At 71.0% G+C, this 115,343-nt stretch carries 89 protein-coding genes and 1 pseudogene (2 of these 90 running past the window's edge); 32 read left to right on the forward strand and 58 right to left on the reverse strand.

Annotation, left to right across the window (positions count from 1 at the left end; translation table 11 throughout):
• The 6 genes in view from WME97_RS17805 to WME97_RS17830 are tightly spaced (at most 20 nt apart) and all read right to left on the reverse strand, a layout consistent with a single transcriptional unit that may run on beyond the window.
• A protein-coding gene (locus tag WME97_RS17805) for a DUF6531 domain-containing protein (RefSeq protein ID WP_437553198.1) crosses the window boundary here: on the reverse strand, window positions 1–3,215 show its 5' portion. The gene continues 781 nt to the left of window position 1, outside the view; only the first 3,215 of its 3,996 coding nucleotides appear in the window; its start codon is at window positions 3,213–3,215; its stop codon lies off the left edge, out of view.
• Between the two features lie 20 nt (window positions 3,216–3,235).
• On the reverse strand, window positions 3,236–3,745 hold the full coding sequence (locus WME97_RS17810) for a hypothetical protein (protein ID WP_437553200.1): 510 nt from the start codon (window positions 3,743–3,745) through the stop codon (window positions 3,236–3,238).
• Window positions 3,742–5,925 carry a type VI secretion system Vgr family protein gene (locus tag WME97_RS17815; RefSeq protein WP_437553202.1) on the reverse strand — a complete coding sequence of 728 codons (2,184 nt, stop codon included), beginning with the start codon at window positions 5,923–5,925 and terminating at the stop codon, window positions 3,742–3,744. The genes WME97_RS17810 and WME97_RS17815 overlap by 4 nt, the downstream gene beginning before the upstream one ends.
• Window positions 5,922–8,123, reverse strand: a complete 2,202-nt coding sequence (locus tag WME97_RS17820; RefSeq protein ID WP_437553203.1) for a type VI secretion system Vgr family protein — start codon at window positions 8,121–8,123, stop codon at window positions 5,922–5,924. The genes WME97_RS17815 and WME97_RS17820 overlap by 4 nt, the downstream gene beginning before the upstream one ends.
• The gene (locus tag WME97_RS17825; RefSeq protein ID WP_437553205.1) at window positions 8,120–8,686 is read right to left on the reverse strand and encodes a hypothetical protein; all 567 of its coding nucleotides are present in this window, start codon (window positions 8,684–8,686) and stop codon (window positions 8,120–8,122) included. Before WME97_RS17825 ends, WME97_RS17820 begins: the two co-directional genes overlap by 4 nt.
• Window positions 8,673–9,632, reverse strand: coding sequence for a DUF2169 family type VI secretion system accessory protein (locus WME97_RS17830; protein ID WP_437553207.1), 960 nt, complete (start codon window positions 9,630–9,632; stop codon window positions 8,673–8,675). Before WME97_RS17830 ends, WME97_RS17825 begins: the two co-directional genes overlap by 14 nt.
• Before the next feature lie 184 nt (window positions 9,633–9,816).
• On the opposite strand from WME97_RS17830, the gene WME97_RS17835 reads away from it, so the two are divergent.
• Window positions 9,817–10,752, forward strand: coding sequence for a LysR family transcriptional regulator (locus WME97_RS17835; RefSeq protein ID WP_437553209.1), 936 nt, complete (start codon window positions 9,817–9,819; stop codon window positions 10,750–10,752).
• A gap of 29 nt (window positions 10,753–10,781) precedes the next feature.
• Here WME97_RS17835 and WME97_RS17840 read toward each other — a convergent pair whose 3' ends face one another.
• The 11 genes from WME97_RS17840 to WME97_RS17890 form a co-directional block, all read right to left on the reverse strand.
• Window positions 10,782–12,119 carry a hypothetical protein gene (locus WME97_RS17840; protein WP_437553211.1) on the reverse strand — a complete coding sequence of 446 codons (1,338 nt, stop codon included), beginning with the start codon at window positions 12,117–12,119 and terminating at the stop codon, window positions 10,782–10,784.
• Between the two features lie 356 nt (window positions 12,120–12,475).
• On the reverse strand, window positions 12,476–12,904 hold the full coding sequence (locus WME97_RS17845) for a hypothetical protein (RefSeq protein ID WP_437553213.1): 429 nt from the start codon (window positions 12,902–12,904) through the stop codon (window positions 12,476–12,478).
• A 269-nt stretch (window positions 12,905–13,173) separates the two neighbouring features.
• Window positions 13,174–14,034 (reverse strand): SDR family NAD(P)-dependent oxidoreductase, encoded by an 861-nt coding sequence (locus WME97_RS17850; protein ID WP_437553215.1) that lies wholly within the window; start codon window positions 14,032–14,034, stop codon window positions 13,174–13,176.
• Between the two features lie 190 nt (window positions 14,035–14,224).
• Window positions 14,225–14,947 carry a hypothetical protein gene (locus tag WME97_RS17855; protein WP_437553217.1) on the reverse strand — a complete coding sequence of 241 codons (723 nt, stop codon included), beginning with the start codon at window positions 14,945–14,947 and terminating at the stop codon, window positions 14,225–14,227.
• A gap of 7 nt (window positions 14,948–14,954) precedes the next feature.
• Entirely contained in the window at window positions 14,955–16,043 is a 1,089-nt protein-coding gene (locus WME97_RS17860) for a TRAFAC clade GTPase domain-containing protein (protein ID WP_437553219.1), read from the reverse strand.
• 2 nt (window positions 16,044–16,045) lie between these two features.
• A complete protein-coding gene (locus WME97_RS17865) occupies window positions 16,046–17,551 on the reverse strand; it encodes a hypothetical protein (RefSeq protein WP_437553220.1) in 1,506 nt (501 codons plus the stop codon).
• Window positions 17,551–20,292 (reverse strand): TonB-dependent receptor domain-containing protein, encoded by a 2,742-nt coding sequence (locus WME97_RS17870; protein ID WP_437553222.1) that lies wholly within the window; start codon window positions 20,290–20,292, stop codon window positions 17,551–17,553. Before WME97_RS17870 ends, WME97_RS17865 begins: the two co-directional genes overlap by 1 nt.
• A gap of 138 nt (window positions 20,293–20,430) precedes the next feature.
• Window positions 20,431–21,114, reverse strand: a complete 684-nt coding sequence (locus WME97_RS17875; protein WP_437553224.1) for a potassium channel family protein — start codon at window positions 21,112–21,114, stop codon at window positions 20,431–20,433.
• A gap of 126 nt (window positions 21,115–21,240) precedes the next feature.
• A complete protein-coding gene (locus WME97_RS17880) occupies window positions 21,241–23,199 on the reverse strand; it encodes a TrkH family potassium uptake protein (protein ID WP_437553226.1) in 1,959 nt (652 codons plus the stop codon).
• An 85-nt stretch (window positions 23,200–23,284) separates the two neighbouring features.
• Window positions 23,285–24,307 carry a calcium/sodium antiporter gene (locus tag WME97_RS17885; RefSeq protein ID WP_437553228.1) on the reverse strand — a complete coding sequence of 341 codons (1,023 nt, stop codon included), beginning with the start codon at window positions 24,305–24,307 and terminating at the stop codon, window positions 23,285–23,287.
• A 54-nt stretch (window positions 24,308–24,361) separates the two neighbouring features.
• Window positions 24,362–25,924: a CotH kinase family protein gene (locus WME97_RS17890; protein WP_437553230.1), complete on the reverse strand. Its 1,563-nt coding sequence runs from the start codon at window positions 25,922–25,924 to the stop codon at window positions 24,362–24,364.
• Between the two features lie 251 nt (window positions 25,925–26,175).
• Between WME97_RS17890 and WME97_RS17895 the strand changes: the two genes are divergently transcribed.
• A complete protein-coding gene (locus tag WME97_RS17895; RefSeq protein WP_437553232.1) occupies window positions 26,176–27,459 on the forward strand; it encodes a hypothetical protein in 1,284 nt (427 codons plus the stop codon).
• Between the two features lie 19 nt (window positions 27,460–27,478).
• Here WME97_RS17895 and WME97_RS17900 read toward each other — a convergent pair whose 3' ends face one another.
• The 3 genes from WME97_RS17900 to WME97_RS17910 all read right to left on the reverse strand — a co-directional run bounded on the left by WME97_RS17900 (window position 27,479) and on the right by WME97_RS17910 (window position 30,641).
• Window positions 27,479–27,631: a hypothetical protein gene (locus WME97_RS17900; RefSeq protein ID WP_437553234.1), complete on the reverse strand. Its 153-nt coding sequence runs from the start codon at window positions 27,629–27,631 to the stop codon at window positions 27,479–27,481.
• A 131-nt stretch (window positions 27,632–27,762) separates the two neighbouring features.
• Window positions 27,763–29,136: a sigma-54-dependent transcriptional regulator gene (locus WME97_RS17905; protein WP_437553236.1), complete on the reverse strand. Its 1,374-nt coding sequence runs from the start codon at window positions 29,134–29,136 to the stop codon at window positions 27,763–27,765.
• Window positions 29,133–30,641: an ATP-binding protein gene (locus tag WME97_RS17910; protein ID WP_437553238.1), complete on the reverse strand. Its 1,509-nt coding sequence runs from the start codon at window positions 30,639–30,641 to the stop codon at window positions 29,133–29,135. Before WME97_RS17910 ends, WME97_RS17905 begins: the two co-directional genes overlap by 4 nt.
• Before the next feature lie 542 nt (window positions 30,642–31,183).
• On the opposite strand from WME97_RS17910, the gene gspC reads away from it, so the two are divergent.
• The 3 genes from gspC to WME97_RS17925 are packed head-to-tail and all read left to right on the forward strand — an operon-like array spanning window position 31,184 to window position 32,756.
• Window positions 31,184–32,134, forward strand: coding sequence for a type II secretion system protein GspC (gene gspC, locus WME97_RS17915; protein WP_437553240.1), 951 nt, complete (start codon window positions 31,184–31,186; stop codon window positions 32,132–32,134).
• A 50-nt stretch (window positions 32,135–32,184) separates the two neighbouring features.
• Window positions 32,185–32,346 carry a hypothetical protein gene (locus WME97_RS17920; protein ID WP_437553241.1) on the forward strand — a complete coding sequence of 54 codons (162 nt, stop codon included), beginning with the start codon at window positions 32,185–32,187 and terminating at the stop codon, window positions 32,344–32,346.
• Window positions 32,343–32,756: a hypothetical protein gene (locus WME97_RS17925; protein WP_437553243.1), complete on the forward strand. Its 414-nt coding sequence runs from the start codon at window positions 32,343–32,345 to the stop codon at window positions 32,754–32,756. Before WME97_RS17920 ends, WME97_RS17925 begins: the two co-directional genes overlap by 4 nt.
• A 221-nt stretch (window positions 32,757–32,977) precedes the next feature.
• On the opposite strand, the gene mnhG is transcribed toward WME97_RS17925, so the two are convergent.
• The 11 genes from mnhG to WME97_RS17980 form a co-directional block, all read right to left on the reverse strand.
• Window positions 32,978–33,358: a monovalent cation/H(+) antiporter subunit G gene (gene mnhG, locus WME97_RS17930; protein WP_437553245.1), complete on the reverse strand. Its 381-nt coding sequence runs from the start codon at window positions 33,356–33,358 to the stop codon at window positions 32,978–32,980.
• A complete protein-coding gene (locus tag WME97_RS17935) occupies window positions 33,348–33,629 on the reverse strand; it encodes a monovalent cation/H+ antiporter complex subunit F (RefSeq protein WP_437553247.1) in 282 nt (93 codons plus the stop codon). Before WME97_RS17935 ends, mnhG begins: the two co-directional genes overlap by 11 nt.
• 1 nt (window position 33,630) lies before the next feature.
• Entirely contained in the window at window positions 33,631–34,128 is a 498-nt protein-coding gene (locus tag WME97_RS17940) for a Na+/H+ antiporter subunit E (protein ID WP_437553249.1), read from the reverse strand.
• Between the two features lie 4 nt (window positions 34,129–34,132).
• A complete protein-coding gene (locus WME97_RS17945) occupies window positions 34,133–35,623 on the reverse strand; it encodes a proton-conducting transporter transmembrane domain-containing protein (protein ID WP_437553250.1) in 1,491 nt (496 codons plus the stop codon).
• On the reverse strand, window positions 35,620–35,970 hold the full coding sequence (locus WME97_RS17950) for a sodium:proton antiporter (RefSeq protein ID WP_437553251.1): 351 nt from the start codon (window positions 35,968–35,970) through the stop codon (window positions 35,620–35,622). Before WME97_RS17950 ends, WME97_RS17945 begins: the two co-directional genes overlap by 4 nt.
• On the reverse strand, window positions 35,967–36,389 hold the full coding sequence (locus WME97_RS17955) for an MnhB domain-containing protein (RefSeq protein ID WP_437553253.1): 423 nt from the start codon (window positions 36,387–36,389) through the stop codon (window positions 35,967–35,969). The genes WME97_RS17950 and WME97_RS17955 overlap by 4 nt, the downstream gene beginning before the upstream one ends.
• Window positions 36,371–38,689 (reverse strand): hydrogen gas-evolving membrane-bound hydrogenase subunit E, encoded by a 2,319-nt coding sequence (mbhE, locus tag WME97_RS17960; protein WP_437553255.1) that lies wholly within the window; start codon window positions 38,687–38,689, stop codon window positions 36,371–36,373. Before mbhE ends, WME97_RS17955 begins: the two co-directional genes overlap by 19 nt.
• 48 nt (window positions 38,690–38,737) lie before the next feature.
• Window positions 38,738–39,751, reverse strand: a complete 1,014-nt coding sequence (locus WME97_RS17965) for a universal stress protein (RefSeq protein WP_437553257.1) — start codon at window positions 39,749–39,751, stop codon at window positions 38,738–38,740.
• A gap of 225 nt (window positions 39,752–39,976) precedes the next feature.
• Entirely contained in the window at window positions 39,977–40,342 is a 366-nt protein-coding gene (locus WME97_RS17970; protein WP_437553259.1) for a hypothetical protein, read from the reverse strand.
• On the reverse strand, window positions 40,339–41,331 hold the full coding sequence (floA, locus tag WME97_RS17975; protein WP_437555415.1) for a flotillin-like protein FloA: 993 nt from the start codon (window positions 41,329–41,331) through the stop codon (window positions 40,339–40,341). Before floA ends, WME97_RS17970 begins: the two co-directional genes overlap by 4 nt.
• Before the next feature lie 7 nt (window positions 41,332–41,338).
• Window positions 41,339–42,724 (reverse strand): NfeD family protein, encoded by a 1,386-nt coding sequence (locus WME97_RS17980; protein ID WP_437553260.1) that lies wholly within the window; start codon window positions 42,722–42,724, stop codon window positions 41,339–41,341.
• A 476-nt stretch (window positions 42,725–43,200) separates the two neighbouring features.
• Here WME97_RS17980 and WME97_RS17985 point away from each other — a divergent pair, with 476 nt between their 5' ends.
• Window positions 43,201–45,453 (forward strand): bifunctional alpha,alpha-trehalose-phosphate synthase (UDP-forming)/trehalose-phosphatase, encoded by a 2,253-nt coding sequence (locus tag WME97_RS17985; RefSeq protein WP_437553262.1) that lies wholly within the window; start codon window positions 43,201–43,203, stop codon window positions 45,451–45,453.
• Between the two features lie 162 nt (window positions 45,454–45,615).
• Here the strand turns inward: WME97_RS17985 and WME97_RS17990 are convergent, their stop codons facing one another.
• Complete coding sequence (locus WME97_RS17990; RefSeq protein WP_437553264.1) at window positions 45,616–46,422, reverse strand: alpha/beta fold hydrolase; 807 nt, start codon at window positions 46,420–46,422, stop codon at window positions 45,616–45,618.
• A 501-nt stretch (window positions 46,423–46,923) separates the two neighbouring features.
• On the opposite strand from WME97_RS17990, the gene WME97_RS17995 reads away from it, so the two are divergent.
• Window positions 46,924–47,739, forward strand: a complete 816-nt coding sequence (locus tag WME97_RS17995; protein WP_437553266.1) for a DJ-1/PfpI family protein — start codon at window positions 46,924–46,926, stop codon at window positions 47,737–47,739.
• A gap of 123 nt (window positions 47,740–47,862) precedes the next feature.
• On the opposite strand, the gene nhaA is transcribed toward WME97_RS17995, so the two are convergent.
• Window positions 47,863–49,272, reverse strand: a complete 1,410-nt coding sequence (gene nhaA / locus WME97_RS18000; protein ID WP_437553268.1) for a Na+/H+ antiporter NhaA — start codon at window positions 49,270–49,272, stop codon at window positions 47,863–47,865.
• Window positions 49,273–49,548: 276 nt separating this feature from the next.
• On the opposite strand from nhaA, the gene WME97_RS18005 reads away from it, so the two are divergent.
• Window positions 49,549–50,622, forward strand: coding sequence for a phosphotransferase family protein (locus WME97_RS18005; RefSeq protein WP_437553270.1), 1,074 nt, complete (start codon window positions 49,549–49,551; stop codon window positions 50,620–50,622).
• Here WME97_RS18005 and WME97_RS18010 read toward each other — a convergent pair.
• On the reverse strand, window positions 50,528–51,175 hold the full coding sequence (locus WME97_RS18010) for a histidine phosphatase family protein (protein WP_437553272.1): 648 nt from the start codon (window positions 51,173–51,175) through the stop codon (window positions 50,528–50,530). The two genes, WME97_RS18005 and WME97_RS18010, sit on opposite strands and share 95 nt — an antisense overlap.
• 242 nt (window positions 51,176–51,417) lie before the next feature.
• On the opposite strand from WME97_RS18010, the gene WME97_RS18015 reads away from it, so the two are divergent.
• The 3 genes from WME97_RS18015 to WME97_RS18025 are packed head-to-tail and all read left to right on the forward strand — an operon-like array spanning window position 51,418 to window position 57,145.
• Window positions 51,418–53,115, forward strand: a complete 1,698-nt coding sequence (locus WME97_RS18015) for a serine/threonine-protein kinase (protein WP_437553274.1) — start codon at window positions 51,418–51,420, stop codon at window positions 53,113–53,115.
• 2 nt (window positions 53,116–53,117) lie between these two features.
• The gene (locus WME97_RS18020) at window positions 53,118–55,865 is read left to right on the forward strand and encodes an FG-GAP repeat domain-containing protein (RefSeq protein WP_437553276.1); all 2,748 of its coding nucleotides are present in this window, start codon (window positions 53,118–53,120) and stop codon (window positions 55,863–55,865) included.
• A gap of 8 nt (window positions 55,866–55,873) precedes the next feature.
• On the forward strand, window positions 55,874–57,145 hold the full coding sequence (locus WME97_RS18025) for a PEGA domain-containing protein (RefSeq protein ID WP_437553278.1): 1,272 nt from the start codon (window positions 55,874–55,876) through the stop codon (window positions 57,143–57,145).
• A 211-nt stretch (window positions 57,146–57,356) separates the two neighbouring features.
• Here WME97_RS18025 and WME97_RS18030 read toward each other — a convergent pair whose 3' ends face one another.
• Entirely contained in the window at window positions 57,357–58,709 is a 1,353-nt protein-coding gene (locus WME97_RS18030) for a hypothetical protein (protein ID WP_437553280.1), read from the reverse strand.
• A 783-nt stretch (window positions 58,710–59,492) separates the two neighbouring features.
• On the opposite strand from WME97_RS18030, the gene WME97_RS18035 reads away from it, so the two are divergent.
• A complete protein-coding gene (locus WME97_RS18035; RefSeq protein WP_437553282.1) occupies window positions 59,493–60,836 on the forward strand; it encodes a DUF2403 domain-containing lipoprotein in 1,344 nt (447 codons plus the stop codon).
• Window positions 60,837–60,894: 58 nt separating this feature from the next.
• On the opposite strand, the gene WME97_RS18040 is transcribed toward WME97_RS18035, so the two are convergent.
• Entirely contained in the window at window positions 60,895–61,158 is a 264-nt protein-coding gene (locus WME97_RS18040) for a hypothetical protein (protein WP_437555714.1), read from the reverse strand.
• Window positions 61,159–61,174: 16 nt separating this feature from the next.
• Here WME97_RS18040 and WME97_RS18045 point away from each other — a divergent pair.
• The 3 genes and pseudogenes from WME97_RS18045 to WME97_RS18055 all read left to right on the forward strand — a co-directional run.
• Window positions 61,175–61,942, forward strand: a pseudogene (locus WME97_RS18045) (glycoside hydrolase family protein); the annotation flags it as partial.
• A 573-nt stretch (window positions 61,943–62,515) separates the two neighbouring features.
• Complete coding sequence (locus tag WME97_RS18050; RefSeq protein ID WP_437553284.1) at window positions 62,516–63,580, forward strand: alpha/beta hydrolase family esterase; 1,065 nt, start codon at window positions 62,516–62,518, stop codon at window positions 63,578–63,580.
• A 230-nt stretch (window positions 63,581–63,810) separates the two neighbouring features.
• The gene (locus WME97_RS18055) at window positions 63,811–65,202 is read left to right on the forward strand and encodes an extracellular catalytic domain type 1 short-chain-length polyhydroxyalkanoate depolymerase (RefSeq protein WP_437553286.1); all 1,392 of its coding nucleotides are present in this window, start codon (window positions 63,811–63,813) and stop codon (window positions 65,200–65,202) included.
• 21 nt (window positions 65,203–65,223) lie between these two features.
• Here WME97_RS18055 and WME97_RS18060 read toward each other — a convergent pair whose 3' ends face one another.
• From WME97_RS18060 to norR, 3 genes are all read right to left on the reverse strand, one after another.
• Window positions 65,224–66,585: a PQQ-dependent sugar dehydrogenase gene (locus WME97_RS18060; RefSeq protein ID WP_437553288.1), complete on the reverse strand. Its 1,362-nt coding sequence runs from the start codon at window positions 66,583–66,585 to the stop codon at window positions 65,224–65,226.
• A 150-nt stretch (window positions 66,586–66,735) separates the two neighbouring features.
• Complete coding sequence (locus WME97_RS18065) at window positions 66,736–67,146, reverse strand: VOC family protein (RefSeq protein WP_437553290.1); 411 nt, start codon at window positions 67,144–67,146, stop codon at window positions 66,736–66,738.
• Between the two features lie 109 nt (window positions 67,147–67,255).
• Window positions 67,256–68,812 carry a nitric oxide reductase transcriptional regulator NorR gene (norR, locus tag WME97_RS18070; RefSeq protein WP_437553292.1) on the reverse strand — a complete coding sequence of 519 codons (1,557 nt, stop codon included), beginning with the start codon at window positions 68,810–68,812 and terminating at the stop codon, window positions 67,256–67,258.
• Between the two features lie 207 nt (window positions 68,813–69,019).
• Between norR and WME97_RS18075 the strand changes: the two genes are divergently transcribed.
• The 9 genes from WME97_RS18075 to WME97_RS18115 all read left to right on the forward strand — a co-directional run bounded on the left by WME97_RS18075 (window position 69,020) and on the right by WME97_RS18115 (window position 83,622).
• Complete coding sequence (locus tag WME97_RS18075; protein ID WP_437553294.1) at window positions 69,020–71,332, forward strand: nitric-oxide reductase large subunit; 2,313 nt, start codon at window positions 69,020–69,022, stop codon at window positions 71,330–71,332.
• Window positions 71,333–71,490: 158 nt separating this feature from the next.
• Complete coding sequence (locus WME97_RS18080) at window positions 71,491–73,005, forward strand: flavin-containing monooxygenase (RefSeq protein WP_437553295.1); 1,515 nt, start codon at window positions 71,491–71,493, stop codon at window positions 73,003–73,005.
• Window positions 73,006–73,184: 179 nt separating this feature from the next.
• Window positions 73,185–75,128, forward strand: coding sequence for a DUF2169 family type VI secretion system accessory protein (locus WME97_RS18085; protein ID WP_437553297.1), 1,944 nt, complete (start codon window positions 73,185–73,187; stop codon window positions 75,126–75,128).
• 152 nt (window positions 75,129–75,280) lie between these two features.
• Window positions 75,281–77,680 carry a type VI secretion system Vgr family protein gene (locus tag WME97_RS18090; RefSeq protein ID WP_437553299.1) on the forward strand — a complete coding sequence of 800 codons (2,400 nt, stop codon included), beginning with the start codon at window positions 75,281–75,283 and terminating at the stop codon, window positions 77,678–77,680.
• A 43-nt stretch (window positions 77,681–77,723) separates the two neighbouring features.
• A complete protein-coding gene (locus WME97_RS18095) occupies window positions 77,724–80,387 on the forward strand; it encodes a DUF2169 family type VI secretion system accessory protein (protein ID WP_437553301.1) in 2,664 nt (887 codons plus the stop codon).
• Window positions 80,374–81,483, forward strand: a complete 1,110-nt coding sequence (locus WME97_RS18100; RefSeq protein ID WP_437553303.1) for a pentapeptide repeat-containing protein — start codon at window positions 80,374–80,376, stop codon at window positions 81,481–81,483. The genes WME97_RS18095 and WME97_RS18100 overlap by 14 nt, the downstream gene beginning before the upstream one ends.
• A 10-nt stretch (window positions 81,484–81,493) precedes the next feature.
• Complete coding sequence (locus WME97_RS18105) at window positions 81,494–82,147, forward strand: DUF3540 domain-containing protein (RefSeq protein WP_437553305.1); 654 nt, start codon at window positions 81,494–81,496, stop codon at window positions 82,145–82,147.
• 9 nt (window positions 82,148–82,156) lie between these two features.
• Entirely contained in the window at window positions 82,157–82,546 is a 390-nt protein-coding gene (locus WME97_RS18110) for a DUF4150 domain-containing protein (protein ID WP_272095087.1), read from the forward strand.
• A 212-nt stretch (window positions 82,547–82,758) separates the two neighbouring features.
• On the forward strand, window positions 82,759–83,622 hold the full coding sequence (locus WME97_RS18115) for a hypothetical protein (protein ID WP_437553307.1): 864 nt from the start codon (window positions 82,759–82,761) through the stop codon (window positions 83,620–83,622).
• A gap of 84 nt (window positions 83,623–83,706) precedes the next feature.
• Here the strand turns inward: WME97_RS18115 and WME97_RS18120 are convergent, their stop codons facing one another.
• From WME97_RS18120 to WME97_RS18130, 3 genes are read right to left on the reverse strand one after another with little or no spacing between them, the layout of a single operon-like run.
• A complete protein-coding gene (locus WME97_RS18120; RefSeq protein WP_437553309.1) occupies window positions 83,707–85,227 on the reverse strand; it encodes a hypothetical protein in 1,521 nt (506 codons plus the stop codon).
• A gap of 44 nt (window positions 85,228–85,271) precedes the next feature.
• Window positions 85,272–86,039, reverse strand: a complete 768-nt coding sequence (locus tag WME97_RS18125; protein ID WP_437553311.1) for a fibro-slime domain-containing protein — start codon at window positions 86,037–86,039, stop codon at window positions 85,272–85,274.
• A gap of 19 nt (window positions 86,040–86,058) precedes the next feature.
• On the reverse strand, window positions 86,059–86,625 hold the full coding sequence (locus tag WME97_RS18130) for a hypothetical protein (protein ID WP_437553313.1): 567 nt from the start codon (window positions 86,623–86,625) through the stop codon (window positions 86,059–86,061).
• 126 nt (window positions 86,626–86,751) lie between these two features.
• Here WME97_RS18130 and WME97_RS18135 point away from each other — a divergent pair, with 126 nt between their 5' ends.
• Together WME97_RS18135 and WME97_RS18140 are read left to right on the forward strand one after the other, a co-directional pair.
• Window positions 86,752–86,943 (forward strand): sensor histidine kinase, encoded by a 192-nt coding sequence (locus WME97_RS18135; RefSeq protein ID WP_437555416.1) that lies wholly within the window; start codon window positions 86,752–86,754, stop codon window positions 86,941–86,943.
• A 169-nt stretch (window positions 86,944–87,112) separates the two neighbouring features.
• Window positions 87,113–87,601, forward strand: coding sequence for a hemerythrin domain-containing protein (locus WME97_RS18140; RefSeq protein ID WP_437553315.1), 489 nt, complete (start codon window positions 87,113–87,115; stop codon window positions 87,599–87,601).
• A gap of 42 nt (window positions 87,602–87,643) precedes the next feature.
• Here the strand turns inward: WME97_RS18140 and WME97_RS18145 are convergent, their stop codons facing one another.
• From WME97_RS18145 to WME97_RS18165, 5 genes are all read right to left on the reverse strand, one after another.
• Window positions 87,644–90,562 carry a biotin/lipoyl-containing protein gene (locus WME97_RS18145; protein WP_437553317.1) on the reverse strand — a complete coding sequence of 973 codons (2,919 nt, stop codon included), beginning with the start codon at window positions 90,560–90,562 and terminating at the stop codon, window positions 87,644–87,646.
• A 2-nt stretch (window positions 90,563–90,564) separates the two neighbouring features.
• Window positions 90,565–92,298, reverse strand: a complete 1,734-nt coding sequence (locus WME97_RS18150; RefSeq protein WP_437553319.1) for an acyl-CoA carboxylase subunit beta — start codon at window positions 92,296–92,298, stop codon at window positions 90,565–90,567.
• Window positions 92,299–92,484: 186 nt separating this feature from the next.
• Window positions 92,485–93,831: an acetyl-CoA hydrolase/transferase family protein gene (locus WME97_RS18155; protein WP_437553321.1), complete on the reverse strand. Its 1,347-nt coding sequence runs from the start codon at window positions 93,829–93,831 to the stop codon at window positions 92,485–92,487.
• A 103-nt stretch (window positions 93,832–93,934) separates the two neighbouring features.
• Complete coding sequence (locus WME97_RS18160; protein WP_437553323.1) at window positions 93,935–94,345, reverse strand: CBS domain-containing protein; 411 nt, start codon at window positions 94,343–94,345, stop codon at window positions 93,935–93,937.
• A 93-nt stretch (window positions 94,346–94,438) separates the two neighbouring features.
• The gene (locus WME97_RS18165; protein WP_437553325.1) at window positions 94,439–95,230 is read right to left on the reverse strand and encodes a CBS domain-containing protein; all 792 of its coding nucleotides are present in this window, start codon (window positions 95,228–95,230) and stop codon (window positions 94,439–94,441) included.
• Window positions 95,231–95,634: 404 nt separating this feature from the next.
• On the opposite strand from WME97_RS18165, the gene WME97_RS18170 reads away from it, so the two are divergent.
• Together WME97_RS18170 and WME97_RS18175 are read left to right on the forward strand one after the other, a co-directional pair.
• Window positions 95,635–96,309 carry a universal stress protein gene (locus WME97_RS18170; protein ID WP_437553327.1) on the forward strand — a complete coding sequence of 225 codons (675 nt, stop codon included), beginning with the start codon at window positions 95,635–95,637 and terminating at the stop codon, window positions 96,307–96,309.
• A gap of 140 nt (window positions 96,310–96,449) precedes the next feature.
• Window positions 96,450–97,739: a sialate O-acetylesterase gene (locus tag WME97_RS18175; RefSeq protein ID WP_437553329.1), complete on the forward strand. Its 1,290-nt coding sequence runs from the start codon at window positions 96,450–96,452 to the stop codon at window positions 97,737–97,739.
• Between the two features lie 211 nt (window positions 97,740–97,950).
• Here WME97_RS18175 and WME97_RS18180 read toward each other — a convergent pair whose 3' ends face one another.
• A complete protein-coding gene (locus WME97_RS18180) occupies window positions 97,951–99,753 on the reverse strand; it encodes a hypothetical protein (protein WP_437553331.1) in 1,803 nt (600 codons plus the stop codon).
• 819 nt (window positions 99,754–100,572) lie between these two features.
• Between WME97_RS18180 and WME97_RS18185 the strand changes: the two genes are divergently transcribed.
• From WME97_RS18185 to WME97_RS18195, 3 genes are read left to right on the forward strand one after another with little or no spacing between them, the layout of a single operon-like run.
• The gene (locus tag WME97_RS18185; protein WP_437553333.1) at window positions 100,573–101,565 is read left to right on the forward strand and encodes a latent transforming growth factor beta-binding protein; all 993 of its coding nucleotides are present in this window, start codon (window positions 100,573–100,575) and stop codon (window positions 101,563–101,565) included.
• A 40-nt stretch (window positions 101,566–101,605) separates the two neighbouring features.
• On the forward strand, window positions 101,606–101,764 hold the full coding sequence (locus WME97_RS18190) for a hypothetical protein (RefSeq protein WP_437553335.1): 159 nt from the start codon (window positions 101,606–101,608) through the stop codon (window positions 101,762–101,764).
• Window positions 101,765–101,816: 52 nt separating this feature from the next.
• Complete coding sequence (locus WME97_RS18195) at window positions 101,817–102,959, forward strand: aromatic ring-hydroxylating oxygenase subunit alpha (protein ID WP_437553337.1); 1,143 nt, start codon at window positions 101,817–101,819, stop codon at window positions 102,957–102,959.
• 44 nt (window positions 102,960–103,003) lie between these two features.
• Here the strand turns inward: WME97_RS18195 and WME97_RS18200 are convergent, their stop codons facing one another.
• On the reverse strand, window positions 103,004–103,912 hold the full coding sequence (locus WME97_RS18200) for an SGNH/GDSL hydrolase family protein (protein ID WP_437553338.1): 909 nt from the start codon (window positions 103,910–103,912) through the stop codon (window positions 103,004–103,006).
• 526 nt (window positions 103,913–104,438) lie between these two features.
• On the opposite strand from WME97_RS18200, the gene WME97_RS18205 reads away from it, so the two are divergent.
• Window positions 104,439–105,257, forward strand: a complete 819-nt coding sequence (locus WME97_RS18205) for a hypothetical protein (protein WP_437553340.1) — start codon at window positions 104,439–104,441, stop codon at window positions 105,255–105,257.
• A 36-nt stretch (window positions 105,258–105,293) separates the two neighbouring features.
• On the opposite strand, the gene WME97_RS18210 is transcribed toward WME97_RS18205, so the two are convergent.
• From WME97_RS18210 to araA, 9 genes are all read right to left on the reverse strand, one after another.
• Window positions 105,294–106,457: a zinc-binding metallopeptidase family protein gene (locus WME97_RS18210; RefSeq protein ID WP_437553342.1), complete on the reverse strand. Its 1,164-nt coding sequence runs from the start codon at window positions 106,455–106,457 to the stop codon at window positions 105,294–105,296.
• 250 nt (window positions 106,458–106,707) lie between these two features.
• Complete coding sequence (locus tag WME97_RS18215) at window positions 106,708–106,857, reverse strand: hypothetical protein (RefSeq protein ID WP_437553344.1); 150 nt, start codon at window positions 106,855–106,857, stop codon at window positions 106,708–106,710.
• Between the two features lie 120 nt (window positions 106,858–106,977).
• Window positions 106,978–109,353 (reverse strand): family 43 glycosylhydrolase, encoded by a 2,376-nt coding sequence (locus WME97_RS18220; protein WP_437553346.1) that lies wholly within the window; start codon window positions 109,351–109,353, stop codon window positions 106,978–106,980.
• Between the two features lie 177 nt (window positions 109,354–109,530).
• Window positions 109,531–110,580, reverse strand: a complete 1,050-nt coding sequence (gene yjfF / locus WME97_RS18225; protein WP_437553348.1) for a galactofuranose ABC transporter, permease protein YjfF — start codon at window positions 110,578–110,580, stop codon at window positions 109,531–109,533.
• A complete protein-coding gene (locus WME97_RS18230; RefSeq protein WP_437553350.1) occupies window positions 110,577–111,635 on the reverse strand; it encodes an ABC transporter permease in 1,059 nt (352 codons plus the stop codon). The genes yjfF and WME97_RS18230 overlap by 4 nt, the downstream gene beginning before the upstream one ends.
• On the reverse strand, window positions 111,632–113,152 hold the full coding sequence (locus WME97_RS18235) for a sugar ABC transporter ATP-binding protein (RefSeq protein ID WP_437553352.1): 1,521 nt from the start codon (window positions 113,150–113,152) through the stop codon (window positions 111,632–111,634). The genes WME97_RS18230 and WME97_RS18235 overlap by 4 nt, the downstream gene beginning before the upstream one ends.
• 48 nt (window positions 113,153–113,200) lie before the next feature.
• The gene (locus WME97_RS18240; RefSeq protein ID WP_437553354.1) at window positions 113,201–114,172 is read right to left on the reverse strand and encodes an ABC transporter substrate-binding protein; all 972 of its coding nucleotides are present in this window, start codon (window positions 114,170–114,172) and stop codon (window positions 113,201–113,203) included.
• A gap of 83 nt (window positions 114,173–114,255) precedes the next feature.
• Complete coding sequence (locus WME97_RS18245; RefSeq protein ID WP_437553356.1) at window positions 114,256–114,954, reverse strand: L-ribulose-5-phosphate 4-epimerase; 699 nt, start codon at window positions 114,952–114,954, stop codon at window positions 114,256–114,258.
• A 10-nt stretch (window positions 114,955–114,964) separates the two neighbouring features.
• Window positions 114,965–115,343, reverse strand: the 3' end of a protein-coding gene (gene araA / locus WME97_RS18250) for an L-arabinose isomerase (protein ID WP_437555418.1). The gene runs 1,127 nt beyond the window's last position; only the last 379 of its 1,506 coding nucleotides appear in the window; the start codon falls outside the window, past its right edge; its stop codon occupies window positions 114,965–114,967.

A 115,343-nucleotide genomic window follows, 5' to 3' on the forward strand; every position in this document is an offset into this window, starting at 1 on the left:
CACACGACGTCGCCGTCCCACAGGAAGTCGACCGACGCCTCCACCATCGCCCCTCCGCTCGCCCCGCCCTCGAGGGACGCGCGATCCCAGGGTGAAAGGACCGTCTTCCGGACCCGCCGGCCGAACGCGTCGTAGGTGAAGCGCACCCGCTTGCCGTCGGGGAGGACGACCTCCCTGAGGCGATCCCTGGTGTCCCAGCCGTAGATCGTCACCTCCTCGCCGCCGCCCGCGCCTCTCTCGATGCGCTGGATACGCCTGCCGCGACCGTCTACCCGATAGCGCGCGCCGCCCGCCGCTCTCAGCACGTTCCCCGGGCCGAGCGACCAGCGTTGCGCGACATCCGCTGATCCACCGCCGCGCACCGCGCCCACGAGGGAGCCCGTGGGGTCGTACTCGAACGCCTCGCGCAACCTGCTGCTCGCCGCCTCCAGCAGCTGATCCGCGCGATCGTAGCGGTACGTCGTGGTGGTGCCGCCCGGCCCGTCGGGCCCGTCGCTCACCGACGTCAGGCGGCCCGCCGTGTCATAGCCATACCGCCGCCTCACGACCAGGCTCGCGGCGCCCGCCGCTTCCGTGGAGATCACCTGCTGCTGCACGAGCCGCCCCAGGGCGTCGTGGTCTTGCTCCAGTCGAAAGGCGCCGAAGTCGCGGCGCCGCTCCCGGCCCTCCCCGTCGCGCTGGATGGATACAGCTCGTCCTTCGTGCGTGATCCCCACGAGCAGATCGTCGTCGTCATAGCGGTACTCCGTCCGCTCGCCTCCCGGCGCGACGCGCGCCGTGCGCCGGCCGCATGCGTCGACTTCGTAGCGGATGGTGCGCCCGTCCTGGCGCTCGGCGACGACCTGCCCCAGGCTGTCACGCTCGATCTCCGTCACCACCTTCGCCGTGGCGTCGGCGCAGACCGCACGGACGATCCGCCCGAGCGCGTCGCGCTCGAACGTGATCTGGACGTCGGCCCCGCGGTCCTCCACGACGTTCCCGAGCTTGTCGTAGGCGAGCTCGCGCCATTCGCCGTCGGGATAGTCGATCCGCGCGACCCGCCCCCCACGATCGTGGCGGTACGTGATCAGCCGTCCATCGAAGGTCCGCTCCGACACCACGCGATCGGCGCGGTCGTACTCCAGGCGATAGCGCTCGAGCAGCGCGTTGATGATCTCGATCGGCCGCTCGTCCGCGTCGTGCAGGAGGGCGACCACCTGCCCGTCCGGCGGGACGATCCTCGCCAGGTGCCCTGTTCCGCTGTACTCGAAGCGGGTCGTCCTGCCCGCTGCGTCGGTCGTGCTTGTGACGTTTCCCACCGGATCGTAGCTCGCCGTCAGGCGCGTGCCGTCGGCCCGCACAAGGGCGAGCACCTGGCCGAGCCGATCGTGCTCGGTGCGCGTGACATGGCCCGACGCCTCGACCCGCGCCACGGGCCTGCCGAGCGCGTCGTGGTGGTGCCAGGTCGTCTCGCCGCGCCCCGAGGTCTCCGACGCGAGGTTCCCGTGCTCATCGTAGGTGAACGTCGCGAGCGTGCCGTTCGGACCGAAGGCGCCGACGACGCGCCCGTCCGTGTCGCGCGTCAGGCTGAAGGACGCGCCCGTCGGGAGCGTGACGCTCATCAGCGCGCCATGCGCGTCGTACCGGTAGCGCATCTCGCGGCCCGCGGCGTCGATCCGCCGCACAGGCGCGTCGGCCTCGATCTCCCACGCCGTGGCGTTGCCCGCCGGGTCGGTCTCCTTCACGAGGTTCCCGCGCGCGTCGTGCTCGTACGTCATCGCCTCGCCGGCGGCGTTGCCCCGGCGGATGAGGAGCCCATCGCCATCGAGCTCGCGCTCCGACGCCCAGCCGCCGTCGAACGTCTCCTCGCGCACCACGATGCCGTCTTTCACGTGATATCGCCGCGCGCGGCTCGTGCCGTGGGTCCGCGCCTCGCCCGCGTCGTCGTCGGTCACCAGGCGGACGTCGTGGAGGCCCCCGTCGCCCCAGGTCCGCACGCACCGGCCGGTCTCCTCGTCGTACTCGTAGCGGAACGAGATCCCGTTCCGCGCCGTCGTCTTCACCATGCGGTGCAGACCGTCGTAGTCCCATCGCTTGACGTGCGAGAGCGCATTGGTGTGGGAGGCGAGCGTCCCCTCGACATGATAGTCGTAATCGAACCAGGTCTGGAGCGCAGGCGCCCCGTCGCTCCCCGGGGCGCGCGCCCAGACCTCGACGCGGACCACGCGGCCTTTCTCGTTGCTCATCACGCGGACGTCGCGGCCGCAGCTGCCGGCGATGCGCACGAGCGAGCTCCCGCGGTACTCGAGCTCGATCCGGTGCTGGTACGGATCGGTGATCGCGGCGAGCGCGAAGCGGCCGTTCGGCAGCGCGCTGAACTCCCGGACGAGCCGGTCTTTCAGGCTCCGGACCTGGTAGCGCTTGCCCACGGCGCGGAGCTCCAGGCGCCGGCCCCGGTGGAAGCTGACCCCGTCCGGCGGCGGGACGGCGAAGTCGACAGGCAGCCCCTCCTCGTCGTGGAGCCAGATCACCCGCTCGCTCGGCTGTATCCACTGCTCGAAGGAGTGCACCCAACCGCCCTTGCCGAGCGCCGTCGTCCTCCTGTGGTAGCCCGACGAGTACGTCCTCCGCCACACCAGCTCGATCGGTCCGGGCAGCCTCAGGTCCGTGCCCTCGTCGACGACGAAGCCGGTGCCGACGTCGATCGGATCACCGACGTTCGTCTGGTTGGCGCGCTCGGGGTGGAACGCGCGATAGTACTCCTCGTTGACCCTGTGCGCGTGGGCTGTCGACTTCGACGCTCGGGCCAGATCGACCTTGTTGAGCAGGGGAACGACCATCTGAGCGATGCTCTGCTCGGCGGTCAGCACGTTCATGTTCACGAGATCGCCTGTCCCGCACACGTTCTTGCCGGCCGCCTTCACGACCATCGAGCCGGTCTTCATGACGGCGATCTTCGTGTCGGCGTGCGTCACGAGGTCGCCGCCGGCGGTCTTCGACGGCGCGTTCGCGGGCGGGTCGACGCTCATCTGGCTGCCCTCGACCAGCGCCTGCGTGTCCCAGATCCAGTAGCTGGAGTTGTGCTCTGTCCCGGTCTTGTTGGCGCTGCGCGCCGTGTACAGGAACGGCGTCGGCACGGGGGGCGCCGGCGGGCTGACCGGGCTGATGGCGCCGGGCGCGACAGCGCCGTGGCCGCTCTTCTTGGTGGCGATCTCCTTCTTGCCGACGCTGCTCATCGTCGCTCCGGCGGCCCCGCCTACGGGATCTCCACGTGCGCGCTCGCCAGCCGCACCTCGCGGGGGGCGTCCACGGTCACGGCGTCGGCCGACAGCCTCACCCGGCCCTCGGCCAGGAGCTCCAGCTTCGACTTGCCCGCCTTGAGCACGAGCCTCCGCGGCGCTTCCAGGACGATCTCCTCCGCCCTGCGCTCCCTCGTCTGGAGCGCGCCGAAGATCACCGCGTCGTCGCCGACCATCCCCACGAGGACGATGCCCTGCTCGGCGAGGCACCTGTCGGCGAGCTCGAGATCCACCTCGGGCAGCACCCCGACCTCGCGCGGCTCTCCGCCGAAGAGCGAGGCCTCGTACCGCCCCTCCGCGAGCTTCCTGAGCAGCTTCGCGAAATGGGCTCCTCCGCCGAGCGGCGCCGTCGCCTCCGCGCGGCGGCCGAGCTTCACCACCTTGCCCGGCCCGGCCTTGCGCGCGGCGCCCTTGTTCGGCGCAGGCCGCGCGCTCGCGCCCTGGTTCATGGTCCTTGTCGCCCTCATTTGACCTCCTCCCTCGTCGTCACGACGCTCGTCGAATCGCCCTTGAGCTTTCCCTTCACCGTGATCGACGCCGGCGTGATCGTGACCGTGACGCCGCCCGCCTTGAGCACGATCCTCGACTTCGCCTTGAAGGACACGTCGGCTCCCTTGGCCCGGATGGCCCCGCCCGCCTTGAGCTTCACGATGGGAGCCCCCACCGTGAAATCCGCGCCGGCGTGCGCCTTGTACAGCCCCGCGTAGGTCTCCGAGAGCACCGACGCGTTGATCGACACGCTCCTCGCGCTCACCGAGAGGGGCCCGCCGGCGGTCAGCGTGCTGGCGCCGAGCACGCCGGTGGACGCCGTGATGCCGCCGATCTCCGTCCACGTGCCGCCCACGGCGATGGTCGAGGCGCCGGTCACGTGGCGGTTCGTCCCCTGGATCGCGACGACGTTCTCCGCGGCCCCGACGATGCGGCTGACGGTGGCCGCCTTCATCTCGTAATCGCCCCCCACCGTGAGCTTCCGCGTCGCGCCCACGCTGACGCTCTCGCTCGCGGCGAAGATCCCGAGCGCGCCCGTCGTCGTCACGTCGCGATTGCCACCCACCGAGTACGTCTGGGCAGATTTCACCGCTGTCACTTGCTGCAAGGTCACCGTGCTCGTGTGATTGCCCCCGACGACGTTCTCCTCGTCGGCCGTCACGCTGACGACCTTGTCGTTCTCGGTCCTCTCGTTCGCGTCCTTCGACGCCGCGAAGTGCATCCCCTCGTTGCCCGCGGCGTCGTCGAACCGGATCTGGTTCTGCTTCCCGCTCCCCCCGGTGCTCTGGGTCCCCCAGTTCGACCGCACCTTCTGCTTCGGCAGGCTCTCGGCGGGGGGCGCCTGCCCGTTGTCGAGGCGCCCGAGCGACAGCGGGGCATCCCCCGTCGGCGCAGGATCGTTCATGAACCCGACAAGCACCTCCCAGCCGACCCGCGGCAGGAAGAACCCACCGCTCAAGGGCGGCTGCATCGGCCGGACCCACGCGCTCGCCGTGTCGTCGTCCGGTGAGAGGCGATCCCAGCGGAAGCGCGCCTTGACCCGCCCCTGCGGGTCGGTGTGGATCTCCGCGCCGGGAGGCCCCATGATCGTCATCGTCTGGAGCCCGCCCAGCCCCTTCGCCGGCTGCCGCCTGGGCCGCACGGGTCGCGCCGCGGGGACCGCGGTGAACTCGGCCTCATAACGCAGATCGCCCGGGCCGTTCGCGGCGAAGTCGCGCCCCTTGTGTCGCACCTCCAGGACGCGAAAGCGCCCGTTCTCATCGTCCCGCGGGGCGCCCTCGAGCTCCACGATGTACCCCACAGCGACATGCCGGCAGGTCGTGCGCGCCCGGAGGATCACGCCTTCGGTCTGCTCCTCCTCCAGGAGGAGCCGCGCCCGCGAGGCGCCTCCCTCCGGCGAGCGATGGTGTCCAGGGTACGCGAAGCGCTGAAAGCGCTGCCCACCCACCGACGCGGCCTGATCGACAGCGGGATGATCGGGATCGTAGTCTGAGATCGCCACGCCGTCGTGTGTCACGCGGTGCAGCAGCCGCAGATCCGTGACCACCTCGCCCGTCGTCAGCCCGCCGTCGTGCGCCACCGTGACGCGCGCGCCGCCCGGGAGATCGTGGCAGGCCGAGTCGTCCTGGCCGAACACCACCACGTCTTCCGACTCCTGGTGCTCGACCCACAGCGATATCCCGTCCTCGGCAAGGATCCGCCGCACGAACGCGAGCACGGACTCGAAGGCCTGGACGCACTGGACCCGCGGCTCGGGTCGGGTCGCCACGCGGATGTCGAGGGCGAGGCCTGCCTCGCGCAGCAGCTCCTCGGCGATGGCGACAGAGTCCTTCTCCAGGAAGATACGGTGATCCGATCCGTCCTCGAGCGGCATGAGGCGCGGAACGATCGTCAGCAGCGCGCCTTGCCCCGAGCTCTCGATGACGTCGACGACCCCGTGAAACCTCCGCGGGACGTCGCGCAGCGCGTCCTTCGGCGTGATCTCCAGCGTCGCCTTCTTGCCGAGCAGCTCGTCGGGGACGAGCGCCTCGTCCCGCCCTGGAGCGACGCGCGCGAGGACACGCACGCTGCCGCCGACATGCGTCCGCTCGTGGGCATCGAACGACTGGACCGAGAGCGGCGGGGCCCCCTCGATGGTCAGATCGAACGCGGCCCTCACGGCCCCACCTTGACCTTGTCGTTCTTCTTGACCGTCGGCGCGTCGAGCTTGACGGTGGACGTCGACTTCATCGCCCCTGCGAGCTTCATCGTGCTCCCCCCCTTCGCGGTGAGCGTCGCAGCCTTGACGGAGATCGTGCTCGCCTCGAACACGACCTTGCCGCCGCCCTCGATCGACAGGACACCGCCCGCCTGGAGGGTCGCCCGGGCGCCCGCGTTGAAGGCCACCTTGGCGTCCGCGCTCTCGTTCGCCGCCCCGGCGGTGACGCTCTTTCGACCCATGGTCCCGTCGGCGTACGCGAGACCGGCCGTGAAGCTGCGGGCGCCGCTCACGACCTCGGTCCGCGCGCCCGCCACCGACTGGTTGCTCCCGAGCCCCGCCGTGGTCGAGAGCGCCGCGCCGATGACCTGCGTGAACGCCCCCTGGATCTTCGCGTTGTACTCGTTGCAGCGCAGGCTGTAGAGGGCGCCTATCAGCTCGACGTAAGCGCCATCGACGGTCGTCTTGTAGGTGCCCGTCACGCCGATGTTCTCGCTGCCGCCGATGCTCTCCGAGCGCGCCCCCTTGACGACGATGTTCCCGTCGGCGCCCACGACGATGGACTGGTTGCCCCCGATCGTCGTCGTCTGGGTGCCGTCGACGAGGAGCTGTTGCCCTTTTTGCACGGTGTCCAGCCGGTTCGCCCCGACCTCGATCGCGTGAGCGCCGCCGACAGATACCGTCTGATCCCTCGTCGCGTGGACGAAGGTCTGCTCGCTCCCCCCGTCGTCGCCCATCCGGATCTCCTGCGTCGTCCCGTCGCTCGGCGAGGTGGCCGATTGCAGCGTGCTCGTCGCGCGCCGGTCGGGCAGCCCGTAGGGCGGCGCGGCCCCGCCGTTGTAGACGCGCCCGAGGACGAAGGGCCGGTCCGGATCGCCGTTCTCGTAGATGACCGGGACCTCCCATCCGACGCGGGGCAGCATCTGCGGCGTCGTGAGGTTCATCTGAAGCGCTCGGACCCAGCGTGAGCTCTTGTCGTCGCCCAGGCCCGAGCGATCCCAGAAGAAGCGCACCTTGATGCGACCGAGATCGTCGACGTGGATCTCGTCCCCCGCAGGGCCGGTGACGATCGCGCTCTCGATTCCTGCCACGATCGGCCGTGAGCGCGGTATCCCGGGCCGGTGCGGCGCGTCCGGGGCGAAGGGGACGAGGGTGGCGCGATTGCGGTACGGCGTGCCCCGGGGCTGCTCCCGTGAGGCTTGCTCGAGCTCGTGCTCCACCGCGGTGATCAGGAACCTGCCCGAGAAGCAGGCGTCCGCGGCGCCGGTGATCTGCACGACCCGTCCGGCGCGGAGGCGCGCATTGCCGCTCTCGCCCACGAGCGTCGAGCGATGGCGGCGGAGCTGCTCGAGGCGGACCTTGGCCCGCGCGGTCGCCGCCGTCGGCATCATGAGGTTCGAGGGATACTCGAAGACCTCGAGCGCGCCTTCGCCTGCCTCGCCGTCCACGGGCACGCCGGGGTTCTGCACGTTGATGTCGCGCAGGCTCGCCCTGGTCGAGGCGATGGACCAGCTTCGCCGCAGGGCATGGAAGGCGAACGCCATCGAGCTCATGCCGCTCGCGTCCTCGAACGGCACGATGGGGCTCGGCCCTTCGATCCCTTCATGGGAGCTCGGGTGATCGCCGAAGACGAGGAGCGGAGCGTCGTCCTCTCGATCGAGCCAGTGGTTGATGCCTTCGTCGGCGAGCAGGCGCGCGATGAACGCCCACTCGCTCTCTCCGTACTGCACCGTGTAGTCTCGCTTCGCGTACTGTCCAGCGAGGCGCCACTTCACCTGGGCGGCGGGGATGCCCGCGCGGAGCAGGAGCTCGGCCACGATCTCCTGGGTGGTCTTGTCCTGGAAGATCGCGTGGCTCACGCGCAGGGCGAGGCGCTCGGCCGCGGGCCCGAGCGTGATGTGATAGCGGTCGCTGCCGCGGAAGTGGCCGCCGTGGGAGGCCTCGAGCGCGATCAGGTGGAACGTCGTCGTGTGTCCGCTCGCGTCGGCCAGCCCGAGGGTCGCGTCCTTGTCGACGAGCGCCGCCGGGTCGAGGTGCGGGTCGGGGTGCAGGATATCGACGACGAAGGCGCCGAGCTCGTTCATGGCTTCACGCCCGCGGACCCGCACGATCTCCGCGCCCTCGAGCCCATCGAGCCGGAGCTCTGCCTGGTTGATCACGGGCGCTCCTCCGGCGGTGGGAAGACGAACGGAGACACGGTGAGCGCGGGCAGGGGCGCGAGCGGGCCCGACATCGCCGCTTCGGCCAGGGCGACGATCTCGGGCTCGGCCTCGACCAGCCGCCCGCGCCAGAGGCGCGCGAGGCGCAGCTCGTCACCCCGGGTGAGCCCCGCGCGGCGGGCGAGCTCGCCCGGATCGTCGGCCTCGAGCGCGTGGCGTTGAAACGTCATCCAGGCGCCGAACTCCCGGTCGAGCGGGTCGACGGCCCGCGCCCAGAGCGAGAGCGCTCGGCCGATGACGTCCTCGTACAGCGCGTCGAAGCCGCCGTCCTCGCCCCCGAGCGCGTCGGCCACACGTTCGCTCCAGAGCTCCTCGGCCCGCGCGAACGCTCGTCGCGGCACGCCGAGCCATTCCAGCACCGCGGGGACGGGGAGCCCGTCGAGCTGCGCCGCTTCCACGACGAGGTAGTGCGCGATGGAGACCCCCTCGATGGGAGCGCGGAGCGCTCCGGGGATCCGCCCGTCGGCGGGCAGGGAGAGCAGGAGGGCGTCACGCGTCGACATCGAGCCGCGCCTCCCGGAGCATCGTGTCGCCCCTGCCGAGCGGGACGACGCGCCGGAACGTGAGCTCGACGCGCGCCGTGTCGGGCTCGAGGACGGCCGTGTCGAGCGCGAGGGGCAGGGACACCGCCCGCCCCGTCGCCCGGCGGAGGTGCGCGACGATCGCGAGCTCGGGAATGGTCACGTCGAACAGCCCCTCGGGACACAGCCCGTGGGTGGCGATGACGTCGCCCGCCGTGAGCGGCCGATCCAGCTGCAAAGCGGGATGAGCGACCTGATAGAAGCGTCGATCGAAGTCGAGCGGCGGCAGCGGCATGCGCTCGCGCTGCCAGGCCGCGTCCATCGTCCCCGACAGCGCGCGCCGCGGCAGCCACCACATCGCGATGGCGCCGAATCCGGCCGGAGGCGTCGCGTCCGTTCCCGTGACGGGGTGAGCGGGATCCTCGACGCACGGGGCCGGGGATCCATCGAGCTCCGAGGTCGATCTGTGGGCGCCGCGCCCCACGGGGTTGTGCCACTCCACGACGGTGCCGTCCTTCGATGTCCCTCCGTACGCACGCTCGTAGGTGATCGCGGCGCGCTCGAACGGCGCTGCCGGGGAGATCTTGATGCCGAGGCCGCTCTTGTAGAAGACCCGCTCGCCGTGCACGGTGAGCGACATCGCGCGGCCCGGCGCGCGAACGGCGACGTCGAGGCTGCTGACGGCCTTCGAGGAGACCGCGCTGCCGACGATCACGACGTCTGCCCCCGGCTTCTCGCAGCAGACGTCGCTGGGATAGCGAATGCTCGACTCACGGCCGTCCCGGACGGCCGCCTCGTCCGTCGGCACGTCGTTCAGGCGAAGGGGAGCCTGCTCGTCCAGGAGCACGAGCGTGGGACCGCGCCTGGCGAAGGTGGCCTTGGCCAGAAGGATGACGACGTCGACACCCCGCTCATCGTGCAGGGGCACGGCCAGAGCAGCATAGGGTGTGGCGTTCGCAAACATTCCGCGCCTCCTCGGAACGTATCGGAACGCAGGGCATGGCATCAAGAATCGAGAGAATGAATCCAGCTCGGCCAATGGCTGGATCGAGCCATCCGGGGCGCATCAGTCCGCGCGAGGGAACGTCACTTGTGCTATTTCAGCACAGATCATGATCTCGCTCGCCGCGATAGAGCTGCTCGTCGCCACTGTCGAGACCGGTAGCTTCTCGCGCGCCGCGCGCCGGCTCGGCGTCACGCCGTCCGCGGTGAGCCGGCGCGTGATGCGCCTCGAGCAGGAGCTCGGCGTGGCGCTCCTGGCGCGCACGACGCGATCGCTCCGCCTGACGGACGACGGGCAGGCCTTCTACGCGCGCTGCGTCCGCATCGTCGAGGAGCTAGGGGAGGCGACCGAGGCGATCGCGCGCGCGAGCAAGAAGCCGGTGGGGCTCCTGCGCGTCGACGCGCCGGTGGCGCTCGGACGGGGCGTGATCGCGCCGGGCCTGCCGCGCTTCGCGGCGCGCTACCCCGACGTGCGGGTCAACCTGACGCTGCGCGATCAGCACGTCGACCCCGTGGCCGAGGGGCTCGACCTGCTCGTGCGCATCGGCCCGCTCGGCGACTCGAGCCTCGTCGCGCGCCGGCTCGGCGCGAGCCGCATCGTCCACTGCGCGGCGCCGTCCTACATTGCGCGGCGCGGCGCGCCCGCGACGCCGGCCGATCTCTCGGGCCACGACTGCGTCGGGTACCTGCGCGACGGGCGGCCCACAGCGTTCCGCTTCCTGACCGGAGACGGCGACGCCGTGCTCGAGGTGCCCATCTCCGGGCCGTTCCACGCGAACGACGTGGATGTCCTGAGGCACCTCGCGATCGCCGGGAGCGGGATCATCGCGATGTTCGACTTCCTGGCGAAGGACGCGCTGGCCGAGGGGACGCTCGTGACCGTGCTCGACGAGTTCCCGACGACGACCTGGCCGATTCACGCGCTGTACCCGAAGAACCGGCACCTCTTGCCGAAGGTGCGCGTGTTTGTCGATTTTCTCGCGGAGATCTTCGCTCCACCCTCGCCCCAGCGCCGGGGAGAGCGCCGGCGGAGCGGGCGACGTTGAGCGCCCCCTCGCGGGGGCCGTCAGCGCTGTCAGAACTGGTAGAGCCCGCCCGCCTCGACGCCAAAGCCCGTGCGGTCGGCGTCATGCTGCGCTGCGGCCGCCGGATCGAGCTTGTGGCGCGTGAGCAACAGGGAAGGCTCGAGCACGATCGAGAGCCCCTTCATGGGCGCGAAGGCATACCCCGCGCGCAGGGTCACGTTGCGCTCGATGCCGGGACCATTGGCGCCCACGCGCGCGGGAGCGGTGGCCGGCGTGCCGCCCGCCGCGGGGGTTCCGGGCGTGTAGCCGAGCTGCATCTCGTCGGTGCTGAGCACCATCGCGGTCCCGGCGACGAGGTGCAAAGAGTGCTTGTCGAACGTGACCTTCCCCGACACCCAGCCGCCCACCTCGGCGACGTCGTCCGTGCGATAGCCCTGCCCGAGCGTCAGGAGGCCCAGGTTGGCGAGGTTCTTCCCGCCGTACGCTTCGGCCCGCACGTTCAGAGAACCGCTCGTGATCTCGCCGAACAGGTTGCCGCCGAGCGCCAGCCGCCCCTCTTCGGTCGGCAGGTTCGCGTCGAAGGCGAGCCGCGTGCCGATCACCGAGGCGCCCACCCACGCGGTCTTCTCGGCGCGATAGCTCGCGCGCAGCGAGACGGTCGGCGTGCGCGAGTACTCGACGTTGTTGAGGATGGCCGTGACGTTCTGGCTGACCAGACCGAGCGCGGCGCCCACCTCGACGCTGCCGACGTTCGCCAGGTAGATGAACTGGTGGCGCATGAAGCCCGAGTTTCCGGACTGAAACATCCCACCCACGAGGTTGTACGTGTGCGTGTTCAGCGGCGAGAACAGATCCCAGGTCTGGCCGAGCGTGAGCTTGTGCCCCTCGGCGGGAGTCCAATCCAGGAACGCCTGACGCACGCGAAGGCTCATCCCCTGGGCGGGAGAGGACTTGCCGAAATCGATGAAATCGAGCTCGACCTGCCCCTTCACGGGCGAGCCCTCCCCGACGGCCACGCCAACACGCGTCTGCTGCGCCTGAAAGGTGAGGCCCACGGCGTCCGGATCGGCGAGGAACAGCGGGTTCACCGCGGCCGTCGGGGCGGAGTAGTTCGGGTTGCCGAAGGACTCAAGGCCGTTCCCCACGACGACCGTGGGCTTGAGGATCCCGTAGACACGCACGAGAGGCTTGTCATCGGCCTTCTTCTGCTCGACCGGCGGAGGAGGAGGAGCAGGAGGGGGCGCCTCCACGGGCGTCGGCGCGGCCGCGCCGGGCGCAGCCTGCTGAGCCGGCTCCGCCGGCTGCGCGTTGCTCGTGGCCGGCGCAGCGATCCCGGCCAGCGAGAGAGAGACGACAAGGGTTGCGCTGGGCGTCTTCCAAGTGCTCATGATCAATCTCCTACGGCGGTGAATCGGACACGCGGGTTCACGTTCCGACATCCACGAGGGCCGCATCGGCGCCGCCGTCGACCACGCCACTTGTCATGTTGGTGTTCACGTGGGTCTCCCGAGAGCATGGTCCGCGCAAAGCGATTTCAATACGCCGACAATCTTATCGTGGGCTGTGAATGGCGGGACACCCTACTACCGAATCCGTCGGGCTGCCAAAAAATATGCCCCAAATTAACGGGGATCCCCGCGGCGAGCGCTCGACGCGGTGGCGCGCGCTGGAGCGCGTGGACGCCGACAGATAAAGATCAATCCGGATCGTAACTTCCCGCCAGCCGTGGGGGCCAACCCGAGGACTAGACCGTGCCCTCCGGCGCGCGCTGGCGGAGCGCGTCCTCCAGCGCGCGCTCGAACACCGCGCGCGACGGATGGACGGTCAGCTTCCGGATGGCGGTATTCGCGATCTGAACCCCGAAGATGACCACCCTGGATTGGAGCAGGAAGTGAGCTCCCTCGACCGCATGGAGGACGGAAATCGTCGCCGCGGTCAGCCGCGTGCGCGTCACGTGCTCGTAATCGGTCATCGCCTCCCAGTCATTGAAGACCAGCACTCGGCCCTCCGCGGCGACCCGCCGCAACATCACCTCCTCGATCGCCGCGGCGCCCGCCTCCACCAGCACGCCGGTGACACACGTGACGATCAGCGCCGGCGCGGGACACCAGATCTTTACCGTGCCCTCGCTGCACCAGTGGGTCTGAAGCGAGCGGGCAGGGAGCGGGACCATACAGCTGGCGGGTAGACTGGGCCGCGGGCGACCCTTCGTCGAGGACCTCGTCGCACGATCTGCATCCAGAGGAGGAGCAGCGCAACGGGCCAGGATCTCTGCGCTGTTGTGTTGTGAGGGGCCCGACCATCACGCGAAGTGAAACATTCAATTCGGGCGGCCGAAAAGAACCTGTGCAGTTCTCCTGTTACAGCGACGGATCTTTATGCTGCCCGGGGCCGAGCCCCGCCCCGCCTGCGGGCGGCGCGCGCTCCGGGCAGCCTGCCCCTTCAGGGCTTCGCGGCGCCCGCCATGAACGCGGCGAACGCCTCGGCGTACTCTGGATGCCAGCGCGACAGCGCAGGTCGGTTCCGGATCAGGTCGTCGGCCGCCCACTGCACGCGGCGCTCGTCCATCTCGCGCGTCACCGCGTTGTCGGGACAGAGCAGATAGAAGTCGCCGCGGGCCATGCCGCCGATCATCAGATCCACCACCTGATCGGCGGTCCATGCCTCCGCGGGCTTCTCCGGGCCTCGCGCGGTCATCCCGGTGAACGTGTAGCCCGGGATCAGCAGGTGGGCGGTGATCTTGCAGCCCGCCACGTTGCGCAGCTCGTGGGCGAGCTGCTCTGTCAGCACCTTCACGCCGGCCTTCGAGACGTTGTAGGCAGCGTCGCCGGGCGGGGTGGTGATGCCCTGCTTCGAGCCCGTGTTGACGATGGCGCAGGGGGTGCCCTGCGCGATCATCGCCTCGGTGAACGCCTGCACGCCGTGGATCACGCCCCACAGATTGACCTCGATGAGCCGCCGCCAGCGGTCGATGTCCTTCCACGGCTTGCCGCCGCCGCCGACTCCGGCGTTGTTCATCAGGACCGCCACCTCGCCGAACGCGTCGTAGGCGGCCTGCTTCAACCGATGCACGTCCTCGAGCCTGGCGACGTCGGTCGGCACCGCGCGCACGTCGGCCTGGCCGCCGGGCGCGGCGGCGGCGACGCGGGCGGCGGCCTCGTGAAGCGCCGGTCCGTCGAGGTCGGCGAGACAGACCTTCAGGCCCATGCGCGCGAAGCGCTCGGCGGCCGCGAGGCCGATGCCGCTGGCGGCGCCGGTCACAACGGCGGCGCGGCCAGGTGTCAATGCGGGATGGTCATTCACAGCAGATCTCCGTCATGCGTTGATGGCGCGCCGCATCTGGCGCGGCGATCGGGGCGAGCATAGTGGGCGCCGGCGCGTCGAGCCACGATCCTCCGGCGTGAAGTGGCCACCTCCACGGATGGCTTGCATGTCACCGCAGCCGCTCCTACCATGCGCGCTGGCTGACAGGCGCGCGCGCCGCGAGGCCGCCTCAGCCCGCCACCCATCCGATCATCAGTCGACTGACGGCGAGGATCACCAGCAGGCTGACCGCGAAGCAGCCGAGTCCCGGGCGCTTGCCGCTATCGCCTGCTCCCGCCACCTTCACGCCCACCGCGCCCGGAGGATCCGGGCACTTTTTTTTTACGGTGGGCACCCGCTTCCACCGCGCGGGCGCGGCCTCGCCTTCGAGCAGCGCCACCGGGGGCGTGCGCTTCACGATCGCCATCGCGCGCGCCGCCCGGCTCTCCGGAGCACCCCGCCTGGACGCGCGGATCGCCGCCTCGGGCAGCCCGAACACCTCGCCGGAGCCGTACGTCCCCGCGAGGCCCTCGAGCACGCGAAGGTGCCAGTCGGCGGGGATCGCCCCGGGCAGCGCCTCGATCGCCGCCTCCGGGATCGGCGGGAACCACACGGCGAAGTGCTGGACCTGCCTTCCGGTCCAGTCCTTCCGCGCCGGATCGAGGAACCGCGTCGCCACGTAGGGAAACACGAGAGGGCCTCTCAGCCCGGGCTCGTCGATCTCGAGCAGGCCATAACGGAGCTCTCCGGCGCTCGCGTCGGCGTCGCCGATCATGGCGTCGAGCGCCGTGAGCCAGGCGGGGAGCGCCGGGTGCTCGGGCACGCAGATGAACTCGTAATCCCAGTGCTCGCCGCGCGTCCTCCAGAGGAGGCGCGAGGTCTCGACGACGGGCGCTGGCGCGGGCGCGAGCATGGCTGTCCTACTGGTTCTGGTGGTAGGCCCGCGCCCCCTCGTCGTTGCGCAGGGCCGCGGCCATCGCGCTCAGGACCGCCGTGAACGCGTCGCCCCTCCGGATCGCGCCCTCGCGGGTCTTCTGGAGCCTGTCGAGCCGCGTTGTCGCGAAGTCCTTGATCGAGACGAACCGCAGGATCTTGCTCACGATCTGGTATCGCTTCGGGAGGAAGTCGTCGAGCGAGTCGACGAACGTGACCAGATCGCGCAGGCCCTGGAAGAACGTCTCTCCGGCCGACCTCTCCTTCCGCGTGGCCTGCGCCTCGCGGACCGCGCCCTCGACGGTGCTGACGAGGACCGCGGGCGCGAGCGTGCGCACGCCGAGCGAGGTGCCCGGGTCGACCGGCGCGTCGGCGTCGGCCGGCGCGGCGACCGACGAGAGCAGCATGAAGCGGTGGCCGAACGCGCGCTCGGCGCGGAGCACGGCGCAGAGCTTCGCGAGCTGATCGTCGGCGTCGCGGCAGACCTCGCGCTCGAAGTCGCTCGCGCTGTACTCCGGGGGGAACAGGTCGGCCTTGCTGAGGGCGAGGATCCACTCGCGCGGGAAGCTCACCTCGTCCCCCGTGGCGGCGCTCGTCCGGCGCAGCCGGTCGCACTCGTCGGCGAAGTGCTCGAAGAGCCACCGGATGTAGCCGGTCCCCTCGCTCCGGTACTTCGCGCCGTCCGCAAGGAGGATGCCGACGTGGCTCATGCCGAGCTTGAGCAGGCCCTGGCGCATCGCCTCCCGCTCTTCCGCGTCGATCGGCTCGTCTTCCCACCAGCGCCCGGGGTAGTCGTACCAGTGGATGCGGACCGCCGCGTCCGGCAGGTCCCTCGGAAAGAAGTCGAACTCGTACGCGTCGAAGCGCGTGCTGCCGTCCGGGAACCTGCCCTCTTCGAGGCGGTAGAAGCGCCCGAGGAGCTGGTTGCCCTGCGCCTTGTTGACCGCCTGGATCTTGTACGCGTGCTCGAGCTGAAACGAGGGCTGCGTCTGCGCCCGGTAGAAGGCCGCCAGGAGGACCGTCTTGCCTGCGCCGGAGGCGCCGAACAGGGCGACGTGCAGATCGAGCGGCGGCATGACTACTCCTTCTCCCGCACCTCGACCTCCATCTGCTTCACGCTCGATCCGCCCCGCGTGTCGTGGACGACCGCCCACAGCGACACGCGCCCCGGCTTCGAGGGCGGCGTCCAGGTGGTCCCGTGGCGCTCGCCGGGGCCCGTCACCGCGTCGCTCACGAGGCGCCTCGCCCCGTCGAATCCGCCCCCGTCCGTGTAGTAGTCGACCCAGATCGCCTCGTGCGCGGGCGGCCCTCCGAGCGCCGTGGCCTCCACGTCCACGTCGGCGGCGTCGGACGGCACGATCACGTCGATGTCGTAGGTCGTGCAGTCGTCGGCGTCCGGCTCTGCCGGGCCGCATCCCTGGGCCTTCGTTTCCGGCTGGATGCACGGTTCCACGACGGGCAGGCCGCTCTCGCCGAGCGCGACCTCCTTGTCGTCCAGCTTCAGCGTGAAGCCGTCGATGGGCGGGTTCGTGTTGGCTCGTTGATCCGAATCCTGGAAGACAAACACCTGCGTGTAGCCCACGACGAAGCTGTCCGGACCGAGCACCTTCCCGTCCTCGTCGACGCACTCCAGTGGAATCCCCGTGACGTCTGCCAGCGCCGCGGACGGGTCAGCGCCTGTCAGAACCGCCGTCAGCGCCGCGGACAGCGCCGGAGTCGGCCGCATCTTGCCGGCGCACACGGCGAACAACACGTAGGCCGACGAGTACTTCGTTCCGGCCGCCGTGGTTCCTGCGTCCTCCCGCCTGAGGATGTCGCCGGACAGCGTCCACGTAAACGACGCTGCGTTGGGCTTGCCGCTCAGCTCCGATTCGAGCTCCTGGCGCTTGAAGAGAGCGGTCTGCTCCTCCTGTCCGCCATTGCCGCCGCCGCCGTCGGCGCTGCCGCCGTTGCCGCCGCCGCCGTCGGCGCTGCCGCCGCCATTGGCGCTGCCGCCGTTGCCGCCGCCGCCGTCGTTGGCACCGCCGCCGCCATCGTTGGCGCTGCCGCCGTTGCCGTCGGCGCTGCCGCCGTTGCCACCGCCGCCGTCGGCGCCGCCGCCATCATTGGCGCTGCCGCCGTTACCGCCGCCGCCATCGTTGGCGCTGCCGCCGTTACCGCCGCCGCCGTCGGCGCTGCCGCCGTTGCCGCCGCCGCCGTTACCGCTGCTGCCGCTGCCGCTGCCGGCACCTTCTCCTCCCCGCGGCGGGGCCATTGCCGCCATGTAGGTGCCTATCCACTGCCCGAGGCACCCGATCTGCGCGTCTATCCCGACAGGCGGGTTCACGCAGCCCCCGATCCACGTGACCTCGACGTTCCGCGGGTTGCCGTCGGCGTCGCCCAGCGCGTCGGCGTACGTCATCTGGAACGTCACGGGCGTGCCCCGCGCCGGGTACGGCTTGTCCGCCGTCACGGCCAGGACGCGGAGCCCCTCCACCTCGGACGACGGAGCCAGGTCGCTCCCCGAGCAGCAGGGGATGCCGAGGGCCAGGGTCGAGAGCGCGGCGAGCAGCGCGCGGCGCGCGGGCAGTCGGGTCCGTTTCATCAGAAGTCTCCTCGCAGCCCGAGCGTGGGCAGGAAGGGGAGCCCCGTCACGTACTCCCGCTTCGTGAAGTTGAAGTTGTAGCTGATGCCCTCCGCGGCCTGGTGGTTGTAGACGTTCTGCACATCCAGGTAGAGCCCGAGCTGCCACCTCTTGAATCGCCACGTCTTGTCGACGCGGACGTCGAGCTGATGGAACAGCGGCATCCGCTCGCTGTAGTCGCCCCCGAGCGGGAAGGGCGAGTACTTGCCCGAGGAAGCATGGTAGATCGCGTTCACCCGGTTCGGATCACACCCCTTCTGCTCCGGATCGCAGACATAGGGTGTCTCCAGGTTGCCCGACACGAGGCGGAAGCGCGCGCCGACCTCCCAGCCCCGGCCGAGCTGCAGGTTCCCGAGCACGGTCAGCACGTGCGTCTGGTCCCATGGCGTGGGGTGCTCCTCCTCCCCGGGGCCGTCCGTGCGCACCGACCGCGAGAGGGTGTAGGCCGCCCAGCCGAAGAAGCGATCGTCTGGCTTGTACTTCAGGAGCACCTCGCCGCCCACCGCGTACCCGGTGCCGTCGTTGGCATATCCGTCCTTCTCGGCCGAGAAGATGACCTGCCGATCGAGCTGCTTGTAGAACCCGTCCACCGTCACGTCGATCTGCGGCGTGATCTCCTGCTCCACCCCGAGGCCGTAGTGGATGGATCGGTTCGACTTGATATCCGGGTTTCCGAACGGCTCGACGCTCTCCTGGAACTGGGGCGCCTGGTAGTAGAGGCCCACGCCGCCCTTGGCCGTCGTCCTCGGGAAGCCGCTCCGGATGTCGTAGCGCGCGTTGATCCGCGGGCTCACGTCGAGGGTGTGCGTGTCGAGCGCGTAGTCGACGCGCACCCCGGGGACGATCCGCGCGCGCGGCGAGGGGACCACCTCGAACTCGGCGTAGGCGGCGGGCCGGGAGTACGGGCCGTCGAACGACTGGTCCTGCGCGGGGAGCGTCGAGAACGGCTGGTTCGACGGGTGGCCTGCGGGCTGCCTCGTCGGCGCGTGGAGGTTGACCGTCGCGATGCCGCTCGTCAGGTCGGTTCCGACGTTCATCGTGAGGAACCTGGCGAACCGGTGCGAGTACTCCAGCCGCAGGTCGAGCGAGGCCGTGGTGACGTTGAAGGCGAAGGGCGCGATCCCGAAGTCGAAGACGTCCCTGCCGAGCGCCAGCGACCAGAGGATCCTGTCCCGGTTCCCCAGGCGGTTCTCGTAGCTGACCTGGAAGCGCTGGAAGGCGGTGTGCAGCCCGAAGTCGCCCGTCAGCGCCGGCTCGTCCTCCGGCGGCTTGTCCAGGGTGATCTTGAAGGCGTCGTCCGAGCCGTAGAAGCTCGCGCGCACGCGCTCGCTGGCGGAGGGGCGGCCCTCGAGGACGAACTGGTAGTCGTAGTAGACGGGCGCCTGCGTCACGCTGGAGCCCGCCTCCTTGAGCACGGGCCCGAGCCACGCGTCGACCCAGCTCCGCCGGCCCGCCGCGATGAACTTCCAGTCCTTGAGGTACGGGACGGGCCCCTCGAGGAGCACGCGCCCGTCGATGAGATCGAGCTGGACGACGCCGTGGTACTTGCCGTCCTGCTTCGGCGAGCGGAGCCCGACGTCGACGATGCCGCCCATGGCGCGGCCGTACACGGCGCTGAAATTGCCCGGGTAGAAGTCGATCTTCTCGAGCATCTCGGTCGGCACGACCGAGGAGAGGCCGCCGAAGTGGTAGATGATCGGCACCGGGGTGCGATCGATGAACGTGAGCGTGTCCTGCGGCGCGGACCCGCGCACGATGAGCAGCCCGAACCCGCTGCGCGCGACGCCGGGCAGGCTCTGCAGCGAGCGCAGCGCGTCGCCGCCGGTCCCCGGGATGCGGTCGATCTCGCGGCGCTCGAGCGTCCTCCGGGTCACCTCGCGCGGCGGGCGCTCGCCCTGCACGGTCACCTCGATGCCCTGCGCCGCGCCGTCCTTGGGCTTCGCGAGCGAGATGCGGTAGCGCACCTCGATCGCCTCGCCCTCCGCGATGTCCTCCTCGGCCGTGAACGGCTCGAACCCCGCGGCGGCGACCTCGACGCGGTACTTGCCGGGAGGGAGGTTCTTGAAGCGGAACTTGCCGCGCTGGTCGGTCTTCACGTCCTCGCGGCCGCCGTCGGGCCGGAGGAGGCTGACCGCGATGTCCGGGAGCCCCTCGCCGGTGCTCGCGGACAGGACGGTCCCGACGACCGTCTCGACGTCGGCGGGCGGCGCCTGCGCCGCCGTGCCTTCGGGCTTGGGGGTGAGCGTGAACCCGTACCGGTAGAGGATGCGCGCCGGCGCCGGCGTGCCGTCCGGGCGCCGCGCCGGCTCGAACACGAGGCCGGGCGCGGCCGCGAGCGCGGCCTCGTCGAAGCCGTGTCCGCCCGGCGTCTGGACCTCGGCCTTGGTGACGCGCCCGGTCTTGTCGATGTCGAGCTTGAGGATGACGCTCCCCTCGACGCCGGCCCGCTGGGCCTCGACCGGATACACCGGCGGGGCGTACGTGATCAGCTTCGGCGGGCTGACGGCGGCGGGCTGCGCCGGCTGGGCCGTGCCCGGCAGGGGGACGACGACCGCGCCGGCTCCGCCGCGAGGAACGGAGGCCCCGCCCACGTCTCCCTCGATCGGAGGCTCGGGCGGAGGCTCGTCGGCGGGCTGCGCGCGCGCTGCGCTGGTGGTCACCGCGACCGCGAGCAGCAGCGCTTCCGAGACAGCGAGGCGCATCGCAGAGGGCGCTTTGAAAGAACGCATGTGCCTGGCGCTCTCGCACATCGAGGACGAGGGGAAAAGCGGGAATGGGTGGCCAGGATTGTGCTCGGGTGGCCTCGTTCGGGGCGCCTCGGCGCGGGACACGGAGGCCGATCAGCCCCCGACCTCGGCCACGAACCGGCTCACGTCGTCGGCGTCGCCCACGAGCAGCAGCGTGTCTCCATCCCGGATCACGTAGTCCGGCGTGGGCGCCTCGAGCCGCGGCTTGTCGCCGGGCAGCTTGCTCGTGTGCGGCCGCACGCCGAGCACGTTGATCCGGTACCGCTGGCGGATCTTCGAGCCGGCGAGCGTCTGCCCGACGAGCGGCCCGTGCGCGTTCCAGGGCACAACGCGGTAGTGGCTGGCCAGATCGAGCAGATCCTGGGCGAGCGGCATCGTGATGTCGGCGCCGATGCGGCGGCCCATCTCGGTCTCGAGCTGGATCACCCGGGCCGCGCCCACGGCGCGCAGGATGTCGGCCTGGCGATCGGTGGCGGCGCGGGCGATCACCTCGCGTACCCGCATCCGGACCAGGGAGGCCACGCAGAGCACCGACGGCTCGAAGTGCTCGCCGAACGTCACGATCGCGGTGTCCACGTACTGTGCGCCGATGCCCTCGAGCACCTTGTGCACCGTCGCGTCGCCGACGAAGGCGGCGGATGTCTTGTCCTTCACCGCGTCGACCGCCTCGGGGTTGTTGTCGATCGCGATCACCTCCGCGCCGTTCTTCCAGAGGGTCTCGACGATCGACGTGCCGAACCGGCCGAGCCCGATGACAAGGACGCTCTTCGATCTCATGGTCCCGCGGCGCGCGCCGCCGCCTGGCGGCGCGGCGCCGCGAACGTCTCACGGATCCGCGGCAAGCGCCACTGATCCGCGGACCGGGCGGCGGCGCCGGGGCCGGGCCGCCGGCCGGCCGCGCGCTCAGCCGATGCCGACGCGCTCCTCGGGCAGCCGGTAGCTCCGCGCCCTCGCCTGGTTGGCGAGCGCCAGGGCCATGGTCAGCGGCCCGATGCGGCCGATGAACATCGCGAGCGTGACGACCACCTTGCCCGGCGCGCTCAGCGACGGCGTGACGTTCGCCGACAGCCCGGCCGTGGCGAACGCGCTGACCGCCTCCATCGCGAGGCCCATCGGGTCGTGCGGCTCCAGGGCGAGCAGGATCAGCACGAACGCCGAGACGAGCACCATGCTGAGGAACGCGACCCCGAGGGCGCGGCGCACGGTGGCCGCGGGGAGCGTCCGCCCGAGCAGGTGCGGCGCCTCGTCGCCGCGCAGCTCGGCGCGCAGCGCCGCGAACAGCGCCGCGACGGTCGTGACCTTGACCCCGCCCGAGGTCGAGCCCGGCGCGCCGCCGATGAACATCATCATGGAGGTGAGCATCAGCGCCGCCGGGCCCATGAGGCCGAAGTCGACCGTGCTCAGGCCCGCCGAGCGCGTCATCGCCGACTGGAAGAAGCTCGCCATCACCTTGACGGGCCACGACAGGCCGGCCATCGACCGGCGCCACTCGAGCAGCAGGAAGCCCGCCGCGCCGGCCACGAACAGCACCGCGGTCGTGAGCAGCACGACCCGGCTGTGCAGCGACATCCGCGGCGGCCGCTCGCCGCGGAGCCGCAGCCGGAGCCGGCGCACGAGCTCGTCGTGGACCGGGAAGCCCAGGCTGCCGAAGATCACGAGCCCCCCCAGCACGGCGGAGACCGCGGGCGAGCCGACCAGCGGGACCAGCCCGCCGCCGAACAGCGAGAAGCCCGCGTTGCAGTACGCGCTGATCGCGTGGAAGACGGCCGCCCAGAGGTGATCGCCGGCGCCGGACAGGGGCTCGCCGGGCACGGGCCCGGAGGCGATCTGGGGGTACGGCAGGAAGCTGAACAGGAGCGCGATCGCCCCCACGAGCTCGACGCCGAGCGTGAACAGGACGATCGCAGCCACGTTGCGGCGGAGGCGGGCGAACGACTCGGCGTCGATGAGCTCGGCCATCACGGCGGCGTCGCGCAGCCTGAGCCGCCTGCCGGCGAGGATGGCGAAGAACGTCGACAGCACCATGATCCCGAGCCCGCCGATCTGGACCAGCAGGATCAGGACCGCCTGGCCGAACGGCGTGTACGTCTCGGCGATGCCGTGGACGGCGAGCCCGGTCACGCACACAGCGCTCGCGGACATGAACAGGCCGTCGACGAACGAGGCGTCCTCGATGTTCCGGAGCGACTGCGGCAGCGTGAGCAGGAAGCTGCCGATCAGCGTGGCGATCCCGAACGACACGGCCATGAGCCGCGCCGGCTGCTCCGCGGCGGTGGCCAGGAGCCGCTCGAGCGGCCGGCGCCCGAGCAGGCCGCCGAGGGCCAGGGAGAACGCGAGCACGGTGTACGAGCGGTAGAGCACGACGCCGCGATGCCCCGTGTCGCCGGCCGGCTGCCAGACGAGGAGCCACTTCTCGCCGATGCACGCGAGCAGCAGGCCGAGCGCCAGCAGGAACAGCGCGAGCCGAGGCCGGCTGGCCTCGGCCTGCGCGCCGGTGAGCGTCCGGTGCGCGCGCTCCAGCGAGACGACGGCCGCGACCCAGGCGGGCACGAGCAGCGTCTCCAGAGCGGTCAGCGCCATCGAGACGCGCGGGCCGATCGCGAACGCAAGGTCGAGCCCCAGGAGGACAGCGCTGCCGGCCAGGAGCGAGGCCGGTCGCATCCACGCGGCGCGCGGCCGGGGCGCGACGGCGGCCGCGGCGGCGGCCGCGCCGGCGGCCGCGGAGGGCGGCGGCACGGACGGCGCGCCCGGCGAGGCGACCGTCAGCGCGGGCTCCGCGCGATGGCCGCGGCCGCCGGGCTGGGCCGCGCGCGGCGCTCCCGACCAGGACGAGGGGGGAGGTGATGGATCCACGCGCAGCATTCACGCCGCCATGTCGGGCGGTGTCAACGTCCGCTCCGGCCGCGCGACGAGCGGCCAGCGGCCCCGCGCCGGGCGGGCGCGCCGATCAGGCGGCGAGGATCAGCGCCGCGAGGAAGGCCGCGTACATCGCCAGCAGCGCGGCGCCCTCCGCGCGGCGGAGGACCCGCTCGGTCCGCATCGCGATCGCCGCGAACACCGTCACCCCGCCGAGGGCGGCGAGATCGACGGCCATGCCGGCTGGAGAGCCCGCGAGCGGCCGCGCCAGGGCGGCGGCGCCGAGGATGATCAGCACGTTGAAGATGTTCGAGCCGACCACGTTGCCGACAGCGATGTCCGAGTGCCCGCGCGCGGCCGCGATCATGCTGGTCGCCAGCTCCGGGAGCGAGGTGCCCACCGCGACGATGGTCAGCCCGACCAGCCGCTCGCTCATGCCCACGCCGAGCGCCACGCCCACGGCGCCGCTCACGAACACCTTGCCGCCGAAGATCAGGAGGCCGAGGCCCACCGCCGTGATCAGCGCGAGGCGCCGCTTGCCGCGGCCCCCGGGGGCGCCGGCCCGCTCGGCGTCGATCTCCATCTCGCGGGCGGCCGCGAACGCGCCGCGCTCGTCCGGGGACGGCGGCGACGGGCGCGCCACGGCCGCGGCGCCTCCCTGCGCGCCCCTGCGGGCGCTCTGGATGACCCACGCCGTGTACCCGACCGACGCCGCGCACAGGAGCGCTCCCTCGAGGCGGCTTATCACGCCGTCGAGGAGCAGGAGCGGCACCACGGCCGCCGTGCCCACGAGCACCGGGATCTCGCGCCATATCAGGCCGCCCTCCACGCGGGGCGGGCAGATGAGCGCGGTCAACCCCAGGATGAGGCCGAGGTTGGCGACGTTCGAGCCGACCGCGTTGCCGAGCGCGATGGCGCCCCGATCCTCGAGCACGGCCGCGAGGCTCACGGTCAGCTCCGGGGCCGAGGTGCCATAAGCGACCACGGTGAGCCCGACGACGAGCGGCCGCAGCCCGAACGCCAGCGCCAGGCCAGACGAGCCTTTGACCAGCCACTCGGCGCCGAGATAGAGGAAGAGCCCGCCCAGGAGGAGCTGCGTGGCGTGGAGGAGCACGGGGACGCATTATCATCCGGCGCCGCCGCGGCCCAGCGGCTCGTCTCGGGCTGATCAGTAGAGCGCGTCCTGGTGCTGCCACCGCTCCGAGATCCACGCCTTCACGTACGCGATCTCCTCCTCGTACGTCGTGAAGTCGCCGCGCCCGCTCCATTCCTCGTAGCTCCGGTAGGCCTCGCCCCACCTCGCCTCGTCCCGGCGCGCGCTCGCGTCGATGCGCGCCACGTAGCCGTCCACGATCGCCTGGATCTCGGCCTCGTCGAACGCGCCGCGCAGGACCTCGCCATAGCGGGCGCGCAGCGGATCGCCGATCGAGGGCTCCTCCAGGAGGCGCTGGAAGAGGAGGTTCACGCCGAGGTACTCGACGCGATCGGAGGCCGGCTGGCGCTCCGTCTGCCACGCCTGGCCGAAGCTCGCGTTGAAGTCCCACGGCGCGAAGCGGAACACGGTGCCTGCGACCGGATCGCGGTAGTGGTAGCTGTTCTTTCCGGCCGAGTCGTCGGCCATGATGAACGTGACGAAGATCCACCAGTCCTCGTAATCGCGCAGGTCGATCCGTGACCCGATCTCGGCGGCGAACGCGGCGTTGTCGGATGTGGCGACGAAGCTCACGAGGTCCTCCAGGTCCGCGAACGCCTCCGGCTCGCCCTCCGGCGGCGTCCCCTCTTTCTTCTCGAAGCCGTCGTGCAGCGTCTCCTTCGGCTCGTCGTCGTGCGCGGTCAGCGCGAAGTTCGCGTCGTGGCTGACCGCCTTGTAGAGGTTGCCATCCTGCGAGTACCCGTGGTCCTCCATGAGGTAGCCGTTGACGTGATCGGCCACGGTGTAGAGCCCCGCGTACTGCCCGTCGAGGTACACGACGGCGCTGTACGTCTTGATCTGGATGTGCTCCGGATCGAGTCGGTTCCAGAGGTCGTACGCAAGGCGCTGCCGGACATAGGAGTTGTCGTCGAACGTCGTGATGAGCACGACCTTGCGGCGATCGGTGAACCCGCCGGCCTCGTCGGGCTCGTTGAACTTGTCTTCCTTGGGGAACTTGAGGGTGAAGCTGTTCTTTGGATACCCGAGCGAGCTCTCGCCGCGGAGCTCCGCCTCGGCGGTGTACGTGTGGCCGCGGTAGACCACCGTGGCCGGCGCGTACTCCTTCGCCTCGGGGGTCGGCGAGAGGAAGAGCACCGGCAGGCCGTACTCCTCGGGATAGCGGGCCGGATCGACGACAGGCACGTTCGCCGGATCGGCAAAGGCGTCGGCGACGCCGATCTTCACGCGCCCGACCTCGGACGTCTGCGCGACGCGGATCTCGATCTCGTAGACGGCGGCCTGATCGAGCCCGGGTGAGAACGTCACCTCGCGCGCGACCGGGTCGTAGGTGGCGCCGTCGGGGAGGGGGCCGACCTCGATCGCGCCGTCGGGGAGCGCGAGTCCGGTCGCGCACGTCACGGGGAACGTCACGGTCTCGCCCTCGAGGAGCCAGTGCGGCCCGCCGCCCGACGGCTCGCAGCGTGACCCATCGGGGCCCGACGACCCTTCAGCGGGCGTCTCGCCGGAGCAGCCGGCACCTTGCAAGGATCCCAGGACCAGGGCCGTCGCCAGCGGCAGGAGAAGGCGGGGGGTGCGCATGCTGGCGATCCTAGCCGAGCGCGCGCGGCTCGGCCCCCCCGTGGCGGATGTGCGCTGGCATCCTCACGCGCGCCGACACGCGCCCATCCGTTCTCACGGCGACGCCGCTCGAGGACCGCCGCCGTCCTCGTCGAGCTCGGCCCTTGACACACCGCTGACTGACTATTAAACAATCGTTTGAAACGGTCGATTGACGGGAGATCTCGCGGAGATGCGGCTCCTGAGCCGGCCGTGACGACAGGAGGCCTGGGATGACGAGGGTCGAAGCTGTGCGCAGGGCGCGGAGCGCGGTGGTGTTCGTGCTCGGGGCGGTGGGGATGACGGGGTGTGGGGGCGACGGGGAGGGGCCCGCGGCGCCGGGGCCGGAGGTGACGTGGTACCGGGACATCCAGCCGCTCGTGGAGCGCTCGTGCGCCTCCTGCCATGACGGCGCGGGCGTCGGCGGTGTGGCGCTGACGGACGCGGCGACGGCGCAGCGGCTGGCCGCGCTCATGTCACTGCGGGTGAGCGCGGGGGACATGCCGCCGCCGGTGCTGGACCCGAGCTGCCGCAGCTACGAAGGCGCGGAGAGGATGAGCCTCAGCCAAGAGGAGCGCCTCCTCTTCGAGGCATGGGCGCGCGACGGCGCCCCGCTCGGCGATCCTGTCGATTCGCCGCCGCCGCGGGGCCGGGCGGACAGCATCGAGGTGCCCGACGCCACGCTCGAGATGCCCGAGGAGCACGAGGTCTCCCTCGACGACGACGGCAACGAGTACTTCTGCACGATCATCGACAACCCCTTCTCCGAGCCGGCCTGGATCACGGCGTTCGAGGCGGAGGTCGGCAATCCGGCCGTTGTGCACCACATGGCCGTGTACCGGGATCTCGGGGGCGACGCGGGCATCGGTTATGGCGTCGCGCCGGGGACGCGCGCATTCCCGTGCCGCGATCCGGTCATCGAGCTCGACTGGCAGCTGCTCCACAGCTGGGCGCCCGGCGTCGGGGTGACGCGGCTGCCGGAGGGCGCCGGGGTCCGCGTCGAGCCCGGCGAGCAGCTCGTGATGCAGATGCACTATTTCGGGCGCAGGAACTCGGAGGCGCGCGATCGGTCCGGCTACCGCCTGGAGCTCTCGCGCGAGGCGCCTCGCGCCGAGGTCTACATGGATGTGTTCGGCCCGGTCCCCTTCACGATCCCCGCGGGCGCCGAGGCGCACACCGAGCAGAGCTCCGCGCCGAACGAGGGCCCGCCGCTGCTCGTGTACGGCGTCATGCCGCACATGCACGTGCTCGGCCGGTCTTACCGGGCCTGGATCGAGCGCGACGGCGGAGAGAGCGAGTGCGCCGCGCGCGGCGAGTTCGAGTTCCACCACCAGGCGCTCTACATGTTCGATGAGCCGATGCGCTGGGGGACAGGGGATCGCTTCGTCACCGAGTGCACATGGGACAACACGGTGGACAGCGAGGGGCAGTTCTCGCTCCCGCCAGTGGACGTGCCCTGGGGGGAAGGGACGAATCAGGAGATGTGCTTCGTGATCGCTTATCTGTCGAAGGAGTGAGCTCCGGCGGGACGCGCGCTTACAGGTCCATGATCTCGACGTGATCCGACTCGGATGCCCCCTCCGTGATGCGCAAGAGGCCATCGAGCAGGTGGCCGAAGACGTCGTCGAGGCTGTCGCCGCATGGCGCGCCGAGCAGCGGCACCGAGTCCCCCCAGTCCGTGACGAGCATCGTCTCGAGCTCCTCCGGCGGCGGCCAGCGCAGGCTGAGGACCGCGCGCGTCCGGCCGCTGATCGCCAGGTCGTCGATCTGGCCCGCTCGAGCGCCGCCAGTGGAGTGGACGCAGCGCTCCAGGGCGGCCCTCAGGGCTCCTGCTCGCCGTCGCTTCCCCCGCCGAACCAGCGCTGGAGCGTCCGCCGATCGACGCCGAGCAGGGCCGCCGCCCGCTGCTTCTTGCCGCCCACGCGCCGCAGGACGACCTGCGCGTACTCGCGCTGGAGCTCGTCGAGCGTCATCAGCCGATCCGCGGCGGCATCGAGGAAATCCGGCGCGCCTCGCCGCGCGCGCACGCCCTCGGGGAGGTCGTCCGGGGAGATCCGCGCGCCGTCGCAGAGCGCCGCCGCCCGCTCGATCGCGTTCTCCAGCTCGCGGACGTTGCCGGGCCAGTCGTACGCGAGCAGGCGCTTCACCGCCGCGCCCGAGAACCCGGCGATCGGCTTGCCCGCGTGCGCGGCCGCGCGGGCCAGGAAGTGCTCGGCGAGCGGCAGGATGTCGTCCGTGCGGTGCCTGAGCGACGGGATCGCGATCTCGATCACCGCGAGCCGGTAGAAGAGGTCCTCGCGGAAGCTGCGTTCGGCGACCGCCGCGCGCAGATCGCGGTTCGTCGCCGCGATGACGCGCACGTCGACCGGCTCCGACGACACCGCGCCGACCGGGCGGACCTCCCGCTCCTGGAGCGCCCGCAGCAGCTTCGCCTGGAGCGGGAGCGCGAGCTCGCCCACCTCGTCGAGGAACAACGTCCCGCCGTCGGCCTCCTGGAACATCCCGGGCCGGTCGCTGCGCGCGTCCGTGTACGCGCCCTTGCGCACCCCGAAGAGCTCCGCCTCGATGAGCGACTCCGGGATCGCCGCGCAGTTGACCGCCACGAACTTCCTCCCGCGACGCCGGCTCTCGCCGTGGAGCGCGCGCGCCACGAGCTCCTTGCCGCTCCCGCTCGGGCCGCTCACGAGGACCGTCGCGCGGCTGTCGGCCACGCGCCGCACGAGCGCGATCACCTCCTCGATCGCCCGGCTGCGCCCGACCATCCCGGCGATCGAGAACCGCTGCGCGACCTCCGAGCGGAGCTCGGTCAGCTCCACCGTCATCGCCCGCTGCCCGAGCGCCCGCTCCATCCGGAGCGCCATGTCCGCGGGCTGGAACGGCTTCGGCAGGTAGTCGAACGCGCCGGCGCGCATGGCGCGGACCGCGGTGTCGATCGAGCCGAACGCGGTCATGGCGATGATCGCCGTCCGGGGGTCGAAGCGCGCGATCCGCTCGATGAGCTCGATCCCGTCCATCCCGGGCATGCGCACGTCGGTCACGACGAGGTCGAACTCCCGCTCTTCGAGCAGCGGGAGCGCGAGCAGCGGCGCGGTCAGCGTCACCGGCTCGTGGCCCACGTCGCGGGCGATGTCGGCCACGAGCTTCACCATCTCGAGCTCGTCATCGACGATGAGCACCTTCGCGCGGGCGCTCACGGTCGAGCCTCCGCGCGCGCGGGCAGCGGCGCGGACACGCCGCGCGGCAGGGTGACGCGGAAGCAGGCGCCGCCGTGGTCCGTCGGGACGAGCTCGACCGAGCCGCCCGCCTCGCGCACGATCCCCTCGACGATCGCCAGGCCGAGGCCGGTGCCGCCGCGATCGCCCTTCGACGTGAAGAACGCCTCGAAGATATGCTCGGCGACCTCGGGAGGGATCCCGGGCCCGCGGTCCTCGACCTCGAGGGCCGCCTTGCGGGCGTCGACGGTCTGGAGCCGGACCGTGATCTCGCCCCCGCGAGGTTGCGCCTGCGCCGCGTTCAGGCACAGGTTGAACGCCACCTGGAACAGGTGGTCCGCGTCGAGCACCGCGTGCAGCGGCGCCCCGTCGTGCTCGAGTCGGGTCGCGATCGCGCGCTGCCGGCACTCCGGCCCGAGGAACGCGAGCACCTCGCGCGCGACCTGGGCCACGTCGCTCCCCCGGCCGAGGAGCCTCGGCGGCCGGGCGACCGAGAGCAGCCGCGCCACCACGCGGGAGATGCGCTCGGATTGCGTCGCGATCGTCTCCAGCTCGCCGCGGGCCGGCTCGGGCCACCCGGGCTGGTCGGCGAGGCGGCGGGCGCGCGCCAGGATGACGCTGAGCGGGGAGCCGATCTCGTGGCCGATGGAGGCGACCACCTGCCCGACGGCCGACAGGGCGTGCGCCTGCTGCAGCTTCCGCTCGACCGCGGCGCGGGCGGCCTGCTCCTGCTCCAGGCGGGCGCGCGCCTCGGTGAGCGAGGCCGTCATCGCGTTGAACGCCCGCGCGAGCCGCCGGAGCTCCTCGGCGCCCGCCTCGGGCACCGTCACCTCGAGCTCCCCGCGCGCCACCCGCTCGACGCCCGCCACGATCGCGCCGGCCGGGCGCCCGACCGTCGCCCGGCTCGCGAACGCGGCGATCACCGCCACGGCGGCGAGCAGCCCGGCCCCGGCGAGCGCCAGGCCCCGGTTCGAGCTCCGCGCGAAGGCGTCGAGGTAGCGGAGCTCCCGGACGACGACGGCGACGACCGACAGACCCCGCTGCGAGAACGTGACCGTGCGGACGAGCGCCGGCCCTCCGCCGAGCGTCTGCTCCTCCTCGATCTCCGCGCCCGTCGCGAGCGCCCTGCGCGCGAGCGCCGCGAGCTCGGCCGACTCGCCGGCGATGGGATCCGTCACGAGGATCGGGCCCCCGCGCTCGTCGAACGCCGCGATCCCGAGGATGCGCTCGGCCTGCGCGAGCCGCTCGATGCGCTGCTTGAGCAGCTCGACCTGGCCGCGCTCGACGGCCCCGCCGATCGCCGCCTCGACCAGGCTCGCGTGGTGGCGCAGCTCGGCCGACGCCTGCCTGCGGAGGAACTGATGCCGCGTCGTGTGGATCGCCGCCCCGTAGAGCGCAACGGCCAGGACGATCGGCACGAGGAGCACTAGCCAGAGCTGGAGCGTCAGCCCCATCGCGCTCCGTCCCTCGTGGCTTTGCGCGTTCATGCGATCCATTGTCCCAGATGCGACACGATGTCGCATCTCAGCGGGCCTCGCAGGTTCCCTCGCGGCAGAGCTGGTCGGACCGGCAGTCGCGCGTATCCCGGCACCGGGGCGCGCATCGACCCCCGATGCACCGGTCCTCCGCGCTGCATAGCGAGCTCGAGACGCACTCGACGCCGCGGGAGTTGATGCAGTACGCGAGTCCCCCGTCGGGGCGCTGACACTCGCTGTCGTCGGCGCAGGCCACGCCGCGCGGCTCCGGAGCGCAGCCCGCCGCCGCAGAACCGGCCATGGCGGCAAGCGCGGCGAGCAGGGGGAGCGGAGCGGCGTCCGTCCTTTTCTTCATGCATCGGCGGGCAGCAACTCCCGAGCCACCTGGGCACGGATGCTGCTCCAGCGTGGGCACGCTGCTCTCGGGCGCGAGGGCCCCGGCGCGCGACGGCCGCCCGAAGCGGCTTCCGCGCTCCGTCAAGGTGCGCTGGCGACGATTGCTGGCGGGCTGCGAGGCGCACCGACGCTCGCGTGCACGCTCGCTCTGGAAGGCGATGGTGATTCCGGAACTCCTCATCAAGCGAACTTTCCCGGTGATCCTCGGCGGGATGATCATGACGGCTGCGTACCAGCAGGCCTCCGGGATCTCGTACCTGGTGGAAGAAGCGTGGCTGTCCGGGCTGCCGCCGGCGCGGCCGCAGCCGCGGTCGCAGCCGCGGCCTCTCCTGGACGACGGCGATCACACGACCAGCGCGGCAGCCATCCTGGCGCGGAACCCATTCGACTCGGTGACAGGGCCCCTCACGCCGAAGCCTGCCAGCCAGGAGGAGGACGACGACGAGGCGTCCGCCGTGGGCGGCGATCCTCTGCTGGATCCGATCTGCGAGGGCGCGCGCGTCCTCTTGATCGCCGCGTCGGAGGATCCCTCTTGGTCCTTCGCCACGATCGCGGCCGGGCGAGGGGAGCCGCTCCTGCGCCGGGAGGGTGACGCGGTCGAGGGCCGCTCCGTCGTCGCGATCGGCTGGGATCGCGTCTGGCTCGCCGAGCCGGGGGCGCGGTGTCAGGTCCGCATCGGCGACAACCGGGGCGCGCCGCGCGCGGCGCCCGCGCCGCCGCCCGCGGCGCAGCGGCCGAAGCGCGGCGCGCTCCCGCCGGAGATCGCGTCGAAGATCCGGAAGGTGAGCGACCGCGAGTTCGTGGTCGACCGGACGGCGATCGAGCTGGTCCTGGAGAAGCAGGGGGAGCTCATGCGCTCCGCGCGGATCGTGCCTGCGCGGGAGGGGGAGCGCGTGGTCGGCGTCCGCCTCGCCCGCGTCGCGCCCGACTCGCTGCTGACCGCGGTCGGCCTGCGCAGGGGGGACACGATCCGCTCGATCAACGGCTTCGACATGACCGACCCGCAGAGCGCGCTTCAAGCCTACGCCCGCCTGCGCTCGGCGAACAACCTCGCGATTTCCCTCCAGCGGGGGGGAAAGGACATGACGATCGATCTCCGGATCCAGTGAGGCGCGGCTCACGCACTGCGCGGCGTGCCATCGATGAACAGGAGATCTCCGTGAAGACAGAGGACGCGGCAAAACGGTGGCTGGAGGCGCTCGGCCCGGCGGGCGAGCGCGCGTCCTTCAGGCTGCTCGCGCCGATTATCGAGCGCCCGCGCCCGGCCGAGCGGCGCGAGCCACTCCTCGACGGCCGAGCGGGCGTTAAGCTTCCTCCATGAAGCTCGGCGCACGGCTCACCACGCACGCATTCTCGGCCGGCGCCGCCGGGATCAGCTTCATCGTCCAGCCGCTCCCGGGTTCGGACCAGCTGTTCGTCATTCCAATCCAGTACCTGCTCACGGCGTCGCTCGCGAAGGAGCGAGGCGCGTCCCTCTCGAAGGCCGCGTGGTCCCAGGCCCACCAGATCATCTGGGGCGGCGGGGCCCTTCGGCTCGTGCTCACCATGACCCTGGGGCTGATCCCCCTGGCCGGCGCGGTGACGAACGCGATCACGGCGTTCGTTACAACCGAGTACCTCGGGCACTACGTGGATAGGGCCCTCGACAACCCGGACAAGCCGCCTCCTGCCCTGTCGATCCAGGATATCCTGAACTCCATCACGTCCCTCTTCACCACGCGAGCGCGGTAGGCAAGCGTCCTGGGTGGCCTTCTCACCCTGAAGAACGACATCGGCCTCCTGTCCGAGGAGTACCATCCGCGTGAAAAGAGGGCGCGCTCCCCCTGGCCGCCGACCTGATCGCCTCGCTGCCGACCAGACCGAGGAGACCGACGGCGATCGCTCCCGCCAGCGCGAGGGGCGCGATACCGACGGGGGCGCGCCTTGACCAGCGTCTTCCGGTCGGCGTTGGCTCACCCGTCCTCCTTTCCTTTCACCTCCTCCTCACGCTCGGGTTCGCTGCGCAGGCGCTGCACGGAAGGCCCGTACTCGTCGACCCGCGTGCCGGGGGCCCGCACGCCCCTCCGGTACGCCGCTCGCGCGAGGATGTGCGCGCCCACGGGCGCGGTCACGCCCACGAAGAGCAGCGCCAGCGCCGCCTTGGTCACGCTCGAGAGCTCCCTGAAGTGCAGCGCGAGCGCGGCGAGCAGGAACGCGAGCCCCAGCGTCGCGGCCTTGGTCGGTGCGTGAATGCGCGCATAGAAGTCCGGTAGGCGCAGGACGCCGAGCGACGCCACGAACATGAAGAACGTCCCCGCCACGGCGGCGGCGATCTCGAGCGCGCTAGCGAGCAAGGGAGCCCTCCAGGTAGGCGGCCAGCGAGATGGTGCCGATGAACCCGAACAGCGCTGTCACCAGCACCATGTCGATGAACGCGTCCGTGGCGAGCAGCATCGACGCCACGAGCGCCACGCCGACGACATTCATCAACAGGCAATCGAACGCGAGCAATCGATCGAAGTTCGTCGGCCCGCGCGCGACGCGGATCGTGCAGAGCCCGATGCCGACGCCGAGCACGAAGAGCGAGGCGAAGAGGACGGCGGACCGCGGATCGACGCTCCCCATGTCATTCCTCCAGCGATGGCGGCAGCCCGCGGCCTGCGGCGCGCTGGATCAGACGGACGAACCGGCGCAGCCGGTCGCGCAGCTCCGCGGGATCGCGCGCGTAGAGCGAGTGGACGTAGAGCGCCTGCTCCTCCAGGCCCACGTCGACCGTCAGCGTGCCCGGGGTCAGGGAGATGAGGCTGGCGAGGAGGATCGTCTGCACGGGGCTCAGGGCGCGTACATCGAGGCGGACGAACGCCGGATGGAACACGGGCCGCGGGCGGAGGATGTCGCGCGCGAGCGTGAGGTTCGAGAGGACGAGCTCCTGGATGAAGCTCCAGGCCAGGGCGAGCACGCCCGCCGCAGCGCGCGCGTAGAAGCTCCTACCGAGCGCTCGCTCGGTGAGCGCAATCGCGCCGAAGCCGACGAGGAAGCCCACGACCAGGCGCCCCATTGAGAACTCCACCTGGAGCAGGACCCAGACGATCGCGAGGAGCAGGTTCAACGCGAGGCGGTTCATCGGCTCATCGTCGCTGCACGAGGACCGCGTCCACGTACGGCGTCACCTCCAGGAGCGTGGTTGCCGTCCGCTCGAGGTGCGCGAAGAGCGGCGCCGCCGCGAGGCCCAGGATCACGGTCAGCGCGCCGAGGCCGAGCGTCGCGCCCAGCATGCCCCGGTCGCCGCCGGCGCCACGCGTGCGCAGGCCGGTGGGCTCCCCCCAGAAGACAGCCGTCCATATCTTGAGCATCGACGCGAGCGTGAGGAGGCCGACGACGAGCGATACCGTGGTGGCGACGACGGCTCCGGCCCGGAAGCCAGCGACGACGAGGAGCAGCTTCCCCCAGAACCCGCTGAGCGGGGGCAGTCCGGCCAGCGACATGGCAGGGACGAAGAAGCTCGCGGCCACCCACGGGTGCGTGCGCGCGAGCCCGCGGGCGTGGCCGAGCGCCCCCGGCCCTGCGATGCCCTCCACGACCCCTCCTGCGAAGACGAGCGCTGTCTTCGCGACCATGTTGTGGAGCGTGTGGAACAGCCCCGCCGCCACCGCGATCGGGGTGAACAGCGCTAGCCCGAAGATCATGTAGCCGACCTGGCTGACGATGTGGAACGACAGGATGCCGCGCATCGTGCTTCGTCCGAGCGCCCCCACGACCCCGACGACCATCGTGACAGCGGCGATCACGAGGAGCGCCGAGCGGAGCCCGCCGGGCGCGGCGGCGCCCAGGAGCGGTACGGAGCGGAACAGCGTGTAGACGCCCACCTTGGTGAGGAGCCCGGCGAAGAGGCCGTTCACCACGGCCGATGCCTCCGGGTACGCGTCGGGCAGCCAGAAAAACACCGGCGCCAGGGCCGCCTTGACCATGAAGACGACGATCACCAGCGCCCCCGCGCCCCAGAAGGCGGACGGCAGGCCCCCCTCGCGGGTGCGCACCGCGAGCTCGGCCATGTTCACGGTGCCGGCCGTGCCGTAGACCGCGCCCACGCCGCCGAGGAGCACCGCGCTGGCGACGAGGTTGATCACCACGTACGCGAGCGCGTGCCGTTGCGCTGCCGCCCGGGTGCCGAGCGCGAGCAGCGCGAAGGACGAGAGGAGCATGAGCTCGAAGAAGACGAACAGATTGAAGAGATCGCCGGTCACGAGGGAGCCGTTGACCCCTGCCATCATGAGCTGCTGGAGCGGATAGAAGCACCGCCGCTCGCGCGCGCCGCGCAGCGATCCGGGCGCGTAGGCGAGCGCGGCCAGGGCGATGATCGACGCGAACAGCAGCATCAGGGCGGAGAGCGAGTCCGCCACCCACACGATGCCGACGTGCGGGCTCCAGCCCCCGATGGCGAGCACGAAGATCGCGCCGCGGGCCGTCCGGGCGGTGAGCAAGAGAGCGGTCGTGAAGAGGAGGGCGCCGCTGGCGAGCGACAGCCACCGTTCCAGCCGCGGCCTCCCGGAGAACAGCGCCAGGAGCACCGCGGTGAACAGGGGCAGCAGCACCGGCACCACCACGATCGCGGCGTTCATGCGTCGTCCCCCCCGGACGGCTCATCGCTCCCCTGCCTCCGGTGGATGTCGACGGCCATCGCGAGCAGGAAGGCGGCCATCCCGAAGCCGATCACGATCGCCGTGAGGATGAACGCCTGCGCGAGCGGATCGGCCGTGGGGCGGGCGAGGGCGGCGGCCGGATCTTCCTCCGGGATCAGCGGCGGCGCCGCGCCCGCGGGCATCCCCGAGGCGGTCAGCACGAAGAGGTTCACGCCGTTGGACAGCAGGAAAAAGCCGATCGCCACGAGCTGTACGTCGCGGGACAGCATGAGATACAGACCCGCAGCGAGGAGCGCCCCGGCGGCGATCGCGGCGGCTCCGATCACGGCGGCGCCTCCGCGGAGAAGGCGTCGAGCACCTTGATCGCCGCGCCGACCACCGTGAGATAGACCCCGACGTCGAAGAGCAGCGTCGTCGAGAGGCGGAGCGCGGGAGCCTCGTCGGCGCCGATCGGCACGTGGTAATGGGTCAAGAAGCCCTGGCTACGCGCGACGGCAGGCAGCCCCGACGCCGCGGCGACGAGCAGGCCGATCCACGGCATCCGGCGAGCGAGCGGGTTGAGCGCGGCCCGCACGGTGCCCGCCCCGAAGGCCAGGGCCGCCAGGACGAACGCGATGGTCGTGACGAGCCCGGCGATGAAGCCGCCGCCCGGCGCGTCGTGCCCGCGGAGCAGCAGGAAGAGCGCGAAGACGACGATCAACGGGAGCACCCCGGTGGCGACGTAGCTCAGGAAGGGCGATCGCATGACCCGGCCCCCCCATGCCTGGACGCCGGAGCCGGCTCGCGCCGCGGGCGCAGCGCCGCCACGCCCAAGGCGGCGACGGCGAGCACGGTGATCTCGCCGAGCGTATCGGCGCCCCGGAAATCCACGAGGATGACGTTGACGACGTTTCTCCCGTGCGCCTCGGGCAGCGACAGCGCGAGCTGATCCGCTCCGGCAGGGGCGCTCGGAGGATGGACACCGGTGCTCCAGGCGAGGGTCGCCGCGAGGACCGCCACGGTGCCGGCCACGGCGGCGTGCGCGACGCGCACCCCTCGAGGCCGCGCGTCGGGAGCGAGCCTGGGGAGCCTGCGAAAGACGAGCAGGAGCAGGATGAGAGAGACCGTCTCGACCAGGACCTGCGTGAGCACGAGGTCGGGCGCGCGGAAGAGAATGTAGAAGACCGCGACGCCGTACCCCGCGACCGCCATGGTCACGATCCTGGCGACACGGCTCGTCCCGAAGGGCGTCATCGCAGCGCCGGCGACGATCATGAGCGCCGGAAGGCAGGCGACCCCGAGATCGGGGCCCCAGGTCCCCGTGGCGCCGAGCCCGTCCCCCAGGGCGACGGCGGCGCACGACGCCGCAGCGGCGAAGAGGAGCATCACCGCCAGGTAACGTGGCAGTCCCCCGGCCTGTACGGCTCGACCGGCCCAGCCCGAGAGGCGGAGGACGACCCCGGAGATGCGGTCGGAGAGGATCTGTGTCTCCGGCTCGCTGGGGGGCTTCGCGTGCCGCCTCCAGAGGAGATAACCGCCCGCCCCCAGCGCGATCGTGATCAAGCTGAGGGCGAAGAGGGCGTCCACGTGGTGCCACACGGCCAGCCACCCCAGCCGCTCGGCTCCGGGCTCGAGCAGAGAACCCAGCCGCCCCGGAGCCACGCCGCCGATCACCTGCGGGGCGAGCAGGAGGAGGGGGACGACCAGCAGCCATGGCGAGAGCTGGTGCCTCGGATGGCCGCGATCCTCGGGCGGAATGTCGGGGCCCCAGAACGAGCCGACGAAGAGCTTGAGCGCATAGGCGACCGCGAGGACCCCGCCCACGACGGCCGCCACGACCGCGACCACGCCGGCCGGGGAGCGATCGGTGAGCAGCGCCTCGTAGAGGACCTCCTTGCTGATGAAGCCGAACACGAAGGGAAAGCCCGCCATGGCGGCGGCGCCGAACCCGATCAAGACCCCGGCGACCGGCTCGCGCCGGAACCAGTGCTCCCTCTTCAGCACCGAAAGATCGCGTGTCCCCGTCACCTTCTCCATCCAGCCGACGAGCAAGAACAGAGAGGACTTGTACAGCGCGTGGTTCGCGATATTGAGCAGCTCACCGCGCGTCCCTGTCCTCGCATAGAGGCCGTAGAGCGCGGTCAGCACGCCGAGGTACGCCACCGTGCTGTACGCGAGGAGCTTCTTCAGGTCCCAGGCCCGGACGGCGTCCCATCCGGCAACGACGAAGGTGGTGAGCCCCACCGTGACGAGAACAGGCTGCCAGACGGGGGACGCATGGAACACCGGGAACAGGCGGCCCATCAAGAAGACACCTCCCTTCACCATGGTGGCGGAGTGAAGATAGGCGCTGACGGGCGCGGGCGCGGCCATGGCGCCCGGGAGCCAGAAATGGAACGGGAACTGCGCCGATTTGCTGAACGCCCCCACGAGCAGGAGGAGGAGCGCGGTGACATGGGCCGGGTTCGCCACGATCTCGCCCGCGCGCGGGGCGAGCTCGGACAGGTTGTAGGTGCCGGCCAGCTGCCCGAGCAGCACCACGCCGGCGAGCATCGCGAGGCCCCCTGCGCCCGTGACCAGGAAGGCGCGGACCGCGCCGCTCCGTGCCTCCGGATCGGTGAAGTCCATCCCGATGAGGAGAGCGGACGTGATGGTGGTCAGCTCCCAGAAGACGTAGAGGAGCACGAGCGAGTCCGAGAGGACGACCCCGATCATGGCCCCCATGAACGCGAGGAGCGTCGCCCAGTAGGCGGGTTTGCCCTTCGGTCCCAGGTATGCGCGGCTGTACTGGACGACGCCGAGGCCCACGCCAGCGACGAGCAGCACGAAGAAGGCGCCGAGGCGGTCCAGGCGCAAATTCGCCGTGATCCCGACGGCGGGGAGCCACTCGACCGGGATCGTCGTCGATGCACCCCCGGACACCTCGGACCAGCGCGGAAGCATGATGAACAGCACGAGCACAGGGGGGAGGAGCGCGACGCGTCCAGCCCACCGCGGCGAGAGAAGCAGCACGAGCGCCGCGCCCAGGAAGGGAATAGCGATGGTCCATGCGAGGGTCGGTAACATGCGAGAACCCTTGTTGCCGAACGGGGTAAGCCCCCCCCTGGCATGTGGCTACGCTCTGCCCTGCATACCGCCATGGGCTCTCCCATCTCCGCGCGCGCTCCGCGCGGACCCTCGCGCCCGTGGGCGTCGGCGCCGCATGCGTTGAGCCGCGGGCTCGCTGCGCGAGCTCGAGGCTTCTGCCGGCGCGTAGGTCGCGGGCACGCACACGGCGCTGCACGGCAGGCTCGGCTGAAGGATGGTACGCCAAACGGGCGCGCGCCACAGGCGACCTCGCGACGGATCGCGAGCGAGGATCAGGAGATCGACCTGCTCTCGCCAGGCCAGGCGGAGCAGCTCGGCGGCCGGATGGCGGGTGATAACCTCGATCTGTGAGGTTGGCCCGTCGAGCGAGCGCGGCTCAACCGCGCTGCGAGCCCCGGCCAGGGGCCTGTCGCGGTAGGGATGCACGACGCCTCGGGTCGCCGCGGCAGAAACGAACCGCGTCCAGAAGCTCACGGGGCCGAGCTCTCGGCGAAAGGTCGCGACGAGCGCTTCGAGCGGCCCCGCGCCGTCGAGCTCCGTGAGCCAGCCCAGAGCGGCTCGAGGAGAGTCAGAGGGATCGAGCCCTACCAGGACGCGCAAGCAGCGCTCGCCTTGCAGCCAATCGACCAGGCGATCGGAGCCCTCGGTGACAAGCACCGGGACGGGCGAGCTGCGGAGTATCTTCTCGACGCTGTCCCCGAACAGCCTCTCGATCCGGTTCCCGGGGCGGCGCGAGATCACCATCAGGCGGGCTCGGCACGCGCTCGCGATCTCGGCGAGCCAGACGTGCCGGAACCCGGCGACGAGCCGCGCCTCGACCCGCGCTCCAAGCTGCCGCAGCGCTGCGGTCTGCCGATCGAGCATCTCGCGCTCCGGATCGAGCAGCGCGTTCTCTTCGTGGCCGATCAGGAATTCGGAGCCGAGCTCGTCGACGACGTGGACGAGATGGAGCTCCTCGCCGAGCCGCTGGGCGAGGGACGCGGCGGCCCGCCCGGCTTGCTGTGCCGCGGGAGAAAAGTCGGTGTCGCAGACGATGGGCATGGGTTGCCACGAAGCAGCGAAAGGTGTGCCTGCCCGTGCGGCGTGCCACGAATGCGCGCTCGCCCGCTGGTCAATCGACCGAGCAGCCGCCCCGTGCGCCGGCGTGATTGCGTCTCGTCAGCCATGTCCCTGGGCATTCGGGCTGGCGACGTCCAGCGGTAACCGACGATGGCGAACGGATCGTCGTCATCGTCGCTGCGGATCTCTCGCGGTCCTCCCCTCCGCTCAGCCGTCGCGGTCCAGCCTGCGATCCAGGATCTCCGCCAGCGCAAAGGCCTGTCGCAAGCTGACCCGATGGCGCAGCGCGCTTCGCAGTTTCGCGCGCCGCGACGCGCGCGCCCCGGCGCCCGCGTCGGAGACGCCCGTCGGCGACGGCGCCCCGTTCTGCGCCGCTGGCGGCGGCTCCGCGCGCGCGGGCCGGCCGGTCGCTATCTCGTCGTACGGCGCACGCTGCATCCCGCCATACGGCGCGCCCGGGAGCACCTCGCCTTCCTGCCGCCGCTCGCGCGTCCCGCCGAGCGCCGCGCCGAGCCAGGAGATCAGCGCGAAGAGCAGGAAGAGCGCGAGCAGCAGCAGGTCTGCCAGCGTCACGGGTGCCCTCTCCGCTCGCGGAGCGCCTCCGTGGTCCCGTCGGCGCCGGTCATGTCCGAGGCGATGGCGCCGCGCATGTCGGTGTCCGCCTGGACGTTCTTCAGCCGATGATAATCCATGATGCCAAGGTTCCCCCGGCGGAACGCGTCGGCCATGGCGCGCGGCACCTCGGCCTCGGCCTCGACGACCCGCGCCCGCATCTCCTGCTCCAGCGCGACCGCCATCGCGCGCCGCTCCTCCGCCTTGGCCTGGGCGATCTGCTTGTCCGCGTTGGCCTGGTCGATCTGCAGCTTGGCGCCGATGTTCGCCCCCACGTCGACGTCCGCGATGTCGATGGAGAGGATCTCGTACGCCGTCCCCGCGTCGAGCCCCCGCGAGAGGATGTTCTTCGAGATATGATCGGGGTTCTCGAGCACTTCCTTGTGCGTGGCCGCCGAGCCGATGGTGCTCACCATGCCCTCCCCGACGCGGGCGATGATCGTCTGTTCGCCCGCCCCGCCCACGAGCCGATCGATGTTGGTCCGGACAGTCACGCGGGAGATCGCGATGAGCTGGATCCCGTCCTTCGCGACCGCCGCGATGCGGGCGGTCTCGATGACCTTCGGGATCACGGACATCTTCACCGCCTCGAGAACGTCGCGGCCGGCCAGGTCGATGGCCGCGGCGCGCTTGAACGGCATCGGGATGTTCGCCTTGTCCGCCGAGATGAGGGCATTGACCACGCGCACCACGTTGCCGCCGGCGAGGAAGTGCGCCTCGAGGTCGTTGACGGAGATGTCGAGCCCTGCCTTGACGGCGCTGATGCGCGCGGTGACCACCGTGCCCGGCGGGACGCGCCGGAACCGCATCCCGACGAGCGTGAACAGCCCGACATACGCGCCCGAGGCCCAGGCCGCGATCCAGAGAGGGATCGGGATCATGTAGAGCCCGATGAACAGCGCCGCGAGCAGCAGCAGGACCAGCCCGAACAGGCCCAGATCGATACCCATCATCCCCTCATCCCCCCATCTCCTGCGCCTCTGTCCGGCGCACGACGACGCGGTTGCCCTCGACGCGGATCACCTCGACCGACTCTCCGGCCGCGATGTACTCGGCCTCCGACACCACATCGATCCGCGCTCCCCCGATGCGGGCGATCCCGGCCGGCCGCAGCGGCGACGCGGCGACGCCGCGCTCGCCCACCAGCGGTCCGCTGGCCTGGGCTGGCGGGCCGCCGTCGACGCCCGCGCCGAGGCTCGTCGCCAGGACCAGGCGCCGCCCGAAGGGGAGCCGCGGCAGGAAGCGCAGCGCGATGAGCATGCCGGCCAGCGCCAGCGTGATGGACAGCGTGACCTGGGCGACGGCCTCGAGGGCGCGCCCGGGCGTCACGCCCGCGCCGACCAGGCTCATGCTCAGGCCGGCGAGCAGCGCGACCGTGCCGAGGACGCCGGCGACGCCGAAGCCGGGGATCACGAACACCTCCAGGGCGAGGAGCAGCACGCCGGCCACGGCGAGCGCGATCTCCTCCCAGCCGACGAGGGCCAGCAGCCAATGCGCCCAGAAGAACAGCACCAGACAGGCGCCGCCCACCAGGCCCGGGACGCCGAACCCCGGCGTGCGCAGCTCGATCAGCAGGCCCATCATCCCGAGGCTCAGGAGGAGCGAGCTCACGACAGGCGTCGTCAGGAACCTGAGCACGCGCTCTGCCCAGCTCGGCGACAGGTGGCGGATTTCGGCCCCCTCGAGGCCGAGCCGGGCGAGCACGGCATCCATGCCGTCCGCCTGGGCGTCCGCGACGCCGAGCGCCAGCGCCTCGGCGGTCGTGAGCGTGAGCAGCTTCCCCGGCCCCACGACCCCCTCGACGGCGACGTCCTCGTCCACCATCGCCTCGGCGAGCTCCGGCGGCCGGCCGCGGCGCTCGGCGGTCGAGCGGAACTCCTTCCTGACGTACGAGGTCGCCTTCTCCCCGGCGGGCTCCGCCCCCTCCGGCCCCGCGTGCACCGGCGCCGCGGCGCCCAGGGTCGCGCCCTCCGCCATCACGATCTGCTCTGCCGCGAGGGCGACGAGCGCGCCCGCCGAGATCGCCCGTTGATCGACGAAGACGACGGTGCGGAGCGGGGTCGCGAGCAGCGCGTCGCGGATGGCGATGGCCGCGTCGACGCGGCCGCCGAGCGTGTTCGTGGGCAGGATCAGCGCGCTCGCTCCTGCCCTCTCGGCCGTGTCGATGGCCCGCTGGACGAAGGCGGACAGCCCGGCGTCGATCTCGCCCTGGATCGGCGCGACATGGACGATCGGTGCGGCCCCGGCACGCGCCATCGAGGCGACGAGCGCGGAGACGAGCGCGAGCACGTACGGAATCCAGCGCGGCAGCCGCGCGCGCAGGCGCCTTCCTGTCAGCGACACGCGTCACCCCCGGGTGGACACCTAGAGCGGTGATCGCCGTGGTCAAAGGCGTCGGTGTGCGCGGCGAGATCCCCATCCTTGCGGGCATCTCCGCCGTGCGCCGATTTTTCAGCCCCGCAGCGTTCGCGCCCATCCGTCGCGTGTGGAGGCGATCGGGTGGGCAATCTCTCGCCTGGCCGATCATGACGCCTGCGCGCGCTGGGTAGGCTGCGACGGGCGCCGCGACGTCGGAGGCCGATCGACGCGCGACGCCCGCCGGCGTGCCGGATCAGCTTGCGCGACGCCGCGCGATATGTTTTGAGTTCAAAGGATTCGTTCCGCCGCTCGTCCGCGGCGATCCCGGGGGGCGTCGCGCCCCGTTCGTTTCCGACGGCTCGCGGCGCCGCGCCTCGCGGCGCGCGCCCGGCGGGATGAGGGAGGTGCCGCGCCTCGCGCCCGGCGGGCGGGGCCTCGTCGCCGCCAAGGAGGGGAGTTCCATGGCCCGACTGCTCATCGTCTCCAACCGTCTCCCGATCAGCGTGCGCGTCGACCGCGGCGCGCTCAGCCTCACGCGCTCCTCGGGCGGCCTCGCCGCCGCCATGCGCGGCCCCCACGAGCGGCACTGCGCGATCTGGATAGGCTGGCCGGGCAGCGTCGCGAGCCTCTCCCCGGAGCAGCGGAGGGACGCCGACGCGGCGCTCGCCGGGATGCGCGCCGTGCCCGTGCACCTCGGCGCCGCGGAGCAGCACCGCTTCTACGACGGCTTCTCGAACGGCGTCCTGTGGCCCCTGCTCCACTACCTGCTCGACAAGGTGAACCTCGACGCCGAGCTCGACTGGGAGGCCTACCAGCGCGTCAACGAGCGCTTCGCCGACGTCGTCGCCGCGCAGTACACGCCGGGCGACGCGATCTGGGTGCACGACTACCAGCTCCTGCTCCTCCCGGCGCTCCTCCGGCGGCGCCTACCCGGGGCCCGGATCGGCTTCTTCCTCCACGTCCCGTTCCCGTCCGCCGAGGTCTTCCGCATCCTTCCGTGGCGGGAGCAGATCGCCCGCGGCCTGCTCGGCGCGGACCTGATCGGCTTCCACACGGCCGCCTACCGCAGGAACTTCGCCGCGTCGGCGGCGCACGTGCTCGGCGTCGATCCGGGCGAGGCGGTGATCGAGCACGACGGGCGCACGGTCGCGCTGGGGGTCCACCCCATCAGCATCGACGCCGCCGAGATCGAGCGGCTCGCGGGCCACCCCGGCGTGCGGGACGAGGCGGCGCGAATCCGCGCCGAGGCGCGCGGCCGCAAGATCGTGCTCGGGATCGACCGGCTCGATTACACGAAGGGGATCCCGCGCCGCCTGCTCGCGATCGAGCGGTTCCTCGAGCGCGAGCCGGAGCTGCGCGATCAGGTCCGCTTCCTCCAGCTCGCCGTGCCCACGCGGGAGATGGCCGGCGCGTACGCCGACTTCCGGCGGCTCGTGCACGAGATGGTCGGCCGCATCAACGGGCAGCACGGTACGACGTACGCGACGCCGATCCACTACATGCACCGCTCGCTGCCGCTCGAGCAGGTGGTCGCGCTCTACCTCGCCGCGGACGTGATGCTCGTGACCCCGCTGCGCGACGGCATGAACCTCGTCGCGAAAGAGTACGTCGCCGCGCGGGTCGACGACGACGGCGCCCTGATCCTGAGCGAGTTCGCGGGCGCGTCGTCCGAGCTCGCGGAGGCGATCTCCGTCAACCCGTACGACATCGGCTCGGTCGCCGCTGCCGTGAAGCAGGCGATCGCCATGCCGCCCGCCGAGCAGCGGCGCCGGATGGCGGCGCTGCGCCGCCGCGTGGCGACGCACGACGTCCACGCCTGGGCGCAGGCGTTCCTCGACGAGCTCGACCGCGCCGCGGCGCCGGGGGCCGCCGCGCCGTCGCGCCGAGGGGTGCCCGAGGGCGTCGTCGAGCGCATGCGCCTCGCGCCGCAGCGCGTGTGGATCCTCGACTACGACGGCACGCTGGTCCCGTTCGCGCCGGTGCCTGACCTCGCGGCGCCGGACGAGGAGCTGCTCTCGCTGCTCAGGGTGCTGTCCGAGCGCGACCGCGTGCACGTCGTGAGCGGCCGCCGGCGCGCCGACATCGAGCGCTGGCTCGGCGCGCTGCCGCTCCACCTGCACGCCGAGCACGGCTTCTGGTCGCGGCTCAAGGCGAGCGGCGACTGGGTCGCGCTCGAGCCGGACGCCGCCGCCTGGAAGGGCGAGGCGCGGGCGATCCTCGAGGGCTTCACGCGGCGCACCCCGGGCAGCTTCATCGAGGAGAAGACGGTGACCCTGGCGTGGCACTACCGCACGGCCGAGCCCGAGCTGGCGAGCCAGCACGTGCGCGAGCTGCGGGCGCGCCTCGAGGAGCGCCTCCCCATGGATACCCTGGAGCTCCTCGCCGGCGCGAAGGTGCTCGAGGTCCGGCCGCGCGGCGTCCACAAGGGCAGGGTGGTGCCGCTCATCCTGGACGAAGTCCCGGCGAGGGCAGCGGTGATCGCCATCGGCGACGACCGCACGGACGAAGACGTCTTCGCGGCGCTGCCGTCGTCCGCGTACACCATCCACGTCGGCAACGAGAGCAGCCGCGCCGCCTACCGGCTGCCCGACGCCGGCGCGGTGCGGCGCCTCCTGCGCTCGATCCACGCTGGCCACGCTGGCCACGCTGGCCACGCCGGCCCCGCGGGCCTCGACGCCGGCCCCGCGGGGCTCGACGCCGGGCTCCACGCCTGACCCGCGCCGGGGTCCACGCGCTTTCCACGCCCGTTCTACGCCTGATTCACGCCTTTCTTCCCGGCCCGAAGCCGCCGCCGCTCGCGGCGCGGCGCTGTCCACGACCGGCCTCCAGCTCTTCCTCGCCATGGGCATCGCCTCGCTCGGGCTCGTGGGCTCGTCCTACGTGTCTTCGGCGTCGCGACCGAAGAACGCACCGAGATCGCGTGCAAATCGCTTGTCGCGCAGGATGCCTGCGTGCCCGCGTCGCTCGTAGACGGCCAGTCGTGAGCCTGCGACGCCGCGGATCGTGGCCTCGCGGATCGCGGGTGAGACGAAGCCATCGCGCTCGCCAACGATGAGCAGCATCGGAGCGCGGATGTCGGGCATTCGATCGGAGCAGTCGAAGCGCATCAACGCCTGGCACGTGGCGATGCCGTCGGAGAGGTCCTTGCCGCGATCGGGGAGGTCGTTGAGCAGGAACAGGGCGGCGCGCGCGAGCGGCCGCCACCATGGAGACGTGGTGAGCACGATCGTCATCGCCTGCATCGGGAAACGCCTTTGTCTGGCGCGGTCGAGCCACTCCTGCATCGCTGCACGGCTCTCGGGTGTGAATGTGTGGGCCGCCCCTGCCACGACGAAGCGCTCGACGAGATCCGGATGATCAGCGGCGAGGCGCAGCGCCGCAGCCCCGCCCGTCGACACGCCGACGACCTTCACGGGACCGCCAAACGTCGCCCGGATCGCCGTGGCATAGTCGTTGGCAAAGTCCTCCACGGTGGCGCCCTCGGCGACCCCGGGCCGTCGCGCGAGCTGATAGATCGTGTACCGAGACCGCAGCTCACCGAACGCCCCGAACGAGAGCGCGCGCTCGAGCCCCTGGGGGTTCTCGTTCCTGGGAGCAAACCCTGGAAACACCACGAGCGGCGGCCCCTCGCCGGCGGCCACATAGGGGATCCCGCCCGGGAGCACGCCATCCCGTGTCTTCATGGCGCCTCTGCGCGCGCGGATCGTCCCTGCGCCGAATTGAAAAGAATAGTCATTTCATGAATCTACGTGACGCCACGGATCGCGTCAATCTTCGGATCGCCGCGCCACGCCTCCTCGCGCGTAGCCGTCTGCTCCCAGTCGGCACGTGCGGCGTTGCTCGCCCGGGTGAAGGAGGCAGAGGCAGCACGGCTCGTGAGCTTCCCGGTCACCCACGCGTCTCCTTCGTTCTTCTGGAATCGAGCGGGTGGCGCGGCATGTACCTCAGACAGGGCCGCGGCGGATGCGATCGCTGGTAAGCCAAGTGCGAAAAAAACATTCATGTTTCTTGGCGCCCTGGCGCTCCTCCGAGCTTTCGCACGTTCGTCCAAAGTACCGCGCCACCATCGAGCGCGCCTGCTCCCCCGGGGCGTTCCCGCCCATGCGACATCGCGCCGCAGGACAACGCGCCGCAGGACAACGTGTCGCATGGTCGCGCCGCACGGAAGCGCCTACGCAGGCCGCATGAGACGACGACAGATCCTGGATCTCGCCGCCGCGAGCGCCGCGCTCGCCACCCTGCAAACGCTCGGCGGGTGCGCGCAAGACGACGCCGGTCCCCGGCAATCGCCCACGACACCTGGAGGAGAGAGCTCCCCGATGAAGCATATCGCCATGCTGATTTACCCGGCCTTCACCGCGCTTGACCTCATCGGTCCTCAGGCCGTGTTCAGTACGTTTCAAGATGCGCAGATACACCTCGTGTGGAAGACGCTCGACCCCGTGACGACGGATACGGGGATCACCCTCCTTCCCACGGCGACCTTCGACACCTGTCCCGACGAGCTCGAGATCCTCTTCGTGCCGGGCGGCGTGGAGGGCACGATCGCCGTGATGAAGGACGGCGAGGTGCTCGATTTCCTCGCGGCGCGCGCGGAGCAGGCGAGCTACGTGACGAGCGTTTGCACGGGGTCGCTCGTGCTCGGCTCTGCAGGGCTGCTCCGCGGCTACCGTGCGACCACGCACTGGGCCATGCGCGAGGTGCTGCCCCTCCTGGCGGCCGAGCCGGTCGACGCGCGGTATGTCGAGGACCGCAACCGCATCACGGGAGGCGGCGTGACGTCAGGCATCGATTTCGGCCTCCGGATCGCCGCCAAGCTGCAGGGCGAGGAGGCCGCGCAGCTGGCGCAGCTCGCGATCGAGTACGCCCCCGACCCGCCGTTCCAGGCGGGTACGCCCGAGTCCGCGCCCGCGGCGGTGGTCGAGCGGTTTCGCGGCATCGCCGCGCCGGCGGTCGCGCAGGCCAGACAGGCGGCGGAGCAGGCCGCGGCGCGCTGGTGAGGCGCGGCGCGCCCGTTCCCCAGGGGCCGCCGAACCGCGGCTCGTGGGACAGGGCCGGTCAGCTGACAGGAACGCGCGGTAGAATCCGCTGAGGCCCGCCGCGCGGGCGGCCGCGGGCGGCGGCTACTGCTCCGTCGACCCCTCGGCCTCCTCGAGCGTCAGCGCCGCGCCGGGCACCGGCGTTCCGGACAGCACGAGCCTGCCGACGAGGAGCCCCACCACGGCCGCCACGCCCGAGGCGAGCAGGACGCCCAGCTTCGCCGCGGCCAGCATCGCGGCGTCGCCGAACGCGAGGCCCGCGATGAAGATCGCCATCGTGAAGCCGATGCCCGCGACGCAGCCCACGACCGCGATCCCGCGCCAGCCGACGCCGCGCGGCAAGGCGCAGACGCCGAGCCGGACCATCGCGAAGCTCGCGAGGAAGACGCCGAGCGGCTTGCCGACGACCAGGCCGAGCGTGACCCCGAGCAGGATCGTCCCCGAGGCCGGGTGGCCGAGCGAGGAAGCATCGATGCGGACGCCGGCGTTGGCGAAGGCGAACAGCGGCATGATGCCGTACGCGACCCACGGGTGGAGCGCCGCCTGGAGCCGGACCACGGGCGGCAGCGCTTCACGCTGGGCCTGCCGGATCCGCCCGAGGGGCTTGAGCAGCTCGTCCGCGCGGTGGCCGTCGCGCTCGTTCAGCGCGGCGACCCTGTCCACCGCGTCGCGCGCCGCGGCGACGAACCCCTCGGTGCCGAACCAGGAGCGCACCGGCGTCAGGAGCCCGATGGCGACGCCGGCGATCGTGGGGTGGACGCCGGCGCGGAGCATGCCCCACCAGACGATCGCGCCTGGGGCCACGTAGGCGGCGGGAGAGCGGACGCCGAAGCGCTGGAGCAGCAGCACCGCAAGCCCCCCGCCGGCCGCGACGAGCAGGCCGCTCCACGCGACGCCCGACGAGTAGAACAGCGCGATGACGATGATGGCGCCGATGTCGTCGATGATGGCGAGCGCGAGGAGGAGCACGCGCAGGGCAGGGGGCACGCGCTTGCCGAGCAACGCCAGGACGCCCACCGCGAACGCGATGTCGGTCGCCATGGGGACGCCCCAGCCGTGCCGCGAGACCGGCGAGGCGTTGAGCGACAGGTAGAGGAGCGCGGGCGCGATCATGCCGCCCACCGCCGCGGCGACCGGCAGCGCCGCGCGCTTGAGATCCGAGAGCTCCCCCTCGTGGATCTCCCGCCGGATCTCCAGGCCGACGACGAAGAAGAAGATCGTCATCAGCCCCTCGTTGATCCAGAAGTGGAGGGGCTGCGTGAACGCCAGCGAGCCCGCGCTGAGCGTGATCGGGACGTGCCAGAGGTGCTCGTAGGCGTCGCCCCACGGCGAGTTCGCCCACGCAAGGGCGACGGCGGACGCGATCAGCAGGACGATCCCGCTGGCGGCCTCGACGTGCATGAAGCGCTCGATCGGGCCGAGAACGCGCTCGGCGATGCGGCGCGCGGGGGCCCAGGTTCCGGGGGCAAGCTCCTGAGAGGGGGATCGACGCAATGAACCACCGAGGCGCGAGCGACGTCGCGCGAGGGGGGAAGGCGGCCCGACCATCCCAAGAAGACCTGTCGCGGCGCTCCACGGCCGCGACACCCGCGCGGGAGAATACTCGTTCAGGCGACCGGATCCAGCGCGAACGGGCGCGCCGGGCCGGGCGCCTCGCTCCGGGGCGATCGGGCGCCGCCGCTCCGGCGCGGCCAGGCGCATGGAGCGGATTCGAGGCGCAGGGTGGATCGTGAGCTGGCCTCGGCGCATCGTGGGGCCGGGAGGCGGCGGATGACGCGAGATGCCCTGGATCGCGCCGCGGTGACGGCCTTTCTGGTCGCGCGCCACGGCGATGCGGTCTGCGACTCGGCCATCGAGATTCGCCCGCTCCCCGGCGGGCTCTGCTCGGAGGTCGCGCTCGTCACCGCGCGGCTGCGCGGCGGCGCGCGGGCTCGCCGGGTCACGCTCGTGGCCAAGCTCGTGCACGGCACCGCCGCGCGCGAGGCGGCCGTCTACCGGCGGCTCTCGAGGTCCGTCGGGCGGCGCTTCTCGCCCGAGCTGCTCGGCGCGGAGCGGCTCGGGCGCGGGCGCTGGCTGCTCTACCTCGAGCGGATCGAGCCGGCGCACGCCTGGCCCTGGGCCGACAGCGCGCACACGGCCCGGGTGCTCGATCGGCTGGCGCGCCTCCACGAGGAGACGGCGCAGGGCGCCGCGCTGCCGGCCTGGGACTACGAGGCCGAGAACCTGGCCAGGGCGCGCGATACGCTCTCGCTGGCCGAGCGCCTGCCCCGCGGCGAGATCCCGGCGCTCGCCCGGACGCTGCCCGCCCTGCGGCGGGTCGTCTCGGCGCTGCCCGCGATGCGCCGCGAGCTCCTCGCGTTCCAGCCGCTCGGCCGCGCGGTGATCCACGGCGACGTGCACCCGGGCAACGTCATGGTCCGCCGGCGCGACGGCGTCGTGGAGCCGGTGCTGCTCGACTGGGCGCGCGCGCGGATCGGCTCGCCGCTGGAGGACGTGAGCTCGTGGCTCCAGGCCCTCGGGTACTGGGAGCCGGAGGCGCGGCGCCGCCACGACACGTTGCTCGCCGGCTACCTCGCGGCGCGCGGGCTCGCCCCCGCGCTGACCCGGCCGCTGCGCGACGTCTACTGGTTCGCGGCGGCGTCCAACGCGCTCGCGGGCGCGCTCGGGCACCACCTCGCGGTGGCCTGCGGCGCGAGCGCGCCCGGCGCGCTCGAGGCCGCGGCACGGAACGCGGCGGACTGGCTGCGCGTCATCCGCCGGGCCGACGCGTGCTGGAGCTGCGGTGCTCGCGGTCGTCGAAGCGCAAGAGGACGCCGCGCTCGCCCTGCCACGAGAGCGACGTGAGGCTGGCGTTGCCCGGTCGGAACGGCTCCCAGCGCGCGGGCGGGACGCCGTGCAGCGCCCCGAGGATCTGGCCGATGACGCCCGCGTGCGTGACCACGAGCACGCGCTGCCCCGGGTGCGCCGCGGCGATCGCCGCGATCGTCGCGAGGCAGCGCGCGCGGAGCTCGCGGTAGCTCTCCCCGCCTGGCCAGCGGAAATCGTCGTCGGCCTGGCGCAGGTGCGCCTCCCAGAGCGGGGCGTGGCGCGCCTTGACCTCCTCGATCGGGAGGCCGTCCACGTCGCCGCAGCCGATCTCGCGCAGCCCGTCGCGGGGGCGGACCGGGCCCCACGCGCCGGCCGCGATCCGCGCCGTCTCGAGCGCGCGGCTCAGCGGGCTGGAATACACGGCGTCGAACGCCGGGCCTCCGGCGAGGCGGCGGCGCAGCGCCTCGGCCTCCTCACGCCCTCGCGCGTCGAGCGGCGTGTCGGTCCACCCGCTCATCGGCGTCGCGGGGCCGGCGCCGTTACCGGCGGTGTGGCCGTGGCGCGCGAGGACCAGGAGAGAGGGGCGCATGGGTCGGACCGGAGCAGGGGGGCTCGGCCCGGAAGCTAGCGTGAGCCGCCGCCAGATCGAGCGCCGCGCGCGACGGGCTCACCCTAGCGCCGTGGTCGCCCGGCGGTGCGAGCGAGCCGGGCCCGCGCGGGCGCGCGCTTCGCCGCGCGTCGCCGCGCTGTTCATGATTGCCGATGGCTCCTAGACTGGCGTGACGGTCGATGGCCACCTGCCCCGCGTGTCGCTCGGTCTATCCGCAGGATGTGGCGACCTGTCCGGAGCACGGGGACGCGCTGCTGCCGGACGAGGCCTTCCTCGAGGAGGACGCGCAGCTGGCGCCGGGCACGATGCTCGGCGAGTACCGCGTCGAGCGGCTGCTCGGGGCGGGGACGTTCGGCGACGTCTACGCGGGAGAGCAACCCCTCATCGGCAAGCGGGTCGCGATCAAGGTGCTGAACCGGCGGTTCGCGTCCGATCCGACCGTCGTCTCGCGCTTCGTCGGCGAGGCGCGCGCGGTGAACCGCATCCGGCACCGCAACATCATCGACATCTTCTCCTTCGGCGTCGTCGACGGGCGGCACTACTTCGTCATGGAGCTGCTCGACGGGCTCACGCTCGGCGCGCTGATCCGGCGCGAGGGGCGCCTCTCGCCGGGCCGCGCCGTCCCCATCCTCGAGGGCATCGCCGACGCGCTCGACGCCGCGCACGCGGCGGGGATCACGCACCGCGATCTGAAGCCCGAGAACATCTTCGTGGCGATCGAGAAGGGCGGCCGCTACTTCCCCAAGCTGCTCGATTTCGGCGTGGCGAAGCTCGCCGACGAGGCGCTCGCCCACAAGACGGCCACGGGGGTCGCCGTCGGGACGCCCGCGTACATGTCGCCCGAGCAGGTCCGCGGCAAGGGCGTCGACCCTCGCTCGGACATCTACGCCCTCGGCGTGATCGCCCACGAGGTGCTCACGGGGACGCTCGTCTTCCAGGGCGAGTCGATGATGGACGTGATGATGATGCACCTCCTCCACCCGCCGCCGCGCGCGTCGGAGGTCTGCGCGGACCTCCCGCCCGAGCTCGACGCCCCGGTGACGGCGATGCTGGCGAAGCGCGCCGAGGATCGCCCGCCGTCCGCTGGGGCGGCGGTCCAGGCGTTCATCGAGCAGGTGCGCAAGCTCGGCCTCGAGGGGCTCGACAGCACGGGCGCCGCGCGGCCCAGGAGCAGCGCGCGCGTGGTGTCCGTCGGCTCGCAGGACGTCAGCTCCGAGGCGGCGACCGACGTGGTGGACGCGCTCGATCCGGAGGAGGGCGGCGGCGCTGACGGGGGCGGCGCGTCCCGGAGCGGCGCCTCCGGGAACGGCGGCTCCTCCGGCACGCTGCGCAGCCCTGGCGAGAGCGGGGCCGTCGCGGCAGGGCGCACGCAGCCCATGCCGCCGGGCTCGGTGGCGCCCGCCGAGATCGGCCGGACGGTGGCGTTCGCCCCGCTCGCCGAGCCTGTTCGGGCGTCGAGGACCAGCGCCCGCCGCGCAGGGATGCTCGCGGTGCTGCTCCTCGGCGGCGCGGTGGCCGGGGCGATCGCGTGGCTCCGCCCTGGCGGCGACGCTGCCTCGACCCGCGATGCCGCCCCGACAGCGGCCACGGGCGCGCCGCTTGGCGCTGCAGACGCCACCGGCGGGCCGTCCGGCACCCAGGGCCCCCTCGGCGCGCCGCTGGCCGGCGCGGGCGCCGCCGGCGCGCCCTCCGGCGCCGTGGATGCTTCGGGCGCGCCGCCCGTCGCGAGCGCCGCGGCCCCCGGTGCCCAGGCGGCTCCGGGAGCCGCCGTGGGGGGACCGGCGCCGACCGCGCCGGTCGCCGGGGCGGCCAGCGCGGCGTCCACCGCGGCGCCCTCGGGCGTCCGGGGGACCCGACCGCGCAAGCACCACACCGATCTGGAGAAGCCGGCGTTCGACAGCCTCCGCGGAGCACCCTGACCATGAAGGCATCTCACGGAGCGTCGATCGTCCTGGCGATCGCGGCGGCGGGCTGCGCGAACCTCTCGCTGCTCGAGGAGGACGTCTGCGGCAACCGCGTCGTCGAGGCGCCGGACGAGGCCTGCGACGGGCAGGAAGGCTGCGGCGCGCCCGGGAGCGCGCACCAGTGCCGCTACCTCTGCGGGGGCGCCGAAGGGTTCGTGTGCCCCGGCGGCTACGGGTGCGGCGCGGACGGCGTCTGCCGGCACCCCACGGGCGTGTTCGAGGAGCTCTCGGCGCGCACCATGGTCACGGCGATGGAGCTCTCGGCCGGCGACATCAACGCCGACGGCTGTGACGAGCTCGTGCACACGACGCTCGAGAGCACGACGATCACGGCGCTCCCCAGCCAGGCGCCTGGGCTGTGCGCGCAGGCGGAGCAGGCGCTCCCGATCGCCCGGGCGCCGTCGAGCGAGGAGACGTCGCCCGCTCCGATCCTGCGCGACCTCACGAGCGACGGCCAGCTGGAGCTCATCGTCGCCGGCCGCGGGGACGTGGTCTCCGCGCCGGGGGGCGCCGCGAACGGCCTCTTCGTGTTCTCCGCCTCGGAGAGCGGGGCCATGGCGCCCACGCTCTACGCGACGACGCGCCTCGACAGCGAGGCCGCGCGCCTCCTGTCGGCGCGGCTGCGCGGCCGCGACGCCGCGCTGATCTTCCTCGGAGCAGCCGCCGCGATGGGGGGATCGAGCGGCGGCGGTACGGGCGGCGAGCCGCCGGCGAGCGGCGGCCCCGGCCGTATCGCGGTGATGTCGGACCCGGCCGCGACGCCGCAGACGCTCGACGGCGACGTCGTGGCCCCCGGCGACATCGCGGCCGCTGTCGCCGCCGATCTGGACGGAGACGCCGCGGCGGACCCGGAGGCCTGCGACGAGGCGATCGTGGCGAAGCGGGGCGACGATCGGATCCGCATCTACGCCGTCTGCGGCCCCGCGGGCTCGAGCGCGCTCGCGGCGCTGCCCGAGGTGCAGCTCGGCGGCGGCGCGAGGATCCGCGACGTCAACGCGTCGCTCGCCGTGCACGATCAGAACCGCGACGGCTTCCTCGACATCGTCGTGAACGCCGTCCGCGCCGACCGCGGCGAGCTTCACGTCGCGTACGGCCTCGGCGACGGGCGCTTCCACTCGACGCCGGGCCTTCCGCCCGGCGGCTCGCCCGACCAGCGCACGGGCGCGCTCTCGCTCGACGACGCGGAGCTCGAGGCCGCGCTCGCCGATCCGGACCGGATCTTCGTCGCCGGCGAGTTCGACGAAGACCGTCCCGGGCCAGAGCTCGTGCCGCTCGACTGCCGCCCCAGCGCGCCGTTCCAGTCTCCGGTCTGCGGCTCGATCGGCGGAGGGTGCGAGGCGATCGCCGCCGACGTGAACGCCGACGGCCACCTCGATATCGTCGCCACCGAGACGCAGCGGCCCGACATCACGGTGTACACCGGCGCCTCGGACGGCGCGTTCTACACGCAGCGCGTCGCGACGCAGTGCCCGCCCCACTACCTCGCCGTCGGCGACTTCGACGGCGATCGGGTGAACGACATCGCCTACTTCGACCAGCAGGCGCGGCCGTCGTCGCCGCAGCCCTCGACCCGGCTCGACATCGCCTACGGCAACGCCTTCGCCGCGCCCTCCGCGCCGGCCGGGCACGGCCGCCTCGATCTCGCCAGCGGCCTCGTCGCGGGCCGCGTGCTCCAGGAGGCCACGGGCGCGCAGCTCTTCGCCCTGCGCGGTCTCCCGCGGCCGCCCGACGCGCCGGTGGGCTCCGGCTCCGGGCTGGCGCTCATCGAGGGGGGCCGTGATCGCCTCATCCGCGCGCCGTTCTACTTCGCCGCGCCTCCCGGAGCGCCGGGTGGCATGCCGCCTGGTCCTGGCGCGCCGAGCTCCATCCTGCCCGTGCGGCTCCTCGGCGTCGCGGGCGGCATGTTCGCCGTCGGGGCCGACGGCGAACCCCAGCAGCGCCTCGCCGCGATCACGGAGCTCGCCGTCGAGGGCGCGCCCGGTCCCGTGCCCGAAGGCACGCAGATCTGGCTGATCTCGGTCTCACCGGAGGGGGACAACCTGCGCGCCGAGGCGTCCGGCCGGCCCGGCGAGGGGGCGCCGCCGTGCCAGGCGTGCGTGCTCGCGCCGATCGACACCGACGGCGACCGCCGGGACGAGCTCGTGTGGCTCAACGACGGCGAGCTCGCGCTGTACGCGGCCGACGGCGAGAAGCTGGTCGAGACGGCCCGGCAGGAGACGGCGCACGTGTTCAAGGCCATCGTGGAGGACGTGAACCCGCCGAAGTACGCGCCGCGCCCGCTCGTCGCGGATCTGGACGGCGACGGGCAACAGGATCTCCTCGCCCGCGCGGCGAGCGGCGAGATCGTCGCGCTCTGGGGCCGCGCCGGCGGGGGCTTCGACGAGACGGCGCTCGTCGCGCCGGAGCCTTGCGAGGGCGACCGGGCCTGCGCGGGCCTCGCCGTGGCGCTGCTCAACGCCGACGCCGACGTCGCGCTCGAGGTCGCCGTGGCCGGGCCCGGGCGGCTCGAGCTCTACGATCTCGACGCCGGCGCGCGGGCGCTGCGCCGCATCGACACCGCGTTCCCCGGGCCTCCGCCGGAGGCCGGCAGCGATTTCGTCGCGCTGGTCGCGGGCGACGTCGACGGGGATGGCGTCGACGATCTCGCGGTGGGGATGAGCTCCGCGTTCCTGAAGGTGTTCCGCGGCAAGCCGGTGCTGCAATGAGGGCGGCGGTGCGTTGCTTCGGCCCGTTGCTCGCCTGGGCCTCGCTGAGCCTCGCCGCGGCGCCCGCCGCGGCCCAGGCGGACGCGCGTCCGACGCCCGAGCAGGTGGCGCAGGCGGAGAGCTACTTCAACGCTGGCGCGCAGGCCTACGAGGCGGGCCAGTACCAGGTCGCCGCGGAGGCGTTCCTGGAGGCGCACGAGCGCGTGCCGAGCCCGTCGCTCCTGTTCTCGGCGGCGCAGGCGTTCCGGCGGCAGTACCTCACGGAGCCGTCGCCGGACGCGCTGCGCCGCGCGATCGCCCTCTACCGCGAGTACCTGCGCCAGGATCCGAAGGCGGCGCGCCGCGAGGAGGCGGTGACGGCCCTCGGGTCGCTCGTGCCGCTGGAGGCGCGGCTCCCCGGCGAGGGTGCGGAGGCGGCGGGCGGCGAGGGCGCGACGGCGGCGGGCGGCGGCGCCGCGGCGGCCGCGAGGCCGGCTGCGGGCGGGACGCGGCTCTTGCTGTCGTCGCCAGCCGAGGGGGCCCGGGTGTCGGTCGATGGCCAGCCGTTCGTCGCGGCGCCGCTCGTGGCGCCGGTCGCGCCTGGCCCGCACCGCGTGCGGGTGCAGGCGGCGGGGCACGACGACGAAGAGCTCACGGTCGTCGCGGTCGCCGGCGAGCTGATGCCGCGGCACGTCGTGCTGCGCGTGAAGCCGGCGCAGCTGCGGGTGATCGGCACGGGCGGCGCGCGCATCGCGGTGGACGGGCAGGTGAGGGGAACGGTGCCGACGGCGGGCGCGATCGCGATCGAGCCCGGGGTTCATGTGGTCGAGGTCTCGCTGCCTGGATACGAGCTCTTCCGGCGAGAGCTCCGCGTGACGCGCGAGCAGGCCGTGGGGCTCGACGCCGATCTCCGCATGACGTCTCGCCGCGTCGCCGCGTGGACGGTGCTCGGCGTCGGCGCCGCGGGCGCCGTCGCGACCGGCGTGCTCGGGGGCCTCGCCCTCGCGAGCCAGAGCGAGGCGGTCGAGCTGCGGGACAGGAAGGACGCGGACTCTCTCACGCCGTCGGAGCGGGATCGCTACAACGCCGCGGTCGACGCGCGCGGCAGTCTCGGCGCGGCGGCGGCCGTCGCCGGCGGGGTGTCGCTCCTGGCCGCCGCCGTGGGGTTCGGGCTCTTCGCGTTCGACGAGCCGAAGGGCCTTGGCGCCGCCACTCCCGCTGCGCCGCCGCCGAGGGATCCCGGGGTCGACGCGGAGTTCACGGTGGGAGTTCTGTCGGCTGGTGTCCGAGGGCGTTTCTAAAGCACCGATCACGTTGAAACCCGGAGAATTTTCACAGGGAGACGGGGAGGCGGGGAGGAAAAAGAAAATGAATCTCTCCCTCTTGCCGTCTCTCGCTCCCCGCCTCCCTGCCTCCCTGTGAAAATTCCTGCTCTTTCTTGTGGTTTCAACCCGTTTGGCGGCTCATCTCCGTCTCGCCGCAGGTCGTCCCCGCGGCGGGCTCGGGCCGCGATCAACCAGGCACGACGACGATCTCGCCGGTCGTGTACAGCGCCGAGGTGTCCCAGACGAGCCCGGGGGCGAGCGGCACATCGATGTTCACCTCGGAGAACGTCCCCAGGAGGGCGCCGCTCCAGCCGAGCACGGCGACTGTCTCGCCGGCCTGGAAGGGCATGGCCTCGTCCTCCACGTGGATCTCCAGGGCCCCGTCGAGGGTCACGTCTCCGTCCACGAACAGGAGCGGCGCGGCGCTCGGCCCGGCGACGGTCACGCTCAGCCTCGCGAGCCAGCCCTGGCTGTAGCTCCCCGCGACGCTCGTCGAGGGGTACACTTCGCCCACGACCAGCGTGCCGAGCGCGGGGTTCGCGAGATCGCCCGTGAAGCTGCTGGTCTCGAGGCGCCCTCGGTAGAAATCGATGACGTCGCCGGCCTGGACCTCGATCTCTCCCGCAATGAGCTCGCCGTCCGCGAGCCGCACCGCCCACCTCGGGCCGCCTGGAGCGCCGGGCAACGGCGCGAGCCGGAGGAGGCCGCCGATGCGGACGGATCCTCCCCCGTCGATGTGCAGCGCCGGATAGACCGGCGAGTCCGTGGACGCGAGGATCGTGACGTCACCGCTGTTGATCCACGACGCATAGACGTCGGTCACGTAGACGTACGCCGCGCCGCCTCGCGAGCGGATCTCGGCCTCCTCCGTGGCCAGGGTCCCCAGCGCTCCAAGGGCGATCCCGCCGATTCCATCGTCTCCCCCCACCGACAGCAGCCCCGCGTTCGTCCAGGTGCCGCCCCAGCCGCTCACGCGGACAACGCTGTTCTCGAGCTCGTTGCCGAGGACCTGCGCGTTCACGGTGGAGAGCTCGCCCCGGTAGATGGACAGCTGCGCGGCCCTGCCCGCGCCGACGACGAACTCCCCCGTGCTCACCCACCTCGTCGCGGAGCCTGTGATGAACGCCTCGATCGGGCGGAAAGGGTCCGGCAGGGCGTTGGCGCCGAAATAGACGTTGTGCGAGAAGAAGCTCGCTCCTTTTCGGAGCTCGATCTTGCCGCCCCACAGGTCACCGATGTAGGCGTTGGTTCGGCTCGTCAGGGTCGCGTCGTACCCCTCGACGAGCACGTCGCCGTAGGCGTGGAAGTATGGCCCGCTGACCAGGAGGTCGTCGGTGATCAGCCTGGCGCCGGTCCGTACGATGAGCGAGCCCCAGGCGAAGTGGCCTGCGCCGATCGCGAGAGAGCCATTGTTGGTCCACTGCGATCCGTACCCGACCACCTCGACCGCGCCGGAGCCCTCGTAAGGCCCGCCGATGATGGCGCCGGGGCTGAGCATCCTCCCCTTGTTGAAGACGCGCACGCTCCCCGAGCGGGGCATGCTCCGTATCGTGCCGCCGACCAGCAGAGGGTTCTCCCCGAGGTCCCACGGGTCCGACGGGCTCGAGGGCAATACATCGCCCGAGATGGTCACATCCGCCCGGACCGGCACTGCCACGCTCACTGACACCGCCGCAAGCAACGCCGAAAGGGCGCGTCGGACATGCTGGTTCATAGGCCTCCTGCTCAGCAAGAAAATTCACAGCACAAGAATTCCGTCCTCACTTCCCCCTACTGCCCGAGCCGGGTGGATCGCGAGACCGATATTCCCGCGCGCACTCTAGCAGACGACGCGTCTGACGATCGCACGTCCTCGAATCAGCGCCACGGATGAGTCCGGTGTGATGGGCCTCGCCGTCGGGCCGCGTTGGCCGGGCAGGGTGGAGCGGATGGCCGGTGGCGGGGTACTTACCCCACCCTGCCCGAAGGATGGGACCGAGAGGACGCCATAAGACGCCAAGAGACGCCATAAGACGCCAAGATTCATTTTTTTGTTTTTTATTTTTGGCGTCTCTTGGCGTCCCTTGGCGTCTTATGGCGTCCTCTCGGTTCAAAAGACCCCACCTTCGGCCAAAGTACCCCACCGCCGGATGGCCCCTCTCGCGGGAGATATCGGGAGTCGACTTTGCCGTCTCCGCCGCCCGTCGGTCCGATTTGCGAGACCGCGCTCGATCTGCTCGGGTCGGGCCCGAGCGGCGCCCATGTGGGCCTCTCGATGACCAATCGTTTCCGACCCCTCCGTTTTCCATCACGGAACGCGCGCGCTCCGGAGACAGTCACGGGCATGAAGCGCTCCTCGTTGATCGTGCAGGCTGCCCTCGTCCTCCTCGCGTGCGCCTGCGGTGACGGAGGTGATGTCGGCGGCCAGGGCGGCCAGGGGGGCCAGGCGAGCGGAGGTCCGTCCACCGGTACGACAGGCGCCGGCGCAGGCTCGTCCGCCAGCACGACGGGCGCCGGCGTGGGCCCGTCCGCCAGCACGACGGGCGCCAGCACGACGGGCGCCGGCGGCGGTCTCGGCCCCCACGTCCCCGAGCCGAGCACGCCCACGCGCGGCGGGACGATGACGTTCACGAACATCGGCGCGCCCGGCTGGTGGCCCCGCCGCATCGATCGCGAGCCGGGCGACCCGGCGTGCGACTACAAGGACGGCGACGACACCTGGGGCGGGCACTGCTGCATGACCGAGCATCAGACGACGAGCGACAGGCTCGCCCCGTTCGATGAAGAGATGACCCTCATCATGAAGGCCATCCGCGTGAAGCAGCTCGCCGTCTACCAGCCCGGCAGCGACCCTGCCGCATGGCAGATGGTCTCGTCGTGGGACGCGAAGAACGGCGCAGGCTCCAATCTGCTCGTCACGGAAGGGCAGACCACCTCCGCCGACTTCACGGGCGACCTCACGAAGAAGGACTGCGTCACGTACTTCACGCAGGACAAGCCCTTCGCGTGCGGTGACGGCAAGGATTATTACTGTCCCGACGATCCGGGCATCATGCACCTCGGCTGGGCGGGCTCGAAGCTCGTGGTCTTCCTGGCGTCGATGACGTTCGACGACGCGGGCGTCGAGAAATGCGACGGCGATGGGCAGGGCCACCCCGGCCCGTGGGTCGCGTTCGTCGCGTCCGAGCTCATTCGCGACGGCGGCCGCAAGTGGAACGGGCTCTGCAACTGCTACTCGAAGACGGGCACCGTCGGCGACGGCTGCGGCGAGATCAACGTGTTCGAGGTCGTGATGGACAACAACGAGTACAGCAACCGCGAGTTCATGAGCACCGGTGTCCGCTCGTACCAGGAGGGGCACATCGGCGGCAGCGTCTGCGGGACAGGCTGTGATCGCGACGAGTTCGCCGAGGACGTCGAGGTGGTCGATGCGTGCGCGCAAAAGGCCTACGACAAGGGGCCCGTCATCGAGGCCGGCGGGCCCTCGGACGGCTGCCCGACATGGCGCCGGCCCAGCGGCGATCGCTACTTCATGATCCTGCTCGATGAGGCGCAGCGCACGATCCAGGTCGCGGTCATCCACCCCGAGAGGATCCCCTCCGCCGCGGCCGAGATGCTCCCCGATCTGCCGGGCGGGCTCTCGCGCGGCTCGATCGACGCCATGATCTCGATGCGCCTGCCGGAGTGAGCCCCATGAAACCGAGGAACACCATGCACAATCTCCGTCAGCTTCCGGTGCGGTGGGTCTACATCGCCGCTATCGCGTCCTTCGCCGCGGTGCCGGCGTGCGCGAGCAGCGACGACGAGGCACAGGCGTCCTCGGGGTCGAGCGGCGCCGGCGCGGGCAGCTCGAGCAGCAGCGGCGCAGCAAGCTCGAGCGGCGCCGGCGCGGGCAGCTCGAGCAGCAGCGGCGCAGCAAGCTCGAGCGGCGCCGGCGCGGGCAGCTCGAGCAGCAGCAGCGGCGCCGCAAGCTCGAGCGGCAGCGGCGGCCCTGCGCCGGCGGGCTGCAAGCGCGGCCTCGCGTATGGCTATCACTCGAAGGCCGACATGGATGTCCTCTCCCCGGCAGTGTCCTGGTGGTACAACTGGACTCATGTTCCGGACGAGGGTGTCCGGCCCGATTATTACAGGACGCTCGGCGTCGAGTACGTACCGATGGTGTGGGGCGGGGGCAACCTCGACAGCGCCGCCGCCGGCCGCATCGCCTCCGAGATCCCCGAGGGGGCGAGGTTCCTGCTGGGGTTCAACGAGCCGAACTTCGGGGCGCAGGCCGACCTCTCCGCGGCCGAAGCCGCGGCGCTCTGGCCGCACGTCGAGGCGGTGGCCGACGCGCGCGGCCTCGCGCTCGTGTCGCCGGCCGTGAACTTCTGCGGCGGCGATTGCCAGGAGACCGATCCCTTCAAGTACCTGGACGACTTCTTCGCCGCGTGCAGCGGATGCCGGGTCGATTACATCGGCATCCACATCTACACCGGCTGCAAGGGAGAAGGCGACAACCAGGCTCAGTGGCTCATCAACCACGTCGAGACGTACAAGTCGAGGTTCGACAAGCCCCTCTGGCTCACCGAGTTCGCGTGCGACAGCGCGGGCTCCCTCGCCGAGCAGAAGGAGTTCCTCGTCGACGCGCTGGCGTACCTCGAGAACGAGCCCCGGATCGCGAAGTACGCGTGGTTCTCGGGCCGCGCCGACAACGTCCGGCACGCGAGCTTGCTCGGCGACGACGGCGAGCTCAACGAGCTCGGTCAGGCCTACGTCAGCGCGCCGCAACACGCGTGCGGAGCCTCGATGGAGTGAGCATGACGCGGCGGGCAGGCCGGTCGCCTGCGCGCTCTCCCGCCGTGACCACCACGCCGCAGCGCCCTGGACCCGCCGCCGCTCGCCCCTCGAGCGGCGTCGGCGCGGCAGGCCCGCGCCGCAACGCGTCGGTGCGGGTGCCGTCAGCGACGCGAGCATGAGGCTCGAAGGCGCGGTCACGCCGCGCCACCAGCTCCGGTCCCCGCCAGGCGCGGGCCTCGCGCTCGCGCTCGCCGACGAATCGTCGACGCTCGCCACACCAGTTTGTGATTGACGCCGACTATGTGAGCGTTCACATTCGGCACTCCGAATATTCCTTTGCCTTCCCCTGGATGGGCCGCCAGGCGCACCGGGTCCTGCGTCGTGCGCGTTCACCTCGACGGTCGCGTCATGGCTCCGGACGAGGCGCATGCCGGGGGAAAGGAGGAGCAGTGGTCGGGCTCGGCTGGGATGACATCAGGGCGCACTCCAAGCGCGGAACATCTGGCAACCGCTGTCTGCCAATCTCGCTGTTCGCCGTCGTCGGTCTCAAGTGAGCGCTTCGCGCAGGCGCAACGCAACCAGAGGGGCATCGTGCACCACGAAAAGAAAGCCGTCAGGCGCTTCCATGTCTTCTGTTTGCTCTCGAGCGTCGCGATGCTGGCGTGCGGCGATGAGGGCGGCGACGCGGCACAAGCTGCGGGCGCGGGCAGCTCGAGCGTGTCAGCCGCCAGCGGGGCGTCGACCGGCGTGACCGCTGGGTCGAGCAGCGCTTCCGGTGGCACGAGCAGCGGCGAAGCAGCCGGTAGCGGCGGAGCGACCGCCGGCGCCGGTGGAGCGGGCTCGGGTGGAATGGGCGGCGCGGGCGGCGCGGGCGGCGCCGGGACAGGCGGGGCCGGCGGGGATGGAGGTGGAGGTGACGCGGTGAAGTCCGCAGGCTGCGGCAAGATGCGCACGCTCCAGAACGGCGCTGGCACCGTGCAGAGCGGCGGAAAGAGCCGCAAATACGCCCTGCGCGCCCCCGACGATTACGATAGCGACCACCCGTACCGGCTCATTCTCTCCTTCCACGGGGCCACGGGCAACAGCGGCCAGGTTGCGCCCTCCTATTTCGGGCTCTGGTCGCTCTCCGAAGGGAGCACCATCTTCATCGCGCCCGACGCTGTCGGCGGGATCTGGTCAGCCGACGATGTGACCTTCGTCGACGACATCCTCAAGCAGGTCACGGGCGATCTCTGCATCGACACCTCGCGCATCGAGCTCGAAGGCTTCAGCCAGGGGGGGGCGATGGCGTGGACGCTGGCCTGCGCGCGTCCGGACGTTTACCGCGCCGCGGTCGTGCACTCCGGCGGCGGTCTCCCCCGGCCGGCGAGCTGTCAGCCGGTCGCCTTCATGTCTTCGCTCGGTCAGCAGGAGAGCGGCGGAGCCGGACAGACCTCCAACAGCGATTTCTTCGCCAAGCAAAATGGATGCATGGTGGAGTCCCTGGCCAAGGCGCCCAGAGGTGGCCACGCCTGCTCGGACTACAAGGGCTGCTCCGCGGGGCACCCCACCCGCTGGTGTGACTACGACGGCGGTCATACCCCGTCGCCGAACGACGGCGGGCAGCAGATGTCATGGATGCCTCAGGAAGTGTGGACGTTCCTGAGTCAGTTCTAGAACACCAATCGTGTTGAAACCCGGAGAATTTTCACAGGGAGGCGAGGAGGCGGGGAGGAAGAAGAGAAGCAGCTCTCCTTACCCGCGGTCTCTCGCTCCCCGCCTCCTCGGCTCCCTGTGAAGTTCCCGCTGTTCCTCGGGGTTTCAGCCCGCTTGTCGCTCTAGAGTGCGCGAAACAAAGCGGCGCTGGCTCGCGTGCCAGGTTGTCGTTGATAGGGAGTCTCTGTTCGATGGACCAATTCAAAAGCCATGTCCTCGGGTTCGCGTCGCTCTCGCTGGCGCTGCTCGTTGCGCTGCCTGCGCGCGGGGCATCGCTGCAGAAAGTCAACCAGAGCGAATGGGGGGCGGACGGCCTGCCCAGCTACGTCAACATGTACATCTACGTGCCTGACAAGCTGGCGGCCAAGCCTCCCATCGTCGTCGCTCCCCATCATTGCCAGGGAAATGGCCAGGGCACGTTCAGCGAGATGTCGAGCCTGGTGTCCATAGCGAACACCAGCGGCTTCATCATGATCTTCCCGGAGGCCACCGGGCAGAACTGCTGGGACGCGGGATCGACGCGATCGCTCAACCACGGCGGCGGCGGCGACACGGGGGCCATCGTCCAGATGGTGAAATACACGCTCGCGAAGTACAGCGGCGATGCGGGCCGCGTGTACTCGGTCGGCGGGTCATCGGGCGGCATCATGACCGAGGCGCTGCTCGGTGTGTACCCGGACGTGTTCATGGCCGGCGTGTCGCTCATGGGCGTTCCGTGCGGCTGCTGGGCCGAGGGCTACAACGACGTCACCGGGACGGGGAGCTCGGCCCAGTGGAGCGGGCCCTGCGGGGGCGGCAACGTCACGAAGACCGGGCAGCAGTGGGGAGACCTCGTTCGTTCGTATTATCCCGGTTACACCGGCCATCGCCCGCGCCTGCAGCACTGGCATGGCACCGCCGACACGATCCTCAGCTACAAGAACATGGCTGAAGACGTCAAGGAGTGGACGAACCTCCTGGGGTTGAGCGAAACCCCGAGTGGGACCGACACGCCGAAGCGCGGAACCACGCGCCAGTCCTGGAAGAGCTCCTGCGGCTACACGGTCTATGAGGCCTTTTCGATGGACGGTGTCGGGCACGCCGTGCCGTTCGACGGACCCGCCGTCGCCGCCTATTTCGGCCTCGACAGGGCCGGTGGTCAGGATCCAGAGACGGCGGCTTGTCCCGGCGCTGTCCCCGGCGGCAGCGACACCGAAGGAGCGGGCGGCGCGGCCGGAGCCGGAGGCGCGGGGGGCGAGCCCGGAGCCGGAGGCGCGGGGGGCGAGGCCGCAACCGGAGGCGCGGGTGGCGAGCCCGGAGCCGGAGGCGCGGGTGGCGGGGCCGCAACCGGAGGCACGGGCGGGGTCATGGGAAGTGGCTCAGGCGGCAGCGCAGGCAGCGGCGGCGCGATGGACACCGCGTCCGGGGGGGCGAACGGACAGGACGCCAGCTCGGGAACCGGCGACTCGACAGAGGGAGAAGGCTCCAGCTCCGGCTGCAGCTGCGCCGTGGGCAGCGACGCGAGCGACTCTGGCGCCCAGGCGGGTTTGCTGCTCGCGGCGCTGGGATTGCTGCTCGGTCGCCCGAAGCGCCGCCCGCGCTGAGCGCACGGGAAGACCAGGGTCTCACTTGCCGTAGGCCACCCGCCACACGGTGTTGCTCTGGTCGTCGGTCACCAGCAGCGCGCCGTCCCTGGCCACGGCGACGCCGACCGGGCGACCCCACACGTCACCGGTGCTCGTGACGAAGCCGGTCATGAAGTCTTCGTAATATCCCGCCGCCTTGCCGTCCTTGACCGGGACGCGGATCACCTTGTATCCGGTGCGCCGCGACCGGTTCCACGAGCCGTGCTCCGCCGCGAAGATGTGTCCCTGGTAGTCGGCCGGGAACTGCTGGCCCGTGTAGAAGCAGAGGTCGAGGGACGCCGAGTGCGACTGGATCAGCACATCCGGCACGATGACCTTGTCCCGGAGCTCGGGGTGCTTGCCCTCGTGCCGCGGATCCTGATGCCCGCCGAGGTAGTACCAGGGCCAGCCGTAGAAGCCGCCCTCTTGCACGCGCGTCACGTAGTCGGGGACCAGGTTGTCGCCCAGCTCGTCGCGCTCGTTCACGCTGGTCCAGAGCGCGCCCGTCGCCGGCTCGATGGCCAGGCCGACCGGGTTGCGGATGCCTGACGCATGGAGCACCTCGTTCTTGCCGTCGGGCGTGAAGGCCAGGATGCAAGCGCGCCGGATCTCGTCCTCGTCGTCATCGACGTTGGAGCGGGAGCCCACGGACACGAACATTCGCTGGTTGTCCTTGCTGAAGACGATATCGCGGGTCCAGTGGCCGCCGCCGCCCACGGCCTCCCTGCCCGAGGGGATGTTGGTGACCAGCGCCTCGACCGGGCCGCTGGCCCTTGTGTCGCCCGCCTTGTAAGGGAACCGCACAACGCTGTCCGTATTCGCGATGTAAACGTGCGTCGGCGCCTCGGTCCCGCTCGGATAGAAGGCGATGCCGAAGGGGCGGTTCAGGTCCTCGGCGTAGACGCTGCGGACATCGGCCTTGCCGTCGCCGTCCGTGTCCCGGAGCACCTGAACCCGGTCCGCCGCGCTCTCGGCCACGAACACGTCGCCGTTCGGCGCCACCTGCACGACGCGCGGCTTCTCCAGACCCGTGGCGAGCTCGGCGACGGTGAATCCCGACGGGACTTTGGGGAACACACCGGCTGGACGTTCTGCCCTGTTCGGGCTGTTGGTCACCGACTCACCCTCGTTGGGCGCGGGGAGGTCGGCGACGGTGATCTTGCGCTTCACGCCCGGCGCGTCCGTCGTCCAGTCGCCCAGCGCGTCGGCGCCGGTGAGGATCCTGTCGGTGGGCGCTGGCTGCGGCGTGACCTCGGCGCGCTTGGGCGAGCAGGAGGCCAGCGCGCCCGCGCCGGCGCCGACCAAGAGCACCTGAGCCACCCCACGCCGGACCCACAGGCGACCTGAGATTCGGTTGTCCATGGACTCGGGTTGCCATTCGGCTGCTCCTCTGTCCACCGCTCCACCGTCCTCTGAACCGATGAGCCCGCCGATCGCCTCGCCTCTCGCCACGAGCAGAACGGGGGAGCGCCCCTCCATCCAACCCCGGCTGCCGCCCCGGTGGCCGGCTACCTACCAGTCCGCCTCGATCACCCCTCCGGTGTACTGCGTGCTGGTCGGCGTGTACTGGTGCACCTCGAACTTGTTGCCGTCGGGGTCCGCCAGCCAGATCTGGTACGTGTTGTCGCAGCCGAGCTTCTTCTCGGTGAACGGGACGCCGCGGCTCTTCAGCGTCGCCATCACGGCGTCCATGTCGTCGGTCTCCAGGCAGAAGTGGGCTATCCCGGTATTGACCACCTCGCCGAGGTTCCGGTCCTCGAACATCTCCATATAGTTGCCGTCGGCGATCTCGAGGTAAGCGCCGAACGGCGCGCCTTCGCGGGTGAAGCTGAACTTGGTGGCGAACCCGAGCTTGCCGTAGAAGTCGACCGAGCGCTGCAGATCCCTCACGTTGAGACAGACGTGCGCGATGCGTTTGAACATGGGGAGAGCCTCCGCGACGGCGCCGGGGTAGGGGAGCGGCGCACGCCACCGAGGATACCCCACCCGGAGGCCCCGGCGCGACGGCGGCCCTTCGTCATCCCCGTTCGCCTCAGCGCAGCCCGAGCCGCTTCGCGAGGTGGTGCAGGTTGCTGCGGTGCATCCCGAGCGATCGCGCCGCGGCGGCCCAGTTGCCGTCGGCCTGCGCCACGGCCCGCTCGATGAGCCCGCGCTGGAACGCGTCGACCTGCTCGTTCAGCGGCGCCGCCGCGGCGGGCGCCGCCTTCTCCGCGTCGTCCTCGCGCGGCGCGGGCTCCGGCGCCGCGGCGACGTCGACCCCGAGGTGGGCCGGCTTGACGACCACGGGCGCCCCGCGGGGCACGCCCCGCGACGCCTGCAGCACCATCCGGAACACCGTGTTCTCCAGCTCGCGCACGTTCCCCGGCCAGGCGCCGTCCGCGAGCAGCTCGCGCGCCGCCTTCGTCAGCCGCACCGGCCCGACGCCGAGCCGCGCGCGCGCCTCGTCGCAGAAGTGGCCGGCGAGCAGCGGGATATCGCTCCTCCGCTCGCGCAGCGGGGGCACCGCGAGGCGATAGACGTTGAGCCGGTGGAACAGGTCGGCCCGGAAGCGCCCCTCGGCCACCTCCCGCTCGATATCGCGGTTCGTCGCCGCCACGACGCGCACGTCGACGCGCAGCGACCGATCGGCGCCGACCCGCTGCACCTCGCCCTCCTGCAGCGCCCGCAGCAGCTTCGGCTGGATCGACAGCGGCAGCTCGCCGATCTCGTCGAGGAGCAGCGTGCCCTTGTCCGCCACCTCGAGCTTCCCCGGCCGGCTCTGCTCCGCCCCGGTGAACGCGCCGCGCACGTGCCCGAACAGCTCGCTCTCCGCCACCGACTCGGGCAGCGCCGCGCAGTTCACGTGGAGCAGCGGCTCGCCCCGCCGCCCCGACGCCGCGTGGACGGCGCGCGCCACGAGCTCTTTCCCAACGCCCGTCTCGCCCGTGATGAGCACCGTGAGATCCGACGGCCCCACGAGCGCGATCTCGTCGCGCAGCCGCTGCATCGCCGGGCTCGTCCCGAGCAGGCTCGCGCCCCGCTCCCGCTCCGCCGCCCGCCGGAGATCGTCGGCGACCAGGCCGAGCCGCTCGGCGCTGTGCTCGAGCGCGTCGATGAGCTGGCTCGTGCGCACCGCCGCGCCGGCCAGCGCGCCCAGCCAGGAGAGCGTCGCCGCGTCGACCCCCTCGAAGGCGCGCGGGTCGCGCGCGTCGGCCGTCAGCAGCCCGATGAGCGCGCCCTCGACCCGCAGCGGACAGCCGAGGCAGGCGTGGACGTGCGCCAGCGCTGTCGCGTCCGACGCGAGCAGCCCGTCGAACGGATCCGGCAGCTCGGTGTCCGGCGCGAAGCGCACCGGCGCCTCGGCGTGGCAGAGGAGGTCGAGCCGCGGGTGCGCCTTCGTGCAAAACGTGCGCCCCAGCGCCTCCGGCGCGAGCCCGTGCGCCGCGAGCGGCACCAGCACGCCGTCCTGATACCGCATCAGGCACGCCGCATCACACGGCACCACGTGCCGCACCGCCTCGAGCAGGCGCCGGTACCGATCCTCGGCGCCCAGCGACGTCGTGAGATCGAGCGCGACCGACAGCAGCGCCTCCAGGTTCGGCTTCGCCATGTTGTCGATCGTACAACGTTGTTGTCGATTTGACAACGAACGGATGTTGCGAAAACCGCAACATCCCCCGCCTGGAGGCACGAAGCGAAGGGGCGCGCGGCAGCGGCACGCCGGCTGCTTCAGGGCCGGTCGTCACGACCGGAGCCCTCGAGGTCGCGCCGCGGAGGCGCGGGCGCGCCGGGGGCTCACGCGAACAACGAGGTCGCTATGCATAACCTACGACGACTCTGGCTGGCGCTCGCCGCCGTCATCACCGCTGGCTTCTTGATACTCGGCTTCATGGGTCGGGAGGTGTACCGCAAGGCCCCGCCGATCCCCGAGCGGGTCGAGACGCCGGCCGGCCGGGTGCTGCTCACGAAGGACGATATCCTGGACGGGCAGCTCGTCTATCAGAGCATCGGCGGACAGCAGGTCGGCAGCGTCTGGGGGCACGGCGCTTACCAGGCGCCGGACTGGTCGGCCGACTGGCTCCATCGCGAGGCCGAGGCGCAGCTCGCGCTCTGGAGCCAGCGAGAGCACGGCGCGGCGTTCGCGGCGCTCCCGGACGAGGCGCAGGCCGCGCTCAAGGCGCGGCTCCAGCGGACGATGCGCCAGAACGGCTACGACGCCGCGACCGGCGCGCTCACGGTCTCCGAGGATCGCGCGCTGGCGATCGAGCAGACCGCGGCGCATTACCGCGCGCTCTTCGGCGACGAGCCGAGCCTCACCGGGCTGCGCGAGAGCTACGCGCTGCACACGGGCGCGGTCCCCGACGCCGGGCGGCGCGACAAGCTGACCGCCTTCTTCTTCTGGACCTCGTGGGCCACGGCCGCGGAGCGCCCTGGCACCGGCGCCAGCTACACAAACAACTGGCCTCATGAGCCGCTCGTCGGAAACGTCCCCACGGCCGCCAACGTGATCTGGTCGATCGTCAGCATCGTGCTCTTGCTCGCCGGGATCGGCGCGCTCGTCTGGTACCACGCGTTCCGCCGCAGCGAGGAGCCGGCCGTCGCCGCCCCGGCGAGCGACCCGCTCTCGGGGTGGGTGCTCACCCCGTCGATGCGGGCCGTCGGCAAGTACTGCCTCGTCGTGGTCGCGTTGCTCGTGCTCCAGGTCGCGCTCGGCGCCCTGACCGCGCACTACACGGTGGAAGGACACGAGGTCTTCGGCCTGCCGGTCGCGGACTACCTGCCGTACGCGGTGACGCGCACCTGGCACGTGCAGCTCGGCGTCTTCTGGATCGCGACCGCGTTCCTCGCGGCGGGGCTGTTCCTCGCGCCGGCGGTGGGCGGGCGCGAGCCGAAGGGGCAGCGGCTCGGCGTGAACGTCCTCTTCGGGGCGCTCGTCCTCGTGGTCTTCGGCTCGCTCGCCGGAGAGTGGCTGTCGGTGAAGCAGCGCTTCGCGCTCGAGCACTCGTTCTGGTTCGGGCACCAGGGGTACGAGTACGTCGACCTCGGCCGCGCCTTCCAGATAGCGCTCTTCGGCGGGCTCGCGCTCTGGCTCTTCCTGATGCTGCGCGCGCTCTGGCCCGCGCTCTCGCGGCGCGACATGAGCCGGCACATCGTGCTGCTCTTCACCGGCGCGACGGTGGCGATCGGGATGTTCTACGGCGTGGGGCTGTTCTACGGCGCGAAGACGCACCTGTCGGTCATGGAGTACTGGCGCTGGTGGGTCGTCCACCTGTGGGTCGAGGGGTTCATGGAGGTGTTCGCCACCGCGGCCATCGCGTTCCTGTTCACCCGGTTCGGGCTCGTGCGGCCCGACAGCGCGGCGCGGGCGGCGCTCCTGTCCACCTGCATCTTCCTCGTCTCGGGCATCCCCGGCACGTTCCACCACCTCTACTTCAGCGGCACGCCGGTCTCGGTGATGGCGGTCGGCGCGAGCTTCAGCGCCCTGGAGGTCGTGCCGCTCGTCCTCGTGGGGATGGAGGCGCACGAGACCTGGCAGATGCAGCACCGGAGCGCGTGGATGCAGGCCTATCGCTGGCCCATCCAGTTCTTCGTCGCCGTCGCGTTCTGGAACTTCGTGGGCGCCGGGGTGTTCGGCTTCCTCATCAACCCGCCGATCGCGCTCTATTACATGCAGGGCCTCAACACGACCCCCGTGCACGCGCACGCCGCCCTCTTCGGCGTCTACGGGCTGTTGTCCCTCGGCCTCGTGCTGGTGATGCTCCGCCGCCTGCGCCCCGACGCGGTGTGGAACGAGGCGCGGCTCCGGGTGGCGTTCTGGGGGATGAACGGCGGCCTCGGCCTCATGATCCTCCTGAGCCTCTTGCCGATCGGGCTGGCGCAGGCGTGGGCCAGCGTGGAGCGCGGGCTGTGGTATGCGCGAAGCGCGGAGTTCATGCAGCAGCCTGTCCTCGAGGCGCTGCGCTGGATGCGGCTCGTCGGAGACACCCTGTTCATCGTCGGCGTCCTGGCCTTCGTGGGGTTCGTCGCGGGGCTCTTCACCCGCAGGCCGGCGGGCGCTGCCTCGGCGAAGCCCGAAGGTGAGGCGGCAGGGATGGCCGCGCCGGCGGCGAGCGGCGCGCCGGCGGTCTGAGCACCCGCGCGCCAGCGCCCGGCAGTCCGCTGGCGCGCCTGCTCGCCGCAGCGCCGCGCGGCGCCCCGAAATGTGCGCGTGGCGCCGAGCACAGCCTTGATCCGCCACGCTATGCTCGGGTCCTGGAGCGCCACGGCGCTCGCCCCCGGGAACCCAGCATGTCCACCGAGCACTTCGACGTTCTCATCGTAGGCGCCGGCCTCTCCGGCATCGCGGCCGGCTACCACCTCCAGACGCGCTGCCCCGGCAAGCGGTACGCGATCCTCGAGGGGCGCAGCGCGATCGGCGGTACCTGGGACCTGTTCCGCTACCCTGGCGTCCGCTCGGACTCGGACATGTTCACGCTCGGCTATTCCTTCCGCCCCTGGAAGGAGGCCAAGGCGATCGCGGACGGGTCGTCGATCCGCGAGTACGTGCGCGACACGGCCCGGGAGCTCGGCATCGACCGGCACATCCGGTTCAATCACCGGGTTCGAGCCGCGTCATGGTCCTCGGAGCAGGCGCGCTGGACCGTCGAGGTGGACGTCGGCCCAGGCGAGGAGCGCGCCCGTTACTCCTGCAGCTTCCTGTACGTCTGCAGCGGCTACTACCGCTACGAGAGCGGGTATACGCCCAGCTTCCCTGGCCGCGACGACTTCCAGGGACAGCTCGTGCACCCCCAGCAGTGGCCGGAGGATCTCGACTACCGGGGCAAGCGCGTCGTCGTCATCGGCAGCGGCGCAACGGCCGTGACGCTGGTGCCCGCGATGGCCGCCGACGCGGCGCATGTGACGATGCTCCAGCGCTCGCCGACGTACATCGCCTCGCTGCCCTCGGAGGACCCGATAGCCAACGCGATCCGCGAGCACCTGCCGGAGCAACTTGCCCACCGCGTCGCCCGCTGGAAGAACGTCGCGCTCAGCCTGCTCATCTACCAGGTCTGCCAGCGCGCGCCGCGGCTGGCCCGGCGGATGCTCCGCGGCGGCGTCGCCCGGCATCTGCCGCCCGACTTCGACATCGATACCCACTTCAACCCTCGCTACGATCCATGGGATCAGCGCCTCTGCCTCGTGCCGGACGCCGATCTCTTCCGTGCGGTGAGGGAGGGGCGCGCCTCGGTGGTCACCGACAGCATCCGGACCTTCACGAAGAGCGGCGTCCTGCTCGAGTCGGGCAAGGAGCTCCAGGCGGACATCATCGTGACGGCGACGGGCCTGGAGCTCCTGCTCTGCGGCGGCATCCAGCTCGCCGTCGACGGTGACGTCCTCGAGCCCGGCAGGTCGTTCATCTACAAGGGGTTGATGCTGGGCGGCGTCCCGAACTTCGCGCTCTGCCTCGGTTACACGAACGCCTCGTGGACGCTCCGCGCCGAGCTGGCCTCGACGTACGTCTGCCGGCTGCTAAGCCACATGGATCGCCACGGCTACCGGCAGTGCTTGCCGCGCCCTGACGAATCCATCCTCGATCCTCGGCCGCTGCTCGGCCTGACGTCGGGCTACGTGCGGCGCTCGGCGGACCACCTGCCCAAGCAGGGATCGAAGGCGCCGTGGTACTTCCGCCAGAACTACGTGCTGGATCTGCTCGCGATGAAGCTCGGCCCGGTGGACGACGGCACCATGGTCTTTTCCAGGGAGGGCCGGCCGCCGCGCCGCGAGCCCGCGAGCACGGAGCGTCGTCGGCGCGTGGAGGCCTGACCGGAGGCGCGCTCCGCTGGCGAGCCGCCATTGCCATGCGCCGTGCGCCGGCGCTGCAGTCACACATAGATCGCGAGATTGCCGCGCGCTTTTAACACAAGCGAGGGTACTCAACGTGGGAGGCGATTCATGGTGCCGAGGCGAGCCATGGCCGGGAGCGGCCGTCGGAGAGCACGATCATGAGCGCGCTCCTGCGCGGCTCCGTGACGCCGCTGCAAGGCGCCGCGGCCGCCGCGATCGCCTGGCGCACGCAGGGCCGGCACTACATCACCGTCATCGCCAAGGCGAGCTTCGCCTTTGCGATCGATTCGGTGATGTGGCGGACCGATCCGCAGGAGATCCTCCGCGCCGAGGTCCACCATGGCAAAAACCCGGCGCGGAGCATCCGCTGGAGCGGGGACCTCGCGCCCTACCTCGGTCGCGCCGATGTGGTCTTCACCGGAGACGCGCACGCGCCGCGCGGCACCGAGGTCCAGTCCTTGCCGGTGCGGGTCGCGGTCTACAGCGCGGGCGGCTGGGTGCTCGACAAGCGCCTCCTCGTCCGCGACAAGGTCCCTTTCCGGCAGATACCCCTCGTGTACGAGAGGGCGGTTGGCGGCGCGAACGGGTGGGAGAACCCGTTCGATGGGGAGCCGCTGGACGGCCCGGCCAACATCCTCGACCTCCAGGATCCCGCACGCCTCGCTGGCTTCGCGCCGCTCGCGCACGCCGCGCCGGTGCGCCGTCGGCTGCTCGGCGGCACGCCTCGCAAGGCGCTCGATGGGCCGAACGCCGACATCCCCGGGGGCTTCGACTGGTCGTACTTCCAGGCGGCGCCCGCGGACCAGCGGATCGCATTCCTGCAAGGCGATGAGTGGATCGTGCTCGAGCACGTGAATCCGGCGGCTCCACGGCTTCAGATGCGCTTGCCCGGGGCGCGCGGGGTGGCGCGGATCCGGGGGCTCGCCGACTCCGCCGCGGCAGACGGCGAGGTGCTCGAGCTCAACGCCGACACGCTTCGCATCGACGGCGTCGAGCAGCGCTGCACGGTCGTGTGGCGCCGGGTCTTCCCCGTCTCCGGCGAGGACGCCCTCGCGTCCGTGCGGATCGTGGCCGGCGTCGAGATCGAAGGCGAGGAGATCGCATGGCCCGACGTGCGCCTCGAGGAGCAGGAGCGCGCGCAGCCGGCGCATCCGCCTTCCCTCCGCCTGGGCCCCCAGGAGACCGCCCGGATTAAGGAACTTCCCAGCGGGGCGGGCGAGGCGCGGCTCGCCCCGGAGCTGCCGATCAGCCTCTCCGCAGAGGACGTCGAGATCGTCGATCCTCCGTTGTCCGCGGCGTCACTCTTTCAAACGCTCGCGCTCCCCGTGGAGCCGGACGAGCCGTCGATGCGCGCGCCGGCGCTCCCCTTCGGGCCCGCAGCCCCTGCGCCGGCGGAGCAGGGCGAGCCTGGGCCGGTCGCAGATCCAATCCCTGCCATCTTCACCAGCACGACGCTCCTGTCGAGCGAGGACGAGGCGCGGGCCACCGGTCAGCCCGCGACGCCGTTCCCTGCCGCGCCGCCGCTTCCGCCGCGCGTCGCGCCCGAGCTGCCGATCCCTGGCGCGCCCTGGTCCGGCGAGCGCGCTTCGCCGGCGCCTTCCGCGCCCGTGGGGCCGCTCCCGCCGCTCGGCGAGGGCGAGGAGGTCAGCGTCGAGCGGTGCGCGATCATCGCGGCGGAGCTCGCGGAGCGGCCGGTCCCCCGGGCCGACGTGCTCCGCGCGCACGGCCTCTCCGATGAGCGCTGGGAGCAGGCCGAGGCGCGATGGCAAGAGGCGATGGCGGAGGAGGCGCGACGCCGCGAGCGACCGCTCCGCGATCGGTTCGATGCAGCCTATCTTGCCGCCTGGGAGGCAATCCGCGGCGTCGTGCATCCGACCGATTATGCGCGGCTGGTCGTCGCGACCGAGCGCAACGGTGCGGCCGCGGCGCTCGATCCGCTCGCCATTCGACGCACCGTGTGGGCGCAGATGAAGCGGCTCTGGGCCAGGCGGCTCGCCGGCGATCCGCGCCTGAGAGCCCACGTCGAGGCCGAGATCGCGACGCTGCGCGGAGCGCCGCGGCAGCCCGAGGACAGCAAAGCCCCCGCGGCGCAGGCCGGATGATCCGCGCGATGCGATGTCAGGTGTGCGGATCACACGACGGCGACGCGCCGTCGTGGCATGCAATCATCGCTTTGCTTTCCAGGAATCGCCTCTACAGTCGACGTTCTTCAGGCGCCAGGAGCTAACGCGCACCGACAACGGGGATTACAACCATGCAAGATGCGTTCACCGTCAGCGCCGGCGCGCTCCCTGCCGCCACGCGGGTCATTGGCTTTCGAGGGACAGAGGGGCTGTCGAAGCCGTACGTCTTCGAGATCTATCTCGCGATGACGAACTACGTGGGCCAGGATCTCGACCTCGCCGACGCCGTGGGCACGAAGGCGACACTCCGTCTCTCCCCGCCGGACGGCGGGGCTCCCCTCCTCGTGAACGGCATCTTCGCGACGGTGGAGCTCATCCACGCGTTCGGCGAGCGCTCCGTCTTCCGCGCCGTGCTCGTGCCGCAGCTCTGGAAGCTCACCATGTCCCTGCATAGCCGGGTCTTCACCGACCAGACGGTGCCCGACATCATCAAGACGGTGCTCTCGGGCGCCGGGGTCTCGGAGTACGAGCTCAGGCTGATCGGCAGCTACAAGCCGCAGGAGCACGTGTGCCAGTACGGCGAGAGCGACTTCGACTTCATCTCGCGGTGGATGGAGCGCGAGGGGCTCTATTATTACTTCGAGCAAGGAGACGACGGGGAGACGCTCATCATCACCGACGACAAGGGCGTCCACGTCCCGCTCGGCCAGAAGGCGGTCCGGTACGTCCCGCAGTTCGGCGAGCACAGGGCCAAGGGAGAGCTGCTCTGGACCTTCACGTGCCGGCACACGTCGATGCCGTCCAGGGTCCGCATGAGCGACTATGATTACAACAATCCCGCGATCGAGATCTCCGGCAGGGCGCCCGTCGCGGCGAAGGGGCTCGGCGAGATCAGCGTCCACGGCGCGCGTTTCTTCACGCCGGCCGAGGGCAGCCGCCTCGCGGCCGTGAAGGCGCAGGAGCTGCTCGCGGGCCAGGTCGTCTACCACGGCACCGGGGCGGCGTTCACCATGCGCCCCGGGTACACGTTCGAGCTCGAAGAGCATCCGAGGCCGGCGCTCAATACGGTGTATCTGGCCACCGAGGTCGAGCACTGGGGCAACCAGACGGGCTGGGCGCCCGAGCTGATGCAGATCATCGGGCTCACCTGGGACGACGTGTATCGGATGGAGGTCAAGGCCGTCTCCTCGACCGTCCAGTACCGAGCGCCGCAGCGGACGCCGTGGCCTCGTATCTACGGGACCGAGCACGCCGTCGTCGACGGCGCGGCGGACAGCGAGTACGCCCAGATCGACCAGCACGGTCGCTACGCGGTCAAGCTGAGCTTCGACGAGAGCGACCTCCGGGGCGGCAAGGCCTCGACCTGGGTGCGCATGCTCCAGCCGCACGGCGGCGGCACCGAGGGGTTCCATTTCCCCCTGCGCAAGGGCACCGAGGTGATGTGCACCTTCCTCGGCGGGGATCCGGACCGGCCCGTCATCGCCGGCGTCGCCCCCAACGCGCTCACGCCGAGCCCCGTCACCTCGGCCAACAGGACGAGGAACGTCATCCAGACCGGGGGCAGGAACCGCATCGAGCTCGAGGACCAGGCGGGCTCGCAGCGCATCACCGTCAGCACACCGACCGAGAACACGATCCTGCGCATGGGCGCGCCCAACGATCACCACAATTTCATCTCCAGGACGGACGGTACCGCCCTGATCAAGACGGGCAAGTCGCTCGAGATCGAGACGGGCACCTGGAGGAAAGATGACGTCGGCGATCACATGGAGATCGAGGTCGGCGGTTACCTGAAAGAGACCGTCACCGGCGCCGTCACGGAGATTTACAAGGACACGAAGAACGAGACCGTCACCGGCGCCGTCACGGAGATTTACAAGGACACGAAGAACGAGACCGTCACCGGCGCCGTCACGGAAACCTATCTGGACACCCAGACCACCACGGTCACCAACCTGCGCAAATCCGAGCACGGCACCGAGGAGACGACCGTCCACGGGACGGTCACGGAGACGTACGAGGGCAAGCACACGACGACGGTGACGAAGGACGGCCGGTACGAGGAGACCACTGGCCTTCAGCACCAGAAGTTCAAGGACGGCTGGAAGGTCGAGATCCCGGGCGGCAACGTCGAGCACATCGCGAAGGGTAACTATGTTATCGAGGCTGAGCACTTCAGAGCGAAGGCCAAATCCGACTACCGCGAGATTCAGGGCCTCAGAATTCAAAACACCTTCGGCGGCCTGTTCAACTTCACGTACGGCTACGGCACCCTGAACGTCGTCGCCCCGCAAAGGACGGAGCTGGTCGGGGGAGTGAAGCTGGATGTCATCGTCGGGGTGAAGGCGGAGACGGTCCTCGGCCTCAACGTCAAGAACGCAAGATTCGTGTTCAACAAAAATTACCTCGAGGTCTGGCAGAAGGGCGTCGAGCTGGGTAGCTCAGCGGTGACGGTCACCAGGCATGCTGGGGCGAGGGTGACCTCGACGGGGGCTCAGGTCTGGCAATCCTTCATCCACATGTTCCACTAGCGCGGCGCCCAGCAGAAGACCGCGAGAGCCTGCTGCGAACCTCATGAAGACGATCAAGCCGAACCGGCTGGGGTTGCTCACGAAGGTGTTCGAGAATGACGGCGAGCCGTACCTCGTCGTGACGCTCCTCGTCTTCTTCCCGTTCGAGGCGCCGAGGCGCCTGCTCTACGAGCAGAGCCTCTGGAGGTTCGCCGGCACGGAGCTCGGGAGCGACGCCATCCTCGACGAGTGCATGCCCAAGCTCCGGGGAGAGCTGCTCGTGAACGGCCGCTGCTTCACCGCGGGCGCTGTGCCGCGCGCCGCGTGCTCGGTGCGGGTCCAGCTCGGGGCGATCGACAAGACGCTTTATGTCGTCGGAGACCGCCGCTTCGAGCTCCTGGGGATGACCGATCCGGAGCCGTTCACCGAGATGCCGATCACCTGGCAGAACGCCTTCGGCGGCGAGGGCTACGCGCCGAACCCGCTCGGCAAGGGCTTCGCGCCGGTGCGCGGCGAGGACGGCTCGGTCCATCCGTTGCCCAACATCGAGGATCCGCGCCGCCTCGTCCGGTCGCCCGGCGACCGGCCCCCGCCCGCCGGGTTCGGAGGTTACGATCCGACCTGGCCACAGCGCTTCTCCAAGGTCGGGACGTATGATGAAGCGTGGCTCAAGGAGCGCTTCCCCGAGCTCGCCAGGGACCTCGACTGGAGCTTCTTCAACACCGCGCCGCCGGACCAGCAGATCGAGGGGTATTTCCGGGGCGACGAGGCGTTCGTCATCGAGAACATGCACCCCGCGAAGCCCCGGATCGAAGGGGCGCTGCCGGGGGTGGCGACGCGGTGCTTCATCAACCAGAAGACCGGCGAGGGGGAGTCCTTCCGGGAGATCGCGACCCGCCTCGACACGGTCCGGCTCTTCCCCCACCACGAGCGCGGGATCCTCGTCTATCGCGGGGCGCTCAAGATCCGCGAAGACGACGCGGCCGACGTGCTCCACATCGTCGCGGCCTGCGAGGCGATGGGCGAGCCCAGGCCGGGCGAGCATTACCGAACCGTCATGGCCCAGCGACTCGACAAGGAGAAAGGGCACCTGTTCCTGCTGCGCGACGCGGACCTGATGCCGCCTCCGGAGCTGGGCGCGGGGCCGCTGCCGGACGACCCTCAGGCGGAGATGACCAGGCTGCTCCAGTCGGAACGGCTCTGGCAGAAGCGCGCCCGCGCCAAGATGGAGCGGGACGTCGAGGAGCTCAAGGCGAAGATCCGCGCGCAAGGGCTCGATCCGGAGCCGCTCGTCGCGCCGCTGCCGCCGGACGAGGACGCGATCGAGCCCAGCCTGGACGAGCTGCCGGCGTACGTCGAGCGGGCGATGACCGAGGCCGAGAAGGTCAAGGCGGACGCGGAGGCGCGCCGCGCGGCCGAGGAGCAGAGGGCGCGCGCCGAGTGCGCGAAGCACGGATTCGATTACGACGCGATCATGGGCGACCGGCAGAAGGAAGCCGGCGGCCCGCCCCGCTTCTCGGCCAGGAAGGAGCTCGATCGGCTCGAGGACGTGGCCCAGATGGCGCGGAACGGCGGGGTCGAGTGGCCCGAGATCGAGGCGCAGCTCGGTGATCCGGAGCTCGCGGCGCGCCTCTTCGAGGTCGAGGAGCAGATGCGCTCTGCCTACCGGAAGTTCGCGCACCACTACCCGGCGGCCTCCCGGCTGGGCGGCGAGGAGGCCGTTCGCGTGCGGGAAGAGGTGATCGCCGGGCACCGGGGCGGGGAGAGCTTCGCGGGGCGCGATCTCACGGGCGCCGATCTCTCGCACCTCGACCTGTCGGGCATCGATCTCGAGGGCGCGCTGCTCGAGGCCGCGGTCCTCACGGGCACCCGGCTGTGCGGCGCGAACCTCGCCGGCGCGGTCCTGGCAAAGGCCAACCTCCTCGGCGCAGATCTCACCGGGGCGAACCTCGCCGGCGCGAACTTCGGCGGAGCGAACCTCTCCGACGTGAAGATGGGCGGCGGGCTCGACCTCACCGGCGCCGTGCTGGCCAAGGCCAACCTGTCGGGCGCCGACCTGACCGGCGCGCGCCTGTCGGACGCCGACCTGTCCGAGGCGACCTTCGACGGGGCCGACTTCAGCCGCGTGACCGCGCGCAACCTCGTCCTTATCAACGCCAACCTCTCCGGTGCCCAGCTCTCCGGCGCAGATCTCGAGCAGTGCACCTTCATCGAGGCCAGCGTGGAGGGCGTCGACTTTCGCGGCGCGAACCTCCGCGCGTCGGTGTTCATCACCGGCAAGGGCGACGGCGCCGTCTTCCGCGGCGCCAGGCTCGACAACATCCGCATCATCGCAGGCTCGTCGTTCGCCGGCGCCGACTTCCGCGGCGCTTCGCTCGAGCAGGCCAACCTTCGGGGCACCTGCCTCCGAGGGAGCGACTTCACCGAGGCCAACCTGCGGAGCTCCGATCTCAGCGAGTGCGATCTCACGGGCGCTCGCCTGGATCGCGCCGTCGCGGTCGGCGCCATGCTCACGCGGGCGGACCTCACGGGCGCCTCGCTGTCCGGCATCGATCTGATGGAGGCCGTGCTGCAGAAGGCGAAGGTCGACGACGCGAGCTTCGAGAGGGCCAACCTGTTCCGCGCCGACGCCGCGAAGATGCGCGGAAACGCCGCGACGAGCCTGAAGGGGGCCAATGTGAAGTACGTGCGCTTCGTCGCGCCGCCGGAGAACCATGGACAGAAATGATCTGGTCGAGCTGGTCCAGGGCGGCGAGATCATCTCCGAGGTCGACCTCTCGGGCGTCGACCTCTCGGGCGCCGACCTCTCCGGCGCGATCTTCGACAAGGTGAGCTTCGCCGGCGCGGACCTCTCGGGCGCTCGGCTGAAGGAGTCGACCGCCACCGGCTGCAGCTTCAGCGGCGCGCGCCTGTCCGGCGCCAACCTGCACCTTGCGGCGATGGTGGACTGTGATCTCACGGGGGCGAAGCTGGACGGCGCCTCCCTGATCGCAGCGCAGCTCACCGGCGGCGATCTCTCCGGGATCGACCTGAGCGGAGCAGACCTGACCCTCGCGAGCGTCATCAACACGAGCCTCTCGGGCGCGCGGCTCGCGCGCACCAACCTGGACCGCGCCGCCATCCTGGACGTGCGGACCGAGCGGATCGACCTCTCGGGCGCCGTGCTGAAGCAGACGGCGCTCGTGCGCGCCGATCTCTCGACCGCGACCCTCGGCGGCGCCGTCTTCGAGCTCGCCGTGCTCGTGGAGGGGAAGCTCGCGGGCCAGGACCTGCGCGGGATGTCGTTCACGATGACGCAGTTCACCGGCGCGGATCTCAGCGGCTGCGACTTCACCGGCGCGACGCTGGCGCAGTGCGGTTTCAAGGACGCGAACCTCTCCGGCGCCAGGCTCGACGGCGCGCTCGCGGGCCGGGCGCTCTTCGTGAATGCCAACCTCACCCGCGCGAGCCTCGCCGGGGCCGTGCTCAAGGAGTCGGTCTTCGTGGGCGCTCGCCTCATCGAGGCCAACCTCGCCGGCGCCAACCTGGAGATGTGCATCCTGACCCGGGCCGCGTGCACGGGCGCGCGCTGGAACGGCGCCAACCTGACGTACGCCGACCTCTCCCACGCCGACGTCTCGGCCGGCGACTTCTCGAGGGCGACCCTGTTTCGAGCGCGCCTCCATCGGATCAAGGACGAAGGGGCCGTGTGGTCCAGCCGGGCGGCCGCCCTCGGCGACGACTCGGATCTCGCCGAGGCGGAGCAGTGGCAATCACGGGTGTTGAGCAGCGGCCGGGGGAGCTCGGAGCCTCCGGCCGTGGGTGTCGAGACGTCTACACGTTGACGAGGGAATCATGCGCAGTCTGGCGAGAAAGCAGGAGCCGAGGGCTCTGGTCACTCAAGAGTTCGGCACCGTGGTGCGCGCCGACGGCGCGGCGCTCGTCGTGGAGACCGACGCGGGCGAGCTCCGGGCGAAGCGCGCCAAGGGGTGCCTCCTCGAGCCCGAGGCGGGCGACCTCGTGCTCGTTGCCGTGGCGACCGACGGGCGTTGCTACGTGCTCTCCGTGCTGGAGCGGGAGGACGGCGCGCCCGGGAGCATCGTCGCGGACGGCGACCTGAACATCAAGCTGCCTGCCGGTCGCCTCGGCGTCGCCGCGCAGGACGGCATCGGCCTGGTCTCTGCCAAGGAGGTGGCGGTGGTCTCGGCGGGCCTCTCGGTGAACGCCGTCGACGGGAACGTCGCGCTGCAACGCCTCTCGTTCGTCGGGACGCTCCTTCGCGCGGAGATCAGCAAGGCCAAGGTTTTTGCCGGGAGCCTCGACTCCGTGCTGGAGCGGCTCTCGCAGCGGGTGAAGCGCTCCTACCGCACCGTCGAGGAGCTCGAGCAGCTCCGGGCCGAGCGGGTCGATTATGTCGCGAAGAAGACGATGAGCCTGCGCGGCGAGAACACGCTGGTGACCGCGCAGGAGCTCGTCAAGATCGACGGCGAGCAGATCCACCTGGGTTGAGGAGGCATCATGTTCGCGAACACGCAGATGGGCGGGATGAACCTGGGGTTTCCGGACGTGTGCCTCACCCCGCCGGTGCCTGCCCCGATCCCTTATCCGAACATGTCCTTTGGCCCGGTGAGCGCGCCGGCCGCGTACAACGTGCTGTTCATGTGCGCGCCCGCGCATAACCTGCTGACGACGCAGCTCATCTCCGTCGGCGATCAGCCCGGCGTCGCCCTGGGGGTCGCGTCCGGATCGGTCATGGGGCCGTCCCGCCACATCACCGCCGCGTTCACCTGCCTCGTCGGCGGCATGCCGGCCACCCGGCTGACCAGCATGAGCCTGCAGAACTCCACGAACTGCCCCGGAATGCGGATCGTGCCGAGTCAGGTCAAGGTGCTCATCCTGTCGCCCTGAGGGATCTCGGCCGCCTGTCGCGTAGACCTCCGGCGGGGGCTGGTCGACGAGCTCGTCGGGAGAAGCCGGCGCGTCGGCGCACCTCGAGCGCGCGCGCTCATGCTAACAACCGCGCCGGTCGTCCGAACGCAGACGAGCTGGCCTTGGGCGACCGAAGGCGGTCCTCCTCACGGCCGCCTCGACGCGCGGGCCGGCGATGCATGGAGCTTTGAATGAGGTACAACCTGTTCGTTGGATTGCTTACCTTGCCCCTCCTGGGTTGCGGATCGGATCCTGCTGACAACGCGGACGCGACGACGACGGGCGCGACGACGAGCACGGGATCCGCGGGGACGGGAGGCGCGGGCGGCGAATCGCCGGGCTGCACGCAGGCCGCGGCCCCGGACGTCACCGATGTCTCCGGCACGTGGGCGTACCGCGCCATCGGGTCGCAGCTCACCCAGGCGCAGGGTCTCCCGCCGTTCCAGACGCGCATCGTCAGCGTGATGCTCATCACGCAGCAGCAGAATGGAGACGCCATCTCCCTGCAGGGCACGTATTGCGACCATTACACCGAGGACCCGGACGCGATCGTGCACGCCGTCATCCCGGACAGCTTCCGCGAGGCGCTCGCGCCGGTGACCCGCGAGGGCACGTTTGCGGCGAGCGAAGGGGGGCTCCGCTACAAGCTCGGGCCCCTCCACGAGGTGATCGGCGCGGCGCTCGGCGATCCGGCGCAGGACGAGCTGCCCACGGATCCGGAGGACGCCCGCGTCGTCGATCAGGACGAGGATGGACACCCGGGGATGACGGTTCAGCTCCAGGGGCTCATCGACGGGTCGGTGTACGTGGCAGAGCGGGCGCGGACCGAGCTCGACGGCGTGGCGGTCGCGACCGATCGCATCGAGGGTCGGCTCGGTTTCGTGTCGGAGCAGAGCGTGCTCGAAACGGATCCTCCGAACCTCAAGGCGACCATGGCCGCCTCGAGGACGTATCCCGATCCGGAGGCGTGCAACAGCACCTTCGTGATGGTCCGTACCCCTGACGACGCGGACTGCGCCTGGATCATCGAAAGGGCCGACACGCTCTTCCAGTAAAGGCGCTCTCGGCGGTCGCGGCCCCCCGCGTGACCGAGCGCCTCCGGGCCTCCCATCGAGAGGACACCGGCTTCGCTGCGCTGCTCAGTCGGGCAGCCGCAGGACGAAGCCGGCGCCGGCCAGCCAGCCGCCGCTGGAGAAGCCGGGATAACCTGGGTTGTTCGTCTGCAGCCCCTCCACGCCTTCGAGCGGCTCGCCGCTCACGATGTCGACAAGGTTGTCGGGGACCTCGTCGAACACGGGGTTCCTGGCGGACGGGCGCTTCGACACCTCCCGTGGCAGGAGCAGCTGGCCGTGCAGGAACGCTCCCACGCCGAAGTCGGCGCCGAAGAGCGACACCGGCGTCTCGAACGAGGCGCTGGCCGCGAGGCGCGCGTTGTCGACGTAGTTGGTCCTGCCGGTCTGGTCGGGCACGGGAGATGGCGTGAAGGCAACGTCGGCAGAGAGCCTGCGGCTCCCCAGCACGACCGCGCCGCCGAGCCCCACGGACACCGTGCTCGACCACGGGTCGGGCGGGGTCTCCGCGTGCCGATCGCGGTACTCTGACCACCGCGTCAGGAGCGCGTGCCCGCCGATCTCCCAGGCGGGCGGCGCCGGGCTCTTCGAGCGCGCTGCGCGCTCGCCCCCTCGGTCCTCGCTCGGCGGTCCCATCACCGAGGCCCCGACGCCGACGCGGGTCGGCTGGTGCCCGAGCGTCAAGCGATAGGCCTGGGGGACCGAGGTCTCGCCCTCCGGATAGGTGGTGTTCCAGAAGCGGATCCTGTTCTCGCCGTCGGTGTCCGACGCCGAGGCGAGGTGGAGCGTGGCCGAGAGGCGCAGCCAGGGGGCCGGGCTGGTCGCGAAGGCGAAGTAAGGAGCGAAGACGCTCTCGACCTCGACGTCGGGGTTGATGAGGGCGGTCCGCTGGTCGCTCGCGTCGGGCACGTGGACGGCGGTCCGCGCGCTGGTGCCGATCGTGACGTCGACGCCCGCCCCGACGGACAGCCAGCGGGTGATCCGGCCAGCCATCGACACGGCCAGGCTGGTGACCGACAAGCGATCTCCCAGCAGCTCGAACTCCAGCCGATTCGAGAAGTACTGCGCGCGCTCGTCGGCGAAGAAGGCCCGCTGCTCCTGGAAGCTCCTGAGCGGCAAGAGGGCGTAGAAGCCCAGGACGAGGCGGTCTTCGTAGAGCGGCCGCACGAACCCGAGCGTCGCGTAGCTGTTGATCTGCCGGTCGCGCGTGTCGCCCCGCGGGCTCGGGAGCTTCGATCCGGGCAAGGGCCGGTGGGTGAGCCGAGAGGTCGAGCCGTCCGGATTCCGGATCTGGCCATCGTACACCGACTCGGGCACGTCGACGCCCGGGGGGCGCGGGGCCAGGGTGATGTCGCCGTGGGTGACGAGCACGAAGAAGCCTGCTTGCGTCGTCGCGGGCGCGTACGGCAGGAGCGCCGGGTTGAAGAACGCGGCTTCCGGGCCCCGCGCGAGCGCCCGTGCGTTCAGCCCGTTGGCGCTCGTGGGAGCGCCGGTGATCTCGAGCGCGCCCGACGCGCGGGCGGCTCCGGCCTGGAGGAGCAAGGCGGACGCCAGCGCGAACGGCGTGGCGACGCAGACTTTGTGCGGCATAGGTGCCCGCTTCCCTGGGTTCCATCGCATGAAGACCGTCGATGCTACTTCAGGATCGGGTCGCAGTTCGTGAACTTGAACGACGTCATCATCGTGAACACCGCGCTGCTGCCGCGGCGCTCCGCGTAGAAGAAGTCGAGCGGATACTCCTTGCCGACCTCGATGCCGAGCTCCTCGGCGTGCGCGTCGAGCTCGAGGAGCGCCGAGGTCGGGACGTGGAGCCCGCCCATGTCGATCGCGAGGCGCCTGTTGATGAACACCCAGAGGTCGTCGTCGCCGTTGAAGAAGAAGACGCCGCCGCGCTGGTAGTCGAACGTCATGTGGAGCTCGTACGTGAAGCCGAAGTTGTGCTCCCGCCCCTCGTTGCCCCACCCCTGATCGTCGATGGGGAAGAACTGGTCTCCCGAGAAGAGCCCGAGGCCGCGTTCGCTCACCTGGAGCGGGACGTCGTACCGGATCGGGACGTTGACCGTGGGGTCGTCGTGATACCACTGATAAAACGCCTCGGGCCCGGTCGTGTGCTCCGTCCCGCCCTCATGGGCATAGACCGGCTTGTCGTCGGGGCCGAGCTCGGGCTCGACGATGCCTTTCAGGCCGTCGCCCACGAAGGTCTCGAAGTCAGGGTGCCCGCCGTCAGGGGTGAACGCCTTGAAGTCGCGCACCACCCCCGCGAGCTTCGGCTCGCAACGCTCGTCCCCGCCAGCGCCGGCGCTGCCTTGGGCGGAGCCGCCTCCGGCGCCGGGATCGAGGATCTCATGTGATCGCGTCGTTTCGAGGGGGACGTCGCGCTCGCGTGGCCGCGATCGCTTCACCGACGCTCTGCGCCGAGCCTCAGCTCCAGTGAGCCGTCAACTCGAGGTGATCGTCGTTGTCGCCACCGCCGGAGATGATGCGCTGGCGGACGTGGTCAGCGCCGCCGATCACGAGGAGCTGCTCGCAGGAGCCGATGACCTCGGTCCACATGTTCTCGTCGAAGCCTTGGCAGCCGATCCAGAGAGCGCGGGTGAAGCCGCGGCGGGATTCGAGGACACGGACGTGGCCGGCGGAATAGTAGTTGGAGAAGACGCGCTGGCCGAGGGAGAAGAGGGTAGAAGGGGAGATGAGGTTCGCGATGACCTTGTAGATGCCGCTCATGTCGTCGTGCGTGCACTGGCGGCCAATCTGGTGGATGAGCTCCTTGCCTTCGCCGGTCGTGCGCCGGATGGCCTGGAACAGGTCCTTGTACCAGGCGATCGGGTACCAGCCGGTGGAGACGAGGCTGCCGTAGCGGATGCCGTTGCGCAGCGGTTCACACATCTCATCCAGGCTGCGCTTCTGGACAGGCTCGCCGCGCAGCTTGCCAAAGCTCGCCACCACGGAGCGAAACGCCACCCCCTTGACCTTCGGTTCGTCGGTCATCCCATCGCGCGAGCGCGCTCGGCAAGGAAGTTACCGCATCCCGCGGGGGCAGGCCAGCGCCCAGGGTGGCAGCGACGGGCCCGGACAGGCGCGAACCGCGGCGTCGATCCGGCGCAGTGCAGCCGCATCTTCGAGCGCTTCGAGCGCGCCGTCTCGGAGCGGCACTACGGCGGGCTGGGCCTCGGCCTGTACATCAGCCGCAAGATCGTGGAGGACCACGGCGGCTCGATCCGGTGCAACTGCCAGCCCGGCGCCGGAGCCACCTTCATCGTCGAGCTCCCCTGCGCGGGGCCGGCGCCCCCGCCTCCCGCGGCGTGAGCGGGCTGTCCTGATCGCGACGATCCCCTGTGCCGCTCCATCTCGAGGTCGAGCGCCGGGCGCGTTGCGCCGACGCGCGGCGTTTGCACCTCCTGCCGCGCGGCGCCGCGCTGCCGGCGGGGCTCGGCGCTGGTACGTCTCATGCTCGGTCCCTGGATCGGAGGACATCATGAAGAAGGGGCTGTACGACGCGCTGCGCTGGGATCATCAGCGGCTGGACGAGGTGTTCGAGGGCCTGCTCAACCGGATGCATGCCGGCGATGCGGAGGCGGCGCGCGAGATGTGGGGAGCGTTCGAGCGCGACCTCTCGGCGCACATGGAGGCGGAGGAGGCGGTGCTCCTGCCGGTGCTCGATCGCTTCGACCCGGAGGAGGCGGGCACCGTTCGCGCCGAGCACCTCGGCATCCGCAAGCTGATCGCGGAGATGGGGGTCGCGATCGAGCTCCACACGTTGCGGGAAGAGCGGGTGGAGGCGTTCGTCCGGGCGCTGCGGCAGCACGCCGCCCACGAGGAGGAAGGGCTGTATCCGTGGGCCGACCGGGAGCTGCCCGAGCCGGCCGTGGCGCGCCTGCTCGATGGGCTCGCCGCGGCGCGCGACGCCGTGAAGCGCGCCGCTCACCGGTCCTCGACGGCCGCGCCGGGGCCTCGGGCTCCTTGACCGGGCCGACGCGGCCCGCGGCGCCTCAGCCCACGCGCGGCGTCACGGGCCCTCGGCGTCGAAGATCGCGTCGACGTACCGCCGCGTCGCCTCGCGCCGGCGGCGCGCGCGCTCGGCCGAGTCCTCCTCCACGAGCACCTCGTCGGGCTTCACGCGGAAGAGCGGCTGTCCCTTCTGCACGATCGTCCCCTCGCCGCCGTCGATGAGCACCTCCTCGATGGTGCCGGAGCACGGCGCGAGCACCTTGTTGAACATCTTCATGACCTCGATCACGTAGAGCGGATCGCCGGCGGCGAAATGGCTGCCCTTCGTCACGAGCGGAGGCCGATCCGGCGCCTCCTGCGCATAGAACATGCCGCCGGTGACCGCGACGATCTCGTTGGCCCGCATGGCGGGCGGCGGCGCGAGCACCTTGCGCATGCGGGCCGAGAGCTCGCGATCGAGCAGGCGCTCGGGGATGTCGACCGTGCCGTTCTCCCGCGCGCGGAGCTCGAAGAAGCGCGCGGCGTCGCCCGCGAGGACCAGCGCGTCGAGGAGCTCCAGGCCCGCCTGGAAGCCGAGGTGGGAGCCGCGGACCCGCCGCCACAGCTCGGCGTCGTAGCCCTGAGGCGCGGTATCCCGGGACAGGTGCGCTCGCAGCTCGGGCCACGAAGGCGCGCCGCCCGCCTGGCCCATCCGCTCGCCGACGCGCCGGTAGAAGCCGAGCGCCCGCGAGAGCACCTCCTGGTCGTGATCCCAGATCACATGGGCCGCGGGCGCCTGCGGCTGCGGCGTCATGTTGAGCAGCCAGTACGTGTCCGCGAGCACCTCGATCGGGTTCTTGAGCCAGCGCACCCGCCCCGACCGGATCTCGAACGACCCCATGTTCCGGCTGAGCCACGCCGACAGGAGGTGCGGCTCCGCGCAGATCTTCTCCACGGGACGGCGTACCAGCGTGTCCTTCAGCGTGAAGACCTTCTTCAACGCTCCTGCGCCGGTCGCCTCCGCGGCCCCGGCCCGCGCCGCGAGGCGGCGCTCGTGACGGGCGCCGAGCTCGGCCCACATCGCATCGAAATCGAGCTCCCCGAGCTCCACAGCGAGCAGGCCGACCTGCGTGATGTAGGGGACCACGAAGCGCGTCGTCGGCTTCGTCCACACGCTGCGCGCGAGGAACCAGTGCACGAGCCCGTAATGGAACAGGAGGTTCGTGTGAAGATCGCTCCCGCGCAGCGTGGTCGTGCGCAGGATCTCGCAGATCCGCTGGTAGGCCTCCTCGCGCGAGGCGCCGTAGGTCACGAGGAGCGCGATGTTGCTGTCGTAGGCGCCGGCGACCCGGTAATGCATGAACACCCCCGTGTCGGGGTTCTTCACGCAGATGCCCTGATCGTCGCGGATCTCGTGCGGGTGCGGATCGCTCCAGGACACGATGATGCCGGCCGCGTGGGGCTCCAGCGCGCCGTTCGTCGCGTTGAGGCGCGCCTCCACCGCGGACCCTTCCCGCCGGACGCGGATCGGCCGGGGCAGCCGCTCGCCGTGGCGCGCGAGGAGGACCATGCACTCGACGAGCGAGGTCACCTCGAACGCGTCGGCCGGATCGGCCGGGTTCTCGAAGCGGAGGCCATAACAGAGCTCCGACACCCGGTGCTCGACCTGGATACGGGTGTTGACCTCCATGAAGTAGTGGTGATCCCCCTCGACGATGCACTCGAACGTCGAGGCCGAGTTCAGCCCGACCGCCTGCCCGAACCGCTCCGCCTCGGCCTCCATCCGGGCGAGCGACGCGAGCTCGCGCTCGAGCGACGCCGCGCGCGGCGCCTCGCCGGCCGCGCGCGCCCGCTCGATCGCCTCGAGCAGCCCCTCCTGCGTCATCGCCACCTCGAGCAGCTTCTGCTCGTGCATCTGCAGCGAGCAGTCGCGCCCGCCCAGCGCGACGCACCACGCGCCGTTGCCGATCAGCTGGATCTCGTTGTGCCGCGTCTCCTCGATGTTGAGCTCGAGCAGGATGTTCTTGTTGTCGCCGACGCCCGCGGCCTTCACCTCCGCGAGGACCTCCCGCGCCAGCGCGGGGACCTCGGCCGCCCGCGCCCGCGCCGCGGCCTCGAGGGGCGCCGCGTCGGGCGCGACGCCGGCGAGGAGCCGCTGCCCCTTGCCGCCGCCGCCGCCGATGGCCTTCAGCCGGATCCGCCGCCCCGGGTGGCGGGCGAGCAGCTCGGCCGCGCCCCGCTCGAGCTCCTCGCAGAGCTCGTCGGTCGTGTAGAGATCCACGCGCCGCGCGTACGCCGCCGCGAGCAGGGCGTCCGCCGCCTCGGCGAGCGGGATCCCGTCGGAGAGCCCCGCGCCCGCGGCGCCCTCGCCGAGCAGCCCGCGCTCTGCCGCAGCCGCGCGCAGCGCCGCGTGATCGGGCCACTTGCGGAGCACGATCCGCCGGGTCGCGTCGTCGATGCCGGGCGTCACGCTGACCGCGGCCTCGAGCGCCGTCCGCTTCGCCTCGTCCTTGAGCCCGGCGGCGCGCTGCACCGACGAGCGCGGGCCGATGAAGACGAGCCCCGCCTCCTCGAGCGTGCGCACGAACTCCCCGTCTTCGGCCATGAAGCCGTAGCCCGCGAACACGTGCGTGTAGCCGCCGGCCCGCGCGATCGCGACGATCTCCTGCATCAGCTTGACGCGCTCGTCCTTGGTGGCGCCGGTATAGTCCTTCACGCGGTGCACGTGCGCCGGGTGGACGCAGCGCAGCTCCGGCGCCAGGGCGTGCGTGTAGACGATCGAGTCCTTCTCCGAGAGGAGGATGCCGTAATGCTCGATCCCCATCTGGGCGAAGACATCCATCGCCTCTTTCCGGATCGGGCCCCGACACACGATCAGCGGCCGCACGTCGTCGGCGGCGAAGGAGCGCGCCCACGCCGAGCTCGAGCGGCCGAGCCTGCGGTCGCTCACCACCCTCGGGTTGCGGTCGTAACCTCGCTTGGTCTCGAATCCATCCATGATCAATGGAACTCCCGCTGAACACCGGTGAACGGCCCTGGCTGGTAGTGCCGCAGCAGGAACTCGAGGTTCTCTGCGATCACCGAGCGGAGCTCGCGCGGCATCACGAGCCGCGAGATGGAGCCCAGGCTGAGCCCCTCGCGCGGGTTCATGAGCTCCCGCTCGTACCGCGCGCTGAACTCGGCCTCTCTCGCCTTCAGCCACGCCGCGGCCTCGTCGCGGGCCTCCGCCTTCGCCTTGGCCTCGTCCAGGCCGCGGGCGAGCCGCTCCTTGACGCCCGCCTTCTCCCTGGCGCTCGCCTGCGCGCGCACCTTGCGGAGCTCGTCCTTGTAGACGAACTCCTTGCCGGCGGGGCCCATCACGGCGACGCGCGTCGTGGGGAGCGCGAGCACGACGTCCGCGCCCGTCGCGTAGTTGTTGAACGAGGCATAGGCGCCGCCGAACGCGTTGCGCACGAGCAGCAGGATGCGCGGGGTGCGCACGTCGATGATCGCGTCGAGCATGGCCCGGCCGGCCTGCACGATGCCCATCGCCTCTTGCTCCCTGCCCGGGAGGAACCCGGTTGTGTCCTCCATGAAGAGGAGCGGGATGTTGTAGAGGTTGCAGAAGCGGATGAAGCGCGCGTTCTTGTAAGCGGCCGCCACGTCGATCTGACCCGACGCGACCGCGCTGTTGTTCGCCACGAAGCCGACGACGCGCCCGCCGACCCGCCCGAACGCGGTGATCGTGTTGCGCGCGCGCTGCGGCTGCACCTCGAAGTAGTCGCCGTGATCGCAGATGCGCTGGATGATGATGTTGATATCGAGCGGCGTGTTGTAGCCCGTCGGCGACGAGATCGTCCTGCGGAGGAGCGTGTCGATCTCGGTCGTCTCCCGCCCCACCGGATCGCTCGTCCGCTGGAAAGGCGCGCTCTCGCGGTTGTTGCTCGGCAGGTAACCGAGCAGCCGTACGGTTGTGCGCAGCGCGCCCACCTCGTCTGGCACCGTGAGATCGGCCACCCCCGAGGCGCCGTGGACGCGCGGGCCGCCGAGGTCGTCGGGCGAGACCACCTCGCCGAGGACCGATTTGACGACCGCCGCCCCGGTCAGGCCGAAGAACGTGCCGCCCGGCTGGATGACGAAGCTGCCCTGCCGCGGCAGGTAGGAGCCGCCGCCCGCGTTGAACCCGAACATGCACATGATGCTCGGGACCACGCCGCTGATCTTGCGCAGCGCCGCGAACGCCTCGGCATAGCCGTCGAGCCCGCCGACGCCCGCGGGCACGTAGGCGCCGGCGCTGTCGTTGAGGCCGATGAGCGGGATGCCCCGCTCTCCCGCCAGCTGGAACAGCCGGGCGAGCTTGCGGCCGTTCGTCGCGTCCATCGACCCGGCGCGGATCGTGAAGTCGTGGCCGTACAGCGCCACGTCGCGGCTGCCGATGCGCAGGATCGCGGTGACCAGCGAGGCGCCGTCCAGGTTGGGCCCCCAGTTCTCGAAGACGACCCGCGGCGGCTCGGGCGTGAGCACCCGGATGCGCTCCCAGATCGTCATCCGGCCTTTGCCGTGCTGCCGGATGATGCTCTCCGGGCCCGCGGAGACATAGGGGCGCCTGCGGAGCTCCTCGGCCTCCCGGAGCGCCGCGTCGTACGCCGAGGCAGGCGCGGCCGGCGCCGAGGCACCCTCGTCGAGCGGATCGTCGAGCGAGGGCACGAGGGCGGAGGGATTCACGGCGACATCGTTGTGATCAAGAGGGCTCATGGACGGACGAGGCGCTCTATATCATAGTCATGGCAGGGTCCGGGGGCGCACCTCGCGCGCCCGGCGAGGCGCGTCACCGCGCCGGCATGTAGGGCGCGGCACGGGGCGCCGCGGCCACCTCGACCGGCTCGCGCGGCGCTCTCCGTCTGGACGCGGCGAGTCATGCGTGGCTGAGCCCGGCGCCCGTCAGGGGCAATCCGCGCGCGAGAGGACATGATCGCCGAACACATAGCGGCGCTGCTTGGCCGCGGCGAGCAGGTCGGCGCGGTGATCGGGGTGGGCGATCTCGATGAGCGCCAGCGCGCGCTCCCGGATGTTCCGGCCCCAGAGATCGGCGACGCCGTGCTCCGTCACCACGTAGTGCACGTCCCCGCGGCTCGTCACGATGCCGGCGCCCTGCTCGAACACCGGCTGGATCCGGCTGATCGTGCCGTCCTTCGCGGTGGACCGGAGCGCGATGATCGGCTTGCCGCCGGCGCTCCGCGCCGCGCCGCGGATGAAGTCGACCTGCCCCCCGATCCCGGAGAAGAAGCGGCCCATCAGCGTGTCGGCGGCGACCTGGCCCGTCAGATCGACGGCGAGGGCCGCGTTGATCGCGATCATCCTGTCGTTCCTCGCGATCGTCAGCGGATCGTTGGTGAAGGCGGACCCGCGCATCTCGATGACGGGGTTTTCGTGGGCCCAGGCGTAGAGGGCGCGGCTGCCGAGGAGGAACGAGGTCACGAGCTTCCCCGGCAGGAGGGTCTTCCTGCGGTTCGTGATGACGCCGCGCTGGACGAGATCCATCACGCCGTCGGAGAGCATCTCGGTGTGCACGCCGAGGTCGCTCCTGCCTCCCAGGGCGGCGAGGACGGCGTTCGGGATCTTGCCGATGCCGGTCTGGAGCGTCGCGCCGTCGGGCACGAGCGCCGCCACGTTGCGGCCGATGGCGCGGTCGACGTCGTCGAGCGGCTCGATCGCGCGCTCGGGGAGCTCGCGGTCCACCGGGACGAGGTGGGTTATCCGATCCACGTGCAAGAACGAGTCTCCGTGGGTGCGGGGCATCCTCGGGTTGACCTCGGCGAGGACCAGAGCCGCCGAGTCGACGGCGGCGCGGACGATATCGACGGAGACGCCGAGGCTGACGAAGCCGTGGGCGTCCGGGGGGCTCACCTGGATGAGGGCCACATCGATGCCCACCCGGCCCGAGAGGATCAGGCTCGGGATCTCGGAGAGGAAGACCGGCATGAAGTCGGCGCGCCCCTCGTGGATCGCCTCGCGGACGTTCTGGCCGATGAAGAAGGCCGTGTGACGGAACCGCCGCTCGAGGCCGGGGCGGACGTACGGCGCGGGGCCCTCGGTCATCAGGTGGACGATCTCGTTGCCGGCGAGGTGGTCGCCGGTCTCCACCATCGCGTTCACGAGCTCGGTCGGCTCCGCGGCGCCCGAGCCGACGAGGATGCGCCGCCCCGGGGGGATCGCGCGGGTGGCCTCCTCGGCCGTCTTGATCTTGTCGCCGAAGCGCGATCGCCAGTCCGTGATCGTCTGCTGCATCGTGTGCCTTCTTCCGGTGTTCTTGGGTGGATGAACGGAGCGTGTTCGCCGGCGTCGGGGCGGGCGACGGCCGGCCGCGCCGTCACGCGGGTCGAGCCTCGGGTCAGGAGATCTCTCTCTCGGTGAGCAGGGCGGCCAGCACGGCCAGCGCGTCGGTCGTCGTGAAGACGCCGACGACCTGCGCGCCGCTCAGCACCACCGCCGATCCGTACTTGTGCTCGGCCATCTCGCGGACCACCTCGGAGAGCGGGGCGCTCGGCGCGACGGCGTAGGGGCACGGCGACATGGCCTCGCTGACGAGCAGATCGTCCCCCTCTCGCTCCTTGAGCGTCTCTATCCAGTAGATGTCCCGCTCGGAGAGGATGCCGACCAGCCGGCCGCCGCTCAGCACCGGCAGGTGCCGGATGCGATGTCCGCGCATGAGCGCGCGGGCGAGGCCGACCTTCTGATCGGCGCCGATCGAGTGGGGGCTCCGGGTCATGCAGTCCTGGATGCGAATGGTGGAAGAGCTCATCGTGCCTCCCCTGGCGCTGGACGTCCGCGATGCTCCATTCGAGCTGATCGGACCGGCGCCCTTCGATCAAGCTCGGTTTGCCACGACATCTCCTCAGGCCCGCTTGCGCGCCGGCGGGATCAGGTACCCGCAGCATCGCCCGAACCACCGCAGCACGTCGAGCGACGACAGGATGCCGACGACCTTGCCGTCGTCCGCGACGACCGGCAGCCGGTGCACGCCCTCGTAGGCCATGAGCGACGCGGCCTGCCGGATGCTGGCGCTCTCGTGCAGCTGCACCACGACGGGCGTCATCACGTCGCGCGCGGTGACCCTGACGGGCTCGTAGACATGGAAGCCCTGATCCATCTCGAGCGGCGCGACCTCGTCCGACCGCGAGGCCACCCGCCGCGACTCCTCGGTGTCGCCGCGCTCCTCTGCTGCGCGGAGCACGTCGGCCCGCGACACCATGCCGACCGGCTTGCCCGCCGCGTCAACGACCGGCATCCCGCTGATCTCGTGGCGGACGAGCAGGGCCGTGATGTCGTCGAGGGAGACCTCCGATCGGATGCAGATGACGTCCTTGGTCATGATCTCCGCGAGCGGCGCCTCCGGATTCACGGCCACGTCGGCGCCCACGCTGCGCAGCGGAGCCGCTTCCCCCGTGCCCGGCGCCGCGTGGCTGGCGTGGCAGACGACCGACGTCGTGCGCGAGCTCTTGTCGAAGTGCAGCGCATGGAAGCGACTGCACGACTCGCACTCGCGCGCCGCCATCGAACGCTCCCGCACTGGACAGTAGACGGTCGCCACGACCGATTCCTCGCCGTCGTCTCCAACGATGCGTGCGCTGCGGATCGTGTGGTGCCGGAGCTGGTGCTCTCCGCCGGTAGGTCCAAGGGTTGTCATCGTCGTCTCCCGTTCGCCTCTGCGTCCTTCGCTCGAGGTGTGCCGTGGGATGAGCACCGTTCGTGCCATGCACGCGAGATCCCGGGCGTGCGGCGGCGGCCCTGGTACGCCGCGGTCGCGTCTGCGCCTCCGCGCGCCGTTTGCGCCGCGGCGCAAACGGCAGCCGGCTCCCTCGCGAGGCGCCCGCCCGCAGCGCTCGCGGCGCGACGAGCTCGCTCCCGGCCCGCGCGAAGCGTCCAGCGCGCGGGGAGAGCCCCGCTCGCGTGAGGGAGCCAGCGCGAAACCCTCCTCTCCGGCCTCCGGAACGCCTGGCATGCGGCGTGCTGAGTATTGGGCGAACGGGCAGATGGGTGGAGCGAGGCGACCGCGGGTCGGGGCCTCGCATGGAGGCTGAGGAGGCTGTCATGTCGAGCGCAAACGCAACGAATCGGTTCATCGTCGTCGTCGGGATCGACTTCTCGGAGCCGAGCAACCGTGCGCTTGATCAGGCGCTCGAGTCCGCTTGCTGTCGCGAGAACGCCGAGGTGCACGGGGTCTACGTCGAGCCCGAGAGCTGGGTCGGCGTCGGGCTCTCGCGGGCGCCCATGGTGGCCACCAAGCCCGACGTGGCGCTCCAGCAGCTCCAGCAGCGCGCGAGCGAGCGCGTGAGCGCCATGGGCGACAAGCTCGACGGGGGGCGGCTGAAGCGCGTCGTCGTCCACTTCCGCCGCGGGGATGCGGCCGAGAACATCGCGCAGCTCGCCGCCGACCTGGACGCCGACCTCGTGGTCGTCGGCTCGCACGGCTACCGCGGGCTCGAACGGCTGCTCCTCGGCTCCGTCGCCGAGCGCGTCTCCCGGCTCGCGCGCTGCCCGGTGTGGATCGTCCGGCCGAAGGATCACGCGACCGCCGGCCGGGTCCCCGAGATCGAGCCGCCCTGCCCGGAGTGCGTGAGGCACCGGCAAGAGACGGGCGGCGCAGCGCTCTGGTGCGCGCGCCACTCGGAGCACCACGTCCGGCCGCACCGCTACTCGTATGCGACCAACGGGGTCTACGCGGCGTCGAGCACGGCCTACCAGTCGACGCCCGAAGCGACGTGATCGCGGGGCGAACTCGACGGGGCCGCGCGTCTGTCATGTACACAAGCGCCCGATACGCGCCGTGAGGACGCGAGGCGAGCGCGATCCCGCCGCGTTGACGTTCGTTGACGTTCCACCGCGCGCGCGGGATACACAGTGCAATGAAGCGGTCTTGCATCGCCCTGGCGGCTTTCGTGCTGTCCCTCTCCGCTCGCGCGATCGCGCAGCCGGTGAAGGTGTTCGTCCTCGCGGGCCAGTCGAACATGGTCGGCTACGGCGTGGGCCGCCAGCTCCCGGTCGAGCTCCAGAGCCAGCCGGACGTCTGGTACGACCACTACAACCCCGACGCGCGCGAGGGAGGGCCGTACGCCGCGGCGACGAGCGCCGACTGGGGGCCGCTCGAGCCGAAGGGCGAAGCCCGCCGCTACGGGCCCGAGATCACGTTCGGCCGCGCGATCGCCGCGGCGTACCCGGAGCACCGGATCGCGATCGTGAAGATGGCCCAGGGGGGCACCAACCTCGTCGATCACTGGGGGCGCGGCCTCGCGCCGGATCCCGAGGTGCTCTACAAATCGCAGCTCTACCACGCGCTCCTCGGCAAGCTGGACTCCGCGACGTACGAGGGCGACCGCGCCCTCCGTTATCCCGAGGAGGTGACGAGGCTCGACGGCGCCCTGGCGAGGCTCGAGTCGGAGGGGCACCCGTACGAGATCGCCGCGCTCGTCTGGATGCAGGGCGAGAACGAGGCGGGGTGGTCGGCCGCGTTCTCCTACGGCGACACGCTGCGCGGCTTCATCGCGGCGATCCGCGCTGACCTCGGCGTCCCCGGGCTCCCGGTCGTGCTCGGCAGGGTCAGCGACAACCTCTACCCCGCGAACGGCGGGCCCATCGCCGCCGGAAAGGAGGCGAACATCGACGCCGTGCGCGCGGCGCAGGTGACCGTGGCCGAGGAGGACCCGCGGGTCGCATGGGTCGACACGGACGACTTCACCGCGCGATCGCCCGACGACACGTATCACTTCGACTCCGCCGCGTACCAGCTCCTCGGCGAGCGCTTCGCCGAGGCGTACCTCGCGCTCGTCCGCGAGGAGGGCTCGTCGACCGCGTCGTCGGCGAGCAGCGCCGGGAGCGCGGTCGCAGGGGGAGGGGGCGCCACGGGAGGCGGCGCGACCGGAGATGGCGCCACGGCCGTATCGAGCGGGAGCACGGCGACGGCGGGCGGCGCCGGGAGCGAAGGCGAGAGCGGGAGCGGCGCCACGGCCGTATCGAGCGGGAGCGCGGCGGCGACGGGCAGCGCCGAGGCCGCGGCCAGCTCGGGCGGGGTCGCGCCCGGGAGCGCCGGCGGCTGCGGCTGCCGTACCGCCGCCGGCCAGGGCCCCGGGGCGGCGGCAGCGCTCGCGCTCGTCGCGCTCGCAGGCCTGCGCCGCCGCCGCTCGCGCGGGCAGGGCTGAGCGCCGAGCGGCGCCTCGTGGAGAGCTGGTGGAGCGGGGAGGGGGCGCGCGCCGGCTGCGCCAGGAGTGGTGGAGCAGCCGCGTCGCGCTTCGTGGGAGAGGCCTCGTCGTCGCCTCACGGCGACGCGGAGGTTCATCGCTTCAGGGGAGCCGCAGGGGTCCGTCGTCAGGTCGTACGGACCAGCCTGCGAGCCTGCCGGTCATCGGGTCATCATTGCGGGACGCAGCCGTTCTCCGCCGTGCACTCATAGCCGTCGCGGCAGTCGGCGTCCGTCTCGCACGCGTGGTTGCAGGTGCTGTCCACTGCGGCGCAGATGCCGCCCTCGGCGCAGTCGGCGTCCGTCTCGCAGTCGCCCGTGCAGGAGCCGCCAGGCCAGCCGTCGTAGCACATGCCGCTGATGCACTCGCTGTCGGCGGTGCAAGCGTCGCCGTCGACGTTATCGGCCGGCGCCGGGGGCGCCGGGAGGCAGCCCTCCGGCGTGCACTCATAACCGTCGCGGCAGTCGGTGTCCGTCTCGCACGCGCTGTTGCAGGTGTCGTCCGATGCGCAGACCCCGCCGCCGGCGCAGGGACTCGATGCGTCACAGTAGCCCGAGCAGTAGCCGCCGGGCCAGCCCCACTCCTCGAGGACGCAGAAGAGGCCGGCGCAGTCGGTGTCCGCCGTGCAAGGGGCACCGTCGGCGCCCTCGCCGGGCGGCGGGGCGCAGCGACCCACCTCCACAACGCAGGTTGCACCCTCGCCCGTGCACTGAGCGTCGCTGGTGCAGGCCGGAGCGCAGAGCCCCTGGTCGCACCCATAGCCGTCGCGGCAGTCGGCGTCCGTGTCGCACTCGACGAGGCAGAAGCCTGCGTCGATGCAGGTGCCGCCGTCGCAGTCGCTGTCATCCTCGCACTCACCCGTGCAGAAGCCGCCCGGATAGCCGTCGACGGCCTCGGTGACGCAGAGGTAGCCACCGCACTGGGCGTCCGTCTCGCAAGCGCTGCCGTCCGGGAGGTAGCAGCCGCCGGACGCCTCGTGGCACGAGCCCACCTCCGTGCACTGATCATCGCTGGTGCAGCCCATCCAGCAGACCCCGTCGTCGCACGCATAGCCGTCGCGGCAGTCCGCCGACGTCTCGCACGCGGCCATGCAGATGGCGAGTGTCTGGCTCACCTGGGTGCAGACGCCGTCGCCACAGTCGTCGTCCGACAGACAGCCGGCGGTACAGTAGCCGGAAGGCCAGCCAGTATCGTCCTCCTCGAGGCAGATGTCGCTGGCGCACATCGCATCGCTGGCACAGGCAGCGCCGGGGCCACCGAGCTCGCCGCCGCCGGCGCCGGTGGTGGTGACCGCCGTCGTGGAGGTGACGCCGCCGCCGCCGTCCCCGCCAGCGCCCGTGGTGACCGAGGTCGTGGAGGTGACGCTGCCGCCGCCGTCGCCGCCAGCGCCCGTGGTGACCGAGGTCGTGGAGGTGACGCTGCCGCCGCCGTCGCCGCCGGCGCCCGTGGTGGCCGAGGTCGTGGAGGTGACGCTGCCGCCGCCGTCGCCGCCAGCGCCGGTGGTGGCAGCGGCCGAGGTCGACGAGGCGCTGCCGCCGCCGTCGCCGCCAGCGCCGGTGGTGGCCGCGGCCGAGGTCGAGGCCGCGCTGCTCGATGAGGCCGAGCTCGAGGTGGTGCCGCCGCCCGCTCCGCCGCCGCCCGTGTCGCCGCCGCCGTCGCCGCCGGCGCCGCCTGCACCGCCGCCGCCCGTGTCGCCGCCGCCGTCGCCGCCGGCGCCGCCGGTGCCGCCGGTGCCGCCCGCACCGCCGCCGCCCGTGTCGCCGCCGCCGTCGCCGCCGGTACCGCCGGTACCGCCGCCGCCCGTATCGCCGCCGCCGTTTCCTGACGTGCTGCTGGCCGAGGTGGCGCCTTCGCCGCCGGTGCCGCCGCCCGCACCCCCGCCGCCCCCGGTCCCGATGATCGTCGCGTCGTCGTCGCCGCACGCCGTCGTCATCAGTCCAAGAACGAAGAGACACACCAAAGATCGCATCTTCATCCGCTGCTCTCCAGCCGGTAGGGGTCCAGTGACGCGGCGCCGGCCGTCGGAGGCGAGGAGCCGCAGCGCGAACCGCGCGCACGCATCTTCTGTCGAAACGATGCGGATGCCAACGCCTCTTTACTCCTTCACGGCGCTTTCGGGCGGAGGGCGCCCGCGCAGTCCGCGTCCTACCTCGTCCACGCTCATCCTCGCCCCGGGCCAACGACGAACGCAGCAGCTTTTCGACGGCCGAGCGCGCGCGATTGTCGCGTCCGCTCCACGTTTGTGGAGCGCGTTTTGGAGGTCGCGACGCTCTCTTCTCCACTCGTTTTCACCCGTTGCACCCGTCCGGCGAGGCGTCCTTGCCGACCAGCGCGTTTCACTTCTCAGCACCTTCCCGAGCCCGAGTGCACCTCCCGATGTCCGTGAGGTTTCGGGCGTCCGCTCCTCAGCTCGTTGGCAAGCCCGAGCGCATCGAGCGCACCTCCTGAGTTCGGTGAAGCGTTGGCCATTCCGCCCCTGTCGCCACGAGCGCAGCGGCGGCCGCTGCCCCGTCCGCTGTCGGCCCCAGCGTCGCCTCGCGACGCGTTGTCGGCCCCAGCGTCGCCTTGCGATGATTGACCGGTCGCCGCCGGGGCTGGTATAGGTAGCCGTTTTCTTTGAGTTGAATTTTTCAGTCACAGTCGAAGCGAAAGGCGGTCGAGCGCGGTGTGCGCAGGTGAAGGGTGCCCTGGTGCTTCCAGTGCCAGCCATGTCGTCGTGCCTTTGCCGCGTCGCGTCGGCGCCCTGCGCCTCGGCGGACGACCTCTCATTTCAGCCAGAGGATGAGGAGACCCCATGCGTGTCCGACACGTGATGATCACAGCAGCGATCGCCGGTCTGTTCGCGGCCTGCGCCAGCTCGGGGAGCGATGGTGGCAAGACCGAGCAGCCGGTCTACGGGACGGTCTGCGAGGCCCGCTGCGCCTGCGAGGACTGCTCTGGCGACGAAGAGGGCCTGTGTGAGGCCGAGGAGGAAGCCATCGCCAGGCGAGCCGAGGAGCGCTGCCAGGACGAGCACACGGCGTACATCGACTGTGTCAGGCTGGAGGGCCGGTGCGTGGACGGTCATCACCTGGCGGAGGTCTGCGACGTGCATGCGGCGGCCTTGATGGGCTGTCTCGATCCCACGGATCACTGCCCCAGCGCGGGTGATGGCACCTGCGACGAGCCCCAGGGCACCGGCAAGTGCCCGGCTGGGACCGACCGCGCCGACTGCCTCTCTCACTGTCCCTCGACCGGCAACGGCACCTGCGACGAGCCCGAGGGCACGGGCCGGTGTCCGGAGGGCACGGACGTCGACGACTGCGAGCTCGCGCCGTGCGACCGCGTGCAGGACGGCGTCTGCGACGAGCCCGAGGGCACGGGCGAGTGCGAGGAGGGCACGGACGTCGCGGACTGCGCGGCGGGCGAGCCGTGCGATTCCACGAACAACGGCGAGTGCGACGAGCCCGAAGGCACCGGTCTCTGCGAGGAGGGCACGGACCTCGCCGATTGCAACGCCACCATGGCCTGCGACGACCTCGACGAGTGCGGCAGCGACACGAGCGGGTGCATCGGATGCGCGGTCCAGGGGAGCTGCGCCGATGAGCTCGATGCGTGCACCCTCGACGACGAGTGCCCCCGGTTCGCTCAGTGCGCCGTGACCTGCAGGGACGGGGACGACGCCTGCTTCACCGCGTGCATCGACAAAACTCCGGATGGCGCGGAGCTCTATCTCAACTACGACAGATGCGTGAACTGCGATGAGTGTTATTACTCGTGCGGCAACGCCAGCATCCTCGGGTGCTGATCCGTGGCTCATCCCAGCGCTGCGGGGGAGATGAGCCTGCTTGATCGACGGACCGTTCGCGGGCTCTCGGCCCGCGCCGCCCTCCTGGCCTCCCTGGCCCGCGTCGCCTCGTGCGGAGGGCCTCTCCGCCGGCGATCTCGTGGCGTACCGCGTCGCCCTCGAGCTGGCCTCCGGCGTCGACGCGCAGCCGGCCCGCTGAGCCGCTCCCGGGCGGCGCGATCCGCGCCCTCGTTCTGGTAACATCGCCCGTCTTGCCGGAGCTCCCTCTCACCCCCGCCGATCTCGACGCGGTGCTGGCGCCGCTCCCCAGCGCCCGGCCGCTGCCCGCGCGCGCGTACTGGGACGAGGACGTCTTTGCCTTCGAGCAGGCCGAGATCTTCGGGCGCTCCTGGCTCTGCGTCGGCCGCGAGGACGAGATCGCCCGCCCGGGAGAGTGGCTGCTCGCCCCCCTCACGCCGGCGGGCGTCGTCGTCCTCCGCGGCGCCGATCTGGAGATCCGCGCGTTCCACAACGTCTGCCGCCACCGGGCGGCGACGCTGCTCGACGGCCCGTGCGGCCGCCTCGCGCACCTCGAGTGCCCGTACCACGGCTGGACCTACGAGCTCTCCGGCGCGCTGCGCGCCGCGCCCCACGCGCCGCCCGGCTTCGACCGCGGCGCGCACGGGCTCCTCCCGGCGCGCGCCGGCGCCCTCTTCGGCTTCCTCTTCGTGACGCTCGATCCCGGCGCGCCGCCGCTCGAGAGCGCGATCGGCGAGGCGCCTCCCTGGCTCTCGCGCCCCGGGCTGCGCTCGCTCCGGCGGGGCAGGCGGGTGGAGTACGAGGTCGCCGCGAACTGGAAGCTCTGCGCGGAGAACTTCCAGGAGTCTCACCATTTCCCGCGCGTGCACCCCGCGCTGGAGCGGCTGACCCCGTGCGACGACGCCGTGTCCTGGGGCCGGGGCGGCCCGTGGCTCGGCGGTGTCATGGACCTCGCGCCCGGTGCCGACACCGTCTCCACGAGCGCGGCGCCCGGCGCGCGGCCGCTCATCGTCCCCGAGGCGGAGCGGCGGCGCGTGCGCGACGCCATGCTCTTCCCGGGCCTGCTCACGAGCCTCCAGCCCGACTACCTGCTCACGTACCGGCTCGCCCCGCGCGCGCCCGACCGGACGCTCGTGATCGCCGACACGTACTTCCACCCCGCGGCGTTCACGCCGGGCTTCGATCCGGGCGACGTGTTCACGTTCTGGGACGCTGTGAACCGGGAAGACCGCGCCATCTGCGAGCGGCAGCAGCGCGGGATCCGCGCGCCCGGCTACACGCCGTCGACCTACGCCATGGTGGAAGACGGCGTCCACGCCTTCGACGGCATGGTCGCGCGCAGGTACCTCTCGGCGCTCCGCGCGGGGACGGCGTGAGCGAGCGCTGCGGCCGGCGGGGTCGCCGGTAGATCGGTCTCCGGTTACTGCGCGACGCAGTTCTCCTTCATCACTTCCCAGACTGCATCTCCGGTGGCGATGCTACCGGCAGAGGTGGGGTGGATTCCGTCTTGCGTATACTCGTTGTGTCCGTTCCAGGTCGGACGAAGGTCCAACCAGTAACACTTCGGCGACGTGAGCCCGTCGCACAACGCCTTCATCTTCGGCCGGAGCGTGTCGAGGCAGCTCTTGAGCGACGAGAAGTTGTTTCCGATGGGGTCTGGATAGAAGAAATAGACCACCTTCTCGACGTTGTCCTTCTCCATGGTCTCGAACAGCGACTGCGCCGCCGCGAGGGCCGCGTCGCCGTCCCCTCTCAACAAGCAGTCGTTCCCGCCGCCATCCATCAGCACGTACTTGATCATGCCGTTCTCCGCGGCCTTGCGGTACTGGCTGGGGATCTGATCGTTGGCGAGCGTCGTGCCGCTGACGGAGTTGTCGATGTAGCGGTCGTTCTGAGGGAGGGAGCCGTTGGCCTTGGCCTGCTTTTCGATCTGCTGCGTGATGCCGTGAGTCGCGGCGATGAACGATTCTCCGATGACCGCGACTTGATTCCCCTTGGTCTGGCCCTTGACGCACTCGCCCGGTTCACCGCCCGTGCCGACCGTCTCTCCTCCGCTGGCCGAGCTGCTGGCCTCCGCGGTGCTTGCGCTGCTGCTGCTGCTGCTGCTCGAGGTGCTCCCGGCTGTCGCGCCTCCGGCGCCGGTCGTGGCCGCACCGCCCGTGCCGACCGTGGCCGTGGTCTCCGCGCTGCTGGAGGTGGTCTCGTCAGGGGCGCCTCCGCCGGCCGAGGACGTACCACCGTCATTCGCCTCACCGCAGGCCCAGATGCCGATGCTCAGGAGACCGAGAACGCTCAGTTTCGTAGCGACGTAGGAACGTGTCGACCTCATTTTATTTCTCCAGTGTCCGCTTGGCGCCGAGGTTTCAAGCGGCGAAAGCCACTCATTGCCTTGTATTGACGATTCAGCCATGCATCGAAGGGCCGCGTTCGCCCGATGCAGGTGACTGCCACGACGTCGTACCCAAGCCGGCTGACGCGATGTATAGGCATACTCGCCTATGCCTCGATGCGAGACGTCACGGCCATATTGGTGGATTGAACAATTCGGGCGAGAGTCGAATTCGGTGTCTGCGCCACGGCCCATCCTTCTGGGAGGCCCCCGAGGCGCTCGGTCCCGCGCGCTCCACGCCCGAGCCCGGCTCCCCGCCCGTGCTGGTTCACGCCAGGCTTCGATCCGGGCCACGTGGGCGCCTCCTGGGACGCCGCGAACCGGGAGGAGCGCGCCATCTGCGCGCGCCGGCAGCGCGGGATCCGCGCGCCGGGCCGCGCCTCGTCGACCTGCGCCCTGGTGGAGGACGGCGCCCACACGTTTGACGGCATGGTCGCGCGCGGGTACCGCTCGGAGCGAGGACGGCATGAGCAAGCTCTGCGGCCTGTGGGGCCGCCCCTACATCGACCTGTCGCCGCTGATCGACGCCGCGTGCTTCCCCGAGCTCGATCGCGAGATCGTGCGCGGCCTCTGCCGCGTCGAGCCCTCGTACACCGGCGGCAGCCTGAAATGGATGGGCGTGGTCGCGCCCTGGGTGCGCGACGACCCGTACGTGGATTACGGGGAGGTCATCGGGGGCTTCTCGCGCGACGAGTTCTGCGACTTCATCGCGCTCGGCGACGACCCGTCCGCCTTCGATCCCGACCGGCGGCGCGAGTACACGTTCGGAGACGAGACGGATCACCCGCTCACGCGGGCGCAGATGCTGTACCTGAAGTACCGCTACGGCGTCTATTTCCCCTGGAAGGTCTGCTATCATCTGCTCGAGAACGATCGCTGGGAAGACAAGCACTCTGGCGCGGGCAAGGACTTTTCGGCGGAGGCCAGGGCGACGTTCCCCCGGACGGTCGAGTTCATCCGGGGCCTGCCGTTCGTCGAGATCGGGCGGTGCGTGATCTTCGGCCTCGAGGCGAACGATCATGCGCCCGCGCACCGGGACACCGAGCCTGGGAGCGCGATCGGCGCGGCGCAGTCCATCTCGTTCGACCCGCGCGGCGACAAGCGGTTCTATGTCTGCGACAGGGCAGGGGAGGAGCGCACGGTCGTCCGCGCGCCCATCTACTGGTTCAACGACATGGATTACCACGGGGTCGAGCCGGACCCGTTCTTCCGGTACTCGATCCGCGTGGACGGCGTGTTCAAGCCGGAGTTCGTGAAGCAGCTCCAGCGCTTGTACGGGCGGTAGGCGCGGGCGAGCGCCCTTTCGTGCGTGCTCCGCTGGCTAGCGCACCGCCGGCGAGGCCCCGTTCACCACGAGGTGGATGAACTGCAGCTTCGCCACGGCGGGGCGCGGCAGCACGAACGGGTAAAAGTCATGCTGGCCCATGCTGCGCGACATCTCGTTGAGCACGGCCGTCAGCTCCACCCAGGCGTTCAAGAAGCCCAGGAAGGTCTCGGCCCCTCGGTCGTCCGGCCGCCACAGCGCGTCCGCGCCCCATGGCTCGACGTCGAGCTCCACATCATCGGCGTCGATGCCGAAGCTGAGGGCCGTATCGACGGTGTCGACCATGTGGAGATAGTGGGCCCAGGTCTCGGCCCAGTCTTCCCACGGGTGCATGCTGGCGTAGGCGCTGACGAAGCGCTCGGGCCAGTCCGCCGGCGGCCCCTGCTCGTAGTTGGCCTTCAGCGCGGCGGCGTAGTCCTGCTGCTCGTCGCCGAACAGCTCCCGGAACGGGGCCAGCCACCCGGTGTCCTTCACCAGGCGGTCCCAGTAATAATGGCCGACCTCGTGGCGGAAATGCCCGAGCAGCGTGCGGTAGGGCTCGCGCATCGCGGCGCGGGTGCGCTCGCGCGTGGCGTCGTCCGCCTCCTCGATGTTCAGCGTGATCACGCCGTCGGCGTGGCCGGTCATCACCCTGGGCCCGTCGGGCGGCGAGGCGAGGAAGTCGAAGCAGAGGCCGCGCTCCGGATCCTCGCCGATCCTGGACTTCACCGGAAGGTTCAGCGCCAGGAGCTGCGACACGAGCCGTCGTTTGGCCGTCTCGAGCAGCCGCCACTGCGCCTGGTGCTCGGCGACGGAGAGATCTGGAATGGTGCGGTTGAGCCGGCACGCGGCGCAGAGCGCGGGCGCCTCCGCCGCCGCCGGTATCAGCCAGTTGCAGCCCGACGCCAGGTCGAAGTTGCCGCAGCGCCTGTAGAGCTGCGGCGCGTCCGCCGTGTCGTGCCATATCTGCCACGTGCCCTCGGTCGGGCCGGCCTTGAGCGGCAGGACCTGGGCGCGATCGGGCTCGTAGCCGAGCGGCGCCTTGCAGGCGAGGCATTCGCTGTTGCGGAAGAACACCGGCCTTTCACACTGGCAGCGGTAAGCGCGCGGGGCGGTGGGCTGCTTGGTCCGCTTCCAGGCGCTGCGCAGGCGCGCGATCAGACTGTCAAAGCGATTGGTCATGGAGGGTTGAGCGGCCTCGATCGTGTCGGCCTCAGCTCACGATCGCAAGAGTCGCAAGTTGTATGCCAGGCTTGTGGCTCGGCGCTCGCGACACGGGCAGGACCTAACGTGCCGTGGACGGACGTCGCGAAGTGTCTCGGTGTGGCAACAATGCCGGCGACCCGACCCAGGTTGAGCGCTTCAGCCCGACCCGGGTTGGGAATCGACCCCCCGCCTCCCCGGCGCTCGCGCTGCTGCTGCGCGCGCCTCGCTACTTCGTCGCGCGGTAGCTCTCCGGCGGCCCCAGGTAGCTCGGCTTGAGCCCGCCCGTGTCCACCACGAGCTTGCCTGGCACGGCGAGAGCGGCAGGCCCGTCGGCCCCGAGCGCGCCGGCTCCGGCGGGCGTACGGGGCCGCGCCACACTTCTTGGAGGTTCAGGTCCAGCCGCAGCTTCCTCGCTGCTCGCGGCCGTCAGGCCGGCCGGGAAGGGGGCGACCGCCGGCGACTCCGCCGGCGGCTTTGCCACCCGTGGCGGGCAAGGTCAGTTGGTGGGCACGAAGCGCAGCGATGCGAGGCGCACGAGCTCGCCCTGGCCGCCCTTCACCTTCAAGTAGACCTCGTGCGTGCCCGACGTGGGCGCCACGTTGCACGTCGTCGTCGTCCACTTCTCCCAGCCGTCCGTACCGGGGAGGGCGCAGGTGCCGATCATCGAGCCGCCTGCCAGCGGATCGATCCAGACCTCCACGGTGCCGCCGGCCCCGGCGCTCGAGGCCTCCAGCGCGATCGCCTTCGACTTCACACCCCCGCTGCCGAGGTCGACGCTCCCGAACATGGCCCAGTCGCCGTTCTCCAGATCACCCAGCACCGGTCCCGCCGACGTGCTCGACACGACCTGGGCGCCGGACTGCTGGTCCGCCTCCGCGGCCGGGATCGGGGTGAATCCGTCACGATAGGTGAACAGGTCGAAGTAGGCACGGCTATTGGTCGCGAACATGCCGGCCTGGTTGCCAATCCAGGTGTGAGCCATGGCATAGAACCCGTCGAGCGTGGAGACGTCGATCTCGGTGCCTACCTGGGTCCATTCGACTCCATCCGTGCTGAACCAGCCCGTGGCCTTGTGCTCGGAGCGGACCAGCTTCAGCCAGACCGCTTTCCCGGCGGGTGCGGGGACCGACGCGCCCACCACGACCGGCTCGGCAAGCTCGGTGTACGCAGCCCCCGCCTCGGCCGGGGCCTGCACCGAGCGCGACCGGAAGGAGAAGCGAATCATGTCCTCCTCGCCCTCCATCACCCGCGCCACCGAGACGTCCATGATGGCGGGGAGCCTGAACTTCTCGCTGTCGTTCATCCACGTCGGGCAGGAGAGCACCTGCTCGTCCTGCCAGTAGCCGTTGCCCACGCGGATGCCGGCCGCGTCCCCGTCGGCCGCGGGCGCGAACTCGACCTTCGCGACCATGCTGCTCGAGTGCAGCGCGTCCTTCTGAACGACCCACGTGGTCTCTCCGGTACCCGGCGTGATCCGCAGCCACCCCGGGCGATCCACCACCGAGTACTTGTCCTCCGACGCGCCGTAGGTGGTCCACGCGGGGTCGATCGTGGCCGACGAGAAATCGTCGTTCACGGGCAGCAGGAAGGGCACGCCGCTCTGCGGCAGCTTGGGCGCGGACAGATCGCCCTTCTTGGTCGGGTAGTGCGGGACCGGGATCGTCTTCCCGTCCACCTCTTGGTCGACCCAGGTCACCTCCAGCAGCAGCCCCTCGCGGCCAAGCCCCTGCCAGTCGCCGTTCTTCGAGGTCTTTGTGTCGTCGGTGCCCACGTTGCTGCAGTCGTACGAGTGGGCAAAGGCCCACCACGAGCCGTCCTCCAGCGCGATCGGCGACGTGGTGTGCTGGACGCCGGCGTACGGCTCCTCGCCGGTAAGGACGTAGCCGAGCCACGTCCAGTCCTCGGGGGTGCTGCCGACCAGCTTCTTCGACGCCCAGGCGTGCAGCTGGCCGCCGCAGGCCGTGTGCGTCGAGACGAAGTAGTAGTACCAGTCGCCGCGCTTGGCCATCGTCGGCCCCTCGGCCCACTTGCTCCAGTCAGGATTCGTGAAGTCGCCGCAGCCGCCGGTCTCCTGATCCCAGTTGATGAAGCTCATGTCGATGCTCGACTCGGGCAGCAGCATCCCGGTCTTGGGATCGATCTCCGTGACCAGGTTGATGCCGAAGTCGTTGGGGTGCTCCGCGTCCCACTTGCACAGACCGTTCTTGATGATCATGTACGTCTTGCCGCTGTCGGGATCGACGAACACGGAATTGTCGGAGCCGGTCCCTCGTTCGTACGAGGTCTCGCTGCCGGGCGGCGTGTAGGGGAAGATGTCGACCTTGGTGGGCTCTGACCACGGGCCCTCGAGGCTCGGCGCCGAGGAGAAATGCTGGGTGGCCCCGATGGAGTAATAGACCCGGTACACATCGCCGGCCTTGACGATGAAGCCGCCCCAGGTGCCCTGGCCCGGGCCGAGCTGCGCCTCCAGCGCGGGAGCGGTGGAGTGGACCACCCGGTTCATGCGCTCCCAGTGAAGGAGATCCGTCGAGCGCAGGATCTCGAAGGCGGGCATCATGTGGAAGTTCGACCCGACCAGGTAGAAGTAGTCGCCTTCCCGGTAAATGTTCATGTCCGGGTGATCACCGGGCAGAACGGGGTTCTGGTAGGTCGTCACCTCGAAGGCCGCGTCGCCGTCGCCGCCCGCCCCACCGCCGCCGGCGTTCGGAGAGCCACCCGCGCCGCCGTCGCCGCCGGAGCCGCCGTCGCCGCCGCCGTCGCCGCCAGTTCCACCTCCCGATCCGCCCTGACTTGAGGAGCTTGTCGAGGTAGGTCCGGACGAGGTGCTAGAGCCCGCCGAGCTGGGATTGGGCTCGTCCGAGCCGCACCCCATCGCGATCAATCCAACGAAAGTGACAATCCCTGCTGCATAAGAGCGCACGATGACCTCTCAGTTCCTTGTTGTGGACCCTTGAATTCCCGAGGGCGTCCGAAATGATCAATGAACGGGCACGAAAGTGCCTATCGGCGCCACTCGGACCCTGGCGGAATGCACTCCATCCCCGTCGTGTCACGCCGTACGGGCGCGCCGCTCGAAGAGCCGCTGGAGCAGGCAGGCGACCAGGAGGAGCAGGCCGATGACGATCTTGGTCCACCAGGAGCTGAGCGTGCCCTCGAACATGATGAGGGTCTGGATGGTGCCGTAGATGAGCACACCGAACAGGGTGCCGACGACCGTACCATGGCCGCCGGTCAGCAGGGTGCCGCCGATGACGACGGCGGCGATTGCGTCCATCTCCATTCCGCCGGCGTGCAGCGCGTAGCCGGACACCATGTAGAACGTGAAGGCGACGCCCGCCAGCGCCGAGCAGAACCCGCTCAAGGTATAAATGAGCACCTTGGTCCGTGGCACCGGCAGGCCCATGAGCAGGGCGGATTGTTCGCTGCCGCCGATCGCATAGACCGTGCGGCCGAAGCTCGTGTAGTGGGCGATGTAAATGGCCGCGGCGAACAGCGCGAGCGCGATGACCACGTTCCAGGTAATCGAGGTGTCGAACAGGAACGGAATGCGGTGCGACGAGACGTCGACGTAGAAACCGTTGCGGATCGTGATGGAGTCGATGCTGATGAGGTAACAGAGCCCGCGCGCCAGGAACATGCCCGCCAGCGTGACGATGAAGGGCTGCACCTTGAAGTACTGGATGACGACCCCCATCACGAGGCCGATGGCCGAGCCCATGGCCAGCACGAGCGGGATGACCACGGCAGGGCTCACGCCGTGCTTCTCGACGAGCGACGCCGAGACCATCGTGGTCAGCGCGATGACCGAGCCGACCGAGAGGTCGATCCCGCCCGAGAGGATGACGAAGGTCATCCCGATGGCGGTGATCAAGAGGAACGCATTGTCGATGAAGAAGTTGAGGAACACCTGCAGCGAGAAGAACCCGTTGAACAGGTACGACCCGGCCGCGAACATGAGCACGAACAGGCTGCTGGTGACAGCGAGCGGCAGGTGCCTCGGGTCGATCCGGACGGCGCGCCCGGTCGCGGCGGTGGTGCCGCTCCGTCCGGGCGCGGCGATGGTGCCGCTCCGTCCGGTCACGGCGGCGGTGTCGATCATGGTGTGACCAGCCTCCTCGTCCGTTGCTTTGCGATGAGATCCCTGACCTTCTGCGACTGCAGGATGGTGATCAGGAAGACGACGAGCGCCTTCACCACCAGGTTGACCTCCGGGGGCACGCCGGCGGAGTAGATGGTGGTGGTGAGCGTCTGGATGATCAGGGCGCCGATGACGCTCCCCGCCAGCGTGAACTTGCCCCCGGAGAGCGACGTCCCGCCCAGGACCACGGCCAGGATGGCGTCGAGCTCGAAGAGGAGGCCCGCGTTGTTCCCGTCGGCGCTCTTGACGTTCGAGCTCACGATGAGCCCGGCGATGCCGGCGCACAGGCCGCACACGGCGTAACAGGCGAAGGTGATCGTGCGCGCGCGGATCCCGGCCAGCCGCGAGGCGACCGGGTTCACGCCGATCGCCTCGATGAACATCCCGAGCGCGGTCTTGCGGGTCAAGAGCCAGACGACGGCGCTCACGCCCGCCACGATGAACAGCGAGACCGGGATCCCGAGGAGGAAGCCGTTCCCGATGACGTGATACGGGCTGTAGTAGATGGTGATGATCTGGCCGCCCGTGATGAGCTGGGCGATGCCTCGCCCCGTGACGAGCAGGATCAGGGTCGCGATGATCGGCTGCATGCCGAAGATCGACACCAGCGTGCCGTTCCACATGCCGAGCGCCAGCGCCACGCCCAGCGCGCTCCAGAGGACGATCGGCAGCGGGACACGCGTCGCGTCCGCCATGCCGGTCCCGCCGCTCGGCGAGAGCTCGCCGCCGATCAGCACCGCCGCGACCGCGCCCGAGATGGCCACGACCGCGCCGACGGAGATGTCGATGCCGCGGGTGGCGATCACCAGGGTGAGCCCCATGGCGATGATCATGAGCGGCGACGCGCGGTTCAGGATGTCGATGACGCTGCCGTAGAGATGGCCGTCCTTGACCGTGATCGCGAAGAACTGCGGATTGCTGACGAGGTTGAACAGAAGGAGGGAGCCGAGCATCGCTAGCGGCCAGAACGCGTTCCCGCTGGCGAGCCGGCGCAGGGAGGCGGCGGCCGCGCTCACGGCTGACCTCCCGCGATGATCTGGTAGACCGCCTGCTCGTCGGTCTTGTCCGTGGCGAGCTCCGCCACCTTGCGCCGGTCGCGCAGGACGACGACCTGGTCCGAGTAGCGCAGCGCCTCGGCCATCTCCGAGGAGACGAGCACCACCGCCATGCCCCGATCGCAGAGCTCCATGACCTTGCCCATGATCTCGCCCTTGGCCGCCACGTCGATGCCGCGGGTCGGCTCGTCGAGGATGAGCATGCGCGGATCGGTCACCAGCCAGCGCGCCAGGAGCGCCTTCTGCTGATTGCCGCCGCTCAGCTTCGAGATGGGCACCTCCGCGTCGGCGGCCACGATGCCGAGCCGCTCGATGTAGCGGCTGGCGATGTCGTCCTGCTCGTCCCGGGACAGGTTGCGGAAGATGCCGCGCTTGGCCTGGAGGGCGACGACGATGTTCTCGCGCAGCGAGAGGTCGCCGAGGATCCCCTCGACCTTCCGGTCCTCGGGGCAGAAGCCGAGGCCGCGCGCGATCGCGTCGAGCGGCGAGCCGATGCGCGCCGGCTCCCCGTCGATCTCGATGGATCCCTGGTCCGCCCCGTCGAGCCCGAACAAGAGCCGCACCGTCTCCGTCTTTCCGGCGCCCAGGAGCCCGGCGAGGCCGAGCGCTTCGCCGCGCTGCACGTCGAGATCGACATCGCTGACGGAGCCCTTCTTGCCGAGCCCTCGCGCCCGCAACAGGGGCGCTTGCCCGCCCGCCGACGGCGCCCGCGCGCGCTCGGCCCGGGTCGGACCGTCCTCCGCGACCTCGCGCCCGACCATCCGCGTGACGAGCTCCATGCGCGACAGCTCGGCGGCCGGCGTCTCGCTGACCAGCTGACCGTTCCTCAGCACCGTGATCCGGTCGGAGATCTCGAACACCTGGTCGAGGAAGTGCGAGATGAACAGGATCGCCATCCCCTGCGCCTTGAGCCGCTGGATGACGGAGAAGAGCGTCTTCACCTCGTCCTCGGCCAGGCTCGAGGTCGGCTCGTCGAGGACGAGGATCTTCGCCTGGGCGCAGATCGCGCGGGCGATCGCGACGAGCTGCTGCACGGCGATCGAGAAGGTCGAGAGCGGCGCGGTGACGTCGACGTGGATGTTGAGGTCCGAGAGCAGGGCGCTCGCCTTTCGGCGCATCTCCCCCCACCGGATCGCGAAGACGCCGGCGTCCTCGCGCCCGAGGAAGATGTTCTCGGCCACGGAGAGGTTGGGGCAGAGGTTCACCTCCTGGAACACGGCGCTGATGCCGAGCGCCTGCGCCTCCTGCGGGCTCGAGGGCCTGATCTCCCGGCCCTCGAGCAGGATCTGCCCGTCATCCGGGGGGTGGACGCCGGTCAGGACCTTGACCAGCGTCGATTTGCCCGCGCCGTTCTGCCCCATGAGGGTGTGCACCTCCCCGGGCAGCATCCGAAAATCCACGGAAGAGAGCGCCTGTACGCCAGGAAATCCCTTGGAGATCCGCTTCATCTCGAGCACGGGCACGGCTCCGCTCTGCATCGCTCACGTCCTCCCCGGCGGCCTCCGCGGCGCCGCCGTCACGCGCGCTCAGTACTTGCGCTTCGGGAACTCCTGGGCGGCCGTCTCCATCGGGAAGACGCCCTCCTCGGTGACGATGCGCTTCGGCAGCTGCTTGCCCGCCATCAGGTCCTTCACAGCGGTCATCAGCTGCGGCCCGAGGAGGGGGCTGCACTCGACCGTCACGTTGAGCTTGCCGGCCATCATCGCCTCGAAGGCGCCCTTCACCGCGTCGATCGAGATGATGAGGATGTCCTTGCCGGGTTTGAGCCCCGCCTCCTCGATGGCCTGGATCGCGCCGATCGCCATGTCGTCGTTGTGGGCGTAGAGGACGTTGATGTTCTTGCCCTCCGCCTTGAGGAACGCCTCCATGACCTCCTTGCCCTTGGCGCGCGTGAAGTCGCCCGTCTGCGAGCGGATGATCTTGAACTGGGGCTTGTCCTTGATGATCTCCTCGAACCCCTTCTTGCGATCGATCGCGGGGGCCGAGCCGACGGTGCCCTGCAGCTCGACGATGTTGACCGGGTCCTTCTGGTCCTTCGTCTTCTCGACCAGCCACTTCGCGGCGCGGCGGCCCTCCTCGACGAAGTCCGACCCCATGAAGCTGACCCAGAGGGTGTCGTCCTTCGTGTCCACCGCGCGATCGGTCAGGATGACGGGGATCTTGGCCTCCTTGGCCTCGCGCAGGACGGGCTCCCAGCCGGTCTCGACCACGGGCGAGAAGGCGATGACGTCGACCTTCTGCGCGATGAACGACCGGATGGCCTTGATCTGGTTCTCCTGCTTCTGCTGCGCATCGGAGAGCTTGAGATCGATCCCGGCCGCCTTGGCGGACTCCTCGATCGACTTCGTGTTCGCGGTCCGCCACTCGCTCTCCGCGCCGATCTGGGAGAACCCGAGCGTGATCTGCTTATTTTCCTTCTGACAGCCCGGCCCTACCAGGATCAGCGCCAGCCCTGCCAGCGCCACCATCCCCGTGGTGACAAAGTTTCTCCTCTTCATGGCGCAGCTCGTCTCCTCTCGTCCATCGCCTCGTTCCATGAGGCACCTGAATCATCCTCGCCGTCGTCCCCCGACGTCCGGCGTCACTTCTGCCCGTAATACGCTTGCTTCCCGTGCTTCCGGTCGAAGTGCTTGCGCACGAGCGCGTCCGGCAGGCGCTCGGCGCCCGGGTGGATCGTGCGGGTGATGAACGCCATCCTCGCGATCTCCTCGAGCACCGCCGCATTGTACACGGCCTTCTCGGCGTCCTCTCCCCACGCGAACGGGCCGTGTCCCGCCACCAGCACCATGGGTGTGTGAAGCGGGTTACGATCCCTGAAGCACTCGATGATCTGCTTCCCCGTCTCCGTCTCGTAGTCGCCCTCCACGGCGTCCGGCCGCATCACCTCGGTGCAGGGTACGTCCTCGGCCAGGTGATCCGCGTGCGTCGTACCGTAGATCGGGATCGGCGTGCCTGTCTGCGCCCAGCCGGTCGCGTAGGTCGAGTGCGTGTGCACAACGCCGCCGAGCCCGCGGAAGCTCGCATACAGAACGATATGCGTCCTGGTGTCCGAGGAGGGGCGGAGGTGTCCCTCCACCACCTTCCCCTCCAGATCGACCACGACCATGTCGTCGGCCGACAGCCGATCGTAAGGGACGCCGCTCGGCTTGATCGCCAGGACGCCTCGGTCGCGATCGAACGCCGAGACGTTGCCGAACGTGTAGATCGCGAGCCCTCGGCGCGGGATCTCCATGTTCGCCGTGAAGGCGCGCTCGCGCAGCTCTCGATAGGTCGCGCTCACGTCGTGGCCCTCAGTGCGCCAGCCGGTAGGCGAGATCGTTCCAGCGGAGCTCGTTCTTGAGCGAGCGGATGTCGGTCCCTTCGCCGATGCGGACCAGCTCCACGCCGGCGATGGAGGCGAAGTCCTCCACGTGCGCCATGCTCACGGCGCGGCTGTAGGCGCAGTGATGGGCGCCCCCAGCCAGGATCCACGCCTCGCAGGCGAGCCTGAAATTGGGCTTCGGGATCCACACCGCGCGCGCCACGGGCAGCTTCGGCATCGCCTTGTCGGGCGCCACCGACTCGAGCTCGTTGGCGACGATCCGCATGCGGCCGCCCATGTCGATCATGGCAACGTTCACAGCGGGCCCGATCCCGGCGTCGAAGACGAGCCGGCACGGGTCCCCCTTG

This window comes from Sorangium sp. So ce367 (assembly GCF_051520455.1).
GTDB lineage: Bacteria > Myxococcota_A > Polyangia > Polyangiales > Polyangiaceae > Sorangium > Sorangium cellulosum_B.

Coding starts and splice junctions, on each gene's coding strand:
- WME97_RS17810 (WP_437553200.1), bottom strand. CDS start 3,745: ATGAGGGCGACAAGGACCATGAACCAGGGCGCGAGCGCGCGGCCTGCG.
- WME97_RS17825 (WP_437553205.1), bottom strand. CDS start 8,686: ATGTCGACGCGTGACGCCCTCCTGCTCTCCCTGCCCGCCGACGGGCGG.
- WME97_RS17835 (WP_437553209.1), top strand. CDS start 9,817: ATGATCTCGCTCGCCGCGATAGAGCTGCTCGTCGCCACTGTCGAGACC.
- WME97_RS17840 (WP_437553211.1), bottom strand. CDS start 12,119: ATGAGCACTTGGAAGACGCCCAGCGCAACCCTTGTCGTCTCTCTCTCG.
- WME97_RS17845 (WP_437553213.1), bottom strand. CDS start 12,904: ATGGTCCCGCTCCCTGCCCGCTCGCTTCAGACCCACTGGTGCAGCGAG.
- WME97_RS17855 (WP_437553217.1), bottom strand. CDS start 14,947: ATGCTCGCGCCCGCGCCAGCGCCCGTCGTCGAGACCTCGCGCCTCCTC.
- WME97_RS17860 (WP_437553219.1), bottom strand. CDS start 16,043: ATGCCGCCGCTCGATCTGCACGTCGCCCTGTTCGGCGCCTCCGGCGCA.
- WME97_RS17865 (WP_437553220.1), bottom strand. CDS start 17,551: ATGAAACGGACCCGACTGCCCGCGCGCCGCGCGCTGCTCGCCGCGCTC.
- WME97_RS17870 (WP_437553222.1), bottom strand. CDS start 20,292: ATGCGCCTCGCTGTCTCGGAAGCGCTGCTGCTCGCGGTCGCGGTGACC.
- WME97_RS17875 (WP_437553224.1), bottom strand. CDS start 21,114: ATGAGATCGAAGAGCGTCCTTGTCATCGGGCTCGGCCGGTTCGGCACG.
- WME97_RS17880 (WP_437553226.1), bottom strand. CDS start 23,199: ATGCTGCGCGTGGATCCATCACCTCCCCCCTCGTCCTGGTCGGGAGCG.
- WME97_RS17890 (WP_437553230.1), bottom strand. CDS start 25,924: ATGCGCACCCCCCGCCTTCTCCTGCCGCTGGCGACGGCCCTGGTCCTG.
- WME97_RS17895 (WP_437553232.1), top strand. CDS start 26,176: ATGACGAGGGTCGAAGCTGTGCGCAGGGCGCGGAGCGCGGTGGTGTTC.
- WME97_RS17900 (WP_437553234.1), bottom strand. CDS start 27,631: ATGCTCGTCACGGACTGGGGGGACTCGGTGCCGCTGCTCGGCGCGCCA.
- WME97_RS17910 (WP_437553238.1), bottom strand. CDS start 30,641: ATGAACGCGCAAAGCCACGAGGGACGGAGCGCGATGGGGCTGACGCTC.
- gspC (WP_437553240.1), top strand. CDS start 31,184: ATGGTGATTCCGGAACTCCTCATCAAGCGAACTTTCCCGGTGATCCTC.
- WME97_RS17925 (WP_437553243.1), top strand. CDS start 32,343: ATGAAGCTCGGCGCACGGCTCACCACGCACGCATTCTCGGCCGGCGCC.
- WME97_RS17935 (WP_437553247.1), bottom strand. CDS start 33,629: ATGGGGAGCGTCGATCCGCGGTCCGCCGTCCTCTTCGCCTCGCTCTTC.
- WME97_RS17940 (WP_437553249.1), bottom strand. CDS start 34,128: ATGAACCGCCTCGCGTTGAACCTGCTCCTCGCGATCGTCTGGGTCCTG.
- WME97_RS17945 (WP_437553250.1), bottom strand. CDS start 35,623: ATGAACGCCGCGATCGTGGTGGTGCCGGTGCTGCTGCCCCTGTTCACC.
- WME97_RS17955 (WP_437553253.1), bottom strand. CDS start 36,389: ATGCGATCGCCCTTCCTGAGCTACGTCGCCACCGGGGTGCTCCCGTTG.
- mbhE (WP_437553255.1), bottom strand. CDS start 38,689: ATGTTACCGACCCTCGCATGGACCATCGCTATTCCCTTCCTGGGCGCG.
- WME97_RS17965 (WP_437553257.1), bottom strand. CDS start 39,751: ATGCCCATCGTCTGCGACACCGACTTTTCTCCCGCGGCACAGCAAGCC.
- floA (WP_437555415.1), bottom strand. CDS start 41,331: ATGGGTATCGATCTGGGCCTGTTCGGGCTGGTCCTGCTGCTGCTCGCG.
- WME97_RS17985 (WP_437553262.1), top strand. CDS start 43,201: ATGGCCCGACTGCTCATCGTCTCCAACCGTCTCCCGATCAGCGTGCGC.
- WME97_RS17990 (WP_437553264.1), bottom strand. CDS start 46,422: ATGAAGACACGGGATGGCGTGCTCCCGGGCGGGATCCCCTATGTGGCC.
- WME97_RS17995 (WP_437553266.1), top strand. CDS start 46,924: ATGAGACGACGACAGATCCTGGATCTCGCCGCCGCGAGCGCCGCGCTC.
- WME97_RS18005 (WP_437553270.1), top strand. CDS start 49,549: ATGACGCGAGATGCCCTGGATCGCGCCGCGGTGACGGCCTTTCTGGTC.
- WME97_RS18010 (WP_437553272.1), bottom strand. CDS start 51,175: ATGCGCCCCTCTCTCCTGGTCCTCGCGCGCCACGGCCACACCGCCGGT.
- WME97_RS18020 (WP_437553276.1), top strand. CDS start 53,118: ATGAAGGCATCTCACGGAGCGTCGATCGTCCTGGCGATCGCGGCGGCG.
- WME97_RS18030 (WP_437553280.1), bottom strand. CDS start 58,709: ATGCCCCGCTCGGGGAGCGTGCGCGTCTTCAACAAGGGGAGGATGCTC.
- WME97_RS18035 (WP_437553282.1), top strand. CDS start 59,493: ATGAAGCGCTCCTCGTTGATCGTGCAGGCTGCCCTCGTCCTCCTCGCG.
- WME97_RS18055 (WP_437553286.1), top strand. CDS start 63,811: ATGGACCAATTCAAAAGCCATGTCCTCGGGTTCGCGTCGCTCTCGCTG.
- WME97_RS18060 (WP_437553288.1), bottom strand. CDS start 66,585: ATGGACAACCGAATCTCAGGTCGCCTGTGGGTCCGGCGTGGGGTGGCT.
- WME97_RS18065 (WP_437553290.1), bottom strand. CDS start 67,146: ATGTTCAAACGCATCGCGCACGTCTGTCTCAACGTGAGGGATCTGCAG.
- norR (WP_437553292.1), bottom strand. CDS start 68,812: ATGGCGAAGCCGAACCTGGAGGCGCTGCTGTCGGTCGCGCTCGATCTC.
- WME97_RS18075 (WP_437553294.1), top strand. CDS start 69,020: ATGCATAACCTACGACGACTCTGGCTGGCGCTCGCCGCCGTCATCACC.
- WME97_RS18080 (WP_437553295.1), top strand. CDS start 71,491: ATGTCCACCGAGCACTTCGACGTTCTCATCGTAGGCGCCGGCCTCTCC.
- WME97_RS18085 (WP_437553297.1), top strand. CDS start 73,185: ATGAGCGCGCTCCTGCGCGGCTCCGTGACGCCGCTGCAAGGCGCCGCG.
- WME97_RS18090 (WP_437553299.1), top strand. CDS start 75,281: ATGCAAGATGCGTTCACCGTCAGCGCCGGCGCGCTCCCTGCCGCCACG.
- WME97_RS18095 (WP_437553301.1), top strand. CDS start 77,724: ATGAAGACGATCAAGCCGAACCGGCTGGGGTTGCTCACGAAGGTGTTC.
- WME97_RS18100 (WP_437553303.1), top strand. CDS start 80,374: ATGGACAGAAATGATCTGGTCGAGCTGGTCCAGGGCGGCGAGATCATC.
- WME97_RS18105 (WP_437553305.1), top strand. CDS start 81,494: ATGCGCAGTCTGGCGAGAAAGCAGGAGCCGAGGGCTCTGGTCACTCAA.
- WME97_RS18110 (WP_272095087.1), top strand. CDS start 82,157: ATGTTCGCGAACACGCAGATGGGCGGGATGAACCTGGGGTTTCCGGAC.
- WME97_RS18115 (WP_437553307.1), top strand. CDS start 82,759: ATGAGGTACAACCTGTTCGTTGGATTGCTTACCTTGCCCCTCCTGGGT.
- WME97_RS18120 (WP_437553309.1), bottom strand. CDS start 85,227: ATGCCGCACAAAGTCTGCGTCGCCACGCCGTTCGCGCTGGCGTCCGCC.
- WME97_RS18130 (WP_437553313.1), bottom strand. CDS start 86,625: ATGACCGACGAACCGAAGGTCAAGGGGGTGGCGTTTCGCTCCGTGGTG.
- WME97_RS18140 (WP_437553315.1), top strand. CDS start 87,113: ATGAAGAAGGGGCTGTACGACGCGCTGCGCTGGGATCATCAGCGGCTG.
- WME97_RS18145 (WP_437553317.1), bottom strand. CDS start 90,562: ATGGATGGATTCGAGACCAAGCGAGGTTACGACCGCAACCCGAGGGTG.
- WME97_RS18150 (WP_437553319.1), bottom strand. CDS start 92,298: ATGAGCCCTCTTGATCACAACGATGTCGCCGTGAATCCCTCCGCCCTC.
- WME97_RS18155 (WP_437553321.1), bottom strand. CDS start 93,831: ATGCAGCAGACGATCACGGACTGGCGATCGCGCTTCGGCGACAAGATC.
- WME97_RS18160 (WP_437553323.1), bottom strand. CDS start 94,345: ATGAGCTCTTCCACCATTCGCATCCAGGACTGCATGACCCGGAGCCCC.
- WME97_RS18165 (WP_437553325.1), bottom strand. CDS start 95,230: ATGACAACCCTTGGACCTACCGGCGGAGAGCACCAGCTCCGGCACCAC.
- WME97_RS18170 (WP_437553327.1), top strand. CDS start 95,635: ATGTCGAGCGCAAACGCAACGAATCGGTTCATCGTCGTCGTCGGGATC.
- WME97_RS18175 (WP_437553329.1), top strand. CDS start 96,450: ATGAAGCGGTCTTGCATCGCCCTGGCGGCTTTCGTGCTGTCCCTCTCC.
- WME97_RS18180 (WP_437553331.1), bottom strand. CDS start 99,753: ATGAAGATGCGATCTTTGGTGTGTCTCTTCGTTCTTGGACTGATGACG.
- WME97_RS18185 (WP_437553333.1), top strand. CDS start 100,573: ATGCGTGTCCGACACGTGATGATCACAGCAGCGATCGCCGGTCTGTTC.
- WME97_RS18200 (WP_437553338.1), bottom strand. CDS start 103,912: ATGAGGTCGACACGTTCCTACGTCGCTACGAAACTGAGCGTTCTCGGT.
- WME97_RS18205 (WP_437553340.1), top strand. CDS start 104,439: ATGAGCAAGCTCTGCGGCCTGTGGGGCCGCCCCTACATCGACCTGTCG.
- WME97_RS18210 (WP_437553342.1), bottom strand. CDS start 106,457: ATGACCAATCGCTTTGACAGTCTGATCGCGCGCCTGCGCAGCGCCTGG.
- WME97_RS18220 (WP_437553346.1), bottom strand. CDS start 109,353: ATGGGGTGCGGCTCGGACGAGCCCAATCCCAGCTCGGCGGGCTCTAGC.
- yjfF (WP_437553348.1), bottom strand. CDS start 110,580: ATGATCGACACCGCCGCCGTGACCGGACGGAGCGGCACCATCGCCGCG.
- WME97_RS18235 (WP_437553352.1), bottom strand. CDS start 113,152: ATGCAGAGCGGAGCCGTGCCCGTGCTCGAGATGAAGCGGATCTCCAAG.
- WME97_RS18240 (WP_437553354.1), bottom strand. CDS start 114,172: ATGAAGAGGAGAAACTTTGTCACCACGGGGATGGTGGCGCTGGCAGGG.